This window comes from Arthrobacter sp. Ha26 (assembly GCF_059091705.1).
In genome coordinates this window covers 57,039-138,402 of record NZ_JBNHGX010000009.1, presented here as the reverse complement: position 1 = coordinate 138,402, position 81,364 = coordinate 57,039, and the positions used below count along the sequence as shown (strand labels likewise).

General features: G+C 62.6%; 64 protein-coding genes and 5 pseudogenes (1 of these 69 running past the window's edge). 37 read left to right on the top strand and 32 right to left on the bottom strand.

What is annotated here, in order from left to right; translation table 11 throughout:
- Positions 1–536: 536 nt before the first annotated feature.
- From AC5RVY_RS18490 to AC5RVY_RS18475, 4 genes are all read left to right on the top strand, one after another.
- A complete protein-coding gene (locus AC5RVY_RS18490; protein WP_009358243.1) occupies positions 537–824 on the top strand; it encodes an HU family DNA-binding protein in 288 nt (95 codons plus the stop codon).
- A 117-nt stretch (positions 825–941) separates the two neighbouring features.
- Positions 942–3,143: a bifunctional copper resistance protein CopD/cytochrome c oxidase assembly protein gene (locus AC5RVY_RS18485; protein WP_493956146.1), complete on the top strand. Its 2,202-nt coding sequence runs from the start codon at positions 942–944 to the stop codon at positions 3,141–3,143.
- Positions 3,143–5,164 carry an NHL domain-containing thioredoxin family protein gene (locus AC5RVY_RS18480; RefSeq protein ID WP_493956145.1) on the top strand — a complete coding sequence of 674 codons (2,022 nt, stop codon included), beginning with the start codon at positions 3,143–3,145 and terminating at the stop codon, positions 5,162–5,164. The genes AC5RVY_RS18485 and AC5RVY_RS18480 overlap by 1 nt, the downstream gene beginning before the upstream one ends.
- A 172-nt stretch (positions 5,165–5,336) precedes the next feature.
- Positions 5,337–6,200: a type IV toxin-antitoxin system AbiEi family antitoxin domain-containing protein gene (locus tag AC5RVY_RS18475; RefSeq protein ID WP_493956144.1), complete on the top strand. Its 864-nt coding sequence runs from the start codon at positions 5,337–5,339 to the stop codon at positions 6,198–6,200.
- 64 nt (positions 6,201–6,264) lie between these two features.
- On the opposite strand, the gene AC5RVY_RS18470 is transcribed toward AC5RVY_RS18475, so the two are convergent.
- From AC5RVY_RS18470 to AC5RVY_RS18455, 4 genes are all read right to left on the bottom strand, one after another.
- On the bottom strand, positions 6,265–7,257 hold the full coding sequence (locus AC5RVY_RS18470; protein ID WP_493956154.1) for a hypothetical protein: 993 nt from the start codon (positions 7,255–7,257) through the stop codon (positions 6,265–6,267).
- A 69-nt stretch (positions 7,258–7,326) separates the two neighbouring features.
- Entirely contained in the window at positions 7,327–9,087 is a 1,761-nt protein-coding gene (locus AC5RVY_RS18465; RefSeq protein WP_493956143.1) for a helicase HerA-like domain-containing protein, read from the bottom strand.
- A gap of 45 nt (positions 9,088–9,132) precedes the next feature.
- Positions 9,133–9,603 (bottom strand): GNAT family N-acetyltransferase, encoded by a 471-nt coding sequence (locus AC5RVY_RS18460; protein ID WP_493956153.1) that lies wholly within the window; start codon positions 9,601–9,603, stop codon positions 9,133–9,135.
- 114 nt (positions 9,604–9,717) lie between these two features.
- Positions 9,718–11,694, bottom strand: a complete 1,977-nt coding sequence (locus tag AC5RVY_RS18455; RefSeq protein ID WP_493956142.1) for an FAD/NAD(P)-binding protein — start codon at positions 11,692–11,694, stop codon at positions 9,718–9,720.
- A 262-nt stretch (positions 11,695–11,956) separates the two neighbouring features.
- Here AC5RVY_RS18455 and AC5RVY_RS18450 point away from each other — a divergent pair, with 262 nt between their 5' ends.
- Genes AC5RVY_RS18450 through AC5RVY_RS18420 form a run of 7 tightly spaced genes read left to right on the top strand, consistent with a single transcriptional unit; the run spans position 11,957 to position 18,495 of the window.
- Positions 11,957–13,105 (top strand): amino acid ABC transporter permease, encoded by a 1,149-nt coding sequence (locus tag AC5RVY_RS18450; protein WP_493956141.1) that lies wholly within the window; start codon positions 11,957–11,959, stop codon positions 13,103–13,105.
- The gene (locus AC5RVY_RS18445; protein WP_493956140.1) at positions 13,102–13,986 is read left to right on the top strand and encodes an amino acid ABC transporter ATP-binding protein; all 885 of its coding nucleotides are present in this window, start codon (positions 13,102–13,104) and stop codon (positions 13,984–13,986) included. Before AC5RVY_RS18450 ends, AC5RVY_RS18445 begins: the two co-directional genes overlap by 4 nt.
- A gap of 10 nt (positions 13,987–13,996) precedes the next feature.
- Positions 13,997–15,052 (top strand): ABC transporter substrate-binding protein, encoded by a 1,056-nt coding sequence (locus tag AC5RVY_RS18440; protein WP_493956139.1) that lies wholly within the window; start codon positions 13,997–13,999, stop codon positions 15,050–15,052.
- The gene (locus tag AC5RVY_RS18435) at positions 15,049–15,885 is read left to right on the top strand and encodes a DUF1684 domain-containing protein (RefSeq protein ID WP_493956138.1); all 837 of its coding nucleotides are present in this window, start codon (positions 15,049–15,051) and stop codon (positions 15,883–15,885) included. The genes AC5RVY_RS18440 and AC5RVY_RS18435 overlap by 4 nt, the downstream gene beginning before the upstream one ends.
- Positions 15,882–16,949, top strand: a complete 1,068-nt coding sequence (locus AC5RVY_RS18430; protein ID WP_493956137.1) for an LLM class flavin-dependent oxidoreductase — start codon at positions 15,882–15,884, stop codon at positions 16,947–16,949. Before AC5RVY_RS18435 ends, AC5RVY_RS18430 begins: the two co-directional genes overlap by 4 nt.
- Positions 16,950–16,960: 11 nt before the next feature.
- Complete coding sequence (locus AC5RVY_RS18425; protein WP_493956136.1) at positions 16,961–18,337, top strand: NtaA/DmoA family FMN-dependent monooxygenase; 1,377 nt, start codon at positions 16,961–16,963, stop codon at positions 18,335–18,337.
- Positions 18,334–18,495: a hypothetical protein gene (locus AC5RVY_RS18420; RefSeq protein WP_493956135.1), complete on the top strand. Its 162-nt coding sequence runs from the start codon at positions 18,334–18,336 to the stop codon at positions 18,493–18,495. Before AC5RVY_RS18425 ends, AC5RVY_RS18420 begins: the two co-directional genes overlap by 4 nt.
- A 104-nt stretch (positions 18,496–18,599) precedes the next feature.
- Here the strand turns inward: AC5RVY_RS18420 and AC5RVY_RS18415 are convergent, their stop codons facing one another.
- The 4 genes and pseudogenes from AC5RVY_RS18415 to AC5RVY_RS18400 form a co-directional block, all read right to left on the bottom strand.
- On the bottom strand, positions 18,600–19,745 hold the full coding sequence (locus AC5RVY_RS18415) for a Gfo/Idh/MocA family protein (RefSeq protein ID WP_493956134.1): 1,146 nt from the start codon (positions 19,743–19,745) through the stop codon (positions 18,600–18,602).
- Positions 19,730–20,428 carry a ThuA domain-containing protein gene (locus AC5RVY_RS18410; protein ID WP_493956133.1) on the bottom strand — a complete coding sequence of 233 codons (699 nt, stop codon included), beginning with the start codon at positions 20,426–20,428 and terminating at the stop codon, positions 19,730–19,732. Before AC5RVY_RS18410 ends, AC5RVY_RS18415 begins: the two co-directional genes overlap by 16 nt.
- Before the next feature lie 53 nt (positions 20,429–20,481).
- Positions 20,482–21,487: pseudogene (locus AC5RVY_RS18405) on the bottom strand (sugar phosphate isomerase/epimerase family protein).
- A 27-nt stretch (positions 21,488–21,514) separates the two neighbouring features.
- Positions 21,515–22,708: a Gfo/Idh/MocA family protein gene (locus AC5RVY_RS18400; protein WP_493956132.1), complete on the bottom strand. Its 1,194-nt coding sequence runs from the start codon at positions 22,706–22,708 to the stop codon at positions 21,515–21,517.
- A gap of 1,389 nt (positions 22,709–24,097) precedes the next feature.
- Between AC5RVY_RS18400 and AC5RVY_RS18395 the strand changes: the two genes are divergently transcribed.
- Positions 24,098–25,384, top strand: coding sequence for a carbohydrate-binding protein (locus AC5RVY_RS18395; RefSeq protein ID WP_493956131.1), 1,287 nt, complete (start codon positions 24,098–24,100; stop codon positions 25,382–25,384).
- Positions 25,385–25,612: 228 nt separating this feature from the next.
- Entirely contained in the window at positions 25,613–26,941 is a 1,329-nt protein-coding gene (locus AC5RVY_RS18390; RefSeq protein ID WP_493956130.1) for a BNR-4 repeat-containing protein, read from the top strand.
- Between the two features lie 133 nt (positions 26,942–27,074).
- Here the strand turns inward: AC5RVY_RS18390 and AC5RVY_RS18385 are convergent.
- The 8 genes and pseudogenes from AC5RVY_RS18385 to AC5RVY_RS18350 form a co-directional block, all read right to left on the bottom strand.
- A pseudogene (locus AC5RVY_RS18385) lies at positions 27,075–27,656 on the bottom strand (transposase).
- Between the two features lie 171 nt (positions 27,657–27,827).
- Entirely contained in the window at positions 27,828–28,691 is an 864-nt protein-coding gene (locus AC5RVY_RS18380) for a carbohydrate kinase family protein (RefSeq protein ID WP_493956152.1), read from the bottom strand.
- Positions 28,692–29,172: 481 nt separating this feature from the next.
- Positions 29,173–30,867 (bottom strand): glycoside hydrolase family 30 beta sandwich domain-containing protein, encoded by a 1,695-nt coding sequence (locus AC5RVY_RS18375; protein WP_493956129.1) that lies wholly within the window; start codon positions 30,865–30,867, stop codon positions 29,173–29,175.
- 336 nt (positions 30,868–31,203) lie between these two features.
- Positions 31,204–32,883 carry a glycoside hydrolase gene (locus tag AC5RVY_RS18370; RefSeq protein WP_493956128.1) on the bottom strand — a complete coding sequence of 560 codons (1,680 nt, stop codon included), beginning with the start codon at positions 32,881–32,883 and terminating at the stop codon, positions 31,204–31,206.
- A 529-nt stretch (positions 32,884–33,412) separates the two neighbouring features.
- Positions 33,413–34,471 (bottom strand): LacI family DNA-binding transcriptional regulator, encoded by a 1,059-nt coding sequence (locus AC5RVY_RS18365; RefSeq protein ID WP_493956127.1) that lies wholly within the window; start codon positions 34,469–34,471, stop codon positions 33,413–33,415.
- Between the two features lie 25 nt (positions 34,472–34,496).
- Positions 34,497–35,207: a cupin domain-containing protein gene (locus AC5RVY_RS18360; RefSeq protein WP_493956126.1), complete on the bottom strand. Its 711-nt coding sequence runs from the start codon at positions 35,205–35,207 to the stop codon at positions 34,497–34,499.
- Between the two features lie 31 nt (positions 35,208–35,238).
- Positions 35,239–36,201, bottom strand: coding sequence for a DUF6807 domain-containing protein (locus AC5RVY_RS18355; protein WP_493956125.1), 963 nt, complete (start codon positions 36,199–36,201; stop codon positions 35,239–35,241).
- Positions 36,202–36,228: 27 nt separating this feature from the next.
- On the bottom strand, positions 36,229–37,335 hold the full coding sequence (locus AC5RVY_RS18350) for a Gfo/Idh/MocA family protein (protein ID WP_493956124.1): 1,107 nt from the start codon (positions 37,333–37,335) through the stop codon (positions 36,229–36,231).
- Between the two features lie 210 nt (positions 37,336–37,545).
- Between AC5RVY_RS18350 and AC5RVY_RS18345 the strand changes: the two genes are divergently transcribed.
- The gene (locus AC5RVY_RS18345) at positions 37,546–39,897 is read left to right on the top strand and encodes a glycoside hydrolase family 3 N-terminal domain-containing protein (protein ID WP_493956123.1); all 2,352 of its coding nucleotides are present in this window, start codon (positions 37,546–37,548) and stop codon (positions 39,895–39,897) included.
- Positions 39,898–40,086: 189 nt separating this feature from the next.
- Here the strand turns inward: AC5RVY_RS18345 and AC5RVY_RS18340 are convergent, their stop codons facing one another.
- The 7 genes from AC5RVY_RS18340 to AC5RVY_RS18310 all read right to left on the bottom strand — a co-directional run bounded on the left by AC5RVY_RS18340 (position 40,087) and on the right by AC5RVY_RS18310 (position 47,410).
- Complete coding sequence (locus AC5RVY_RS18340) at positions 40,087–40,587, bottom strand: hypothetical protein (RefSeq protein ID WP_493956122.1); 501 nt, start codon at positions 40,585–40,587, stop codon at positions 40,087–40,089.
- A 298-nt stretch (positions 40,588–40,885) separates the two neighbouring features.
- Complete coding sequence (locus AC5RVY_RS18335; protein ID WP_493956151.1) at positions 40,886–41,344, bottom strand: Gfo/Idh/MocA family protein; 459 nt, start codon at positions 41,342–41,344, stop codon at positions 40,886–40,888.
- A gap of 152 nt (positions 41,345–41,496) precedes the next feature.
- A complete protein-coding gene (locus tag AC5RVY_RS18330; RefSeq protein WP_493956121.1) occupies positions 41,497–41,661 on the bottom strand; it encodes a hypothetical protein in 165 nt (54 codons plus the stop codon).
- 403 nt (positions 41,662–42,064) lie between these two features.
- Complete coding sequence (locus tag AC5RVY_RS18325) at positions 42,065–43,693, bottom strand: extracellular solute-binding protein (protein ID WP_493956120.1); 1,629 nt, start codon at positions 43,691–43,693, stop codon at positions 42,065–42,067.
- A 76-nt stretch (positions 43,694–43,769) separates the two neighbouring features.
- On the bottom strand, positions 43,770–44,663 hold the full coding sequence (locus tag AC5RVY_RS18320; RefSeq protein ID WP_493956119.1) for a carbohydrate ABC transporter permease: 894 nt from the start codon (positions 44,661–44,663) through the stop codon (positions 43,770–43,772).
- Positions 44,660–45,568 carry an ABC transporter permease gene (locus AC5RVY_RS18315; RefSeq protein ID WP_493956118.1) on the bottom strand — a complete coding sequence of 303 codons (909 nt, stop codon included), beginning with the start codon at positions 45,566–45,568 and terminating at the stop codon, positions 44,660–44,662. The genes AC5RVY_RS18320 and AC5RVY_RS18315 overlap by 4 nt, the downstream gene beginning before the upstream one ends.
- Positions 45,569–46,456: 888 nt before the next feature.
- Entirely contained in the window at positions 46,457–47,410 is a 954-nt protein-coding gene (locus tag AC5RVY_RS18310) for an NAD(P)-dependent oxidoreductase (RefSeq protein WP_493956117.1), read from the bottom strand.
- A gap of 91 nt (positions 47,411–47,501) precedes the next feature.
- Between AC5RVY_RS18310 and AC5RVY_RS18305 the strand changes: the two genes are divergently transcribed.
- The 12 genes from AC5RVY_RS18305 (at position 47,502) to AC5RVY_RS18250 (ending at position 59,603) form a co-directional block, all read left to right on the top strand.
- Positions 47,502–48,221: a FadR/GntR family transcriptional regulator gene (locus AC5RVY_RS18305; RefSeq protein WP_493956116.1), complete on the top strand. Its 720-nt coding sequence runs from the start codon at positions 47,502–47,504 to the stop codon at positions 48,219–48,221.
- Positions 48,214–49,692, top strand: a complete 1,479-nt coding sequence (locus tag AC5RVY_RS18300; protein WP_493956115.1) for an amidohydrolase family protein — start codon at positions 48,214–48,216, stop codon at positions 49,690–49,692. Before AC5RVY_RS18305 ends, AC5RVY_RS18300 begins: the two co-directional genes overlap by 8 nt.
- Positions 49,689–50,645, top strand: a complete 957-nt coding sequence (locus AC5RVY_RS18295) for a nucleoside hydrolase (RefSeq protein ID WP_493956114.1) — start codon at positions 49,689–49,691, stop codon at positions 50,643–50,645. The genes AC5RVY_RS18300 and AC5RVY_RS18295 overlap by 4 nt, the downstream gene beginning before the upstream one ends.
- Positions 50,646–50,908: 263 nt before the next feature.
- Positions 50,909–52,069, top strand: coding sequence for an extracellular solute-binding protein (locus AC5RVY_RS18290; protein ID WP_493956113.1), 1,161 nt, complete (start codon positions 50,909–50,911; stop codon positions 52,067–52,069).
- 11 nt (positions 52,070–52,080) lie between these two features.
- Positions 52,081–53,001: a carbohydrate ABC transporter permease gene (locus AC5RVY_RS18285; protein WP_493956112.1), complete on the top strand. Its 921-nt coding sequence runs from the start codon at positions 52,081–52,083 to the stop codon at positions 52,999–53,001.
- 1 nt (position 53,002) lies between these two features.
- Positions 53,003–53,932, top strand: coding sequence for a carbohydrate ABC transporter permease (locus AC5RVY_RS18280; RefSeq protein WP_493956111.1), 930 nt, complete (start codon positions 53,003–53,005; stop codon positions 53,930–53,932).
- A gap of 35 nt (positions 53,933–53,967) precedes the next feature.
- Complete coding sequence (locus AC5RVY_RS18275) at positions 53,968–54,918, top strand: nucleoside hydrolase (RefSeq protein ID WP_493956110.1); 951 nt, start codon at positions 53,968–53,970, stop codon at positions 54,916–54,918.
- 83 nt (positions 54,919–55,001) lie between these two features.
- Positions 55,002–55,790: an SDR family NAD(P)-dependent oxidoreductase gene (locus tag AC5RVY_RS18270; RefSeq protein WP_493956109.1), complete on the top strand. Its 789-nt coding sequence runs from the start codon at positions 55,002–55,004 to the stop codon at positions 55,788–55,790.
- Positions 55,790–56,719, top strand: coding sequence for a polysaccharide deacetylase family protein (locus AC5RVY_RS18265; protein WP_493956108.1), 930 nt, complete (start codon positions 55,790–55,792; stop codon positions 56,717–56,719). Before AC5RVY_RS18270 ends, AC5RVY_RS18265 begins: the two co-directional genes overlap by 1 nt.
- A complete protein-coding gene (locus AC5RVY_RS18260) occupies positions 56,713–57,840 on the top strand; it encodes a M24 family metallopeptidase (protein WP_493956107.1) in 1,128 nt (375 codons plus the stop codon). The genes AC5RVY_RS18265 and AC5RVY_RS18260 overlap by 7 nt, the downstream gene beginning before the upstream one ends.
- A gap of 17 nt (positions 57,841–57,857) precedes the next feature.
- The gene (locus tag AC5RVY_RS18255) at positions 57,858–58,625 is read left to right on the top strand and encodes an SDR family NAD(P)-dependent oxidoreductase (protein ID WP_493956106.1); all 768 of its coding nucleotides are present in this window, start codon (positions 57,858–57,860) and stop codon (positions 58,623–58,625) included.
- Positions 58,626–58,664: 39 nt separating this feature from the next.
- Positions 58,665–59,603: a ribokinase gene (locus AC5RVY_RS18250; RefSeq protein ID WP_493956105.1), complete on the top strand. Its 939-nt coding sequence runs from the start codon at positions 58,665–58,667 to the stop codon at positions 59,601–59,603.
- Positions 59,604–59,844: 241 nt separating this feature from the next.
- Here AC5RVY_RS18250 and AC5RVY_RS18245 read toward each other — a convergent pair.
- The 3 pseudogenes from AC5RVY_RS18245 to AC5RVY_RS18235 form a co-directional block, all read right to left on the bottom strand.
- Positions 59,845–60,091 (bottom strand): annotated as a pseudogene (locus AC5RVY_RS18245) (recombinase family protein); the annotation flags it as partial.
- A gap of 107 nt (positions 60,092–60,198) precedes the next feature.
- Positions 60,199–62,408: pseudogene (locus tag AC5RVY_RS18240) on the bottom strand (amylo-alpha-1,6-glucosidase).
- Positions 62,409–62,833: 425 nt separating this feature from the next.
- Positions 62,834–63,274 (bottom strand): annotated as a pseudogene (locus AC5RVY_RS18235) (dioxygenase family protein).
- A gap of 238 nt (positions 63,275–63,512) precedes the next feature.
- Between AC5RVY_RS18235 and AC5RVY_RS18230 the strand changes: the two are divergent.
- Positions 63,513–64,076: a TetR/AcrR family transcriptional regulator gene (locus tag AC5RVY_RS18230; protein WP_493956104.1), complete on the top strand. Its 564-nt coding sequence runs from the start codon at positions 63,513–63,515 to the stop codon at positions 64,074–64,076.
- Between the two features lie 1,175 nt (positions 64,077–65,251).
- Here AC5RVY_RS18230 and AC5RVY_RS18225 read toward each other — a convergent pair.
- The 5 genes from AC5RVY_RS18225 to AC5RVY_RS18205 all read right to left on the bottom strand — a co-directional run bounded on the left by AC5RVY_RS18225 (position 65,252) and on the right by AC5RVY_RS18205 (position 70,463).
- The gene (locus AC5RVY_RS18225; RefSeq protein ID WP_493956103.1) at positions 65,252–65,473 is read right to left on the bottom strand and encodes a hypothetical protein; all 222 of its coding nucleotides are present in this window, start codon (positions 65,471–65,473) and stop codon (positions 65,252–65,254) included.
- Between the two features lie 614 nt (positions 65,474–66,087).
- Positions 66,088–66,849 carry an NADPH-dependent F420 reductase gene (locus AC5RVY_RS18220; protein ID WP_493956150.1) on the bottom strand — a complete coding sequence of 254 codons (762 nt, stop codon included), beginning with the start codon at positions 66,847–66,849 and terminating at the stop codon, positions 66,088–66,090.
- 122 nt (positions 66,850–66,971) lie between these two features.
- Positions 66,972–67,739, bottom strand: coding sequence for an HpcH/HpaI aldolase family protein (locus AC5RVY_RS18215; RefSeq protein WP_493956149.1), 768 nt, complete (start codon positions 67,737–67,739; stop codon positions 66,972–66,974).
- 120 nt (positions 67,740–67,859) lie between these two features.
- Complete coding sequence (locus tag AC5RVY_RS18210) at positions 67,860–69,272, bottom strand: MFS transporter (protein WP_493956102.1); 1,413 nt, start codon at positions 69,270–69,272, stop codon at positions 67,860–67,862.
- Positions 69,273–69,494: 222 nt separating this feature from the next.
- The gene (locus AC5RVY_RS18205; RefSeq protein WP_493956101.1) at positions 69,495–70,463 is read right to left on the bottom strand and encodes an SDR family NAD(P)-dependent oxidoreductase; all 969 of its coding nucleotides are present in this window, start codon (positions 70,461–70,463) and stop codon (positions 69,495–69,497) included.
- A 526-nt stretch (positions 70,464–70,989) separates the two neighbouring features.
- On the opposite strand from AC5RVY_RS18205, the gene AC5RVY_RS18200 reads away from it, so the two are divergent.
- The gene (locus AC5RVY_RS18200) at positions 70,990–72,156 is read left to right on the top strand and encodes an SGNH/GDSL hydrolase family protein (protein WP_493956100.1); all 1,167 of its coding nucleotides are present in this window, start codon (positions 70,990–70,992) and stop codon (positions 72,154–72,156) included.
- A gap of 183 nt (positions 72,157–72,339) precedes the next feature.
- Here AC5RVY_RS18200 and AC5RVY_RS18195 read toward each other — a convergent pair whose 3' ends face one another.
- Entirely contained in the window at positions 72,340–72,477 is a 138-nt protein-coding gene (locus tag AC5RVY_RS18195; RefSeq protein ID WP_493956148.1) for a hypothetical protein, read from the bottom strand.
- Between the two features lie 406 nt (positions 72,478–72,883).
- On the opposite strand from AC5RVY_RS18195, the gene AC5RVY_RS18190 reads away from it, so the two are divergent.
- The 9 genes from AC5RVY_RS18190 to AC5RVY_RS18150 all read left to right on the top strand — a co-directional run.
- Positions 72,884–73,861: a cyclase family protein gene (locus AC5RVY_RS18190; protein WP_493956099.1), complete on the top strand. Its 978-nt coding sequence runs from the start codon at positions 72,884–72,886 to the stop codon at positions 73,859–73,861.
- 210 nt (positions 73,862–74,071) lie between these two features.
- The gene (locus AC5RVY_RS18185) at positions 74,072–74,623 is read left to right on the top strand and encodes a nuclear transport factor 2 family protein (protein ID WP_493956098.1); all 552 of its coding nucleotides are present in this window, start codon (positions 74,072–74,074) and stop codon (positions 74,621–74,623) included.
- Positions 74,624–75,049: 426 nt separating this feature from the next.
- Positions 75,050–76,222 carry an NADH:flavin oxidoreductase gene (locus AC5RVY_RS18180; RefSeq protein WP_493956097.1) on the top strand — a complete coding sequence of 391 codons (1,173 nt, stop codon included), beginning with the start codon at positions 75,050–75,052 and terminating at the stop codon, positions 76,220–76,222.
- 29 nt (positions 76,223–76,251) lie between these two features.
- Positions 76,252–76,731 carry a flavin reductase family protein gene (locus tag AC5RVY_RS18175; RefSeq protein WP_493956096.1) on the top strand — a complete coding sequence of 160 codons (480 nt, stop codon included), beginning with the start codon at positions 76,252–76,254 and terminating at the stop codon, positions 76,729–76,731.
- A gap of 21 nt (positions 76,732–76,752) precedes the next feature.
- Positions 76,753–77,544 (top strand): SDR family NAD(P)-dependent oxidoreductase, encoded by a 792-nt coding sequence (locus AC5RVY_RS18170; protein WP_493956095.1) that lies wholly within the window; start codon positions 76,753–76,755, stop codon positions 77,542–77,544.
- Between the two features lie 78 nt (positions 77,545–77,622).
- A complete protein-coding gene (locus AC5RVY_RS18165; protein WP_493956094.1) occupies positions 77,623–78,447 on the top strand; it encodes a hypothetical protein in 825 nt (274 codons plus the stop codon).
- A 197-nt stretch (positions 78,448–78,644) separates the two neighbouring features.
- Positions 78,645–79,853, top strand: coding sequence for an acyl-CoA dehydrogenase family protein (locus tag AC5RVY_RS18160; protein WP_493956093.1), 1,209 nt, complete (start codon positions 78,645–78,647; stop codon positions 79,851–79,853).
- 16 nt (positions 79,854–79,869) lie between these two features.
- A complete protein-coding gene (locus tag AC5RVY_RS18155) occupies positions 79,870–80,781 on the top strand; it encodes an alpha/beta hydrolase (protein ID WP_493956092.1) in 912 nt (303 codons plus the stop codon).
- Between the two features lie 41 nt (positions 80,782–80,822).
- On the top strand, positions 80,823–81,364 hold the 5' portion of the coding sequence (locus AC5RVY_RS18150; protein WP_493956091.1) for a cyclase family protein. 370 nt of this gene lie beyond the right edge of the window; the window shows 542 of its 912 coding nt (coding positions 1–542); its start codon is at positions 80,823–80,825; its stop codon lies off the right edge, out of view.

The window sequence follows — 81,364 nt, the reverse complement described above, 5'->3', positions numbered from 1 at the left end:
TGCACCCGGGAGGGTGTGGGAGAGTAGGTCACCGCCGGACAACCATTAGGTCGAGGCCCCAACCAGCACAGGTTGGGGCCTCCCACATTTAACAACCCAAACCCCGGTGCCCAAAAACCCACCACCCACCACCCCCAGCGAAACGGGAACCCTTCCGCGCACGCCAGCGGCAGCACGGCCGTCGGGCCCCAACCAGACTCGTGATCACCGCACGGCTGCTGGACCCGTGGCCGAGAAGCTGCAGGAGCTGATGGAGGGTCGGTCCAGAAGCTGCGGGAAGTGATGGGGCGTCCAGGGAAAAGCTGTAGGTGCTGATGGGGCGTCCATGCCAAGGTGGCCGCGGAAGATGCGGCGGGACTCCGTTTGGTGCCAAGCAGGGGTGGAAAACCTCAAAATTCCGGTGATTAACCTCAAAAAGTGCCGGAAACACGCGGAATTTGCGGACCAGGACGGCCCAAGCTGGTAAGTTTTCGAACAGTGGCTTGTGCGCATGCCGCGTTCAGGCTCCAGAATCATGACCGTCCAGGAGGACATAAATGGCTAAGAACCGTAGTGAACTTGTTGCAGAGGTAGCGGGCAAGGCCGGCACCAGCCAGGCAGCCGTCAACTCCGTCCTCGACGCACTGTTCGAGGTTTTCGAGACTTCTGTCGCCGCGGGCGAGAAGATCACCATCCCGGGTTGGCTCGCCGTCGAGCGCACCGACCGTGCAGCACGTACCGGCCGTAACCCCCAGACGGGCGAGACCATCCAGATCGCCGCTGGCCACAGCGTCAAGCTGACCGCCGGCTCCAAGCTGAAGGCTGCTGTCTCCAACAAGAAGTAGAGCTTCTTCCTCCCGGTATCAAACCGGTGCGGACCAGGGGCGGCAACCACGCGGTTGCCGTCCCTTTTGCGTTTAAGCCGATTCGCGGCCCGGGCATGGGTGACGGACAATGGATAGGTGCCTTCTGCCGCAAAACCCCAATCCACAACAGCCCCCCGTACTTCCGGCAAGGGAGCGCCGGGGCAGGGCAGCGCCACCCTGGGCGTGTCAAAGACATGGCAGCTGGCAGGCCTGGGGGCGCTCTTCCTGGGCCTCGTGGCGGCACTCCTTTTCTCCGGTGCGGCTGCCGCGCGTGAAGTCTCCGATCCGGGAGCACTTGTCCGCTGGGGTCTGCCCGTCAGCAAGGCGATCCACAACGTCGCAGTGGCCACGGTCATTGGTGGCCTTATCTTCGCGGTAGGCATCCTCCCGAAGAGCCTCACCAGGCGCAGCCGTGGCCAGCACGACGGCACGGGGGACGCCGAACATCCGGCGTTCACCAGGGCCCTTGCCATAGCAGCAGCAGCCGGCGCGGTGTGGACGCTGTCCGCGATCGCCGTCCTGGTGCTTACGTACGGTGACGTGGCCGGCCAGGCAATTTCCGGCGACGCCCAGTTCACCCAGGCCCTGGTCTACTTCATGACGGACATTGAGACGGGCCGGGCCTGGCTCGCCGTCACCATCATTGCCGCCGTGGTGACAACGGCCCTGTTCGGCGTCCGGTCCCTGGGCGGGCTGGCGCTGACCCTGATTCTGGCCCTCATCGGCCTCGTGCCTACGGCCCTGATCGGACACTCCTCAAGCTCGTCCGACCATGAGGGCGCCATCAACTCCCTTGGACTGCACCTCGTAGGTGTCAGCACCTGGGTGGGCGGCATCATCATGCTGGCGCTCCTGTCCGGGATCCTGACGGGCCCCGCAGCAGGCACCAAAGCAGTCACCACAGCAGGCGCCAGGTCCTCCGCCGAAGCCGGCTCCGCAACCGACATCACGGAAACAACGCTCCGCCGGTTCTCCTCACTGGCCGGGTTCGCCTTCGTGCTGGTCTTCGCGTCCGGCATCATCAATGCCAGCATTCGGATCACCAGCTGGGGGGATCTTGCAGGTTCCCCGTACGGGCAGCTGATCCTGGCCAAGTCCGCCGCCACCCTGGTGCTGGGCGGGATCGGCTTTATGCACCGCCAGTGGGTGATCCCGCAGCTGGGAGCCAAGGGTTCCATCCTGTCCTCACGACGGGTCCTGTGGCAGCTGGTCCTGGTAGAACTCCTGGTGATGGGTGCAACATCCGGTATTGCGGTTGCCTTGGGCAGGTCGGCGCCACCCCAGCCCACGACGTTCGCCCCGGACGCTTCACCGGCCTTCATCCTCAGCGGCTATGAACTGCCCCCGGAGCTGACGCCCGAACGCTGGCTCACCGAGTGGCGCCTGGACTGGCTGTGGATCGCGGTGGCGCTGTTCGGGCTGGTGTCCTATTTCCTCGGCGTCGCCAGGATTTACCGCCGCGGCGACAAGTGGCAGTGGTTCCGGTCGGTGAACTGGGTGATCGGCCTGCTGGTGCTCACCTACATCACGTCGGGCCCGCCTTCGGTCTATGGGCGTGTGCTGTTTTCCGCGCACATGGTGGACCACATGGCGCTGACCATGGTGGCGCCCATCTTCCTGGTCCTCGGAGCGCCGGTGACCCTCGCCCTTAAGGCGCTGCCTCCCCGCGGCGACGGCTCCCGTGGCCCGCGTGAGTGGGTGCTGGTTTTTGTACACTCCAAGTTCTCCCAGGTGGTCACGCACCCGCTCTTCGCCGCCGCCAACTTTGCCGGCTCGATCGTACTGTTCTACTACTCGGACCTGTTCGGGTTCGCCATGCGGGAGCACGTGGGGCACGAACTGATGATCCTGCACTTCCTGCTCACGGGATACATCTTCATCCTGAGCATGATCGGCACGGACCCGCTGCCGCGCCGGGCACCGTACCCCATGCGGCTCCTGCTGCTGCTGGCCACCATGGGCTTCCACGCCTTCTTCGGCGTGGCCATCATGGGCGGGACCAACCTCCTGGCCGCCGACTACTTCGGCAACCTGGGCCGTGCGTGGGGACAATCCGCGCTGCTGGACCAGCAGACCGGCGGCGCGGTGGCCTGGGGCATCGGTGAGGTGCCCACACTCCTGGTGGCCATCGGCGTGGCCGTCATGTGGTCGCGCTCGGACCAGCGCGAGACCAAACGCGTGGACCGCGCGGCGGACAGGAATAACGACGCCGATCTCACCGCTTACAACGATATGTTTGCCAAATTGGCTGAACGCGACGCCAGGCTGGCCGAACGAAACAAGCTGGAAGGACGCTGATGAGCGAAACCGTACGCACCCACCTCCGGGTCCGAGCCTCCGAACTGGTGGGCCGTAACTGGTTGAACACCGGCGGCAAATCACTGGACCTTGAAGCCCTCCGCGGCAAGATTGTGCTGCTGGACTTCTGGACCTTCTGCTGCATCAACTGCCTGCACGTCCTGGACGAACTCCGGCCCCTCGAGGAACAGTACTCGGACGTCCTGGTGACGGTCGGCGTCCACTCGCCCAAGTTCGAGCACGAGGCGGACCCGGTAGCGTTGGCCGCCGCCGTGGAGCGCTACGAGATCCACCACCCGGTCCTGGATGACCCGGAGCTGGACACCTGGAAGGCCTACACCGCCCGTGCCTGGCCCACCCTGGTGGTCATCGACCCCGAGGGCTACATCGTGGCCCACCTGTCCGGCGAAGGGCACGCGGACGGGCTCGCTGTACTGATCCCCGAGCTCATCGCCGAGCACGAAGCCAAGGGCACCTTGCACCGCGGTTCCGGACCGTACGTGGCGCCTGAGCCCACCTCCGGCACCTTGCGCTTCCCGGGCAAGGCGCTGTTCCTTCCCGCCGGACGCGGTTCGGCACCAGAGGGAACGGACGACGCCGGCAGTGCGGCAGATGCCGCAGCCTCCAACGGTGCAGGGAAGGGTTCCTGGCTGGTCACCGATACCGGCCACCACCGCCTGGTGGAACTGGGCACCGACTTCCAGACCGTGCTGGGAACCTTTGGTTCCGGGACCAAGGGCTATGTTGACGGTCCAGCCGCCGGTGACGACGCCGCGGCCCGGTTCAACGAGCCGCAGGGCCTGGTCCTCTTGCCGGAAGATGTGGCAGCCAAGGCGGGTTACGACGTCGTGATTGCCGACTCTGTAAACCACCGCCTCCGCGGCCTTTCGCTGACGGACGGCAAGGCTTCCACGGTGGCCGGCAACGGCGTGCAGCGCCTCCTGGAAACCGGGCCGGCGCGGGTTGATGAGGACGCTGCAGGATTCACCGGGCGACTGAGCGAACACCCGCTGGAAGTCTCCCTGAGCTCGCCGTGGGACCTCGTCTGGTCCCGGAAGCTCAACGCCGTGGTCATTGCCATGGCCGGCACCCACCAGATCTTCAGCTTTGACCCCCTGACCGGAGCCGTTGCCATTGTTGCCGGCAACGGCCTGGAAGGCCTGCTGGACGGTCCCGCCCACGAGGCCTGGTTTGCGCAGCCGTCCGGCCTGGCAGAGGACGCCGACGGCAACATCTGGGTGGCCGATTCTGAGACGTCGGCCATCCGGAAGCTGGTGATTGACGATGCCGGGGCTGTCACCGTGGAGTCGGCCGTGGGCAAGGGCCTGTTCGACTTCGGCTTCCGGGATGGGGCCGCCGCCGAAGCACGGCTCCAGCACCCCTTGGGCGTGACAGTCCTGCCGGATGGTTCTGTGGCGATCGCGGACACCTACAACGGTGCCGTCCGCCGGTACGACCCCTCCAGCGGCGCGGTCTCAACTCTGGCCCGCGGACTGCTTGAGCCCTCGGACGTGATTGTGGACCACACTCAGTCGGCCGGTTCCGAGCCGCTGCTGGTGGTGGTTGAGGCCAACCAGCACCAGCTCGTGTACGTGCCCATCCCCAAGGAAGCCCAGCAGGTGGATGAGGGCGCATCGCAAACCCACCGGCCCAAGAGCCCTGTAGCCGCGGGCCCCCTGGAACTCACGGTCCGGTTCACCGCCCCCACCGGGCAGAAACTGGATGACCGCTGGGGTGACCCCACCCAGCTGAAGATTTCATCCACGCCGCCCGAGCTGCTGGTGTCCGGCGGCGGAACGTCGGTGGGGCTGCTCCGGACCCTTGAGCTGTCCGCCGACGTGCCTGAGGGCATCCTGCACATCACCGCCCGTGCTGCGGCGTGTGACGGCCCGGAGACAGAGGACGGCGAGATCCCGGACCACGCTGCCTGCCACCTGTACCAGCAGGACTGGGGCATCCCGGTGCTGCTCCAGGCCGACGGCGATACAGAGCTGGTGCTGGACCTGCGCGGCATGGACTGACCCCGCCGCTTTTCCTTTAGCCAAAGTGGCCCGGTTTTCCACCCCTATAGGCGGGAACCGGGCCACTTTTGTGTCGCGGGGTCGGCAAAAGTGGGCCAGTCCGGGTGCCGGCTTCTCCACATAGCCCTTCTCAGGAGTGCCGTAAGCGCGTGAAGGCGGACACGCTAGGGGAATGGACCCAACGGACATCCTCAAATCAGCCGGGGGAGTGCTGCTGAGGCGGGATGTGCTGGCCGCAGGTGCCACGGATACTGACCTTCGCCGAGCAGTCCGGAGCGGCCAAGTGGTTCGACTGGAGCGGGGACTTCTGGCGGTGTCCGATGCTGATGCGGACCTGGTGGCTGCGGGATGCGCCCGTGGTCTCCTCACGTGCGTGTCCGCCGCCCCGAAGTACGGACTCTGGCAGCTGCGCCAAGCTGCGCAGCCCCATTATTGGCAAAGCAACGGCCGCAGCACAGCCAAATGTGTAAGCCACCGTCTTGCCCTGACGCAACCACCCCGCCACGGGTCTCTTGCAGCCCTTCCCGATGTGTTGCTCCATGCCTTGCTGTGCCTGCCGGAACTGGAGTCTTTGGTGATGGTGGAGTGTGCATACAACCGGGGAGACATCGATCTGCCATTTCTGTTCCGCCACCTCCCTGGCAACCGTTGCGGCAGGGCGCGGAACGTGGTGTCCAAGGTGGAGCGCGGCGCCGATTCCCTTCTGGAATCGCTGGCCAGAGTGCTCTTCAGGGATGCCGGCATCCTGACCGAGACTCAGGTGTGGATCGACGGCATCGGGCGCGTGGATTTTCTTTTGGAGGGATTCCTCATTGTGGAGATCGATGGGCTCGCCTTCCACCTCGAGGCACGGCAGTTTAAGAAGGACCGCCGCAGGGACAACTCCGCCATTCTGCAGGGCCTTCCGGTGCTCAGGTTCTTCTATGATGACGTCGTGCACGCGCCCGAAACAGTCCTGGCGCAGGTCCGGGAGGTCCTTGCCCGGGGCTCCTTACGCTGGCCGCATCCGAACCGGCCCAGTTATCAACGCTATTAGGACCCAAGCAGCGGATAAACCGGTAATCAAGCTGCCAAAACCGGGCCAGTCTGGCGCAACAGGCCTAGAAGCTCAGGATGGGGGTGACTTTGATGGTGTCCCCGGTGACGTCCAGTCGGGTGGTGAAGCTGAAGTCCACCTCTTCATCCAGCGGATACCAGGCGCCGGTGAACAGGTTCTGCTGGAGGGCCTCCACCTTGGCTTTGCCGTCCAGCGGCGCCACCACCCAGCGGCCGTCGAAGGGTTCGATGGACACGTTGGGGTACTCCGTCACGGACCACTTGATGCTGCCGTCCTGGACCCGGTTGTTGCTGGCGTAATAGAACGGGCAATCGGGCTGGAGCTTCTGCTCCTTGGCCGCCTGGGCGGCGCAGCCGTCCAGAAATTCCTTGACCTTGGCTGCAACGTCCTTCTTCAAGTTGTCCGTGGCCTGGGTCAGCAGGTTGAGCGGGGCCACCGGGGCGTCGCGGGCAGTCACGGTGGCGCGGGTGGCAGGAGCAGAGAAGTATTCACCATTGACGCTGGCCTCGTACTGGCCCGGGTAAAACACAGCGAAGGAGTTCCGGCCGTTGGGCATGTTGACGTCCACGCCGTTCACGGTCGCCTCCCGGGAATTGACCACTGACACGTCCACGGTAGGCAGCCGGGACGGGACAAACGCCCACGTATTGAAGAAGATCCACTCGGTACCGGTCTTTTGCAGCTGGAACTCGGTGCGGAGGCGGCTGCCGTCAATGGTGTATTCCATCGGCACCATAACCTGGCCGCCCGGGCGTTCCTCGGCCTCGCCGATGTTGACATTTGCCAGCCGGGAGGCGGCGGTCTGCAGCGCAGTGCCGTCCAGCATGGCGGCGTTGCTGGGCGGCACCGTAGCCTTCAGGAGCCCCAGCGCCCTGCCGCCGTCGCCGCTCTTCAGCGCCTCCAGATATTCACGCACCGGCTGCTGCGGACTGGCAACGGTATTGTTCACCAGGTTCACCGCAACGATGGCAGCGGCCACGGCAAGCATGAGGCCCAGCAGCCATCCGGCCGCTATCCTCACCAACGCTTGACTCATCTGCACCAGCAATACGTTACCTGCCAAGCGCCCGACGACGGCAGTTGAGTCAGCTGCCGGCGGTACCTGTCAGCGGCGCCGGCGCCGGGACGAGGTGCCGAAAACGCCCCGCAGCAGCTCGCGTCCCAGCTGGGTTCCGATGGACCGGGCCATGCTCCTCAACCCGCCTCCGAGTGCGCCGCCCAGAACACCGCCAAGATCGTCCATCATCCCGTCACCGGCATCCTGGCGCGAAGACTGGGGCCGCGAAGACCTCGCCCTGGAGCCCTGCGCTGCCTCATCCCGGCGGGGCTCACTTGTCCTGGCGGACGGCGTCGACGCTGGCCTGCTGCTGGGCCGGCCAAGGATCTCCTCTTCGATGCGCCGAGCCTCGGCATCAACATCCCAGGCGCCGCCGGAATCGGAAACACCGCCGTCGGAAGCACCCGCGCCCGGAACAGTGGGCTGGCCGGAGGCAGCGGGTCCGGTGGGAGCGGCGGCCTTGCCGGTGAGCTTCTCATAGGCCGACGGGTTATCCACGGCCGTGCCGTACTTGCCCAGCAAAGCGGACCCGGCCACCGTGCTGCGCACCAGATCCTCCCCGCTGGGCCCCATCAGGGATTCGGGGGCGCGCAGCCGGGTGAGGGCTACGGGGGTGGGAGCGCCCTTCTCGTTCATGACCGTGATGACGGCCTCACCGATGCCTGCCGAGGTGAGGGTCTCTTCGAGGTCGTAGTCGCTGACCGGGAACGTGGACACTGTCGCTTTGAGGGCCTTGGCGTCCTCCGGGGTGAACGCGCGGAGGGCATGCTGCACCCGGTTGGCCAGCTGCCCGAGGACATCGGCCGGCACGTCCTTGGGGGTCTGGGTGACGAAGAAGATTCCAACACCCTTGGACCGGATGAGCCGGACCGTGGTGGTGATCGCCGCCAGGAACGCCTTTGACGCACCGTTGAAGAGGAGGTGGGCTTCGTCGAGGAAGAACACCAGCTTGGGCTTGTCGAGGTCGCCGGCCTCGGGCAGGTCCTCGAACAGGTCGGCGAGCAGCCACATCAGGAAGGTGGAGAACAGCATGGGTTTGGTCTGCAGGGTGGGCAGTTCCAGGCAGGTGATGACGCCACGGCCGTCAGGAGCGGTGCGCAGCAGCTCGGCTGTATCGAACTCCGGTTCACCAAAAAACTTCTCGAGACCCTGGGCTTCAAGGTTCACCAGTTCCCGCAGGATGACGCCCGCGGTGGCCTTGGACAGGCCGCCGAGCTCCTCCAGCTGGTCCTTGCCCTCGTCCGAGGTCAGGAACTGGATCACGGCCCGCAGGTCTTTGAGGTCGATTAGTTCCAGGCCGTTTTTGTCCGCAAAGTAAAACACCAGCTGAAGGCTTGATTCCTGGGTGTCGTTCAGCTCCATGATGCGCGAGAGCAGGATGGGCCCGAAGGAGGACACCGTTGCCCGGACGGGGACCCCGTTGCCGTCCCCGCCCAGGGCCAGGAATTCCACTGGGTAGATTCTGCCCTGCCAGTCCTGCCCGATGCTTTCAGTGCGGGCCTTGAGTTTTTCGCTGCCGACGGCGGCCGTGGCGAGCCCGGACAGGTCACCCTTGATGTCCGCGAGGAAGACGGGGACGCCGGCGCTGGACAGCTGTTCCGCCATCATGTGCAAGGTGACGGTTTTGCCGGTGCCGGTTGCGCCGGCCACCAGGCCATGCCGGTTCATCATGGACAGCGGCAGGCGGACCTGCGCCTCCTTGTGGAGTTCGCCGTCCACGATGGCGGCGCCCAGTTCGATGGCGGCCCCTTCCAGCGTGTACCCCTTCTGGATGGTGGCTAGCTTCTCTGCTGTGGTTTTGTTGGCCATTCGGCCAGCTTAGCCGCGGCCCTCATGTTGCGGGCGGGGGCACACTCATTTCTCCGGGGGTACGGAAAGTTCCTTGGTGAAGGCGAGGAACTTGATCGTCTCCGGGTCGGCGTCCAGATCGAACTGCGGCTGGTAGCCCGTGCTGAGGTAAAGGTGCTTGGCTTCCGGCTGCCGCGGACCGGTGGTGAGGTAGAGCCCGCTGTAGCCCCGACGGGCTGCCAGGCTTTCCAGCTCGGCCAGCACAAGCCTGGCCAGGCCACGGCGGCGGTGGGCGGAATGGGTCCAGATCCGCTTCAGCTCGGCGGTGGCGGCGTCGTAGCGGCGGAAGGCTCCGCCGGCGATGGATTCGCCGTTCTCCTGGATCATCAGCAGTGCTCCGCCGGGTCCCGCAAACTCTTCGGCGGGATAACGGTTGAGTTCCTCTGCCGCCGCCTTCCGGCCGAACAGGTCCCCGTAGCGGGTGTCGTACTCGACGGCGAGTTCGTCCAGCAGCGGCCGGACCCGGGGATCGTGCATGGGAAGGGTGAGGACTTCCAACGCGGCCGGATCCAGCGGCCGGCGCACGATGCCGGGCGGCCGGCCCACAGAATCAAAAGGCTGGCGCATGAGGTCTGGTTCTGCTGTCACGGTTCAATTCTTTCCGACGGCGGCTGGTTCTGTGGGCAGTGCGGCTTCTGTTGGTAGTGCGGCAGGCGAGGGACCAGCCAAGCCGCGGGCAGCGGTGAGGATGCTCCGGGCCAGGGCGTCGTTCTCGCGGAAGGGAGCGGCGTTGGTGCCCGGACGGGCGAACGCACCCGCACCCCAGCCGGAGGTGCCCGGCCCGACGCCGAACAGTCCGGGCTGTGGCACCCCTTCGGCGTTCATGAGCTGGTGCCCGGCCGTGACCAGGAGCTTGCCCGTGGAGTGGATCCCGTCGGCGGTCAGCAATTGCTGCTCAGCTCCCAGGCCTGTCGTGTGCAGGGACTCAAGCAGCGGGTTGGCGGACTGCGCCACCGAGGGCGAGGGGAGTCGGGCTTCGATCAGGGCCTTGGCTGCCACCGACGTCCCGGACCGTGGCGAGCTGCCGTGGAACAGGCCCGTGGACTCATCCGCGGCCACCTCGAGGTCCGGGCCGAGGAACTGCAGCAGCCCGGCACGGTGCAGGGCCAGCATCTGGCGGAGGCGGTGCGGCGGCGGGCCCGAGTCCACGAAGCTGAAGAACCCGTGCCACCACCCGTGGACCGTCTGCTGCGACCGGGCGTTGAGGCGCTCCAGCGGGACCACGCGGCCCACCTCCATGTAGACGTGCAGCAGGGCAAGGAAAAGGGCGAGCGTCTCGGGGTGGTCGCCGCTGTCCCGGAGGGCAAGATCGTGCTCGATGTAGCCAACCACCGCATCCTGCAGCTCCTGGTGGCCGGCAAAGCGGCGGCCACCGAAGGGGCGGTCCAGCCGCTCCAGGTCAAGGTGCAGGGCGGCGTCGGGAACGGCGGCGGCCACCAGTTCTTCCCGGGCCGGGCTGTACCAGTCCAGGCCGGTGTACCGGTGGGCGAAGTCGTTCCAGGCCATTGTGGCCCGGGCGGGGCTGCCGGTCAGCAGCTCGCAGTAGTAGCCGTATCCGGTTTCCTTCGCGATCAAAGGCCACAGGTCCCGGCGGAAATCCAGTTCCCCGTGCCTCGCCAGCAGTGCTTCTACGGCAGTGGCGGTAAAGAACCGCAGCGGCCCCGGCGCCTCACCCCGTAGCGTTGCTGAAATCTTCGAGTGGTACGGCACTCCCCGGCGCGAACCCGCCCACAGCCTGGGTTCCCTTCCCGACGCAACGTACCGGAGGCCGCCGTCGGGCGTTTCGACGAACCGGCCGCCGCGTCCCTCCATCAGGAGGACCAGGAGGTCAACGAAGGCCAGGCCCATGCCGGCAACAATGACGTCCTGGCCCGGGGCAATGGGTGAGTAGTCGACGTCGGTGGTGTAGTTGGGCGCCGCGTGGTAGCCGCGGTGCCGGGCGGCGAAGCCTGCCCAGGCGGCAGAGGCGGCGTCCGGACGGGAGTCCGTATGTCCCAGGGCAGTGACCACGACGTCGGCCCGCAGGGTCCGGCCGTTGGCCAGCTCCACGAGGTAGGAGGCAGGACCCCCGGCAGCTGCGGGCTCAGGGACCTGACGGACGGCTACCGCCGTGGTCCGGTGGACAGTGACGTTGCCCAGTGACCGGGCTGCCCGCCGAAAGAACCACTCCAGGTATTGGCTCTGGAGCTGGCGGGTGGGGAAGGTGGCGCCGGTGAGCGACCGCAGCTGTTCGCGCAGGGTTCTCGGAAAATCCGGGACGTCCGTGATGGACCCGTCCACCACGCCGGCAGCCCATTCGGCCAGGCCCGGGCCCTGGCGGGTGGGGCCCTCGCAGGCCACCGAAGTATCCGTGAACATGGTGATGTCCGCCGCCGTGGAATTCAGCAGCAGGCCGGGGTGCTGGTCATAGCGCCAGATGCGGCCGGAGCCGGGAACGTGCGGCTCGACGACGTGGATCTCCAGCGGCCCGCTGAAGAGCCCGGAACGGTTGGCCGCAATCCGCTCAAGCAACCCGGCCGTGCGGGGCCCGCCGCCGACGAACACGACGGCTGGGATTTTCGCGGGCATGGGTTCTCCTGATGGCGGTGTCAACGGGCGGCTGGAGTGCCCATGCTAGGCAGCGGTTCCGACGGCGGTCGAGCGCCTGGTCATGGCCGTTAACTCCGCGTCACATCCCGTCAACAGAGGCAAAAAACCGACTCATGACGCTGTGCGAACTCCGGTGAACTTATGCAACCTGCCGCCTTGCTGGCCCTTGCGCCCGGTCCTAGATTTGCAGCCAGCAACCGGGCCAAAGAGTCCCGGCCCAATGAGAGAAGCGAGGTGGCGCATGAGTTCAGCAGCAACTACGGCGGCGCAGTCAACAACGTCAGCACAATCAGCTGCCGGCGCGGCACCGGACGCCGGCGCTGCGGGGCCCGTCCCCCTCGCGGCCGATGCTGCGGGCACCGATGCGGGCACCGTTGGTCAAAGGGCGGTTGCGCCAAAGACTGTTCCTGCCCGGACGTCTGCTTCCGGACCGGGCAGCGTCCCGCCGACAGACGGTGGCGCACGGGTGGCCACGGATTACTCCGCCTACCGGGTGGTGGCCGCGAAGCATCCCTGGCGCTGGGTGGGCACAGCAGTTGTGGCTGTGGGCGTGCTGGCCGTAGCCTGGTCCCTTGCCACCAACCCCCGCTGGGAATGGGGTGTTGTGGCGCAGTGGTTCACAGCGCAGTCCGTTGTCAACGGTTTGCTGGAGACCCTGAAGCTGACCGCTATTTCAGGGATTCTTGGCTTCGTGCTCGGTTTCATCCTGGCGCTGATGCGGCTCTCTGCGTCGCCGCTGCTGGTCTCGGTGTCCTGGACCTTCTCCTGGATTTTCCGGTCCACGCCGCTGCTCGTCCAGATGCTGCTCTGGTACAACCTGGGCTACCTCTACGAAAAAATATCCCTGGGCATCCCGTTCACTGACGTCCGGTTCTTCGAGGTGCAGACCACCACCCTGATCAGCCAGTTTGCGGCGGCAGTGCTGGGCCTGACCCTGAACCAGGCAGCCTACTCCGCCGAAATCATCCGCGGCGGCATCCTCTCGGTGGACCAGGGCCAGCTCGAAGCCGCGGCCGCCCTGGGCATCCCGGCCTGGCGCAGGTCCACACGGATCGTCCTGCCGCAGGCCATGCGGGCCATCCTGCCCACGGCGTTCAACGAGATCATCGGGCTGGTGAAGGGCACGTCCATTGTGTACGTCCTGGCCTACTCCGAACTGTTCTACACCGTGCAGGTCATCTACAACCGCACCCAACAGGTCCTGCCGCTGCTGCTGGTGGCAACCCTCTGGTACGTGGTGATCACGTCCGTGCTCAGCGTTTTCCAGTACTACATCGAACGCCACTACTCCAAGGGGGCCGTGCGCAACCTGCCGTTGACGCCCCTGCAGAAGGCCCGCGCATTCTTCGCCACGCACGCCGTGGCCGCGAACGCAAGGAACGCCCGATGAGCACCGCCACCCCTGCCGCCGAAGCACGCCCAAGCACTGCCGGAACACGGGCTCGCGCCACCCCGCCTGCCACATCGTCTCCCTCAACCCGCGGCCTGGTGGAAATCACCAAGGTCCATAAGTCCTTCGGTGCCACCGAGGTCCTCAAAGGCGTCAGCCTCACTGTCGAACCGGGCGGGGTGGCCGTGATCGTGGGCCCCTCAGGATCCGGCAAGTCCACCCTGCTGCGCACCATCAACCACCTGGAAAAGGTTGACGGCGGCTACATCTCCATCGACGGCACGCTGGTGGGCTACGAAGTCCGCGGCCACCGGCTGCACGAGCTGCGCGAAAAGGACATCCTCAAGCAGCGCACCGAAATCGGCATGGTGTTCCAGAACTTCAACCTGTTCCCGCACCTCACCGCACTGGAAAACGTGGCCGAAGCCCCCGTCGTCGCACAGCGTCCCGGAAAAGCGAGGCGTTCCAAAGAGGAAGCACGGCGCCGCGGCCTGGAACTCCTGGACCGCGTGGGCTTGAAGGACCGGGCGGACGCCTACCCGCGCCAGCTCTCCGGCGGCCAGCAGCAGCGGGTGGCCATCGCCCGGGCCCTGGCACTGGACCCCAAGATCCTGCTGTTCGACGAACCCACCTCGGCCCTTGACCCGGAGCTGGTCAACGAAGTGCTGGACGTCATCCGCGAACTCGCGAAATCCGGCACCACGCTGATCATCGTCACCCACGAGATGGGCTTCGCCCGCGACGTGGCGGACACCGTGGTGTTTATGGACCAGGGCCAGATCGTGGAACAGGGCACCCCGCAACAGATTTTCAGCAACCCGCAGGAACCGCGCACCCGGAGCTTTTTCTCCAAAGTGCTCGAGCCGGCCTTCAACATCTAAAGGATTTCCCATGGCACATCCCACCGGCCCTTCCCGCCACCCGAGGCGCCTGCGCTCCCGCACCGCGCTGCCCGCCGTCGTACTTCTTGGCACTGCCGCGCTCGCAGGCTGCGCAGATCCCGGGGCCAATGCCGCCGGTTCCGCCACGGGAGGGGCGCAGACGACGGCGGCACGCAACGGCGTCGTCTACAACACCTCGCCGGACCAGCAGCGCATCCACGCAGGGAAGGATGCGGCGCTCGCCGCCAAGGTTCCTGAGCTGATCGGCAAGGACGGCAAGCTGACGGTGGCCACCACGGCCGGTTCCATCCCGCTGTCCTTTCACGCCACCGATGACAAGACGCCTATCGGGTCCGAGCTGGATATCGCCCAGCTCGTCGCGGACAAGCTGGGGCTGGAGCTGGACGTCCAGGTCACGTCCTGGGAGAACTGGCCGCTGAAGACACAGTCCGGCGACTTCGAGGCTGTGTTCTCCAATGTGGGCGTCAACAAGGACCGGGTGAAACTGTTCGACTTTGCCAGCTACCGGGCAGCGTTCATGGGCTTCGAAGCCAAGAAGTCGGCCAGCTACGACATCAAGGGCGCGGATGACATCTCCGGGCTGAAAGTATCCGTAGGGTCCGGAACCAACCAGGAAAAGATCCTGCTGGCGTGGAACAAGGAGCTCGAAGCCAAGGGCAAGCCGCCAGCCACCCTGCAGTACTACTCCTCCGATGCGGACACCATCCTGGCGTTGTCCTCCGGGCGCACCGACCTGAACATCGCGCCTTATCCGTCCACCGTGTACCGGGAGAACACCCGCGACGACCTGAAGGTGGTGGGCAAGGTCAATGCCGGCTGGCCGTCCGAAACCCTGGTGGCCGCCACTACCCTGCGCGGCAATGGCCTGGCGCCGGTGATCACCGAAGCACTGAACTCGGCCATCAAGGACGGCTCGTACGCCAAGGTGCTGGAGCGCTGGGGCCTGTCCGAGGAAGCCTTGCCGGTATCCAAGACCATCACCGAGGAAAGTTTCGCCGCCGCGCAGGCCACGGCCACGCCGACGCAGTCAGGAAAGGCATCATGAACGCAACGCACACTGAAACCGCACTCGAAGCCTTCGAAGCCGACTGGCAGGAATGGCACGCTGCCCATGAACGCCACCGTGCGCACCCGCACGGCTTCCTGGCGGTGACCCACCTGCACTGGCTGGGCAGCGAAGCCACCCGGCTGGAAGGTGCCCCCGGCACCTGGAGTGTGGAGGCCGACGTCGTGCGCGTAGTGCTCGAGCCGGGCGAAAGCCTGCAGCGGGACGGCAAGGAGCTGAACTCGGAAGCCGGCACTGCTGCCACGCTCGGCCCCATCGAGGAGCGCGGGGGCATCAACCTCGTCTCCGGCGGGACCGTCATCGAGGTGGCTAAGCGCGGCGGTGAGTACATTGTGCGGCCGCGCAATCCGGAGAACGGGCTGCTGCGCGGCTACCAAGGGACGCCGGCCTATTCGCCGGATGCCGCCTACGCCGTCAGGGGAACCTATGTGCCGTTCGAGGCGCCACGCCCTACTACGGTGGGTGCCGCCGTCGAAGGCATCCAGCACGTCTATGAAGCACCAGGTGAGATCCGCTTCAAGCTGGCCGGCCAGGAATTGGCGTTAACGGCGTTCAACGGCCACACCTCCGGGTCGCTGTCCGTACTGTTCACGGACCGGACGTCCGGCAAGACCACCTATTCCGCCAACCGCTCGCTATCCGTGGTGCCCGCTGCGGACGGGTCCGTGGAGCTCGACTTCAACCGGGCGGTCAACCTGCCCTGCGCCTACACGGACCTCGCCACCTGCCCGCTGCCGCCGGCCGAAAACCGGCTGCCGGTGGCCATTGAAGCCGGCGAGAAAATCCCCTACGAACGTCAGGACCAGCAGTGAGCACTCCTTTCACAGGCCGGGCAGGTTTCCTGGCCGTCGAACTCGACGGAGCAGGGTGGGACGGTGGCGACTTCGCGAGCCTCGGCGAAGCCGTCCTTGCCGCTGAATCCGCCGGGTTCCACGCAGCCACCTTCACCGATGCACCCGGTCCGGGCCGCACGAACGCCTTGCAGCGTGCGGCTTATGCCGGGCCGGTCACCCGCACGATTGCCCTGGTTCCCGAGGTGGACACCGTCTACACCGAGCCGTTCCACGTCTCCACCCAACTGGCCACGCTTGACTATGTCTCCTGCGGCCGGGCCGGGTGGATCGCCACCGCAGTGGAATCACCTGAAGCGGCTGCCGCCGTCGGACGTTCTGCCGTGAGTGGCAGGGGACTGGGGCAGGAAGCAGCGGCGTCCATCGAGGTGTCGCGCCGGCTGTGGGATTCCTGGGAGGACGACGCCGTGATCCGGGACGTGGCCACTGGCCGGTACATCGATGCGGACAAGCTGCACTACGTTGACTTTGCAACTCCGGGCGACTTCGCCGGGCCTGCCTACTCGGTGAAGGGCCCGTCCATCATCCCGAGGACGCCGCAGGGGCAGCTGCCGGTGCTGGCCGCTGCGTCCCTGGTGGGCCCGGGGCAGGTTCCGGCGGATGCCGTTGATGCTGTGCTCGTTTCTGCTCCGACACCTGAGCTGCTCGCCGCCGACGTGAGGGATGTGCGGGAACGGCTGGGGGTGGCGGTCATCGCCGAGCTCGACGTCGTCCTTGACTCCCGCGGGCAGGCGGCAGCCGGGCGTCCGGCGGACTTCCAAGGTGACCGCGCACGGTATGCCGGTTCTTCCGCCGGGCTCACGGACTTGCTGGAGTCTTTGCTGGCCGAGGCCGACGGCGTGCGTCTCCACCCGGCGTCGCTCGCCCCGGAGCTGGATGAACTTTCCCGGCTGGTGCTGCCGGAGCTGCGGCGCAGGGGTGCACTCCGGGCGCCGGTGCAGGACGGCACCTTCCGCGACCTGCTGGGCCTGACCCGCCCGGCGAGCCGCTACGCAGACTCAGCGGCCGCTGCCGCCGGAAAATAAGGGGATTCGCAATGACACAGCACAGCCGTGCTAAATCCGACGTTTTTGTGCCGTCGGGCAAGATCCAGTTCGGCGTTTTCTTCCAGGGCGTCAACTCCGGCACTATCTGGAAGGCGGCCGAATCCGGGTCCCAGACCGACTTCGAATCCTTCCGCCGCATCGCGCAGACGGCGGAGCGCGGGCTGTTCGCGGCGTTCTTCCTGGGCGAGGGGCTCCGCCTGCGCGAACACCTGGGCCGTCCGCATGCGCTGGACGTGGTGGGCCGGCCGGACGCGCAGACCATGCTGGCCGCGCTCGCCTCGGTGACTAAAAACATCGGACTGGTGGCCACCCAGAACACCACATACAACGATCCCGCAGACCTGGCACACCGGCTCGCCTCCCTTGATTTGATCTCAGGTGGCCGTGCGGCGTGGAACATCGTGACCACGGACAATGCCTGGACCGGCGCGAACTTCCGGCGCGGAGGGTACCTGGACCATGCTGACCGCTATAAGCATGCAGAAGCGTTTGTGGAGACGGCGAAGCGGATCTGGGATTCCTGGGAGACTCCTGCTGGACCGGCCAGGCCTGTGCTACATGAAGGGCAGCACTACACGGTGGACGTTACCCCGCGCCTGCCGCGCAGTGCGCAGTACCGGCCCGTGCTGTTCCAGGCCGGTGATTCCCCGGAGGGCCGTGATTTTGCCGCCCGCCAGGCGGACGTCATCTTCTCCGCCCATCCCAAATTCGGCGATGCTGTGGAGTTCCGGAAGGACCTGGTGGCGCGATCGGTAGCGGCCGGTCGCGAGGCGAATGCTCTGCAGATCATGCCGGCCAGCGAGTTCATCCTGGCGCCGACTGCCTTGGAGGCCCTGGAGAAGAAGGAGTGGGTGCGGGGCCTGCAGATCGGTCCGCAGCAGGCGGTGGCTTATCTGGAGCAGTTCTGGGGCCGTGAGCTGTCTGAGTACGACCCGGACGGGCCGCTTCCGGAGATCGATCCGGTGGTGGAGGAGACGTCGGAGACGCGGGGCAGCGGCTTCCACGGTGCCAAGGCCCGGCAGCTGGCCGACCAGTGGCGGGCCGAGGCCAAGGACAAGGGCTTGTCCATCCGCCAGTTCGTCACCTCCCGGACCGCCCGCGTGGACGCCACCTTTACCGGTTCCTACACGGCGGTGGCGGACCAGTTGGCGGAGTACGCCCGGGTGGGCGCGGTGGACGGCTTCAACATCTCGCCGTGGCTGATTCCTACGGGCCTGGACGACATCGTGAACCACCTGGTGCCCGAACTGCAGGAGCGCGGCGTGTACCCGACGGAGTACCGCGGCAGTACCCTCCGCGAAAACCTTGGCTTGGAAGCGCCGGTGCGTACCGCTGAGGAGGCTGCAGGGGCGGTCCGGGCATCATGAGCGGGGACCGTCTTGATGCGTGGCTTCGGCGGTGGTTGCTGGCTGCACAGCGCCGCCTTGTTGGCTTGGACGACGGCGGCACTGGCGCGAGTGCCGCCGTCGGCCCTTCCTCGGGGACCGTCCGGCTGCAGCTGACGGTGTTTGAGCAGCGGCTCTAGGGTGCCCGGCTTGGGCCCCGGGTTAGGTTCATCGGTTCATCTGCGACTGTCAGTTTGAGATCTAGGACCGCCACGACGAGGTGTCCGGTATATGTGCAAAGAACTCATTCCTGACGCGGCCCGGACCAACACCTGACGTCAGGTTGGGGTGTACTTAGGTCGTCAGTCAGTACGGTCAGCTCCACGCACTCCGGCCGCTCCGCGGTGCTGCGGATGGCCACTGCCGTGCCACTTTGGGCTGATTCGAGGACTGATTCCATGACGTCCAGGGCGTGGTAGGCCATCGCTCCGCCGGCACGGGGCTCGGTGCCCTCCGGCGTGGAGGCGAGGTCGGCGATGCCGAAGCCGCGCCCGGAGTCGACGTAGCCGGCTGACGCCGGAAGGGTTTCCCAGTCCTCGGCTCCGAGGGTAAACAGCTGGACGTCGCCGGCAAAGTGGTTCGGGTCCGGCACAACCAGTGATCCGCGTTCCCCGTGGATCTCGATGTTCGGTGACTTGGATTTCACGGCGTCGAAGCTCATGAAAAGGGTGGAGAGCGCGCCGGAGGCGTGCACCAGGACACCGGTGACATGTGAATCGATGTCAACGGGGACCTTCCCGCCCTGGCGTGGTCCGGAACCGATAGTGCGTTCATCGCGGGTGTGGCTGGTGGCCCCGACGACTGAGACGACGGGGCCCAGCAGGGTGACCAGGGCGGTCACGTAGTACGGGCCCATGTCCAGGAGTGGGCCGCCGCCCGGCTGGTAGTAGAAGTCCGGGTTCGGGTGCCACCGCTCATGGCCCGGGGTCACCATCGTGGCGGAGGCGGAGATCGGCGCGCCGATCAGTCCGTCATCGATCGCCTTGCGCGCGGTCTGGATGCCGGTCCCCAGTACAGTGTCCGGCGCACAGCCGACGGCGACGCCCGCCCCGCGTGCCGCGTCCAGAACCTGGCGTGCCTCGGCAGTGGTGGCGGCGAGGGGCTTCTCGCCGTAGACGCTCTTGCCGGCTGCGATGGCCTTCAGCGCCACCTCGGCGTGCGCGGCGGGGATGGTCAGGTTCAGGACAAGTTCGATGTCGTCCGCGGCGAGGAGTTCCTCGACGGAGATGGCGCGGACGCCTTCGTAGTCATCCGCCACGGCCTGGGCGCGTGCGGGGTCCAGGTCCGCCACAGCCACCAGGTCAATCTGCCCGAGTTTGCGGAAGTTCGCCAGGTACTGCGCGATGATGGCTCCGCAGCCAATGATTCCGACTTTCAACGGCTTGCCCACAGCAGGCCCCTTTCGATGATGGTGCGGACGTTGGTGTCTTGGAGGATTTCGACCCGGTGGCCGGGGGTTGCGACGAAGATGCGGCCTTTGCCCCACTGGCGGGTCCAGATGGCCGGTGAGGTGACTTCGCGGTTCCAGGGGTCCCACTCCCGGACCTTCTGGGTGGTGGTGGCCAGGACGTCGATGTAGTCGTCGGAGAGCACCCAGTACTGCTCGGTGACCAGGTCGAAGTCCTTAATGCCCTTGGTGATGGGGTGCTCGGCGGCGGCGGGGAGCATGGTGACCGTGTAGGGCACATAGTTGTCCGACTGCTCGCCGGCGCACTCGTCCGGATGCTTGCCGGGATGGCAGGCAAACTGGCCGCCGACCAGGTGCAGGTAGTCCGAGTTGTTGCGGTAGGAATCGGCGATGCCGCCGTGCCAGCCGGCCAGGCCGGTGCCGTTTTCGACGGCGGCGCGCAGCCCGGCGAACTCGTCCTTTTCGATGGTGGTCATGGTCATGCACTGCATGATCAGGTCCACGCCAGCCATGTATTCGGCGTCGGCGTAGACCTTGGGGGATTCCTCGACGCGGACGTCGTAGCCGTTGTCCTTGAGGTAGGGGATGAAGAGCTCGGTGGCCTCGTAGGGCTGGTGGCCGTCCCAGCCGCCGCGGACCGCCAGGGCATTCTTGTGTTCTGTCATGTCGGGGTTTCCTTTTGTTTGGCTGCCGGCCTGTGAGGACCGGAAAGTGTGGGTCAGCGGCTGGAGAAGGCGGCGTCGAAAGCGGCTGCAGGCGGGGCGATCCGGGCAAGTTCCTTGACCATGGCCAGCGCCTGCGGCGCGCCGACCAGCCTGTCCATGCCGGCGTCCTCCCACTCGATGCTGGTGGGGCCGTCGTAGCCAATGGCGTTTAGGGTCCGGAAGATTCGGTTCCACTGCACGTCCCCGTGCCCCGCGGTGACGAAGTCCCAGCCGCGCCGGGGATCCGCCCAGGCCAGGTGGGAGCCCAGCCGCCCGTTGCGGCCGTCGAGCTGGCGGACGGATTCCTTCACGTGGACGTGGAGGATATGTTCTGCGAGGTCCTGCAGGAACATCACCGGGTCCAGGTCCTGCCAGATGAAGTGGGACGGGTCGAAGTTCAGTCCGAAGCTCTTGCGGTGCCCGATGGCTTCCAGGGTCCGCTTGGCGGTCCAGTAGTCGTAGGCGATTTCGGACGGGTGCACCTCCAGGGCGAAACGGACCCCCACCTCGTCGAAGACATCCAGAATGGGGTTCCAGCGGTCCGCGAAGTCCTGGTAGCCGGCGTCGATCATTGCCTCGGAGGCAGGCGGGAACATGGCCACCGCCTTCCAGATGGAGGATCCGGTGGACCCTGTCACTGTCTTGACGCCCAGGCGCCCGGCGGCCCGTGCTGTGTCCTTCATGGACTCCGCGGGCCCGGCTGCGCACACCTTCGGGGTCGCCGTCGCCCCAGATCTCCGCGGACAGGATGCCCTGGTGGCGTTCATCGATGGGGTCATCGCACACGGCCTGCCCGGTGAGGTGGTTGGCGATGGTGAAGACGTTCAGGTGGTTCTTCTCCAGGATGTCCAGCCGGCCCTGGAGGTAGTTGTCGTCCTCCGCCGCCCGGCGCGGGTCCAGGTGGTCGCCCCAGCAGGCGATCTCGAGCCCGTCGAAGCCCCACTCGCCGGCGAGCCGGGCCACCTCCTCGAACGGCAGGTCGGCCCACTGTCCGGTGAAAAGCGTGATTGGTCGTGTCATGGCGTTCCTTCTCCTGTGTTCACGTTCCTAGACCTTCTGCCACTGGCTGGAGTTGGCGGCGCTGGCCTCCACGGCGGCCAGGACCCGCTGGACCTGCAGGGCGTCCGCGAAGGACGGTTCCGGCTGACGGCCCTCTCCGATTGCGGTGACCAGGTCCACCACCTGGTGGGTGAAGCCGTGCTCGTAGCCCAGGCCGTGGCCGGTGGGCCACCAGTTGCCGACGTACGGGTGCTCCGGTTCGGTGACGAAGATCCGCCGGAAGCCGGCGTCCGGGGACTCCGCTGCGTCATAGAAGGACAGGACGTTCATGTCCTCAAAATCGAAGGCGAGGGAGCCTTTGGTGCCGTTCAGTTCCAGGCGCATGGCGTTCTTCCGGCCCACCGCGTACCGCGTGGCTTCAAAGACGCCGACCGCACCAGTGGAAGCAGCGCCGCCGTCGAACTTTGCGCTGAAGATGGCGGCGTCATCCACGGTGACCTTTCCGCGGGGTGCGTCGCCGCTGAGGTCGCCGTGGCCGCCCAGGCCCACAAGGGCGCCGGCCAGCGGGCGCTCCGGAACGAACGTTTCGAGCAGCGCCGAGACGCCGGTGATGCTCTGGCCGGCCACCCACTGGGCGGCGTCGATGCTGTGCGCGCCGATGTCGCCGAGGGACCCGGACCCGGACTTGCTCTTGTCCAGCCGCCAGGTCATGGGGGCGTTGGCGTCGGAGAGCCAGTCCTGTAGGTACTGCGCCCGGACGTGGCGGATCTCGCCCAGCCTGCCCTGCTCCACGAACCGTTTGGCCAGCGCCAGCGCCGGGGTGCGGCGGTAGCTGAAGCCGCACATGGACATGACTCCCTGCTTGGCGGCGGTCTCCGCAGCGAGGGTCATCCGCTCGGCCTCCTCCACGGAGTTCGCCAGCGGCTTCTCGCACAGCACGTGCTTGCCGGCCTCCAGTGCGGCGATCGCGATCTCGGCGTGGGTGTTACCGGGGGTGCAGATATCGATCAGGTCGATATCGTCACGCTCGATCAGGCGGCGCCAGTCCGTCTCAACCGATTCCCAGCCAAGCTTGTCCGCGGCTGCCTTGGCGGCGTCAGCGTTCCGGCCGGCGACCGCGGTGAGCTGGGGCTGCAGCGGCAGGTCAAAGAACCGTGGAGCCGTACGCCAGGCGTGGGAGTGGGCGGCACCCATAAAGGCGTAGCCCACCATGCCGACCCGCAGGGGCTTTGCGGTGGTCATGTTAGTTGTCCTTTCGTGAAGCTCCTGGTGTTACTTGCTGAAGCCGAATGTAGGGCCGATTAGAGGGCTCGGGGTGAATCCCATCGTGAAGTGCGCAAGTCGGTTTGACCACGGGCCCGGGAGCCCGAGGTGCCACCTCAGAACCGGGATATTCCCAGCCCGGGGGAGTCGTGGATGTCGCGGCTTTTACACCATGCTTGTTGGACGGTTGTACCGCTCCAGTTTGTAAAGAGGGTCACGCTGTACGCCGCTGCCATGACTTCGTCGATGTTGTGCAGGACCTGGTCTCATTGGAGATTTTCATAGACCCTTTGCCTGCCTTGAAGGCTCGGTTCAAATATCGAGGGTAGGCGGGTGACGATTCCGAGTGCGCCGAGACCGACCACCATTCCTTCGTAGTATGGGTCACCGCGTTCGGTGGAGAGAATGCTGCCATCCGTGGTGACCATTTCCAAGGCTCCGACGGTGGCAAGGTTGCCGTTGCCGTCGCCGGATGAGTTGCGGTGGCCACTGCCCCGGCAACTGATATACGGAGCCAGGACGCAGGATTGTGCAAGGCAAAACCGTTGTGGTGCAGTTCCGTGGCGAGGGTTCCGTACCGCGTTCCTTCGCCCACGGAAACGTTCATGCCGTTGGGTCGATGCTGATGCCGGGATCAATCCCTCCAGCGTGGCCACGCCCCTTCCGGGTCAGGCAAAGCATTGAAGGAATGCCGGGATCCAAGCGCGGATCCTCGGCGTCCGGGCAACCAGTTCCTGAAGTTCATCCAGGCTCCGCGGGTAAGCCGATGCGGGTGCACCGTATGAGTAGTTTCCGGCCCAATTTTCGTTCAATCAAGTGCTGTTGCATTTGTGGCTTCCTTCAGTAGTCAGTGCGAACCTGAGAGGGTCACACGCCAAGTCGTAAGGAGATCGGGTGTTTGGGCTGAAGTGTAATGGGAGTGCCGTTGGTAGGCCCTCGTGCCGTGGTCACGCTCAAGTTACTCGCCCGTTTATGATCTGCGATGTTGTTTTTTCATAAACTATACGATAGTTTCTTTGTGTGATGTGAATCGCACGCTGCATGGGCAGGCGAAGCGGGATTCAAGGACAGGAATGACCATTCACACTGAGGCATCTTTGAGACCGCAGTGCACCCTCGAAAGGGTTTTGACAGCAGCACCGACTGAAGCAGGGACGCAGCTCAACGGATGGCAGTGAGGAACGCGAGAGAACAATGACACCGGATCCATCGCTGCCCGCGATCAGCCGCCGTACAGTCCTAGCCGCAGTACCTCTAGTGGGTGGCGCGGCCCAAGCAAGCTATGGAGCCCGCCCTTCCGAAGCGAGGGCACCGGCACTCGTCCTGGAGCCGCAGCGGCTGCGACAGACCGTCGGTGGCTTCGGTGGCATGACGCATACCAGCTGGATCGGCGACCTCAAGGAATCACAACGCAATACCGCCTTCGATAACGGCGGCCCGGACCTCGGCCTCACAATCCTGTGCATTCCGGTACCCGAGGACAGGGCGAAAGGGTCTCTCGACCGTGGCACAGCGCAGGCAACTGCGGCCAAGGGCGCATTGGTTTTCGCGTCACCTTGGAATCCTCCCGCGGATCTCGTCGAGTTCTTCGACCACGACGGCGGGGTGCCTCAGGGCAGCCCGTACGAGGCGGAGTCCGGCGACCTCATGGACGCCCATGTGGCCACCGGCTATGCCGGGTACCAGGGCAGTGGGTACGCACAGTTTGATTCCGCCTCGGGTGCGAGCGTGCAGTTCAACAGCGTTGTCATCGGGTCTTCGGGGACCAAGAGCCTTGCATTTCGGTATGCCGCCCCGGCTGGCGAGGTGCAGGTGGACATATACGTCGCAGGCGCCCTCGCCGCCCAAAGAGCGAACTTCCCGGCAACGGAGGCAGGGACGCGGGCGTGGAAGTCGATTCAGGCGTACATGACCCCTGGTAAATGCCCGGTTCGGATGGTCACCACGGGCGGCGGCGGCCCAGCCCTTGATTATCTGATGGCCGCTGCGTACACGCCGCCAAAGGCGGCGCGCCGGCTGCGCCACGACGCCTACGCACAACATGTGAACGACTTTGTGGATCACATGCGCGACAACGGGGTGGAGCTCTATGGGATTTCGATCCAAAATGAGCCCGACTACGCCCACGAGTGGACGTGCTGGGCAACAGAGGAGTTGATCCGGTTCCTGCGCGACTACGCCGAGATAGACAGCCGCGTCATCTCCCCGGAGCGGTTCCAGTACACGAAGAACGTGTCGGATCCGATCCTTGAGGATCCGGCAGCCCTGGCGAACGTGGACATCCTCGGTGCCCACCTGTACGGGACAAAGTACGCTGACTTTCCCTATTCGCTCTTCCAGGAAAGATGGGGCCGGCAAGGAGCTCTGGATGACCGAGGTGTACCACCCCAACAGCTCCAGCTCCGCGAATTTGCGGCCGGAAGCCCTGGGCGTGGCCGAGCATGTGCATCACGCCCTCGCCGACGCAGAATTCCAGACGTACGTGTGGTGGTACATCCGCCGCGGGCACGGGCTAATTCTCGAGGACGGATCGATCAGCAAGCGAGGCTACATAATCGCTCACTTCACGAAGTTCATCCGTCCCGGCTACACGCGTATCGATGCGACAAAGGAGACGCGGACCGGCTTGCTGACCTCCGCATACATCAGCGATGACCGCCGGGTCGTTGTCATGGCGGTCAATACCACGTCCACCTCTGTGGCCCCGCCCGTGGCCCTGCGCGCCAGGAGAGTGCGCCAAGTGCAATCATGGGTGACCGATTCCCCCCGCAACTTCGACAAGCAACAGGTCATACGCCTCAAGGGCGATGGCTTGGTCGCAGAACTGCCACCCCAGAGCGCGACGACTTTAGTCCTCGTCTCCTGACACCACAAGGAAGTTACATGCCCTATACTCCGCAACTGCTCAACGACAACGGTGCTTGGTGCTGGTTTCAGGATGAGCGCGCTTTGATCGACCCCGTCACCAACACTTTACTGGCGGCATCCGTTGCTGCGCCCCAAGGTTCCGGCGGTGAACACCGAGCGGGAAACATTGAAGTCGCCGTCCTCGATCTCGCAACAGGCGAACGTGCCGTGCATGTGCTCCATGAGCGCCTCGAGTCGGATGACCACAACGCGCCAGCACTCCTCATCCGTCCCGACGGACACTACGTCGCCATGTACGCAAAGCACAAGACAGATAACTACTCACGATGGCGGGTCACGGCGCGTCCGCATGACGCCTCTGAGTGGCTACCGGAGCAGATCTTCGATTGGACTGAATTGGCCGGTGGCAGGGGCGCCACGTACTCGAACGTGTACCGGCTTTCGGCAGAGGCGCGAACCTACAACTTTGTGCGTGCCGTCAACGATGACCAGTCCATCATGGTCTCTGAGGACGACGGCAGCACGTGGAGCTACGGCGGGAAGCTCTTCACCCGCCCGAAGCTCGGTTACGTCAATGGCTATACCCGGTACACCTCGGACGGAATCGAACGGATCGACCTGATCACCACGGACCACCATCCGCGGGATTACAACAACAGCATTTACCACGGCTACATCCAGGGCGATGCCCTTCATACTACTGACGGCACCGTCGTCAGTAAGCCGGTCCTAGGTTCGGACGGGATCGACCAGAGCGAGCTGACCACGATTTTTCCCGCAGGACTGGAACTGGACGGCGACGTCCTGACCCACGGCTGGACCTGCGATGTGCGACGCCAGGGGGACCAGATAGCGGCAATAATCTCCTGCCGAGCCAACGATATACACGGCGCCTTACAAGGGGATGAACGGCTTGACGTCGACGATCACCGCCTGCTCTACGCCAAGTTCGACGGCAGCAACTGGAGCCTCCGGCCCTTGGCGAAAGCGGGCGCGGCGCTCCTGCCGCACGAACAGGACTACACCGGATTGGGGGCGATCGATCCATACAATTTGGACCGGGTCTATATCTCGGCCCCTGTCGATCCCCGCACGGGCCACCGCACCGACCACCATGAGGTCTACGCGGGCGGAACGGCAGACTGCGGCCGGACTTGGCAGTGGGAACCCGTTACGGCAAATTCAGATGTAGACAACCTTCGGCCGCTGGTAGTTCCGGGGGAGCAAGGGCTGCGCATTGTGTGCTGGTTCCGCGGCAACATGACTTCCTCACAGGCCTACGACACCGAGATCGTCGGGGTCAGCTTGCCCTCGTCCAAAGGCCCGCAAGATGGTGGCCGCTGACGCCGGGCTTTGGAGTAGCGGATACTGTCAGATTGAGTTCGAGGCCGCGCCCAAAAAAAAGAAAAGTCAAGACACTCGGCCTTCTTTGTTAGGGTGAGGTGTACTTGGACTGCCAGGCCTAGGGCGTGTCTCCTTATTGGCGTAGCCAGACAAGGACGGCATAGAGGACGACTCCGGCCCGGTAGGTGATAGCGAGTTTGTCGTAGCGAGTTGCGATCGCTCTCCATTGCTTGAAGAGGTTGAAGGACCGTTCGACACTGCTGCGGCCTATGTAGGCCTGGGAGTCAAAATTCACGGGCCGGCCGCCGCGATTTCCGCGGCGTTTGTGGTGCCCGATCTGATCCGAGGGCTCCGGGATTACAGCTTTGATGCGTCGGGTCTGCAGGAGAGCCCGGTTCGCTCGGGACGAGTACGCCTTGTCGCCCATTCCGGAGTCCGGGCGCGTCCTGGGCGGCCAGCCTCCCAACCGGTGGCACCTTAACGGCCTCCATATGAACGGGAACATCGGTGAGTCTCCGCCCTGACCGGGCCCCAGAATCATTGCCAGAGGCTGGCCTCTCCCGTCACAGGCATGCCGCTTCCAGACGGTCTGCCAGGGCCCGATTCCACGGCCAGGTCCCGCCAAGCGATCCCACACCGGTATCGGTAGATAATTCCTTCGCCGGCCTGGCGGTGGCCCCCTCCGCCCATCCGAGCTAGGAAGCAGGGGCTCGATCCGGGATCATTGATCATCACTTAGGAGAGCTGTTCGTGACACCCCTCAAGGATTCCAGTGAGCAACCCGCCCATCGAGGAGACACGCCTGGGGGCAGCTGAGCTTGAGTCAGCCGATACGCAGTGTTCCTCCCGCCCAGCGGGTCTATAGGGCGCTACTTCTGGGAAATTGTTAGCTGTTGCGCGATTTGCTGGTGAGAAATGCCTGTAGCTCTTCGGTGTTGGGTAGGTCAGCACCTGCGCGGCCGGCTGTGATGGCGGCTGCGGCGGAAGAGATTCGGGCGATTCTTTCAAGGCCGGCGGGGCTGAGGGCGTGTCCTCCCGCCGTGTGCAGACCCATGATGAGAGCCGCCATGTAGGAATCGCCGACGCCGTTCCTGTCAACAATTCTTGTGTGAATGGCCGGGATGGAAAACTTGGCGTCTCTAGACAGCAGGAGCGAGCCGTGGGCGCCCCTAGTGATGATGACGATTTGTGCCCCTCGGCGCAGTATTCGTTGCGCGACTTCTTCAGGCTCTAGACCTGGGTACATCCAGGAGGCGTCCAGGGCGCTGAGCTTTACGACGTTCAGCAGCGGGATGAGGCCTTCGAATACCGCTTTTGCTTGAAGGTGGCTACCGAGGAGTTGGGGACGGATGCCGGGGTCATAGGTGATGGTACAAAGGCCGGCAAGGCTTTCGAGGAGCGTACGTACTTGTTTCGACCCTGGATCAAGGAATGATGCGAGGGATCCTGTATGCAGGATTTGTGCAATGTAAGTGGGCGCCACTGCGCCTATGTTCCAGGCGGTATCGAACTCGTATGAGGCTGTTCCGTCCTCTGCGAGAAAAGCCGTGGAGGTGGAGGTACGTGCAGCGGATTGCGAACCTGGCAAAACTTCAACCCCGGCACCGGTCAGGTGCTCTATCATTTCCGCGCCTCTGGTGTCTCTGCCGATCGATGTGAGGAAACCGGTGGGGACGCCTAGCCGGGCAAGACCGCAGGCGACATTTGCGGGCGACCCGCCCGCGCGCTCGAAGGACCCGCAGGGTTGCACAACAATCTCCGTGAGGGATTCGCCAACGACAACTACTTCGGGTTTACCGAGTCGGCCGGAAAGCTGGGGGAATGAGTACTCGGTCTTCCCGAGAGGACTCCGACTTTTACCCCCTGCCAAATGTGGGAGTGGCAGTTGCAGCCATCATGAGCACGCCAGGGTTGGTGTGCGGCGGTAACTGGAGCCGCACAGTGGGAACATGCCGCGCACCGCGGCCGCCTGAGCGGCCGCGGTCCCCAATACAATTTCCTCGACTGTACTCAGCCGCGGTTCTTCGCAGGGCACCTTCTTGCGTGCTTTGCGCGCCACGGTGGCGATCTCAGCATGGGCATTTCCCGGAGTGCAGATATCTACCACCTCCCTCCGCGCACGGGCGTATGGTCATTCATCAAGGGTTCCTTTCATAGCGTCGGCGGTTGCCCGGCCCGCGGGAGGGTGCTTTTACTTGGCAACGAGATGGATGCGGAGACGCTGTCAGGTGTCAGGCGTTGAGGACGAATGTCGTTGCGCTTTGGGCTGGCAACGCTGCGGTGAAGCCATTTCCCGTTCCGGAGATATCCGGTTGCTTCTCGAGGTTGCGTGTGGAGTCTGTCACCCAGGCCCGAACCTGACGGATCCTGGTTCCCTCCAAGGTTATTGGCTGTGTGACAGCGTTGGCCGTTGTGTTGACGGCGACCACGACGACTTGGCGATCGTTGCCGATGTACGCGGTGGTGAGCACGCCGGCTTGGGGCTCCTTGGTCGTATCAATGCGTGCGAAGCCGGGTCGGATGAACTTCGTGAAGTGGGCGATCATGTAGCCCCGCTTGCTGATGGATCCGTCCTCGAGAATCGGTCCGTATCCTCGTCTGATGTACCACCATACGTAGGTCTGGAACTCTGCGTCCGCAAGTGAGTGGTGGACGTGCTCGGCCACGCGGAGGGCTTCCGGCCAGAGGTTTGCCGAGCTGGAGCTGTTGGGGTAGTACACCTCGGTCATCCACAACTCCTTGCCCGCACCCTTCTCTTGGAAGAGCGGGTAGGTAAAGTCCTGGTACTTGGTCCCATAGAGGTGGGCGCCGATGATGTCCACGTTGGCAAGAGCCGCGGGATCGTTGAGGATGGGGTCCGACACGGACTTTACATACTGGTATGACTCCGGCGCGATGATGCGTGCGTCGATTTGGCCGGCATAGTCGCGGAGGAAGCGGTTCAGCTCCTCCGTGGTCCACCACGTCCAGGTGTGGGCGTAATCGGGCTCGTTCTGGATCGAGATCCCGTAGAGCTCTACGCCGTTGTCCCGCATGTAGTGCACGAAGTCGTTCAGGTGCTGGGCATAGGCGCCGTAGGCGTCGTATCGCAGCCGCCGGGCAGAACCTGGAGGCGTGTATGCGGCGGCCATCAGGTAATCGAGAGCTGGGCCCCCTGAACCTGTTGTTACCACCTTGACCGGCCATTTGCCCGGAGTCATTTGGGCCTGAATCGATTTCCATGCCCAGGCTCCGGCCGCCGTGGCGCTGAAGGTTACGCCCGCCGCCACGAGGGCGCCTGCGACGTAGATGTCGACGCGCACGTCACCTGTGGGGGCGGTGTACCGGAACGCCAGATTTTTGGTCCCTGAAGACCCGATGACGATGTCGTTGAATTGGACGCTCGCCCCCGAAGGGGCGTCGAACTGAACGTAGCCGCCGCCTTGGTAACCTGCATGGTCGGTGGCGACATGGGCGTTTACGAGCACACCGGCCTCGGCCTCGTACTGGCTGCCCTGCGGCACCCCGCCGTCATGTTCGAAGTACTCAATAAGATCGGCGGGTGGGTTCCAGGGTGATGCGAAAACTAGTGCGCCTTTTGCTGCTGCTGCCTTCGCCGTCCCGAGGTCAAGTGGCCAATGTGCCCTGTCTTCATTGACGGGAATCCGCAGGATTGTGAGTCCGAGGTCGTTGCTGCCGTTATCGAACGCGGTGTTCCTTTGTGATTCTGTGAGGTCGCCGATCCACTTGGCATGCGCCATCCCTCCGAAGCCCCGGATGGTCTGTCGCAGCCGCCCCGGTTCCAGCACGAGTGCTCCCTTGCGCGCTTGAGGCGGCATAAGGGCGTTGCCGGATGATGCGGCCCCGAGCACTAGCGGCACAGCAGCTATTCCGCCGGCCAGGACATTGCGGCGGCTAATCGCGGGGAGGGATGGCTTCGTTGTCATTGTTCTCTCGCATTCTTTTGAATCGTTTGACGTGTGACCTGCGGTTGTTCCGGTTGTTCCTGGTCGTCATCAGGCACGGAAACCCGGGAGTGTGGTTCCGCCGCCGGTCGGTGGAAGCAGATGTCCCCGGTCCAGAACAGGGTTGAATTTGGCGGGAGCGTAGTGACGGGGTCTGAGGTGCCGGCTTCCGGAAGCAGGATGAGCCTAGGTTGCCAGGAGCATCCGATTTGAGCTGGCGGAGTGGTTGTTCGCGGCCATTCCGCCTTGCTGTGTAGAGGTTTTGCAGCGCCCGGTCGGGGTTACCGTCAGTCGGCGCCCCCGACCGGGGGCCTAACGTCAGCGGACCATGACGGGGACGGGTGCTTGGGATGATGTGGAATTACCGGCGCGATCCCGGCCACTGAAAAACAGCTGATAAGGACCCGGCTGGAGGGCTGAGGTATCGAGCTGTGTTTCCCATTGCTCTTTGCTCACTACGGCGTCCGCGGTAAGCGCTACAGTCCCTGGCTGCCCAGGCACTCGCAACTCCACGGTGACGTTCTCAATGCCCGCCTGCTCATCGCTGGCCGTTCCACTCACCGTCAAGGGGCCGTCCACATGGGTTCCGGGCCGGGGGTTGGTGATGGAGATGGCTGGCGATGTCTGGTCGGGTTCGGTGACCAGTGTGACGAGGGAGCGCGCCGGGAGCTTCAGGCTGGTGCGGTCGCCGGCGGCTGTGGCGATGTCGTTTGAGGCCTCGAGGTTGTGCGAGGAATCTGTCAGATACGCCGTCACGGGCAGCTTGAGGTCAATGTCTGTGTTGAGGGCTTCGGTGCCGGTGTTGATGATCTCTACTACCTGGGCGCCATTGGCGTTTCGGTAGGCGGAGATTTTGGCGTTGGCGATTTGGTGGTCAACCCCGATGCGATCGGCATCCGGCTTGATGAACCGGCTGAAAGCTGAAAACGCGTGGAACCTTGAGGAGACGCGGTAGGTGCCGGCCGTGTCGTGGATCTGCATGAGGGCTGCGGTGCCGCCCCGGGATGCCCCGAGCCAATACAGGTATGCGCTGGCGTTGGCTTGGGCCAGGGTGTCATGGATGTGCTCGGCGATCTTGATCCCATCAGTGAGCTTCCCGCTGTCCCAGGCCTCATTCCAACCGTCTTTAACGCTGGACGGGGCCCATTCGGACATCCATGAACGCACCGGCGCCTGAGGATCATAATTGGAACGGCCAGCGTACGAATGAGCAGTGTAAACATCGAGTTGTTCCAGGGCTGCGGGGTTAGCCTCGATGGCGTCCAGGTATTGTTCTCCTGCGGGCCAACCGAATGAATCGCAGCATGCTACGTCTATGCCGGCCTTCTGTGCGTAGGGACCGAAATGAGCGACGAACTCGGCCGCCTGTTCGGGGGTGAACCGCATTGACTCGTAACTGGTGGTGTAGTCGGGTTCATTGGTAAACCCGATCGTGGCGATGTCTATCCCTTCCTGGGCATAAAACTTTGCATACTGGACCAGGTAGTTTGCATAGGCGGTGCGCCAGTCGCCGCTGTCGCAGGTGGCGCCTTGGAGGCCGCAGAGGGTGCCTCCTTGGTTGTACGTTCCATTCGTCTTCATGTAGCCGGGGGCCGTCCACGCGTTGGCGTAGAAGTTGGCAACTCCTCGCTTCTGCGCTTCCTTCGCGAACCACACCTGGCCGCTGTCCCAGCCGTCCCATACGTATTGTGGCTCGGCAGCGGGGCCTCCCGGGTCAGTCGGCTGGATGGAGATCATTTTGTCACCGGTTGCCGTCGGGCTTCCGCCGATTCCAAGCCGCAGGATGCTTGGCGCCGCGCCAACTTTAGGATCCAGAAGCAGGTTCACTACCTCTTCCCGGGTCTGCTCAGGCAGATTATGAATCCATGCCGGGCGCTGGAAAGCGGTGGAGTAGCCAAAGCCCTCAATTTTCTGATGGGTTTCGTCCGGCAGCAGGTCGATGGCTGGGGAATCCAATGCCGATGACGCTGGTGCCGCCACGGCGCCCAAAGCGACCACCGCTAACACCGTGGGAAGTGACAAGAACCGTAAAACCTTCACTTACCTTCTCCTTTGAAAGTTTCTGAGCAAATCCGAAACTTAAAGATAATGGCTGGTGAATAGTCGGGTCAAGCGAAATGTGCTTAACATTAGGGACCGGTTATAACAGGGCCCGAAGGGAGTTAGCGAGAGGTTGCTCTCGGAAACTTTAGGGAACTTGGCACGGCAGACTGACTGTTTGAATGCATGCAGGTGCTGCGCCTACCGTAACGCGAGACCATGAGGGGCGTGGGTGGCGCCGTGCAGGGGATCTTTGGCATGGAGTCCCAGCCAAACGATCGGCGCGTGGGCGGGTCAGGTCGGTGATTGTGTCTTCGTCAGCGGTCCCCGGCCGCTACAGGAGGCCTTTCTGCATCAGCCCTACCTGCTGTTTTTCTTGAGGCCCAGGTGCAGGGGTGACTGAAGCGGGGCGACCGGTCATTTCCGATCCGATTTAGCGGAGGCGGAAGGGCAGTTGGCGGATGTGTAGGCGTGCGGGGGCGCGTTGCTAGGAGGCGAGGCCCGCGGAGTTCAGGTGTCGAAGGGGATGGGTCGCTTCGGCAGTGGAGCCTCTTACGATCAGCTCGGTTCCGAGTTCGATCCGTTGCGGCAACTCTTCGTCACCTTCCAGGTGTCGAAGCAGCGCACGGGTGGCTGTTTCTGCCATCTGGACTACGGGCTGGCGGATGGTGGTGAGGCCTGGTTCAACCCATTCGGCGGCCGGGATGTCGTCGAAGCCTATGATTGACAGGTCATTAGGGATGTTCATCCCGGCGGACCGTGCGGCACGGTACGCGCCCAAGGCTTGCGCGTCGTTTCCGGCGAATATGGCGGTGGGGCGGTTATCCAGCGACAGCAGTGTGCGGGTGGCCAGTTCACCGGCTTCAATGGAGAAATCGCCGGGTACCATGAGCGCCGGATCAGCGGTGATTCCGGAACGGCGCAGCGCGGCAACATACCCGTCTTCGCGGGCGCTGCTGCACTGTAGATCGTCACGCCCACCGATCATGGCGACCCGCTTGTGTCCCAGCTTGAGCAGGTAATCCGTAGCTGAGAAGGCACCATCCCAGTTGGCTGCGCCGACGGTGAGGAGGTCCGGGCCCGGCTGCCCCACGGGGTCGATCAGGATCAGGGGGATGCCGAGCGATTTGATGCGCTGGACCTGCTTGGAGTCCAATTCGTAAACTGCCAGCAAGACTCCGTCCGACTTCCGCTCGGCCAGGTTGGCGAGCCAGGAACGAATTCGTGAGCCGTCGGGGGAGAGGCTGCTCACCACGGTTCCGTAGCCGGCTTCCTGGGCCACCCTTTCGACGCCTTCAACGATCTCGCAGGCCCATTCCGTGTTGATGGCCGGGAACACCAGATCGATCAGACCGGCTTTCTTGCGTGGCTTCGCCGCCCGCCGCGCGTAGTCGCGGCGGGCGATGATCTCTTCTACTTTTGCACGCGTCGCGGCTGCGACGTGGGAGTGGCCGTTGAGGACTTTGGAGACGGTGGGCACGGATACGCCGGCTTCGGCGGCGATTTCGCTGATCGTAGCTCGGCCCGTGTCCTGTTTGGTCACCATCGGAGGTCCCTTCGTTAGCGCCTACCTAAACCCCAACAGTTTCGGATAGCTGCCATGCCTGGATTCGCCCGCACATACCGAAAATCCTGTGTGTTCTGCGTACTCCCATCGTAGTCCTTGCTTCCTGTAAGTAGAAACTTTCCAAAGAGCCTAGAGAGTCCACCTGGCGCCTGGTCAGGTCAGCCTGCCGCAGCGCCCCCTCGGCCAGATACTGGTTCCAGGTTTCCGTCTTGCCGCCTACAAGGCGGACGGCTGCGGCATGAAAGTCTGCCAGAGCCGATACCCCGGACTCCTGCACGGCTGCTTTTAGGTCCAGGTATCCCTTCACTGCGAGATCGCGTCGGCGTCGTGCAGCAGCCTCGGCGGCTGCGTCATCGCTGTCGGCGTCACTGGGGGATAGGTGAGCGGCGCGGGAGTAGGTCTCGATGTCTACCAGGTGCTCGGGCGGGAATGTCATGACCGCGTCGCCGTTCTCGGGCAGGCCGGCGTTCTGCATGACGATGAGCACGCGCAGGTCTCCGGAGTCGTTAATGGCTCGGTGGATTGTGCCAGGGGTAAACCAAACAACGGTTCCAGCGGTGAGGGGGGTGGAGGTGAAGCCGCGTGAGTCGAGCGTCTCAAGCCTGCCGGTCCCTTGCTGTACGACGTATGCCTCCGTGGATGCAGTGTGCATATGCGGCGAGCCGCCGGCTGCACCATCTGCGGCCGGCCAATTGTAGATGCTGACCTCGGACACGGCCGTGGCGCCTGGGAAGGAATTGCACATCTCAGGCCCAACTGTCCAGAGCAGCCTTCGCCGCGGCCGCCAGGGTGGTTGACGTTTCCGCGTCGGACTCGCCATCGACGATGACGACGGCGTAGCGGTACTTAAGCGGTTCCCCTTCCTTGAAGGGGACTACTTCGCTGAAAAACGGGGCGGAGCCGAGGCAAGCGAACGGCGAAGAACGAGCGAACCACTGGTTGGATGCGCCAGGGTTGCCCTGGTCTTCGACGAACATGATAGTGGACTTCCGGCAGGTGCCGTCGTGCTGGCCGGTGAAGGCGATCCAGGGTGAGCGGGTACCCATGAGCTCCTCGGTGCCGGTTCCGGCATCGGAGTGGAAGCTGCCACCGGTGAACGCGCGGGGTCCACGCCAGAACAGTCCACCGTAACCTGCGTTTTCGCGGCCTTCGGTGGTGGGGCTCCCGATGCGGATTTCGGCGCCGGAGACGTTGCTCATTTCGGTTTCGAACAGCAAGGCCCAAGCTTTCCCGGAGGGGAGCAGCTGGACGGCGAAGCGGCGCTGCTCCCTGATGAGGGGCGCACCCTCCTCCCCGGTCCGGGCTGGCTGGGCCGTCCAGAGCAGGGACTCGCTGGCCGATATTCCGGCTTCAGATTCCTCGATGCTGCTGAAGGCCTCGTGGTTCATCGCCCCGTTGTTCTCCAGGTTCGAGTAGCCGGCCACACGGGTGTAGGTTACTCCGCCCCAGAAATTGTGTTCGCCCACATTTGGCAGTGCCCAGGACAGTCCCTTGTGCCATACGTGGTCCCAGGGACGATAGATGGTAACCTCGTCGCCGTCCAGCGTAGTGAGCGGGTGGAAGTAAGGCCGGGGGCTTTCGTACTGGTCGTTCGCGGGGCGGTATGTGTATGTGGCGATATCCTGCGCCCCGACTGAGAAGGTCAGCGACCTGCCATCGTCTGCGTAGCTTGGGTTTTCTGTCAGGGCACGCTGGGCTGTATTAGTCACAAGGTTCTCCATTGAATCGGTTGGGAATTAAGAGCGGGATGTCGAGGCGAGGGCGCGGGTGCCGCGGCCCTCGCCGTCCATACCCCCATAGAAGGGGTGTCCAGGGACGATGTCACCCCGCCGCACCGGCTGGCCGGTAAAGGCTGAAGCATAAATCGCGGCGGCAAGTTCAAGGGTTTGCCGCGCTGAATCGGCGCCTGCCGGGAGGGGGAGGCCTGCGTCAAGCGCGTCATACATCGCGAGGAATTGCGCCGAGTGCCCGCTGCCCCGCTCCAGGGCCTGTGAAGACCACGCGCCCGTAACCTGTTCCTCATGGCCGGGCGCAGGAGTGATGGTCCAGTCTTTGGTGTTGTAACCGTAGAGGTGGCTGAGCTCGATCGTGGCGAACTCGCAGTCGATGCGGATGTCCGAGGTTTCCCGTGGCGAAAGCAGCGAGTTGATGATGGTGGCCGCGGCACCGTTTTCGAACTGGAGCAGTGCCGCTGAGAGGTCCTCGGTAGATGTGGGGCGCGCCTTCCGGGACGCGATGGCTGTGACCTCGTCCCACGGTCCGAGCAGGTGGAGAAGGAGGTCGAACTGGTGGATGCCGTGACCCATGGTGGGTCCACCGCCCTCCGCTTCCCAAGTGCCGCGCCAGGGGAGGTCGAAGTATTCGTCGGGGCGGTACCACAGGGTGTCACAGCGGGCCACAAGGGGGCGGCCGAAATCGTTGCCTCCAATGAGGGAGCGGGCAGCGGTTGAGGCGTCGCCAAAGCGATGTTGGAACACACACGAAAACTGCGCGCCGCCCTTGCTTTCGGCGGAGCTGAGACGGTCAAAGTCGGCCAGGCTGAGCGCGGGCGGCTTCTCCGACAGGACATGGGCGCCGGCTTCGAGGCACTCGATTGCCTGGTCAATGTGCAGCATGGGCGGGGTGCACAGGTGCACAATGTCCGGCTTAGCCTCGGCCAGCAATTCCGTCAGGCTCTGGTAGCGGCCGGGGATACCGTGTTGGTCGGCGAACGCCTGCAGGCGTGCGTCGTCAACGTCGCACGCTCCGACCAGCTCTGCTCGATTTTCGGTTTGGGCAAGGTTGGATGCATGGAACGCTGCAATGCCGCCCGTTCCCACGATGGCCACTCTGTACGTCTTCATAAGAGTCTCTCTAGTCAAATAAATCGCCGAAGCTATCCGAAAGTTTTTGGTCGCCACAGGAGCGCGGTTCGTGATTTTCACCCGCAGTTTTGCGGTTGCCACCACGTTAGGGACGGGCAACGAGCGAAGTCAAGGGATTGCAAACCTAGAAACTAAACGGAACTTTCTGATAGTTTTGTTTAACTCATTCGTAAAACTCAGGAGAAGCTTGTGAGCACCGGCGCCGCCGAACAGCATGCACTTGCCCGCGTCCCCGCTTCGGACGTCGTTGAACATCTGGTACGCGAGATGACCTTGGAAGAAAAGCTCGCGCAATTGGTGGGCGTGTGGGTGAATGCTTCCACTGACGGCGATTCCGTCGCCCCGTTGCAGAGCCAGATGGCGGGGGACACCCGTTCGTGGGACGAGATCATCTCGCACGGGCTCGGCCAGATCACCCGCATGTACGGCACTGTTCCGGTGGAGCCTTCTGAAGGCGCACGTCGCCTTGCTACCGCGCAGGATCAGATCAGGGCGGCATCCCGCTTTGGCATCCCTGCCCAGGTGCACGAGGAATGTCTTGCCGGGTTGGCGGCGTGGAAAGCAACGGCATTCCCGGTTCCTTTAGCCTGGGGTGCCACGTTCAACCCAGCCCTGGTGCAGGAGATGGCAGCCCGGATCGGCATCAGCATGGGATCTCTCGGGGTTCATCAGGGACTGGCTCCGGTACTCGATGTGGTCCGCGACCTTCGCTGGGGCCGCGTAGAGGAGACGATCGGCGAGGATCCGTACCTCGTGGGGACGGTTGCAACGGCCTATGTCCAGGGCCTGGAATCTGCGGGAATCGTCGCGACTCTTAAGCACTTTGTCGGGTACTCGGCTTCCCAGGCCGGCCGTAACCACGCCCCCGTCTCCATGGGCCCCCGGGAGCTTGCCGATGTCATGCTGCCGCCGTTTGAGATGGCGCTCCGCCACGGCGGTGCGCGTTCGGTGATGCACGCGTATACAGATGTTGACGGCGTACCGGCTGCCGCGAACCGTGCGCTTCTCACGGGTCTGCTGCGCGAGCAGTGGGGCTTCACAGGGACGGTGGTGGCGGACTACTTTGGCGTCGCGTTCCTGGACGTCACCCACGGTGTAGCCGCAAACCCCGGTGACGCTGCTGTACTGGCTCTGCAGGCCGGCGTCGACGTTGAACTGCCAACGGTTAACTGTTTCGGAGAACCGCTGCTTGCCCGCGTGCGTGAGGGCGCCCTGGATGAATCGGTGATTGACGATGCCCTCCGCCGGGTCCTTACACAAAAGGCAGAGGCTGGGCTGTTGTCGCCCGATTTCACGCCGGAACCCCTTGCCCTTTCCGGGCCTATCGAGCTGGATCCTGCCGAGAACCGGGCACTGGCCCGTGAAATCGCTGCGCAATCACTGGTGCTGTTGAGTAACCGAGAGTTTGCCGCGGCTCCGGCCCTACCCTTTACCTCGGCCCGGACTGGTTCCGTAGGTGTTGTCGGACCACTGGCCGACGACCCCTTTGCGATGCTTGGCTGCTACTCCTTCGATGCCCATGTTGGAGCGTCGCACCCGGAAGTTCCCATGGGAATTTCCATTCCGACGGTTGCAGGCGTCGCGGCGGCTCGGTTTGATTCAGTGAGGAGTTCCGTCACCGGGAATTGCGAGTCGGCAACTGAGGACCAAATTGCTGAGGCTTGCCGCTTGGCATCATCGGTTGAAACGTGCGTCGTGGTCGTCGGCGACAACGCGGGACTTTTCGGACGCGGCACCTCTGGCGAGGGAAATGACGCCTCCGATCTCCGCCTTCCAGGCGACCAGCACCACATGCTGGACCGGATCCTCAATGCTTGTGCTGATTCCGGCACATGCGCGGTTGTGGTGGTACTCAGCGGCCGACCTTACGCGCTGGGGGACTTCGTGGATCGGGCGGACGCGATCGTCCAGGGTTTCTTCCCTGGTGAAGAAGGGGGCGAGGCGCTCTGGGACGTACTCACCGGCGTCGTCAATCCGTCCGGCAAGCTGCCCGTCTCGGTACCGCGTTCCTCCGGCGGCCAGCCGGGTACATACCTTCACTCCCGGCTGTCCGGACGTACCGAGGTCAGCGCCTTGGATCCCTCGCCGCTGTTCGGTTTCGGCCATGGCCTGTCCTATACGACCTTTGAATTGTCAGGCCATCAATGCAGCGCACCGGCGATGTCGACCTCTGACGCAGTCACCATAAGCTGCACGGTCACCAACACCGGTGCACTGGACGGCGCTGAAGCAGTGCAGCTTTACCTGGAGGACCCGGTGGGCGAAGTGGTTCGTCCAGTACGTGAGTTGATCGGTTACGCCCGCGTAGAGCTGGAAGCAGGCGCGTCAGCCATCGTTGATTTTGTCATCCACGCGGACAGGACGTCCTTCACCGGGGTGGACCTAACCCGTGTTGTAACACCTGGCCTGGTTAGGCTGCACGTGGGGACCTCGAGCACGGCTGATGCGCATACCCACGAGGTCATCCTGCACGGAACCCGGCGGGTGGTGGGGTTCGAGCGTGAGATGCTGACGCCGACAGAAGTCAGGTACGTGGGATAAGGCGTGACGGAGCCTTTGCTTCGTGTCACGAAAAAGGTCCCCTCCTACTCTGGGTAGGGACCAGGTGGAGCATCCGGGACACCGCGGCGACGACCGTGATGTCCCGGATGCTCATTTTTGTCCTGAAGCATCGTCGGCGAACCGGCGGCGGCCCCTTCCTGGACTTCCGAGTATGCCCCGATGGGCTTGCTACCTCATTCGTTCGGCGCCGTGAACCTGTCCTGGGATGACCTCCAGCAGGGGCCGGGAGCTCAGGCATACCAGGTAGATCACCGCCCCGGCAACGAACGCAACATGCCAGGCAGTGGTCATCATCGATATGAAAGCCATGACGAACAAGATGCCGCCGTTCCTAACGACACCCGTGGCTGGGCTCCCAGACGTAAAAGGTATAGCCCGTACACGTCCTGTTCCTGAAGGTGAAGCGGGAGAGCAGAAGCATTGCGTTGTCGCAGCGAGGATCAGCGTTAGGCCAATGACGGATTCGAACATTCCCACGGCGGCCGCGTAGCTGAAGTTGCTGGATTCCAGACCCACCCGGTACAGGCAGGTGGAGATGACATCAGAAGTATCGTAGTTGAACGGGTTGTAGATCAGCAGGATCTTCTCAAAGCCCACCGCCATGAACGTGCCGATGTTCGGAATCAGCAAAAAGTGATAATGGCGGGCAGGATGGCTGGCAGCGTTCAAACATGCCAGGTCTGTTGGCCCCGTCGATCCGTGCCGCCTCATACAGCGATTCGTCGACTCTCGTCAAGGCAGCCAGGTAGAGGACTGCGCCCCAACCCATGGTTTGCTACACCTCGGAGCTGTCCTGGTGAAGTTCCCGGTCGTTTGGAAGAGCGATTCCGGGAATGATTCACGGTGCCGTTCAGGGAGAAGTTCTGCAGGATCATGCCGACGATAATTACCACTGACATGAAGTGCGGCAGATAGGCCACAGTCCGAACAAACTTCTTGAACTTCTGTGACCGCAACTCGTTAAGCATCAGGGCGAAGATGATGGGCATCGGGAAGCGAGAACTAGGGTCAGCACACCTAGGATGATGGTGTTTTGGAAGGCCTGCCAGAAACTGGGGTCGTTGATAGTGAAGAGGGTGCCGTATTTGAAACCCACCGACTGTTCACCGAATATGCCGCCGCCGGCGAAGGTGACAACTGCCGCAGAAAGGTCCTCGGTGGCCGTCGAACGGCCGCGGCGGGCAGCCACGGCAGCTACCTCTTCCCATTCGCCGAGGATAGACACCAGCAGGTCGAACTGGTGGATGCCGTGTCCATGGTGGGCCGCCGCCTTCAATTTCCCACTTGCCCCCACGGCAGGGCCGTACCGGATGGTGTTGCAGACGGCGGTCATGGACTGGCCGAAGATGCCGGCCCCGAGCTGGCGGCTCAGATTCCATGGCGGCGTCGCCGAAACGGTGCTGGAAGGCTTCGGCGAATGAGGCACCCGAGGCCTTCTCTGCTTCGATGATCTCGGCCAGGGAGAGTGCCGGGGCTTGCCGGTGAGGACGATGACCTCGGCCTGGAGGCAGGCCAGTGCTTGTTCATAGTGCAGCCCGGGAGGAGTGCAGAGGTGCACGACGTCCGGCTTGCGGTTCTTCAGCAGTCCTTCCGGCTTTCGATCTCACCGATGATCACGTCACGGAGATTTGAAGAAGGGCGGCGGCCACTCCTGATCCCGAGGGCACCGTTGGCCAGGGCTTCGCGAAATTTGCCGTCGTCGGCGATGATCATTGTTGCTGGACGGCCCGAGAGAGTTCGCACCTTTTAGGGCTTTCCTTTCAACACACTTTTCTCGACCAATAACCTGCCCTTCTTAGTCTTGGCCAAAGGCCGATGACTTGCCTTCCCTCAACTGCTCGCCTCGGTCATGCTCTTGCTTGCTGACCCGCTGTCGGAACTAAAGCGGCTTTGAGCGGTCCATGGTTGGGCTCCATTCAGCTTGTCCACGGGCTGAGCTGTCCACGGTTGGCGTCAAAGCTGGTTATCCACGGCTGGAAATATGGAGCCGTTGGGGTAGCTCCCCGGCAGAAGCAGATGTGGATAAACCTTCAGAATCACCCCGGGCTGTGGGCAGCGATAGCTGTTTGGATGGTTTTGCTGTGCCGCCGCCCGGTTGGGCGGCGGCACGGAGGCGCGGCGGCTGATGGAGAGTGTTTTGGCGGACTTAGGCGGAAGCCAGTGCTTCTTGAAGCTCATCACGGATGGCGTCGCCGCCTTCGGCCTTCCATGCCTTGACCCCATCATCCCAGGCACTGACCGGCTGGCGGCCCTGCAAGATGTCATTCTGCAGGTCGGTCACCTTCTTCTTGATGCTGGTGCCCTTCTTGGACTGCGTCGGAGAATAAATGCCCGCCGTCGGGTCCTTCTTGCCCGTCGGGACGAGATCCTGCTGTGCCTGGTACTGGTCCTTGGTAGCCTTCTCCACTCCTGCCTGGTAGATGGGCCAGGGGGCATCAGCCAAGTACTGGATGGACAGCTGAGTCTCGCTCTTGCCCTTGTCCGTGAGGATTGGGTCCGTGCCCTTCAGGTCGTAGTTAACACCCTCTACACCATACTTTCGGAACAGGTATTCCTCGGTGCCGAATGGTGCCGCCAGCCAGTTGAGAACGTTGAGCAGGGTCTCCACGCGCCCTTCGCTTGCCTTGCTAATGGCGGATATCGAGTTGTTGGGATTGCCCAGCCAGATGGATCCCTTACCGCCACCGTCGAACTTCGGGATCGGTGAGGCGGAAATGGCGAAGGGTCCGTTGCCCAACTGGATCTGGTAGAACTGCGGCCAGGCGCTGAATGTGTCCCAGTGCATCACAGCGGTCCCGCTGCCGAACCATGCCTTGTAGTCCTGGGCGGACGCGGCGAACGTATCGGGGTTTACCACCCCGGCCTCCACCATCTTCCGCGCTGCGGAAAGGGCATCCTTTTGCTCCGGTGCCTCATAGGCGCTGGTCAGCTGGCCGTTCTTTTCGGACCAGTTGAAGGGGATACCGTACATCTGGCGGATGTAGTCGGTGGGGGCCATCGTGAGCGCCCACTTATTGGACTTAGCATCGGTAAGCTGCTTGGTCAGGGCGAAGAAGTCCTCGAACGACGTCGGGGCCACTTTGATGCCTTGGCCGTCCAGGATGTCGGAGCGGTAGTAAAGGACGGAACTACTGAGCACACCGCGAGGGATGGGGATGCCGTAGATCTTGCCGTTAAAGACGGTGCCCTTCCAGCTGTCCGTGGGGATGTTGGCCAGGAACGGATACTTCTTCACAGCATCACCGGAGAGGTGCGGGGTGAGGTCCACGGCCTTCGCTTCCAGCAGCTGCGGCAGCTGGGGTGCGTTGCCGTCCACGTTGAACAGGTCTGGCAGGGAGTTTCCGGCAACGGTGGTGGCGAATTTCTGGCCGTAGTCCTGCCACGGGGTGATTGAGATTTCCAGTTCGGAGCCCAGCCGCTTGTTCAGCTCCTGCCAGTAGGTGTTCTGGTCCGCGCCAGGCGGCACGGGGGTGGAGGTGATGGCCATCGCCGTGATTTTCTGCCCGTCGCCTGGGGCCGAGGTGAATGCCTTCGTGGGCTGGGCCGGGTACTTCAGGAACGCGTCCATCACACCCTGCGTGTTGCCCGGCATATCCGGCTTTACGCCTTCGTACTTTAGGTAGGTGGGCAATTTGACGGCGTTGTTGGCGGATTGAGCCTCACCGCTGGTGGCGCCGCTGCCGCAGGCCGCCAGCAGTGGTGAGCCGATGGCAGCCAGAACGGCAGCGGACAGTGAACTTTTCAGGACGGAACGGCGCGAAACACTGAGAGACATGGAATTTCCTTCTTCGTCGAAGCAGTCTTGTATCAGGGGAAGAAAGCGGCCTGGTCGGCCTCATAACGGGGCGTGGTTAGCCCTTCACGGCGCCGGTAAGGACGCCCTTGGCGAAGTGCTTCTGCAGGAACGGGTAGACCAGCATGATCGGCACGATGGAGATGACCAGGATGGCCATTTGGATGGAAGCCTGTGGAGGCACGGCTTCAAGGCTGGCGCCCAGGTCCTGCGCCCCCAGCTGCGTTCCGTTCACCACGTAGGTGCGCAACACCAGCTGCAGCGGCCACTTGCTGGCATCGTTGATATAGAGCATCGCGTTGAAGAACGCGTTCCAGTAACCCACCGCGTAGAAGAGGCCTACGACGGCGAGCACCGCCTTGGAAAGCGGCATCGCGATGTGCCGGAAGACCTGCCATTCGGAAGCTCCGTCGATCCGGGCACTATCCATCAGTTCGCCGGGAAGGTTGGCGAAGAACGAACGGACGACGATGACGTTGAACGCGTTCACCATGGTGGGCACGATCAACGCCCAGTAGGTGTTGATGAGGCCGAACTGCATGACCACCAGGTAGCTGGGGATCATTCCGGGGCTGAACAGCAGGCTGAACAGGACCAGCAGCAGCATGGGCCGGTTGCCCAAGGTGCCGCGCCGACTCAGGGCCCAGGCCAGCAGGCTGGTGGTCACCAGGCTGAGGACGGTGCCGACACCGGTGACGATGGTGCTCACCACCAGGGCCCGGCTGACAACGCCACCCGTGAAGATGCTGCGGTAGGCGTCCAAGCTGATGCTTTTCGGGAAGAGGACAAAGCCCCCCGCCTTGTTGACTTCCTCCGGTGATGCGAGGCTGGTGGAAATGATGCCGATGAATGGAACAATTACCAAGGCACACAGCACCGTCAGCACGACGCCTTTCAGTGCCCGGGCTCCCAGCGAGGGTACCGGGGATCCGTCGATCATTTTGGTACTCATGCCTTGTATACCCCTTGTTCTCCAAACTTGTGGGCCACCTTGTTGGCTGACAACACCAGCACGACCCCGACGAGGCCCTTAACCAACCCGACCGCGGCAGCGACGCCCCAGTTTCCGCCGATAATGCCGTTGTTGTAGACGTAGGTATCCAACACCTCGCTGACCCGGATGCCGGCTGCCTGCTGCTGCAGGATGATCTGCTCGAAGCCGACCGTGAGGGAATCACCGAGTTTGAGGATGAAGAGCAGGATGATGATGCTCCGCAGCCCCGGCAGGGTGACGTGCCACGTCTGCCGCCAGCGGCTGGCGCCGTCCACGCTTGCCGCCTCATACAAGGAGCGGTCGATCTGGGACAAAGCCGCGAGGAACAGGATGGTGGCCCAGCCGGTGTCCTTCCAGATCACCTGCGAGGTGATCAGCGCCTTGAACAGCTCGGCGTTGCCGATGATACTCAGGGTTTCCATGCCGTTGGCGCGCAGGAAGTTGTTGATCATGCCAGAGCCGCCCAGCATCTGCTGGAACACCGCCACCACGATCACCCAGGACAGGAAGTGCGGCAGGTACAGGATGGACTGCACCGTCTGGCGGAGCTTGTTGGAGAGCAGGCTATTCAGCAGCAGGGCGAGCATGATGGGCAGGGGAAAGACCAGTACCGTCTGCAGGCCCGTGATGATCAGGGTGTTCTTCAGCGCGTTTAGGAACGCAGGATCGCCGTTAAACAGAATCTCAAAGTTCTGAAAGCCTACCCACTCACTGCCACTGATGCCCAGGTAGGGCTGGTAATCCTGGAACGCGATAACGTTCCCCAGCAACGGGTAGTAGTGAAAGCAGATGATGATGGCCATGCCGGGCAGGGCAAATATCAGAAGCAGCTTGTCCCGCCGGACCCGCTCCCAGAACGACATTTTGGGGCGAGAACTGGGAACTAAAGCCTCGGGTGCACGCCGCTGCGCGCGCTCCGCTAGATTCGTGATAGTCATCTGACGGCGCCCGTGCCTATAGTCGCGCCCTTGCATGCTTCCGCAGAAGAAGGAACGGCAGAAGACAATTTCCGGCTCTCCACCCCGCCGCACATGCCAACGCCGCGTTCCTGCCCGGAGTGTGACAGTGAAACGGTGGCGGCCCGAAGGTGGGAGGCGGTTCCAGCGGCGAGGGAGCTCAGATGCTCGCCGGTCAGGACGGCCTGCTGCAGCGAGCCGGCGTGCCAGAGCTCTTTCCAGCCTTCCAAAGGCAGGTCACGGCGCCGACGGGCGACGTCTTCCCGCACCTTGATTGGCGTGTCTGCCGACGGCAGAGCGGCAGCCTTCCGGTACTGCTCCTTCCAAGCGCCGGGATTGTCGCGCCTCTTACGAGACCTTGGAACTTTCCCCGCGACCACCTCGGGCGGTATATCCAGTCGTAATGCCATAGCAAATTTCCTATCTGCCTGTTCATCGACAATTGCTGCATTCCCCTGCAAAGCCTGGAATGCCTGTCGATTTCGATCGGCGCCGATGTCAGAAGTGCCTGTGGTGAGGCCTGCTGCGCGTCGTTGGCTGTGTTCCTCACGTTCGCGGCTAGCGGAGTTTTATGGTTTTCCTTGCCGTCATTGGTCGGAGCCTCTCTGCTGCCGGGATGCGATTCACATCACAGAAAGAAAGTATCGTAAATTTTACGCAATAACAACAGAACGGACTGGTAACTTTCGCCAAATCGGAGAAACAGAAGGGCGGGTTCTGTCCGCCCGCGCTGCTCGACGAAAGCTGAGTATGCTCCCCGCCCATAGCCGGTAGTCGTCTCGCAAGTACGCGTAGTCAGGCGACACTTTTTGAGTTGAAGTTTTCCAGCATGTTGCCGGCTTGAAGTGCTGCCAGGTTCCTTCTGATCAGCGCTGCCGCTCCCTGTGGCCTGTTTCCCGCGACGTGCGGCGTGATGATGAGGTTTTCTGTTCTCCATAGGGGTGAGGCGGACGGCAGTGGTTCGTTCTGGGCGACGTCGATGGCGGCGGCCCTTAGCTGCTTCTTTTCGAGGGCGGATATGAGGTCTGCTTCGTCGACCGTTGAACCACGTCCTGCATTGATGAAAACCGAGCCTTGCGGCATTGCAGCGAACACACTGTTGTTAAACAGCTTGTCGGTTTGTACAGAGGCAGGCACAAGTGAGATGAGCACATTTGTGCTTCCCAGCTGTTCCCGGGCGGTATCTTCTGTCATCACGGGGTAGCCTGCACGCCTACCGGCAGTGCTTGCCACACCCGTGACCTTTGCTCCCAAGGCTGTGAGCAGGGGAGCCAGCTTTGCTGCAATGGAGCCGAATCCCCAAATGAGGACGTTTGCGCCGGTGAGCGTGTAGTCGCCGGCGCTTTCCGGGCTCGCCTGGTCATGAAGGTACTCGTTGTCCCACGTCCTGGATTGCTGGGCGAGGTAGAGCCGGTCGAGTCTCCGGACGCAGGCCAGCAGGAGAGTAAGGGTGTGCTCGGCCACCGGCCCGTCATGGAGAGAGCGGCCCGAACATACCTGTACCGGCTCAGGAAAGCCGGCTGCGGTGACAGCGTCCGTCCCCGAGGCCAGGGCTTGCACCAGGCGCAGGCGCGTGAGGTGTTGTGCCGCGGCTGCCAGTTGTGCCGGAGGGTTCTGCCACGCAACCAGAACCTCGGCATCCCTATGCGCTTCCGGTATTGGCGCGTGTACGTCATAGACGATGAAGTCATCCACCCTTTCACCTGTAAACGACTCTGAACTGATCGTTGACGGAATCAGAACCTTCATTGCATCCCACCTTTTCTCTTTGTCCTAGGACCATCTGCCCTTAGAAGTCTTACCTCTTGTATCCTACTCGTAAGACGTATAGAGTGTGACTATGCACACATCAGATGAGTCCGGTCGGCAGCGCCGCTATTTGAATGTGGCCCAAGACCTGTTGATGGCCATTACCAATGGCGAGTTCGCAGCAGGAGAGCGGCTGCCCGCCCATACCGATATCGCCGCTAAGTATCAGGTTTCTCGGCCGACCGCGCGGGAAGCGTTCCTGGCCTTGGAGCTTGTGGGGGCAATTGAGGTGCGCCATGGTGACGGGACTTTCGTACGGCGCGCTGCGAAGGTCGGCGGGAGTGAAGGTTCCCCCCTTGACGTCCCTCCGCGGGAGTTGATTGAGACACGTCTGTCGATTGAGCCTGTAGCAGCCAGCTTGGCGGCCACCAGGATTACGTCTGAGCGGATTTCCAAGTTGGAGCGGTATCTGGATCGCCAGGCCGAACTTGTGGAGGACTCCGCGGGGGTTGCCGAATTTGTGGCCTTGGGGCTTCAGTTCCACTCGGACTTGGCCCCGGGGTGCGGCAACTCAATCCTTTCGGGGATTATCGAGCAGCTGGTGAACATCGAATCGCATCCCTTGTGGGTCCTCGTCAATCAGCAAGGCTTGCCGGACCCGGCTTCTCGGCAGGTGCAAGTCGACGAGCACCGTGCCGTCCTCAAGGCAGTCCGCGGCGGCGATCCATTATCCGCAGCCGAGGCGATGCGAAACCATCTTGGGCATCTGGACCGTGCCATTTTCATGAACGGAGGCGGCACTCGTGCCTGACCAAACAATCCCTGCGCCCTATGACCTTGTTGTTACCGGCGGCCTTGTCGTCAACGCCACCGGATCCACCGAGGGCACCGTCCTGATCAAAGACGGGCGCATCGCAGGGATCCTCGACGTGGACGCGCCGTTGCCCCCTCATAAGCGACAGATCGACGCGACAGGTCAGCTGGTTCTGCCCGGCGGGGTCGATCCGCACTGCCACGTCGGGCAGGTGCTCGGTGAATTCTCCATGCTGGACAGTCACGCTCAGGCAAGCATTGCCGCTCTGTGGGGCGGAACCACCACCATCATTGATTTCGCCATTCCGGAACCCGGCCAAAGCCCGCTTCAGGCTGTGTACGAGAAGCGCAAGGCTGCACAGGATACCCGCACAGACCTGGCCCTGCACGGTGGTGTTGTCGCCTGGGACAACACCACGCGCGATCAACTCCTGTCCTTGGCTGAACTCGGAGTCCTCACGGTCAAGATGTTCACAACATATCGTGACGGGGTGATGGCCGGATTCGACACCATCGAAAAAGTCATGGAAGTCCTTGCCGGTCTCGGTGGCGTAGCAATTATTCACGCCGAGGAGAATCACCTGGTCGAGCAGGCGCAAAACTATGAGCGGGAGCGTGGGCGGGGCGACTCCCGGCACCACGGGCTGACGCGGCCCGAAGCAGCTGAAGCAGCTGCTGTCTCCCGCGCCTTGGCGCTTGCGGCAAGCACTGGATCGGCGGTCTACTTCGTGCACCAGACGACGCCCGATGTCGTGGATTTGGTTGCAGTTGCCAGGTCCAAGGGCATCCGCGCCTACTCCGAGACCTGCCCGCACTACATCACTTTGGACGACAGCGTCTATGCAAGCGGGCGACCCGAACTTTTCGTTTGCTGCCCGCCAATCCGCTCCGCTGCCGCCATGACTGGACTGAGGGACCGGACGATCAGGGGCATGGTCCACACCCTGGGATCTGATCACTGCTGCTACTCCAGCGCACAGAAAGAAAAATACTCCCACGACGTGACCTCAATGCCCAACGGTCTCCCTGGTGTCGAACACCGCATGACGGTGTCCTTTGACACGCTCGTCATCCGCGGTGGAATGAGTGTTGAAAACTTCGTGGCGATGTCTTCAACAAATCCCGCAGTCCTCAATGGCCTCAGGTCCAAGGGCTGGATAGGCCCTGGCGCGGATGCAGACGTGGTCATTTTCGACCCCACGATAACCAAGGTCATCAGCGCAAAGACGCACCATATGAACTCTGATTATTCGCCGTACGAGGGCACGGAGTTCACCGGCTGGCCCACGGCGGTGATCAGCGCAGGACGCGTCGTCATTGACGACGACGGGTTCCACGATCCAGGGCCCGTTGGACGCCACCTCTTCTCAAAAGCCCAGCTCGCCGCCGTCCCGCTCCTGGCGGCACCCGAGGTCGGCGGAACACAAACCATGATCACCGGATCCAACAAAGAGGAGCTCCTGGCATGACCCGAAAAGTGATTCTCGACGTCGACACGGGAACCGACGACGCAATCGCGATCATGTTGGCGGCCCAGTCCCGGCCACTGGATCTGATCGCCTGCACCACCGTGTGGGGTAACCACGACGTTGACACCACCACCGAGAACACACTGCGGACTCTCGACCTGATCGGTCGCCAGGACATCCCGGTGTACCGGGGACTCGGTAAGCCCTACGCACCCATCCCGTTCCTATTCGAAGACCACGTTGACAGCGAGCGGGAAGTCATTCATCCCCATGATTTCCCGGCGCCGGCCACCGTTCGACAGGCCTCCCAGCAGCCGGCAGTGGAATGGCTGGTGGAAACTCTGCGGGCAACCACGGAGCAGATCACCTTGGTGCCAGTAGCACCATTGACGAACATCGCAGCAGCTATCACCCTGGACCCCCGGATCGTTCAGGCCATTGATGAGGTCGTCATCATGGGCGGTGGGCATGCCTTGGGAAACGTCACGGCTTCAGCCGAAGCAAACATCTGGCATGACCCGGTCGCAGCAGACGTCGTCCTGCAGGCAGGCTTCGAACGAGTCGTGCTGGTGCCCCTCGATGCAACCCATAAAGCCAACATGTCCTTGCGTCACACCGCCGCCCTGCGCGCTATCGGCACTCCGGCCGCGGGTGTGGCCGCAGACATCGTCGAGCAGCGAATCCATGGCTATAACGAAACCCAGCCACAGGATGAACCGGATTCGGCTCCCGTGCATGATGCCCTCTGCATCGCGTACCTCTTAGACCCGACCGTGGTCGACCTGGCGGCCTACCACGTCGCCGTCGACACGCTCAGCCCGCTGGCTTTCGGCAAAACATTTGTCGATGTCGCCTCACGCACCCGCAAAAAGCCCAACGCATTCGTGGCGTTGGGCGCGGACGCGGACCTGTTCAACAAGCTTCTTTTCGAGGCATTGAGCGAAGGGAGATAGGTAGCTAGTCCCCAACGCGGAGGGTGAATGCCTAGGAAACGAACACCCTCCCACGCCAGAAACGAGGAGTTACTTTGTACGCCAACATTACATCACGACGACGGACAAGCCGTCTGATTCTTACAACACTTGCCATTGGGGCCCTGGCCTCATCCGTGGTTGCCTGTTCACCGAGTTCCCCGGCCACCAGCGCCAACTGCCCCGACGGGTCAGCCAAACTCAAGGTTCTACGGTCCACGACCAACGTGCCCACGGACGCCCAGATGGCCGACTACACGACCAAGACCAACGGGTGCGTCACCTTCGATGTCACCGATGTGCCTTTCGGACAGTACGCCGACAAAGTCAGTGTCCTTAGCTCCTCGGCCAACGCGCCGGACATCTACGGATATGACATGCCCGAGACCGCGAACTATGCCTCCAAAGGCGTACTGCTTCCCCTCGATAGTCACCTGCCTGAGGGGTGGAAAGACGACGTCTTGCCGGCGACCCTCACAGAGGGCAGCTACGAGGGCAAGGTTTACACCATGGGCGTTCAGCAGGACGCCCTCGGCCTGTACTACAACAAGACCCTGACTGACCAGGCCGGCATCACCGTCCCCACGACGCTGGATACCGCGTGGACGTGGGAGCAGGCCCGCGATGCCATGCTGAAGTGCCAACAGGGGACCCCTGGCAGCCCAACAATTTACGGGCTCGCGCCGACGCAGCTGGGTTCAGGCACTCCGGGGCCGGTTTACAGCGACCTGTTGTATCTTCGCAGCGCCGGCGACCCTAAGGCGCCAAAGGATTCGTCAGCGTACAAGACCTTCTACGCCATTTCTCCAGATGGCAAAGAGGTCGACGGCTGGCTGAACACGCCCGAAGCTGTTGAAGCGGCAGGCTTCTACCAGTCACTGTATAACGGTGACAAGGCGGTCACCTCCAAGACCGGTCGGCCGAATGCATTCCTGGACGGCAAAGCCTGTTTCGATATGTTCCACGCGGGGCAGGTCCAGCCCTTGAAGGACGCCAAGGTGTCATTCGACTGGGGTGTCGCGCCACTTCCCTACATCAAGACCCCGATCGTTCATACAGGCGCGATCACTGTTGCGGCCTCGGCGAAATCGAAGCAGGCAGATGCGGCCGCGAAGTTCGTGGTTGCCGTGAGCACGGGTGCCGCAGCTAAGGACTATAACCAGAAAAACGGCCGCCTTCCCACGCTGAACAGTGTTTACAAGGAACTGCCGGAATTCCAGCAGCCCCCGCAGAGTGTGTTCTACAGTGAGCTGGAGAAGTGGGGCCAGCCGCGGCCGCCTACTACGCACTTCTCCCAGTACAGCCAGATCGTGGAGAACGCGCTGAAAAACATCGCCTACGGTGGCGACCCCAAGGGCGAGCTCGACCAGGCAGTGACAAAGCTGTCGCCGCTGATGTCCCGGTAAGGAGACCGTCCATGTCATCCACGACGACGAGGACGAGGCTCGTCCGTGGAACCGGAAGGAAGCGGTCGCGGCGGGAATTACTCGTCGCGGCCGGCTTCCTGGCCCCGTTCCTCATCATCCTCGCAGTATTCCAATACGTCCCTGTTGTACTCCTTATCAAGAACAGCCTTCTCAGTTACACGCTTATCAACCCCGACCTGCAGACGTTCGTGGGGTTGGAGAATTTCGCCCGGATCTTCAGCGATCCAGCGGCTCTTCAAACCATAGGGGTCACGCTGATCTTCGCGGTAGGAATGGTCGTCCTGATCATCCCGCTGGGCTTCCTCCTGGCTACGTATCTTAATCAACCCCTTCCAGGCAGGGGAATCCTTCGGACAGCAGTATTCCTCCCGGTCATCACATCATCGGTTGTGGTCGCAACGCTGTGGAATTTCCTGCTGGCCAACGAAGGACTCGTCAACGCTGTCCTGAACTCTTTGGGGTTTGGTACCGCCTCGTTCCTAACCGACCAGGCTTTGGCTTTGCCATCGATCATCATCATGAGTGTCTGGCAGCAAGTTGGCATGGCCGCCATCCTCTACCTCGGCGGACTTCAGTCCATTCCCGGTGACGTAATGGAGGCATCGGTCCTCGACGGTGCAGGGGGGCTGAAGCGGACATTTCTGATCGTGATCCCGCTCCTCTCCCGGACCACGGTAATGGTGGTCGTCATCATGACAGTCTTTGCGCTTCAATCATTCACTCCGGCCTACGTCATGACCCAAGGCGCCCCGGGGGGCACCACCAACCTGCTCGTTTACGAGATCTACAAACAGGCTTTCACGCTGCAGGACCCGGGCTTCGCTTCAGCACTGTCGGTTCTGCTGTTGGTCGGCGCCATCACCATCAGCCTCGTTCAAATGAGACTTCTCCGAACCCGATGGGACTACTGAGATGACACAGCTGACACCGCAACGCGTGTCGGACGACGCCGGAGCCGGGGACGGCACGCGCGGAAACGACGATAGGACCGGCCGTAGTCGCGTGCCCGTCCGGCTATGGCAGCGGATCTGGACAACGGTCGTCGTCATTGCAATTCTGATGGCTTTCGTCCTGCCATATGAGTGGATGTTCGTCTCAGGACTGAAGAGCCAGTCGAGCATCTTCGCGGACATCAGTCCGCTTAGTTGGAAGACGTTTGTCCCACTCGCCGTGACCTTCGAGAACCTCCAGGAACTGTTCGTTGACAGGGGCGTCGGCCGTGCCCTGCTGAACTCGTTCCTGGTCGCGGCATTCCAGGTGGTGGCCTCACTCATACTGTGTACTTTGGCGGCCTATGCGCTGACGAGAATCGCCTTCAAGGGCCGTAATGCGGTGTTCGCCGTCATACTTGCCACGTTCATGCTTCCGGCCGAAGCGCTCGTCGTTCCGCTGTACCAGCTGATCTCCGCGATGAGCCTGCAGGACACCCTTTTCGCCGTGGGCGTTCCCTGGATCGCCAGCGCGTTCGGGTTGTTCCTGCTCCGTCAGTCCTTCGAAGCGGTTCCCCTGGAACTCGACGAAGCGGCCAAACTCGACGGCGCAGGCCACTTCCGGATTTTCTGGTCAGTCATTCTCCCCGTGGTCCGGGTCGACCTCGTCACGTTTGTACTGATGATTTTCCTGTTCTCATGGAACGCATTCCTCTGGCCCCTCGTGGCCATCCAGAGCACTGAAAACACACTTGTGCAGGTCGCCGTCGCGCAGTCAGTGTCCCCCGGGGCGCTGCCAAACTGGGGCCTGACATTCGCGGGCGCCTCCGTGGCCACCATCCCCCTGCTAATCCTCTTCATTTTCCTTCAACGACTCTTCATCCCCGGGCTCGCCCGATCCGGACTGAAGTAAAGCCGATCCAACAAACTCCTAAGGAGAGTAATTAAGTGCCTAAGAAGATCATTCTCGACGTTGACCCCGGACACGATGACGCGATCGCCATCCTGCTCGCGCAGGGAAATCCTGATATTGAACTGGCCGCCATCACTTCTGTCGCCGGCAACCAGGTCCTGGCAAAGACAACCTACAACGCACAGCGTGTTGCCACGCTCGTCGGTGCGATCAACATCCCGATCGCCGCCGGCGCGGAATTCCCCCTGGTGCGTGAACAGATCACCGACGGCGAAGTGATCGCCGGGTCCGTCCACGGTGTCTCCGGGCTGGACGGCCCGGAGCTGCCGGAACCCGCGATGGAGCTCGACCCTCGCCATGCCGCACAGCTCATCGTGGACCTTGTCATGGCAGGGGAGCAGGACGAGTACACCCTCGTTCCCACCGGTCCTCTAACCAACATTGCGTTGGCCATGCGGCTGGAACCGAAAATAGTGGACCGCGTAAAGGAGGTCGTCCTCATGGGCGGGGCCTACACCCAGGGGAACGCCACGCCTGCGGCCGAGTTCAACATCCTCGCCGACCCGGAAGCTGCCGCAGCCGTTTTCGCAGCTAAGTGGCAGGTAACGATGGTCGGCCTCGATCTCACCCACCAGGCAGTTGCCACCCCTGAGGTGAAGGAACGGATTCGCGCGATCGGAACACCCATTTCCCAGGTAGTGGTCGAATGGCTCGACTTCTTCGGCGCAAACTACGATTCCGTGTGGAAGATGCCTTACCCGCCAATCCACGATGCCTGCGCAGTCGCCCGCGTCATCAACCCCTCCGTTGTCGGCGTGAAGGAAGCCTTCATCGCCGTCGAAACACAGGGTAAATGGACCTACGGCGAAACCGTTACCGACTTTCTCGGAGCCTACGGCCTGCCCTTCAACAACCTCGCAGCCACCAATTTGGACTTCGACGCTTTCTGGGACCTCATCATCGACGCCATCAAGCAAGTCAGCTAGCCGACACCAACCACACTGTCCGTCCCGGCGTGCGTCTCTGCACGTCGGGGTGGCACCATCGTCGTCCAAAAAGAAAGGCCTCAATGATGCGCCTTGCAGGTCGCACAGCTATCGTCACCGGAGGATCGTCCGGAATCGGCCGGGCAATTGCCGTCCGCTTCGCCCGTGAAGGTGCGAAAGTTGTTGTCAGCGACATCCGGGAAGATCCAATTTGGAGCGGCGACGACGAGACGCCCACAGCCCACCTGATCAACGCCGACCACGGAACCGCAGTTTTCCACCAGACCGACGTCTCAAAGGCCGAAGACATCGACGGACTGGTATCTCGGGCTGTCGACGAGTTCGGGCGTGTGGACATCCTCGTCAACAACGCAGGCCTGGTGTTTTCATCCTCGGTGCTCAAAACGAGCGAAGAAGACTGGGACCGCTTGATGGACGTGAACCTTCGGGGTCAGTTTCTCAGCTGCAAACGTGGTATCGGCCAAATGATGGATCAGGAACCCATCGGTGAAGTCCGCGGCCGGGTCATCAACGTGGCCTCACAGCACGGCCTCGTCGGTCCTCCCGATTTCTTCGCCTATGCCGTCAGCAAAGGCGGAATGATCCAAATGACCCGACAGCTCGCCGTCGACTACGCCAAACATGGAATCATCGTCAACGGTATCGCCCCGGGGCGGATCATCACCGGCACCCATCCCGGCGAGGTCGATATGACCGACCCGGTCCTCGAGTACTCCCGGTCCCGCACGCCCTTCCCAAGGCTGGGCCGGGCTGAGGACGTCGCGGGGGCGGCCCTGTTCCTGGCATCAGACGACTGCAGCTACATCTCGGGACATAACCTGCTGGTTGACGGCGGATGGATGGCGTACTGATGACAACGCCTACAGGACCCCAGCGTGACCTTGTGGGCTACGGGGCACACATCCCGAAAGTCACCTGGCCGGACAATGCAAGCATCGCAGTCAACATCGTAGTGAACTACGAGGAAGGCTCCGAGTACTCCTACGCTGCAGGAGACGGTGAAAACGACGTGCTGGGCGACTCCGGCTACCGTTTCCCGGCACACGTGCGCGACCTGGCGCAGGAATCGATGTACGAGTACGGGAGCAGGGCCGGCATTTGGCGGCTCCTGAGGCTCTTCGATGAGCTTCACGTGCCGGCCACCTTCTTCGGCTGCGCGGTGGCCTTTGAGAAAAATCCCGCCGTCGCCACTTACGCCAGCCGAGCAGGGCATGACCTCGTCTCACACGGTTGGCGGTGGGAGGAACATTGGCGCCTGAGCCGGGATGAGGAACGCGAACACATACGCCTGGCCGTGGAATCCTTCGCAGAGACATGGGGCAGCCGGCCCACCGGCTGGTACTGCAGGTACGGGCCGTCCGTGAACACCCGGGAGCTTGTCGTCGAAGAAGGAGGCTTCGCCTTCGACTGCGACGCCTATAACGACGACCTTCCGTACTTCACCACGGTCAACGGCAAGGAACACCTTGTCGTACCGTATTCCCAGACCTACAACGACTCTCAGGGGTCTAAAAACCCCTCCGAGTTCCTCGACTACATCCAACGTGCTTTCGACGAACTGTGGCTCGAAGGCGAACGCGGCTTCCCCAAGATGATGTCCATAGGACTGCACCCGCGGCTGGTCGGCCAAGCGGCCCGCACGTCGGCTTTGCGCGAGTTCATCACCTACGCCCAGCAAAAGGGCGGCGTATGGTTCGCCCGGCGAAACGACATCGCAGACTGGTGGTCCACACACCACCAGGACTTCCCGCGCCTCGACAGCATGCGCGCCTCTTGCTGACCGGCGGACAGGTTCCATACCAGTCGCGCTGGCGCTCGATGTGGGAAACGCTCGAGCGCGAGAGGCTGGATGCACTGGTCATCCACGGCCGGGGACAGACCGCCCACTACGGTAACATCGCACACCTCACCGGACACATCCCCAATAACAAGGGATTGTTCGTTGTCATTGCCCGGAGCCGGGCGCCAGAAGTCATCGCCTCCTCGGCCCAGGCTGCCCGCCACGTCCTCATGGACCAGTCTCTGGCACCCGGAGTTGTCGTCCGCGCCCCAGGTAAGAGCCCCAAGGCAACGTTGTACACAGAAATTGCGGCAGCCGCGGGCCCCGGGACCGTCGGTCTGGCCGCCTCCGATGAGAATGGCCTGCCCCACAGAGACCACACTGGGATCCTTGCAGCCATGGAGCCCGGTGCCCGGGTCATTGACGCCTTCGGCGTCATGGAAGCACTGCGGAGGCAACCGGAGACGATCAAAACAGAACAGCTCCGCCGCTCCATGGCCAGGGCCGAGGGCGCAATGGAAGCCGCTGCACACCGGCTGCGGAGGGACGGCACCGAAGCAGACGTCGCGGGTGTCATCGCGCAGTATCTGCGTTCCCACGGCTCGCTTTTTGACATCATCCATGTCGCTGCTAACGAGTTCCATGGCCAGCACCCCGCCGACAGGCCAATCTTGGACGGGGACCTGGTCACTGTTTTCATCGAAACCGCCGCGGCCGATGGGCATTGGGTCGAACTCGGTGCATTGTTCGCCCTGGGCGACGTGAGCACCCAGCGCCTCATGCTCGCCGACCAGACCGTGAGAGCTCTTGACGGTGCCGCCCGCTACCTCCGTGACGGACACCAGGCCAGCGCCGTCGCGGGATTCCTGGCCAGGCAAGGGCGTCACACCATCGGATTCGGACACTGCATTGGCCTGGATGAGATACCCCTACCCATCACCAACGGATCCGCGTGGACACTGCTCGACGGCGAGGCCATCGCCTTGCACCCGAGCCTTGTGAGTGAGGGCGGGCAGGAGTCAGCGGGGGTCGCCAACACCTACGTCGTCAGTGAAACCGGCGGGGTCCCCTTGTCCCATTACCCCACAACACTGCGGCGGATCAGCCGCTCACACCAGTAACCACCCAAGAAGGAACCATGACAGATTTCAAGACCGCGGTTATCACAGGTGCCGCCAGCGGCATCGGCCGTGCCACCGCAGTGGTTTTTGCGAGGGCTGGGATCCGATCCGTCATCGGCTCGTTTCCGGGCGATCCCCATGACCCCTACGAGACCCTCAACCTTGTTAAAGAAGCCGGGGGAGAAGGCGTCGTCCACGAACTCGACGTACGCAGCGCCGACGAGGTGGATAGGTTCGCACAGCGCGCGGTCGACGAATGGGGGCGCCTTGACATAGCAGTCGCCAACGCAGGGATTGTCCGGTTGCACCCGCTGGACGAACTCACTGACGAGGCCTGGAACGACCTGATGTCAGTCGATCTGGGTGGGGTCATGCGCCTCTTCCGCAGCGCTGCCTCCCGCATGGACCACGGCGGCGCCCTGGTGGGCATTTCTTCCATCTCCGGAGGCGTCTACGGGTGGGCCGACCACGCCCATTACACGGCTGCCAAAGCAGGAGTCCTGGGCCTCTGCAAGGCCCTCGCGGTGGAGCTGGCTCCCCGGGGAATCCGAGTCAACTCCATCATTCCAGGGGTTATCGACACGGCTCAGACCCAGGACAGCACGAATTCATTCGGTCGCGAAGGCCTTGCAACGGCAGGAACGAAAATCCCGGCCGGACGGGTGGGACGCCCTGAGGAAATTGCCCATGTTGTGAGGTTCTTCAGCAGCGACGAAGCCAGCTACGTAACCGGGCAGCACCTGGTCGTCGATGGCGGGCTAACTGTCTTTATGCCGGTTTCCTGATTGGTCTATCGCGGTTTACGACAGAAAGGCGCAAGACAGATGCACGACGTGAAAGTACTGGTACTGGGGTCCATGAATGCCGACCTTACGACCACAGTCGGGGGGTTCCCTTTACCCGGCGAAACCGTCTTGGGGACCGACCTCAGGACAGAACCCGGCGGCAAATCCTCTAATCAGGCAGCGGCGGCTGCGCTGCTGGGAGCGGACGTGAGCCTGGTCGGTGTCGTGGGTGCGGACGAACTGGGTGACCGGCTCATTATTGAGGCCGCGGCAAAAGGCGTCGACACCTCCCGGGTCAGACGAAGCCCGGACAACAGCACCGGCGCAGCGATGATCGCAGTGAACCAGGACGGCGAAAACACCATCATCGTTTCCCCCGGCGCCAACGCCACCCTCGCACCTGAGGACCTCCCTGACGTGGACCTCGAAGGCGCCCCCATCGTTGTGATGGCACTTGAAGTGCCCCTTCCAACAGTTATCTCAGTCGCGGAACGCGCCGCGTCCGCCGGCGCACAGGTCCTTCTCAACGCTTCGCCGATGCAAGTACTCCCGGCCCAGCTCCTTGGGAACATTGAGGTGCTGATCATCAATGAAGGCGAGATGCTCGCACTGCTAGGAGAGCAGGACCTGAGTCAAGGGTGGGACTACTACGCCCGCAGAGTCCTGGACCTAGGACCGAGGTGCGCAATCGTGACCCGAGGTAAGACAGGAGCCGTGGTCTTTGAACCCGGGCATCAGGCACCCACCGTGACCTGCATCGACGCCGTCCAGGTCACTACCGTTGACACCACCGGATGCGGCGACGCCTTCATGGGCGCTGTCGCAGCCGAGCTGGCGGCCGGACAGACCCTGGTTGAGGCAGCCGGAACCGGTGCTCTGGCAGGAGCATGGGCTGCCCAGAACCGGGGCGCTCAGGCCTCCTATGGAAGGCGCAATGACCTCCAAATCCTTCCCTCGGCAGCGAGCCTACAACCATGAGCCCGCATACAACATCCCGGCCGGCGCGGATTCTTATCGCTCCGGATTCCTTCAAGGGTTCAGCAACTGCGGAGGCTGTTGTCCGGGCGCCCCATCCGTCAGATTGGGGTGTGCCCCAACCAGGGTACGAACCGACTTGGGGACAACGCTATCTAACCAGCTGGCTCCGGTGTTAAGGGCTTTTGCGTCCGCGGTAGGCGCCGCGCTGCTGGGTCAGGACGATGCCTTCCCGCTCCCGCTACCGGAGGAGGGAGCGTTCAAATTCGGCAAAGGCTCCCATGACCAAGAGTATGCGGTTGGCCATGGGGAGCCCTCCCCCCGTAAAGACCAGCTGCTCCTTGACGAACTCGACGCGAACGCCCTTACGCTTCAGGGTCTGGCCCAGTGAACATAGGTCATCGAGGGTCCAGGACCTGACCGTCGAGATGGCGTTTCTCGAGTTGGTCCAGGGTGCTAACCCGCACGTATCCGATCCGCTGATCAGCCATCAGCGCCTCCACACCCATCAAGCTGTCACATTGAGTTCTTTGGCTTTTATTCGGGCAGCTCAAATCAGTCTGCATTAGCCGATGGTGTCGCTCTTGCAGGGGAACCTTCACGCTGGAAGATGGCCTCCATCAGAAGATGGCGGTTGGTTCACTTGGTGCCGCGCTGCATGGCGATGGCAGTCGGCTTGCTGCACCAGTTCGGTCATCCACGGGCGGTGTCCATGGTGGAACACGATTCCTTCGGGCAGTCCCTGGACGGACGGGATGGAGTGGGCGATGTCGATGGTGATCCGGCCACCGGCCAGGGGAGCATTGGTGATGTGGAGGTCGCCGTAGGATTCGGGGAGTACGGGATTCATCCATAGGCCACCGCGGGAAACGTGCACGTCGTACCCCATCAGGCTGGTAATCAGCAGGATCGGTGTGGTCGCCGCCCACGCCTGCGGTGAACATGCAGTGGGGTAGGGCACGGGTGCGGCGAGCTGGTCCCGGCTGAAGCCGCAGAACAGCTCCGGCAGCCGGCCGTCGGAGTACTCGGCGGCCTCCAACAGTGCAGTGCAGATCCGCTGTGCCTCCGCTACGAATCCGTAGCGCAGCAAACCGGCCGCGATGATCGCATTGTCATGCGGCCAGACCGATCCGTTGTGGTAGCTGGCGGGGTTGTAGGCTCCCATGTCGGCCGCCAAGGTCCGCACGCCCCAGCCGCTGAACATGTCCGGGGACATTAGCCGTTCGGCCACCTGCGGCACCTTGTCCTCATCCACCAGGCCCAGCCAAAGGCAGTGACCCATGTTGGACGCGCACGCATTGACCTGCCGCTTCCTGCCGTCCAGGGCGACGGCGTAGTACCCCCGCTCGGGAATCCAGAACTGTTCATTGAACCGTTTCTTCAGCCGCGCCGCCCGGCCGGCGAACTCGGCCGCCAGGGCCGGGTCGTCGGCGTCGTACGCCATCCAAGCGCGCGCCAGATAGGCGGCGTATACGTAACCCTGTACCTCGCACAGCGCGATCGGCGGCTCGGCAAGGGTCCCGTCGGCGAAGTTGATCCCGTCCCAGGAGTCCTTCCAGCCCTGGTTGATCAGGCCCTGGTCGTTGAGGCGCTCGTACTCGACGAAACCGTCGCCGTCCTTGTCCCCATAGTTCCGGATCCACTCCAGCGCACGGTCCGCATGGGGCAGCAGCGCAGCGATGGTGTCCTTGGCGAAACCCCAGCGGCTGAGAGCCCCGAGCATCATCACGAACAGCGGCGTCGCGTCGACACTGCCGTAGTAGGCGGACTTGCCGCCCAGGACAGCCCGCTTGAGACGTCGAGCCGGACCTCGTGCAGGATCTTGCCCGGCTCCTCCTCGCTCATCTGATCGACCACAGTTCCCTGGCGGTCCGCCAGTGTCTGGAGCGTGCCCAACGCCAGGAATGGGTCCACGGGCAGCGCCATGACTGAAGCCCAGAGCGAGTCCCGGCCGAACAGGGTCATGAACCAGGGCGCGCCGGCGGCGACCACCACACGGTCCGGATGGTTTGGGTCCTCGATGCGGAGGGCGCCCAGATCGTCGTAGCTGCGCCGCAGGGTGCGTTCGATGGAGCGGTTTCCGATCTGTAGCACCGGAATCTTAGCCACCCACTCTTGCCGGCGCCGGTCCCGGGGAGATAAGCCGTTCCCGTCAGGATGGGCGAAGGCCGCCACCAAGTTGGCGTCGTCCGTGGTGGGAAACGCCGTGAGGACGGTGCTCCAGTGCCCGTGCGGCGGGACGGTCACCCGGTACGTAAGGGCCTCTGGCGTTATGTCTGCTTTGGGGGCTTGGATCGTGACGCTCTTCTGGACATCCTGCCAGGCGGCCCGGATGGTGAGCGCTTCGTCATCGACCTGGTGGGTTTCGTCCCAGCGTCGGTGGATCCGTGCCTCCTTCACCTCGAAGAGGTCCGCGAAGTCCGCCTCAACCTGAAGGGACACCAGGCATTCGACAGGGTCCGATGAGTAGTTCCGGATGGTGACCTGCTCCTGGATGCCGGCCCCCACTTCGCGCAGCCGTTCCACGATCAGCGGACTGTCGGCATACCTGTCAGCGCGGGAAACGCGTCCGACAAACAGTGCCCGGTACGGTTCCTTCGTCTCCGCTGCCAGCGGCTCAACCGGCTGGCCGTCAACGGTGAGGGCCCAGCCGGACAGGATGCGGGCATCCTGAACGAAAAGACCATGGGGATGTTCAGCGTGCATGTCCCCGTTCTGCAAAGAGATGCAGAAGGATGATCCCTCCACGAGAGTGACTGCCCCGACCCCGAGAGGTCCTGCCGCAGTATCAGCATTCCAACCAGCCATGGCCCGCTCCTCTGTGCATTGGCCAGGTAGGTACTGGAGCCATGTGCATCCAGAGCGCCCGGTGCCACCTTCCAACCTTTAATGGAAAGCTACGCCCAGCCGTTCCCGTGCACCAGAGGCTACCTTGAGTTCCCAAGGATCGGTCCGATGACCCAGCTGCTGATTGTCCTTGAGGGCTTTGCCGACCTTTTAGGGGCGTTTTAGAGTGGCACAACACCTAGATGCACTTCGGTTCGGTCGGGTGCTTAACTTTCAATGGCAGCAAAGACAGGGCTATTTTTCCAACCACCAGCTTACTTCCGATGTCGGCGGTGACGGAGAACTCATATGCCACTCATTTCCAGCCGTTCGCTCAGATTCAGTGCGCGGCGTGGTCTTCCTTCCTGAGGACATGCCGCGCACCGCCTTTGCTGCTCCTGGTGTTCCTAATTTGCTGTCGCGAGGATGAAGTCGTATCCGACTTCCCGGCCGGAGCAGTCAGTCTTGTCCTGGGGGTCGAGAATGAGCTCAGGTTTGACTGCTGATGCGATGTCATCGGTGAGGTGTTCGCCGGCCTGGAAGTACAGCTGGGCCATGATGGTTATCAGCACTGACCTTCAGGTGCAGGCGTGCCGGCCGCCAAGCGTGCCAGCCTGCTGCGTCGATGAGTTTGCCGCATGCCCGTCTGTCGGGATCTGGTACGGCGCGGACTGGACAGTGTGAATTTCGTAGAGTCCTTCGTCACCCGTGATGATTGTGCCTCGAAGGTTCCACTCCGGAATAACAGGGGCCAACTGGGAGTAGAAGCCCAGATCATGAGGAGTCGTCTCGTCCCGGTTTTGAGTATTCCGCAGGTTAGGCCAGGCGCAGCGAGGAGAGCGTGCCACGCTCTTAGCTCCCCTCCCTTAACTTGACGATCCGCGTCGAGATAGATAGTGTCAAGACTTGCGGGGGTGAGCGGCAGCTGCCACTGCTGAAACTGTTGCCCTGTTATTATTACCGCCGAATGTGCCTGAGCAGTGGGGTGCGGGAGCCAAACCCGCTTCCAAAATTTTAGCTGTCCCGGGCATAGGATTGTGTACTTCAATCCCAGACAGCAGCGTATTTCGAGTTCGAGGAGCCCAAATGACACTGCAGAGCCGTGAGCGGGCCAGACGGATTGATGCTATCGACAATGAGCGCAGGGTGCGCGAAGCTGCCCCAACAGTCTTCACCCGGCTCGGTAGCGCGATGACCATGGACGATGTTGCCATGGAAGCTGGTGTCAGCAAGGGCACCGTCTACGCGACTTTTGGCAGCCGTAAGCAGCTGATTGACGAGATGTCCGCGCATTTTCTGGACCTCGCGGCTGAGAGATACATCAAAGCACTTGAGGCTCCATCTGCATGGGAGGCGCTCCTCACGGCCCTGCTGACGCCGACACTGGGTCTTGCAGCGACAGCGGCGGACGCCTTAAACGATGAGCGGCCGGACGACAACGTCAAGAAGGCGTTCCATCGTGCCGAGGCAGCACTAAATGCGTTGATCGAGAAGGGCCAACGCCAAGGAACTATCCGTTCAGATATCTCGATCAAACACCTGGAGACCCTGTTCCGGGGCCTCTACCTCGCTTTGCCCGCTTATTCTCCGACTTTTGCGGAGCAAGCTCAAGAACACGGGTTGATCATTCTGAGAGGCATACACACCTGACTTGTAGGCGTTCCCTGTCATAAAGGGGAAGGGCGAGCGGTCCAGGGCTTGGTTTGCCTTAGGCCCCTCGCTTTGTGTCCGTTTCCGTGCACCCGGTAGCTGGCGATCGTGGTCGGCGCCCCTATCAGACTGATATGCGCGGTTGGTTACCGGAAGACGAGGCGGTCGGCTGGAGGGCGCCCTGGTCAAGCAACGTCGGGCGTCACCGGTGATTGCCGGTTGCCCGATCTCGGCTATCGCGGGTATCCTCCGCGCTGCCAGGCCTCCGAGCCAGCAGGCATCCGTCCAGGGCGCTCCTATTGGACGGGAGCTGCAAGACGAGCACCAACCAACCAGTTCCCGGGCGGCCGCCACGTTCGCGATACGCGGCGTTTGTGCCCGGCTGGAACTGTTCCCGCATATGTGTAGGCGGTGGTTGCCCTGATGTCCGCGCGGGTCCTGAATGCTTCGTCCGCATGTACCGTCTAGCACTACGGTAGGGCCGACTGGGAGGCGGGAGGAGTGCTGCGAGGGGACCAGAAGCATTCTAGTGGCCTCTACCGGCGCCGTTTCCCCTGACTCTCGATTGCGTGTAGCCGCTTTAGTTGCTGCTGTGGATGATTAGCTGCACTCGTCAGGGAAGTCAGCCTCTCGGGCTACTAGCATTTGTCAGTGTTCGAAGGCGGAGGCTTGAAATACGTGAAAACCTGATAACCATCACAACGTGAAAACATTTGGCGAGGGAAGGCGCCATCCGCGGACAACCACAAGAGTGAGTCATCCGGCATAACGGCCTCAATCGTTCCTTTGCGTATCAGAGTCCCCTCCTGCCAGATTTCCACGCGCTGCCCTAGAGCGCGCTGCCAGTCGGGTTGCAGGTGAAGGTCCACGTTGTCTCCTATGTGTACTTGGTCTAGTCAGAGAGGTTGGCTCGTCAGCCAACGGCCCCAGTCGCATGACCTGCGGCTTCGGCCTTCGTGGGAGCCCTCTCTTTTCAAAATGTGCCCGTGTGGGGCGCTGCCGGAAGCGAGGCGGCTCCTGGGGTTTCCGGCATGTCTTCAAGCGTCCGGCAGGGACGTGGCATTCGGTCCAAGATGCTTACACCCCGTTGAGCCGCGATAACAAGGGGATGGCTACTGCGTGTACGCATCTTTTGCACGACCGGATGGAGGGGCGGGAGCAGTGTTCGAAGCTCGTCAAGAGGGTTGGCCACGGGAATCGAGTTGACCTGTGTAGCCAAAGGGGACTGCAGTGTTGAGGTCGACGATGAAGTGTCCGTCTCCGAGCCGGGTCACTAGGATGCCGTGCGTCCGTTGCAGCCTTGCGGTCTCGATCATCCGTTCGACCGCCGCAGTGATGCAGCGGTCCATGGAGGCCCGGTCGCGGATCTTAATTTCGATGGGTTCCACATCCTGCACGTTCAGACTCGCTCACCGCGCCAGGTCGGGGCAGGGCGGTATAGCCCTGCGCTTTTCATACCGGTGCAAGGTTCGACGCCGTAGGCTTCCAGCCAGAGAGCGTTCGCAGTAAGGGCTACTTTCTCGGCATACCCGTTCCTGATAGTTCGGCCGTCTTTCCGGACCTGGACCTCTCTACCGGCCAAATCCTTCCAATCTGCATGGTCTCCCATGGAGCTGCCTTTCGTATCGCAATTCATCGTTTTGCTTGTGCCTGCGGCTTGTCGCCCAGGAATTCCGGGCATCGTTCGACCCTGACCAGCATCAGCGGTCCGGGCCAGGAAGCATTTCCCTGTCATCATCGGGCCTATCGAGACCCACTATGCCTTCGACCTCTCCCCATCTCGATTATTCACTCGAGGTCGGTCGGACGATGGCGCCGCCGAGTGGGCTGGGAGGGTTTCCGCCCCTCACCCCGTGTGTTTCGGTTGGCCGCCTGTAGGCATGTTTGATGGCCGTGGCTGGGCAAACCTCGTGGCCCCCACTGGGCACCGACCCGGCCATGTGTGGGGCAGATTTTCTCAGCCGATAACGGAGGGGCGGCTCGGTCCTGCTTCCGTATCCAGCCAGATGTTCTACATCCGTTGGCGCATGTTGTTCTGTGCGGCTTCGAAGTCACGGAGCTGGTCCCGGAGTTCGTGATACTTTCCGGTATCTTCTGGGATTGTTTCAGCCAACCCTGCCAAGAACTGATCGGCCGTCATGTTCTTGCAGAAGGTGGGGGTTCCGGGTTGGAGGCGCCAGGAATGCTCCAGGGCGCCTGCGTCTACTGGATCGAAACCCAATTGCCTGACCAGATCGAACACTTTCTGCTTGTCTTCGGCGGCGGGGCCAGCGACCGTGAGTCCGAGGCGCTGACCTGGGTTGGTCGTTCCCCTGTGCTTCAGGCTCGGTGCTGCGATGTTGTTGAACACCTTGAATACGGGGCGGCCAAGACAAGTTGCCACCCATTCACTGTCTGCCAACCCGCCTTCTATGCCGTCGATACGGCCGTCACGGACGGGATAATAGTTGCCTGTGTCGATCACGATCGGTACTGGTTTGAGTGCGGACAAAACGTTGTCAGGGAGACTCTCGACCGCTTTCTGGGGGACACTCAGGATGACCATTTCAGCGTCTTGGACAGCCTCTGCCGCCCACATCGGTGTAATGCCGTTCTCGCCCTCGAACTCAGTGAGGGTCGAGGGTGATCTTGAGTTGGCTATCTGTACCTGGTGACCGGCGGCTGCAAGCTTCCTTGCCAGCGTTGCCCCGATGAAGCCGGCTCCTACGATACCGATTTTCATGATCCGAATCTTTGACCTTTCATCACTGCTGCGTGCCCGATCGGCCCCAATGGCTGCATCGGGCAGCTGCGGCCTGTGGTCTCTCCCGTGCCCCTCCCTGCCCGACTATTTGTTTTAGCCGCTCAGGTGTTCGGTCCTTCTCATGCCCGGGTGGGGGCGTGGGCGGCAGGTGCTTACTTAACTGCCAGGGAGGACTTGGAGAGGTAGTTTTGAAGAGCCTGGTCTGCCGCGGTACGCAAGGACCCCAGGTCGCTGTCGAGACTGCCGAAGTCGGCGAGGTCATCGAAGCCGTAGCCCAGTGGCGCGCCCGCCTTGACTCCATGCTCGTGGGCTACCGTTGCGACCTGTTCCCATAGTTCAACCAGCTGAGCGCCGTCGGCCAGCATGTCGAGCCCGAGATCCTGGGACAGGTCAGCCAGGCCAAAGAAGATGTAGTCGACCCCATCCACGGCGCAGATGTCAGCGATGTTATCGACACCGCGTTTGGTCTCGATCAGCGGAATGAGAAGTACGTTGTCGTTCATCTCGGTTGAGTAGCTTCCCCAGTTTGTACCGGAGAAGTTGGCTGCCGGCACGACAGGACACATTCCGCGTCCTCCGGGCTGGTATTTGGTCGCAGCCAGCGCACGTCGGGCTTCGTCGGCAGACCCGATTTTTGGTACGAGAATGCCTTCAGCTCCGGCATCGAGTGTTTGTTGGATAAGGGTCGGGCTGTTCTCCAGCACGCGGACAATGGGCACCAGCCCGGTCGCCTTCGCTGCCAGAAGATGGGCCCGCATGTCCGAGTTATCCATCACGCCGTGTTCCCTGTCGATCAGCACCCAGTCGTAGCCGGCGGCCCCGTAAATAGCGGTGGTGGCAGAATCGGTGGACATCACGAAGGCGCCGACGGGTCGGCGTCCCCTGTTGCGGAGGTCTTCAAAGGTGGAGTGGGCTCGCATCGTTGTCACGTTGTTTTTCCTTTACTGGGAGTGCCACAGCCCGCCCGACGGACGGAAGTGGCTATGAGGGAGTTTGACCGTGGTCGTGGGCGAGGAGGTCCGCGCCCACGACCACGCCGGTTAGGACTTGCTGTGGGTATGAAGCTCCGCTGGTTCGGCGATCTCCTTCTCGGAGATTTCCTCCAGAGATCGCTTGGTTGTCCGAACGCCGAAGATCAGAAGGAAGACCCCGGTGAACACGAAGATGGCTGCCAACATCAGGTAGAGCGTTTGGAAGCCCCACGCGGTGTAGGCTGCTGCGACGGTGACCCCCGACAGTGTGCCGGCGATCCTGCCGAGTCCGTTGACGGTGCCAACGCCGATTCCGCGAAGTGCCGTGGGGAAGACCTCGGGGAGGTAGGTGTAGAACGGCGTGGTCATGCTTGCCGCCGCCAGCTGGGCAACAAACGCAGCGATCAGGCTGACTGTCGGATCATCGACCAACGCGAACACGGTCAGGGCAGCCGCTGTGAGAATCGAACCGGCGAAGATAACCGTCTTGCGCTCAACTTTGTCAGCGATCGGGTAGAGGAGGATCGGGCCGATAACTGTCGCCACTGAGAGGATCGTCGCGAACTGCAGGGCAGCCTGCTGGGCCATTCCGCGGTCCGTCAGGATTGTGGGGATCCAGGAGGAGAATCCGTAAAAGCAGTACAGATACGTGAAGAAAGCGGTTGAGGTGACGAGCAGTCGCCGCAGGCCCTGACCGCGGATCAGGTCACGCAGCGTCTGACGTGCAGCACCGGTAGCAATCGGCACCGTGTTCTCTGGTTCCGGAAGCGCTAGTCCTTTGCGTTCGGCGGCTGCTTCGAGTGCAACGACTGTGCGCGTGGCTGCTTCCGTCTTCCCGTGCATGACCTGCCACCGAACGGTTTCAGGCAGGAACCAGGCGACCATGACTGCCAGGATGATGCCGGACGCGCCGATGGCGAAGACCCAGCGCCACGCGCTGGTCGAAAGCGGGGTGATGTTCAGGGCAATGAACGCAGTTACGGGGCTGCTGACGAATCCGATGAAGGTCATCACTGTGAAATAGCGTCCGCGGGAGACCCTCGGGAACATCTCGCTGACAATCACCAGAAGTACTCCTACAGCGGCCTGCATGCCAAAGCCGGTGATGAGTCTCGACACGGCCAGTATCTCCCAGGATGGGGCAACGGCCGAGAAGAGGGACCCGGCCGAAAACACCACGCAGGAGGCGATGAGCACGGGGCGTCGGCCCAGGCGGTCAGACATGCGGCCGCCAACGAATGCACCGAAGAGTGCGCCGACGAAAACTGCAGAAATAATGAGGCCGACCTGGCCTATCGAGAGTGAGAACTCCGCGCGTACCGCCGGGGCGACGAACGAGAAGCTGACATTGTCGAAGATTTCGATGAAGTACGTGGCCCCGAGAAGGGCGATCCATAGGATGTGGCGGCGCGTTGTCGGAACCCGGTCCAAACGGGCGTCGAGGGAATATTGCACTTCCGGGGGGTTCGTTCCGGATGTCATCGGTCCTCCTGGGGACGTGGATGTTCTGTTGATGCGGGATGCGAAGGCGAGGGGCGGAAGATCGCCCACTGTGCCGGACCGATCGGATGCAGAGGTGCGGAGCGATCATGCCGGTGTTTCGATACGGAAAACAGCCCGACGACCGTCCACAGCTAAGACGCCGGAAAGGGCGATGAACTCCCCCAAGGCGTTCAAGGACGGGCCTCGTCTGCCCGGAGTGCCTCAGTTTGCTTTAGAAATCGCGTAGGGGTTGCCTTGCAGGGCAGACGGTTTCCAGCCCATGATTTCTGCAACCACGACGGCGCGTTCTGCGATTGAATCAGGGAAGATCCACCCTTCATCGGCCAACACGGCACCGATGTTGGCATGTACGTCATCGATGCTGTCGCCCAGCCCAAGAACGCCATGAGTTTCGGCAAGGGTCATCCTGGCTACCCGCCCGCCTCCCACTGAGAAGAACTGTCCGTTCGCCGCCGATGCTTCGCTGACCAGGTACGCCACCATGGGCGTCACCTTTTCAGGCGCCATCGTTTCCCACAGCCAGGTGGTGTAGTCGGATTTCTGCATCCGTTCAGTCATGCGGGTACGGGCAGTTGGTGCGATTGCGTTTACCAGGATGTTGTGTTCCGCGCCCTCCAACGACAGTGAGTTCACCAAGCCGATGTAGCCCGACTTCGCCGTGGTGTACGGCACCGTTTCGGCATTGCCGTAAATGCTGTGGGAAGAAACCAAGACAAAGCGGCCGAACTTCTGGGAAAGAAATGTCGGCCAAGCCGCCTGGACCATATGAAACGCTGCATACAGGTTTACCTGCAGGGTGCGATCGTAGTCCTCCAGTGGAGTCTGGTAGAGCGGCGCAAGGTCAGGGGCTGTGCTCGCGTTGTGGATGATCCCGTCGATCCGGTTGAAGGCAGCGATTGTTGCTTCCACCGCACCACGTGCCCCCTCGGCCGTGGACAAATCCCCGTGGTAGGCGGCGGCTACGCCGCCGTCTGCGAGGATTTCTGCCACGACGTCGTTGGCGGGCCCCTCGTCTGCTCCTTCTCCATTCATTGATACGCCGCGGTCAGCCACGAGGACCTGAGCCCCTCGCGCTGCCAAGGCCAACGCATGGGTGCGTCCCATTCCGCGGCCCGCACCTGTCACTAGGATTGCTCGATTGTCGTAGCGCACCTGGTCCGTGTTGTTCACTATGCCCTCCATTGGGTTAGTCAATTGGTTTGAGTTCAAGTACCAGCGGCGAGTTGATGCCGCGCACTGTTCACGAGATGTGATGTAGACAATATCTATCTCGACGCGCAACGTCAAGATAAGTTTTGGCGCAGCCCGCCCCGGTCAAGTCGAAGGCTTCATTCCGGGGACGTCCGCCGCGTCAGGAAGGGTTGGGCTAATTTGTGCTCTTCTCTGGTTCGGAGGCGAGCCAAGAGGCTTGAGTGTTTCAGGACCGGTCAGATCCAGGTGCATCTGCCTCGGCACAGCAGGCAAGGGCCGTGTAGTCCGGCCCAGGTGATCAATCTGCTGGAAAGCGAGCTTGCGGTTTCCCTGTTCGTCAGTGAGAACGAGCCAATCGACATCATCAGGCGTGCCCTCATCGGCCGGCTCGTCTCCCAGCCGCTACTGGAGTCCACCCGAGCAGTCAGGAACCGTATCATTTGGATACCTTCATCTCACACTGTCTCGCTGGAGCGAGTAGACCCGATCCCCTGAAAGAATCCTCATGATCACCACTCCCATCACCGCCGACCTGGTACGGGGAACCTCCATCTTCGAAACGACCGAGCGCGGACTTCGGCCGCACCGGCTCCCGCGACACGTCAGGGAGCGCGACGTCGACCCGCAGTTGGCGTTCATGGAAGCGCAGCCCTCCGGTGTGTGCGTAGCGTTTTCGACCACGGCCCGCACCATCGCTGTTGATCTGCACGCAACCCGGGTCGCCTACCGCGGCTTGAAACGCGCGCGGGGCGCGGTCGATGTCGTCGTCGATGGCCACCTGGTCTATTCGCAGGTGCTAGTCGCTGGAGACACCTTGGAACTCGACTTTCAAACCGGGGGCCGCACCTTCTTGACCGGCACGGCTGACCGCGTAGAAATTCCTACCCTGGATGCCGGCCTGAAGACTGTCGAGGTGTGGTTACCTCACAACGAGCAGGTGGACCTCATCTTGCTGCACACCAGCGAACCTGTGACGCCGGCGGTCGATGACGGCTTGGTGTGGGTGCACCATGGCAGCTCTATTAGCCACGGCTCCAATGCCACCTCCCCGGCGGCGATCTGGCCGGTCGTCGCCGCACGCCGGGCAGGCGTGCAACTCCGAAACCTGGGATTCGGTGGCAGCGCACTGGTCGACCCGTTCATGGCTCGCGTCATCCGTGACACTCCCGCTGACATCATCAGCATCAAGCTCGGCATCAACGTCGTCAACCTCGATGCGATGCGCCTGCGGAGCTTCGTCCCGGCCGTCCATGGTTTTCTCGACACCATTCGAGAAGGCCACCCCCACACACCCCTACTGCTGATGTCGCCGATCTACTGCGGTATTCATGAGAACACTCCCGGGCCGGCCACTATCGACCCCGCAAGCTTCGGGACGGACGCCGTCCGCTTCATCGCGACCGGGACACCAGGAGGTGCCACGAACGGTCAGCTAACCCTGGCGGTCATCCGCGAAGCCCTCGCCGAAATCTCCGCAGTGAGATCCGACGATCCGCACCTGCACTACCTCGACGGGCTGCGCCTGTACGGGGCCGCAGACGCCGAGCAGATGCCGCTGCCGGATGGTCTCCATCCTGACACCGAGACTCACGCTGTCATGGGTGCGAGGTTCGCAGAACTCGCACTACGCCCCGGTGGGCTCCTTCACTCGGATACCGCCGTCTCCAGCTGATCCGACGACTCACCCCCGGGATTCTTTTGGGGCCTTCATCCTGGTAGACACCTCGCGGATCTTTGGCTGCGTCATGGACGCCGGACCCCGTGACTTCACTACAACTGATCGATGCCAGCTCCGGACCTCGCCGCTGTCGCCCACGCGGAGATCAACGGCATCTGGCGCCTAACGGAGGTGCGCTCAAGCGTTACTGATTCCGGCGAGGTTCTCACCTGAGTAGATGAGCTGATGAGCGACATCGAGTCTCATATTGTTGCGACTGCTTCCGGGGATCAGTATCGCGAACGCGGCATCTGCGCGGATCTTGTATCGCTCCATCAGCAAACCTTTAGCCTGCCCTATCGTGTCGCGGCTGTTCACGGCCTGACGCAGCTGATGCACTAATTTGCGCTCTTCCTTGGTTTCCGGAGGCGAGTCAGGGCGACCCGAGGGGGGTCGGGGAGCGCGCCCCCTCCCCGGATTATTTTCAACATTTGCAGGCCAGCATGGGCAGGTAGGGGCGGGGTACGCGCATCGGGTCCTGCAGGTAGCACATCTTGACGCACGGCGTCGAGATAAGTATCGTCTACGTCACATGGTCCAGTAAGCGGTGTTCAGCCGCTGCTTGTATGCGGACCCGGCAAAGGCGGTTAGTCCAATGGAGGGCTTGACGGGAAATTCCTCACCGGATTCGTTGTCGCGCCGGACTTCGCACGCCCATACCACCAGAAGGAGGAGCATATAAATGAGCGAAACCGCTAATCCCACATTCACCCGCACAGTAGAGGAGTACTTCACCTCCCTGTCGAACTGGGGCCGATGGGGTGACGATGACCGTCTCGGCACTTTGAACCTGATCACACCCGAGGTCCGCTTGAGCGCCATGAAATCGGTCAGGACCGGACGGGCCGTCTCACTTTCCCGGAATCTCGACCCCGCGGCGCCAGATCCTTTGCACTCAGGAGTGTCGGGTGTTGCCCGTAAGACAACCGTTAACGAACTCGAGCATGCCCTGGGAATCTCAGCAAGATGGGATGCGATTGGTGAGGAAATCATCATCAGCCCGCACGGCGGCAATGCCCACCTTGACGGTCTCGGCCACTACAGCTGGGACGGCAAGACCTATAACGGCTTCGACGCCGGTGAATCCAACAACGAAATCGGGTCAAAGTATCTTGACGTTTCCCACGCAAGTGAGGGCATGATCTCACGCGGGGTCCTTCTCGATATCGCCGGGCTCTTTGATGTGGAGTACGTAGAGCGCGGATACGCGGTCAAGCCAGAAGATCTCCTTGCAGCCGAACGCCGGCAAGGCGTGACAGTTCGAGAAGGCGACGTACTGCTGATCCACACCGGGAACGCCGCCGCACTGGTCAAAAACGGCCCTCTCTACCACGGCGACAAAAAGGGCATCCTCGACGGTCTTCAGGCCGGACTGGACGCCACCTGTCTTCCCTTCCTGCATGAACGAGGCGTTGCTGTGATGGGCGCCGATGGCACCCACGACGTTCAGCCCGGCCAGTCCGATAACTTCGATTTCGCACGCCCCATCCACGGCGTATGCCTCGTTGCCATGGGCCTATGGCTCATCGACAACCTCGACCTGACCGAACTCGCGAAGACCTGCGCGGACAACAAACAGTGGGACTTCCTGTTCACCGCCCTGCCTTGGCGTTTTGTCGGATCCACTTCCAGCCCGCTCAACCCAGTGGCCGTTCTCTAACCACAACAATCCAACGCCCAGCGAAAAAGCAGCGAGAGCGAAACGTTCAACTGCCCAAACAAACTGCCTCCAGACCATGCCTTGGTTACCGCTCTGTGCATTGCGCCAGCAGACACAGCCGTCAAGCGTCCTTGTCCCTGCGACCAGTGCCGTAGATGGTGAACAAAGGCGAGGGTGGCAGGAAACCACAAAAAGATTAGGGAGAAAAGCATGTCCGACGACTTTTCAATAGAACGCGCACAGGACCGTATGGAGATCCAGCACCGGGTCCACCAGTTCTGCCGCGCGGTAGACCGCCTCCAATTGGAAGTTCTTCATGAGGCCTTCCACGAAGACGCACACCACAACCACGGCGTCTACAAAGGCAACATCGACGGTTTCATTGAATTCACCCGCAACCGACACAAGGCAGTCCCATACTCCAGCCACCACGTCGGCAATACCTTGATCGAATTCGCTGACCGCGACAACGCCTTCGTTGAGACCTACTTCCTGATCTGGCAGAGTGTGACACCACAGTCAGGACTGTTCGCCGGAGGAACCGAAAACGGCCAAGCCTTCGAAGTACTCTCATCCGGCCGATACATCGACCACTTCAGCCGAAAAAATGGGCGCTGGGCGATCCAGGACCGGACGGTCGTACCTGGCGCGACGACGAAAATGACGGACCCCGCACCGCCGCTCGGTGGGGACTTCGCGCAGGCCACCCGCGACGAGAACGACCCGGCACTGCGGCTTCGAGATCTACTCGGAGTTCGCTAAACGAAAAGGCGCCGGCGGCAACCCCGCCGGCGCCTCGGTTCTTAACCGGCGCCTTCACTACTCCCGTCCCGCGACTACCCGCACAGGCCAGTAATGCAAGAACTCGAAATAACCGTGAGCGGTTCCTATACGAAAATACTGACGCGACGACTGGATCAAGGAGCTACTCCGGAAGAGCAGACGATTGGCGGAACTGACAATGAGAATGCGAGAGAACCCTCGAAGGGCTCGCACCGGGCGCCAGCGTTCTCTCGTCGGACAGGTTCCCGATAGCACCTTGAGACGGAGCGGCTCCAGGAAACCCTCAACAAACCGCTGACTAAGACGTACCAGAGGTGGTCCAAACGGCGGTTCGCTTATCCTCCGGCCTATTGATCTATCAATCATATATATGATAGAAATGATGAATGGAATGTGATCTGACTCATGGATGCCCTCGTTGTGGATAGGCTATTCAGTCCGCTGACCTTTCAACGCGGTCCGGCAATGCAGAACCGCTTCATGCTTGCGCCGCTGACGAATACGCAGAGCGCGGAGGACGGTACCGTCTCCGCTGATGAAATAGATTGGCTCGACTACCGGGCCCGCGGCGGATTCGGGCAGGTTGTCACCTGCGCCAGTGCCGTCTTGCGGCAAGGCCGCGGCTTCCGTGGCGAAATCGGTGTTTACGACGACGCCCACGGGCCTGGTCTTCGTCGCCTTGCAACCAGGATTGCCTCATCGGGAAGCCTGCTGAGTGTCCAGTTGAATCACGCCGGCCTGCGGGCTATTGCGGATGACCCACTGAGCTCCTCAGCTGACGCAGCGACCGGAGCGCGGGCCATGAGCCCTGAAGATGTGGAAGAAGTGGTCCAGGGGTTCGTTTCCGCCGCCTTACGTGCGCAGGCCGCCGGATTTCACGGCGCGCAGATCCACGGGGCACACGGCTATCTGATCAGCCAATTCCTCAGCAAGGAGCTCAATAAACGCACCGACGAATACGGGGGATCGCTGGAGAACAGAAGCCGGCTCCTGTTTCGGGTCGTCAAGGAAGTGCGCGCACAGGTCGGGGGCGACTTCCAGCTCGGCGTCAGATTGTCGCCCGAGCGATATGGCCAGGACTTCTTTGAAATCCGCGAAGTAGCCCAACGACTTCTGCACGAAGCGGACATCGACTACCTGGACATGTCCCTCTGGAACGTCTTCAAGGAACCCGACGACGAGCGCGCCCGCGGCCAGAGCATCATGTCGCACTTCACCGCACTCGAACGCGGAGGTGTCCGGCTCGGCGTCGCAGGGCGGATCGTCGACCCCCGGACCGCGCTGGCCTGCCTCGACCAGGGCGCCGACTACGTCGCGTTGGGCAAGGCCGCCATCATCAATGGCGACTTTCCCAACCGGCTCCGCAGCGATTCCGCATATGAGCCGCGTTGGCTTCCTGTCAGCTCTGAATACCTGCGGGGACAGGCCGTCGGGGAAAGATTTATCAAATACCTTTCGAGCTGGCCGAACTTTATTGAAGACGCGGACCCGGAAAGGACAACCCCGTTCGCCTCCGCCTGGACAGCCGAACAATTAGGGCTCGTCCCCAGCGAAAACAACCCGGTCAAAACGACCTAACGCGGCAGAAACCGTCAAAGGAGACAATCATGGAAATAGACGCAATGACGTTCCGGCGCGCGCTGGGACAGCTTCCCACCGGGGTGATCGTGATCACCGGATGGAACAATGGCCAGCCCGCGGGAATGTCCTGCAACTCCTTCACTTCCGTGTCGCTGGACCCGCCGCTGGTCGGGTTTTTCCCTGCCCTCACATCGAGCACGTGGCCCGGCATCAGGGATTCCGGCCGTTTCGCGGTGAACATCCTCGCCAGTGCCCACGAGTCCGTCGCCCGCGACTTCGCCCGGTCAGGGGCTGACAGGTTCGCGGGAGTCTCTTGGCATGAGTCCGACAGCGGCCCGCTGCTGGATGAGGCAACGTGCTGGATCGAATGCGAACTCGCAGACGAATATCCGGCCGGGGACCATACCTTGGCACTGGGTCGTGTCCTCAGCCTTGAACACCACGATGATGAACGGCTGCCCCTGGTCTTCCACCGCGGCAAATACGGAACCTTTGTTGGCGTCTAGGAAGGAACGGGAGGCGCCCTAATGAAATATCCGGATTTGGCGGGAAAGACCGCATTTGTGACCGGCGCTGCCAGCGGGATCGGCCGTGCCATCGCGGCCGTATACGCCGCAGCCGGTGCCGCGGTGACATGTGCCGACCTCGACGAGGCCGGCGCCCGGCTCCTGGTCGATGAGATCCGAGAGGCCGGCGGCATCGCCGAAGCTTCCCGTCTCGACGTCTCGAGCAGGGATGAAGTCGACCGGACCATCGATCATGCCGTCGAACACTGGGGCCGGCTGGACGTCCTCTGCAACGCAGCGGGGATCTTTATCGATGTCCTGCCCTCAACGGCAAGCGACTCTGCTCTGAATAAGGTCATGCAGGTCAATTACATGGGCTCCGTCTATGCGGCTCAGGCAGCGGTGAGACACATGAGGCCCGCTGGTTCGGGTTCCATCGTCAACGTGACAACCGGCGGGCTGGACAAGCCGATGCCCGAACAGCTCGCGTATGTTGCGTCCAAAGCGGCGCAGACCGAGCTGACCCGCTGCCTCGCCATGGAGGTTGGGGCAGATAACATCCGCGTCAACGCCATCGCCCCGGGGTACATCGATACGCCCATGGTCCGCCGGAACTTCGTGGACGAGAACGGGGTGCTGGACAAAGAGGGGTGGGACGCGGCGCTGGACCGCTACAAATCATTCTCACCGCTGGGGGTTGTCGGACATCCCCAGGATGTGGCCTGGGCTGCGCTTTTCCTCGCGACCGACATGGGCGCATTCACGACCGGGCAGACGCTGCGGCCCAATGGCGGTTTCGCGATGCCGCGCTAGCCCGGCATTGACGTGTACGACGACGGCGCCCGTGTGCGCGGTCGTTCGTCCAACCAGGAAGACAAGAAAGGTAGCGCCGTGAACAGGTCGCCAACTACGGGTGTGGGCCACGCTCTGATCACCATGGTCGAGCCCCATGCCGGGCATGAGCGCAGTTACAGCCGGTGGTACGAGGATGACCATTTCTTCAGCGCCGCCATGTCCGCACCATGGGTATTCTCCGGTCGCCGGTGGACGGCAACGCACGAGCTGCAGCAACTTCGTTCCGGCGGTCTGGCCAGTCCCGCAGCCCCAATCACCCAGGGCTGCTACCTCGCGACGTACTGGATAGCGCCAGGGCACCTCCAGGACTATTTGGACTGGAGTGCCGCCTCGCGACTGGCCACGCCCCCGCGGACGTACGATGCGCGGACACACGTCTTCACGTCTTTCCAAGATCACATCGGCACTGTGTATCGCGACGCGGACACCCCGCGGGACGTGTTCAGCCTGATCGATCCCTCCCCGGGCCTGGTCCTGGAAATTGTCGACGCCTCCGACGCCGCGGCACGCCCGGAACTCGAGGAGTGGCTGTTGAACCACCATTTGCCCGGACTTGTGGAAACGGGAGGACCAGCCGCCTCGGCGATGCTGTTCCGTACTCACCCGATCGCTGCGGGGTCGGGCTCCGAGGCATTGGCGGCCTGGGACAAAGTATCCCGTGGCGGCCGCAGACTGACCATTCTGTGGTTCATCAACGTCGACCCCCGTACGGACTGGCGGCGGCTGTTCCGCGATGAGGGCGCGCGGGTGGAGGCGTCGGGCAGGGCGGAGCTCTCCCTGTTGGCGCCGTTTCTGCCCAGCAAAATGGGCACCAACACCTATGACGACGAGCTCAGGGCGCCGTCGGCAACGGACATGTAGCCCCTATATCTCAATCATATAAAAGATAGTTGTATTAGCACTGATGATCCCCTAGAGTCGTTCGTGATCGCAGTCACAGCCAAGCCGGTGCCTATGTCGGCGGGCAACGGCGCACTTTCGTCCACAAGCTCGAAACTGTCCGGAATATTAATTAACGAGACGCCGGATCCTGGATCCGGCAGGAGGTCCCACACACAATGACGTTGCAAACCACCACCACAAAGACCCCGCAGGAAGTTGGCGAAGAATACGTCGCCCGTGCGAAATCGGTCGCACACGTGATCACTGCCGAGGCAGATGCCATTGAGCGGGAAAGGAAGGTCACCCAGCCCGTCGTCGACGCGCTCAAGGAGGCCGAATTGTTCTGGATGCTGGTTCCCGCCGCACTCGGCGGCGGCGGCATCGGAGTGACCCACGCAGTCGAAGTACTTGAAGAGATCTCCCGGGCTGACGGCTCCACCGGCTGGGCCTTCATGGCAAACTCCTTCGGCAACGCCATAGCCTCCGGTTACCTGCCCGCCGAAGGCGTCGAGGAGCTCTTCGGTGGTACCGAAAAAGCCATCACTTGTGGGTTTGCCGGCCCAATGGGTACAGGCGTCGAGGTGGAGGGCGGCATCAAAGCCAAAGCAAGGCTCTCCTTTGGCAGTGGATCCGACCATGCAACCCACATCGGCTCAGGTTTGCGCATCGTCCTCGAAGACGGCAGCAACAAGATTATGGACAACGGCATGATCGACGCCCGCTTTGCCTATGCCCGCCGCGAGGACCTGCAGTTTCACGGGAACTGGGACGTCATGGGCATGGTTGGCACCGGCAGCGTCGACTACGAACTGCCTGAGCAGTTCATTCCCGACAAGTTCGTACTTTCGACCTTTTCCACAACGCCGAACCGTCCCGAAGGTGTCTACAGCTTCGGTCTGCTCGGGATCAGCGTCGCGGGCCATGCAGGGGTTGCCTTGGGCATCATGAAACGCTCCCTGCAGGAGATCGCCAAGATCGCCAAGACAAAGACCCGTTCCGGACACAAGGGAACCGTCGCAGAGAACCCGCTCTTCCGCCATGAATTTGCCGTGCGGGAAGCGGAGTTCCAGGGTGCCCGCGCCTACGCCCTGGACGTGTTTAGGAACGCCGAGGACGCCTTCGTCACCGAAGGGCAGCTGAGCCCCGAGCACTTTGCCCGCATCCAGCAGGTCTCGACGTGGATCCACAACGTGGCCGACGGAATCGTGGGTTTCTCCCAGCTCTGGGGCGGGTCCGCGGCGTTCCGCAACCCGAGCGCGTTGGGCCGGTGCACACGCGATATTGCCGTGGCCAAGGCGCATCTCCTGATCGATCAGAACACTCTGGTCGACGCAGCCCCGGCCATCATCGACCACTGGAGCGAAAGCCTCCAGGAAAACGCGTAGGGAAAGGACGAAGGACATGACGAATCAGCAGCAGGATGCGATGGCGGATCTCTACCAGCGATGGGGCAACCGCATGGCTGCAAACCCCACCATGGACATGGAGACCATCCGGGACATGTACGACGGGTGGGGTCAGGTCACCGCAGAACCGGAAGGTGTTACCTACCGGTCCGCCGACATCGACGGGACTCCGGCGATCTGGGCCGTTCCCCAGGACGCCGCGGCGGACAGCGCCATCATTTATGCCCACGGAGGTGGCTACATCGGCGGGTCCCCGCGGGGCCACCGTAAACTCGCCGGCCATATCGCGAAGGCCGCGGGCGTGCCAGCGGTCGTCTACGAATATCGTCTGGCCCCGGAGTTCCCCTTCCCGGCACAGCTGGAAGACACACGCAAGGTCTTCGACTGGGTCCTTGCTCAGGGGATCCCGGCGTCTCGAACTGCACTCGTCGGGGACTCCGCTGGCGGCGCGATCGTGACAGCGACAGCATTGCAGATCCGGGACTCGGGAACTGCCCAGCCTGGAGCGGTCGTTGCCCTTTCGCCCATGTACGACCTGGATGCGACCGGGGAATCCATGGACCTCAACGCGGAATTCGACTTCCTGGCGGACAAGACGCAGATCGAATCGATAGCGACGTTGTTCCTGGGAGAAGGCGGATCTAAGGACGCTCCCTACGTCAGCGTGCTCAACCATGACCTGGCCGGGCTGCCTCCGACCTACCTGGCCGCCAGCGGACACGAGATGCTCCTCGATGACTCGCGCCGTTTCGCGGAAAAAGCCAGGGCAGCCGGAGTGGATGTCCAGCTCGAAGTCGTTCCAGCCATGCAGCACGTCTTCCAGTTCATGGCCGGCAATGCTCCCGAAGCGGACCAGTCCGTGCGGAACATCGGCGACTTCCTGCGCCAGCGCTTGGCAATCGGCTAAGCACTAAGTACCTCTTCAAATTCAGCCCAAGGAAGGCCACCATGAGTGAGGCACAAGTCAACACAGCGGCCGGTCTGGACAATTGGGGGCGCTGGGGTGAGGAGGACGAGCGCGGTGCCCTGAACCTGCTCACACCCGAACTGGTACTCAACGCCACATCGATCCCACGCGCGGGCAAGGTCTACTCCCTGTCGATGCCCATCGAGCGCAGCGGACCGCATCTGGACTACCGGGGAGCCCCGCAGCGACTAACACTGACCAACCACAGCGACGAGACCATGTTCGTCGACGGGTTCGGCGGCAAGGTCGGCGTCGGCGCCAACGAAGACATCGTGGTGATGGGCACGCATACCGCTACCCATATGGACGCCCTCTGCCATGTCTACGCCGATGGCGCTGTCTACAACGGCCGCCCGCACGACGGCATGTCTTCATACGGCGGCGCCAGGCACAGCGGCATCGAAAAGGCCGGGAGCATCGTGGCGCGCGGAGTGCTGATTGATGTCGCTGCGGCCAAGGGGGTGCCTTACCTGGACTTCGGCTACGCGATCACTGCCGAGGATCTGGAATTTGCCCTCGAGCA

Excerpts from the sequence above, each read along its gene's own strand:
- AC5RVY_RS18490 (WP_009358243.1), top strand. The coding sequence starts at position 537 with ATGGCTAAGAACCGTAGTGAACTTGTTGCAGAGGTAGCGGGCAAGGCC.
- AC5RVY_RS18480 (WP_493956145.1), top strand. The coding sequence starts at position 3,143 with ATGAGCGAAACCGTACGCACCCACCTCCGGGTCCGAGCCTCCGAACTG.
- AC5RVY_RS18475 (WP_493956144.1), top strand. The coding sequence starts at position 5,337 with ATGGACCCAACGGACATCCTCAAATCAGCCGGGGGAGTGCTGCTGAGG.
- AC5RVY_RS18470 (WP_493956154.1), bottom strand. The coding sequence starts at position 7,257 with ATGAGTCAAGCGTTGGTGAGGATAGCGGCCGGATGGCTGCTGGGCCTC.
- AC5RVY_RS18465 (WP_493956143.1), bottom strand. The coding sequence starts at position 9,087 with ATGGCCAACAAAACCACAGCAGAGAAGCTAGCCACCATCCAGAAGGGG.
- AC5RVY_RS18460 (WP_493956153.1), bottom strand. The coding sequence starts at position 9,603 with ATGCACGATCCCCGGGTCCGGCCGCTGCTGGACGAACTCGCCGTCGAG.
- AC5RVY_RS18455 (WP_493956142.1), bottom strand. The coding sequence starts at position 11,694 with ATGCCCGCGAAAATCCCAGCCGTCGTGTTCGTCGGCGGCGGGCCCCGC.
- AC5RVY_RS18450 (WP_493956141.1), top strand. The coding sequence starts at position 11,957 with ATGAGTTCAGCAGCAACTACGGCGGCGCAGTCAACAACGTCAGCACAA.
- AC5RVY_RS18445 (WP_493956140.1), top strand. The coding sequence starts at position 13,102 with ATGAGCACCGCCACCCCTGCCGCCGAAGCACGCCCAAGCACTGCCGGA.
- AC5RVY_RS18440 (WP_493956139.1), top strand. The coding sequence starts at position 13,997 with ATGGCACATCCCACCGGCCCTTCCCGCCACCCGAGGCGCCTGCGCTCC.
- AC5RVY_RS18435 (WP_493956138.1), top strand. The coding sequence starts at position 15,049 with ATGAACGCAACGCACACTGAAACCGCACTCGAAGCCTTCGAAGCCGAC.
- AC5RVY_RS18425 (WP_493956136.1), top strand. The coding sequence starts at position 16,961 with ATGACACAGCACAGCCGTGCTAAATCCGACGTTTTTGTGCCGTCGGGC.
- AC5RVY_RS18420 (WP_493956135.1), top strand. The coding sequence starts at position 18,334 with ATGAGCGGGGACCGTCTTGATGCGTGGCTTCGGCGGTGGTTGCTGGCT.
- AC5RVY_RS18410 (WP_493956133.1), bottom strand. The coding sequence starts at position 20,428 with ATGACAGAACACAAGAATGCCCTGGCGGTCCGCGGCGGCTGGGACGGC.
- AC5RVY_RS18400 (WP_493956132.1), bottom strand. The coding sequence starts at position 22,708 with ATGACCACCGCAAAGCCCCTGCGGGTCGGCATGGTGGGCTACGCCTTT.
- AC5RVY_RS18395 (WP_493956131.1), top strand. The coding sequence starts at position 24,098 with ATGACGCATACCAGCTGGATCGGCGACCTCAAGGAATCACAACGCAAT.
- AC5RVY_RS18390 (WP_493956130.1), top strand. The coding sequence starts at position 25,613 with ATGCCCTATACTCCGCAACTGCTCAACGACAACGGTGCTTGGTGCTGG.
- AC5RVY_RS18375 (WP_493956129.1), bottom strand. The coding sequence starts at position 30,867 with ATGACAACGAAGCCATCCCTCCCCGCGATTAGCCGCCGCAATGTCCTG.
- AC5RVY_RS18365 (WP_493956127.1), bottom strand. The coding sequence starts at position 34,471 with ATGGTGACCAAACAGGACACGGGCCGAGCTACGATCAGCGAAATCGCC.
- AC5RVY_RS18350 (WP_493956124.1), bottom strand. The coding sequence starts at position 37,335 with ATGAAGACGTACAGAGTGGCCATCGTGGGAACGGGCGGCATTGCAGCG.
- AC5RVY_RS18325 (WP_493956120.1), bottom strand. The coding sequence starts at position 43,693 with ATGTCTCTCAGTGTTTCGCGCCGTTCCGTCCTGAAAAGTTCACTGTCC.
- AC5RVY_RS18320 (WP_493956119.1), bottom strand. The coding sequence starts at position 44,663 with ATGAGTACCAAAATGATCGACGGATCCCCGGTACCCTCGCTGGGAGCC.
- AC5RVY_RS18315 (WP_493956118.1), bottom strand. The coding sequence starts at position 45,568 with ATGTCGTTCTGGGAGCGGGTCCGGCGGGACAAGCTGCTTCTGATATTT.
- AC5RVY_RS18310 (WP_493956117.1), bottom strand. The coding sequence starts at position 47,410 with ATGAAGGTTCTGATTCCGTCAACGATCAGTTCAGAGTCGTTTACAGGT.
- AC5RVY_RS18305 (WP_493956116.1), top strand. The coding sequence starts at position 47,502 with ATGCACACATCAGATGAGTCCGGTCGGCAGCGCCGCTATTTGAATGTG.
- AC5RVY_RS18295 (WP_493956114.1), top strand. The coding sequence starts at position 49,689 with ATGACCCGAAAAGTGATTCTCGACGTCGACACGGGAACCGACGACGCA.
- AC5RVY_RS18290 (WP_493956113.1), top strand. The coding sequence starts at position 50,909 with ATGGCCGACTACACGACCAAGACCAACGGGTGCGTCACCTTCGATGTC.
- AC5RVY_RS18285 (WP_493956112.1), top strand. The coding sequence starts at position 52,081 with ATGTCATCCACGACGACGAGGACGAGGCTCGTCCGTGGAACCGGAAGG.
- AC5RVY_RS18280 (WP_493956111.1), top strand. The coding sequence starts at position 53,003 with ATGACACAGCTGACACCGCAACGCGTGTCGGACGACGCCGGAGCCGGG.
- AC5RVY_RS18270 (WP_493956109.1), top strand. The coding sequence starts at position 55,002 with ATGATGCGCCTTGCAGGTCGCACAGCTATCGTCACCGGAGGATCGTCC.
- AC5RVY_RS18265 (WP_493956108.1), top strand. The coding sequence starts at position 55,790 with ATGACAACGCCTACAGGACCCCAGCGTGACCTTGTGGGCTACGGGGCA.
- AC5RVY_RS18255 (WP_493956106.1), top strand. The coding sequence starts at position 57,858 with ATGACAGATTTCAAGACCGCGGTTATCACAGGTGCCGCCAGCGGCATC.
- AC5RVY_RS18250 (WP_493956105.1), top strand. The coding sequence starts at position 58,665 with ATGCACGACGTGAAAGTACTGGTACTGGGGTCCATGAATGCCGACCTT.
- AC5RVY_RS18230 (WP_493956104.1), top strand. The coding sequence starts at position 63,513 with ATGACACTGCAGAGCCGTGAGCGGGCCAGACGGATTGATGCTATCGAC.
- AC5RVY_RS18215 (WP_493956149.1), bottom strand. The coding sequence starts at position 67,739 with ATGCGAGCCCACTCCACCTTTGAAGACCTCCGCAACAGGGGACGCCGA.
- AC5RVY_RS18210 (WP_493956102.1), bottom strand. The coding sequence starts at position 69,272 with ATGACATCCGGAACGAACCCCCCGGAAGTGCAATATTCCCTCGACGCC.
- AC5RVY_RS18200 (WP_493956100.1), top strand. The coding sequence starts at position 70,990 with ATGATCACCACTCCCATCACCGCCGACCTGGTACGGGGAACCTCCATC.
- AC5RVY_RS18195 (WP_493956148.1), bottom strand. The coding sequence starts at position 72,477 with ATGGAGCGATACAAGATCCGCGCAGATGCCGCGTTCGCGATACTGATC.
- AC5RVY_RS18190 (WP_493956099.1), top strand. The coding sequence starts at position 72,884 with ATGAGCGAAACCGCTAATCCCACATTCACCCGCACAGTAGAGGAGTAC.
- AC5RVY_RS18185 (WP_493956098.1), top strand. The coding sequence starts at position 74,072 with ATGTCCGACGACTTTTCAATAGAACGCGCACAGGACCGTATGGAGATC.
- AC5RVY_RS18180 (WP_493956097.1), top strand. The coding sequence starts at position 75,050 with ATGGATGCCCTCGTTGTGGATAGGCTATTCAGTCCGCTGACCTTTCAA.
- AC5RVY_RS18175 (WP_493956096.1), top strand. The coding sequence starts at position 76,252 with ATGGAAATAGACGCAATGACGTTCCGGCGCGCGCTGGGACAGCTTCCC.
- AC5RVY_RS18170 (WP_493956095.1), top strand. The coding sequence starts at position 76,753 with ATGAAATATCCGGATTTGGCGGGAAAGACCGCATTTGTGACCGGCGCT.
- AC5RVY_RS18160 (WP_493956093.1), top strand. The coding sequence starts at position 78,645 with ATGACGTTGCAAACCACCACCACAAAGACCCCGCAGGAAGTTGGCGAA.
- AC5RVY_RS18155 (WP_493956092.1), top strand. The coding sequence starts at position 79,870 with ATGACGAATCAGCAGCAGGATGCGATGGCGGATCTCTACCAGCGATGG.